Source organism: Nonomuraea sp. NPDC052116 (assembly GCF_040680035.1).
Taxonomy (GTDB): domain Bacteria; phylum Actinomycetota; class Actinomycetes; order Streptosporangiales; family Streptosporangiaceae; genus Nonomuraea; species Nonomuraea angiospora_A.
Window position 1 is genome coordinate 57,121 of record NZ_JBFAWA010000005.1, and the last position, 114,320, is coordinate 171,440.

Genomic DNA, 114,320 nt, shown 5'->3' on the forward strand with positions numbered 1-114,320 from the left:
TGGGCGCGGGGTAGGGCTGCTCGGGCTGGCTCTGGTCCGAGGGGGCGGCGGGCAGGGCACCCCTGATCACGTGCAGCTGGGGCTGTGGCTCCGGTTGCGCGGCCTGGGGCTCGGGCTGGCCGCCGAAGCTCGGGGGCTGCTGGCCGTACTGGCCCGACGGGGGTTGCTGGCCGTACTGGCCGGAAGGGGGCTGCTGCCCGTAGCCGGGTTGCTGGCCGGACGGCGGCTGCTGGGCGAAGCCCGGCTGCGGGCCGTACGCGCCCGAGGGCGGCTGCTGACCGTAAGGAGCCTGGCCGTAGCCGGGAGCCTGCTCGGGCTGCCCGAAACCGGGGGCCTGCTGCGGCTGCTCCGGCTGCCCGAAGCCCTGCTGGGGCTGCTCGGGCTGACCGAACTGCTGGGCCTGGTCGGGCTGACCGAAGTGCTGCGGCTGGTCGGGCTGGCCGAACTGCTGCTGCTGCCAGGGCGCCTGCTGGCCGAGGTTCGGGTGGTGGTAGACCTGCGCGACGGGCCGCTCCGGCAGGATCTGCGGGATCAGGTACACCAGCGCGACGGCGATCAACGCGACGGAAGGCACGCCAAGGAGCACCAGCTGCATCGTCGGCCAGGCCCCGAGCCCGGAGAACAGGCCGAGGATCAGCGACAGCATGCCGAACACCGTGGCCAGCACCAGCCCGACCGCCGACCCGTACATGATCGGCTTGGCCTTGGGCGACGGTTCGCCGACCTTGGTGACCAGCAGCACGGCTCCGAGCAGCAGCGCGGGCACGACGGGGTTCGCCAGGTCCAGGACGTTCGCCGCCGCCCGCCTCGTCAGGGACAACGACGAGCCGACCAGGACATCGCCGACCGTCAGCAGCACGGTCAGCAAGCCGAGGACGAGCATGATCCATGCGCCCGGCTCCTTCAGCCGGGCGACGTCAAATTTGCTCACAAGTACCCCCATCGGACCCTTTAGCCCGAAGGGAGTTTGCCACATGACCGACTCGGGTGGCGGGGGTCCCAGGAACCTCCTGCATCCCAATTCGGCCTACACCTGGCACTTCTCTCATAACAAGTGGGGTAAAACCACACCCGAGACGGGGTTGTCAGGGGCCGATGGAAGACTGGCGGCATGCACATCGTGTCACTCGCGGGCGGCATCGGCGGCGCCCGTTTCCTGCGCGGACTGCGCGCGACCGCGCCGGATGCCACCATCACCGTCATCGGCAACACGGGTGACGACATCACCCTGTTCGGCCTACGGGTCTGCCCCGACCTCGACACCGTGATGTACACCCTGGGCAACGGCATCGACGAGGAGCAGGGCTGGGGGCGCGCCAAGGAGTCCCACGTCGTCAAGGAGGAGCTGGCCGCGTACGGCGTGGAGCCGCAGTGGTTCGGGCTCGGCGACCGCGATTTCGCCACCCACATCGTGCGCTCGCAGATGCTGGAGGCCGGCTACCCGCTCTCCCAGATCACGCAGGCGTTGTGCGCGCGCTGGCAGCCCGGCGTGCGACTGCTGCCGATGACCGACGACCGCTGCGAGACCCACGTGGTGATCGAGGACGAAAACGGCAAGCGCGCCATCCACTTCCAGGAGTGGTGGGTGCGCCTGCGCGCCTCGGTCCCGGCGCAGTCGTTCGCGCTGGTGGGGGCCGACACGGCCAAGCCCGCGCCGGGTGTGCTCGACGCGATCGAGCAGGCCGACGTGGTGATCCTGCCGCCGTCCAACCCGGTCGTGAGCATCGGCACGATCCTGCAGGTCCCGGGCATCCGCGACGCCCTGCTGCCCAAGACCGTGGTCGGGGTCTCGCCCATCATCGGCGGCGCGCCGGTCAGGGGCATGGCCGACGCCTGCCTGACCGCCATCGGGGTGGAGACGACGGCGCAGGCCGTGCTCGACCTGTACGGCCCGAAGCTGATCGACGGATGGCTGGTGGCGGAGGAGGACGAAGGGGTCGCGCTCGACGGCGTACGGGTGATCGCCCGGCCGATCCTCATGCACGACGCCGGCGCCGCCGCCGACATCGCCCGCACCGCGCTCGACCTGGCCCTGGAGCTCGCCCGATGACCAGCGCCCCCCGGCGTTTCGAGGTGATCGCCGTCGAGGGCATCGGCGAGGTGCGGCCCGGCGACGACGTCGCGGAGCTGCTCAAGGACGCCGGCCTCCGGGACGGCGACATCGTGGTCGTCACGTCCAAGATCATCAGCAAGGCCGAGGGCCGCGTCCGCCGGGCGCCCGACCGCACCCAGGCCATCGAGGACGAGACCGAGCGCGTGGTGGCCAGGCGGGGTGACACCGTGATCTCCCAAACCCGCCACGGCTTCGTCATGGCCGCCGCCGGGGTCGACGCCTCCAACACCGAGCCGGGCACCGTGCTCCTCCTCCCCGAAGACTCCGACGCCTCGGCCAGGCGCATCAGGAAGGGCCTGGCCGTGCGGGCGGGCGTGATCGTCTCCGACACGTTCGGCCGCCCGTGGCGCGAAGGGCTCACCGACGTGGCCATCGGAGTGGCGGGCATGCGCCCGCTCGACGACTTCCGTGGCACCTCCGACGGCTACGGCAACGAGCTCAACGCCACCGTCACCGCGCTGGCCGACGAGATCGCGGGCGCGGCCGAGCTGGTCAAGGGCAAGCTCGGCGGGGTCCCGGTGGCGATCGTGCGCGGGCTGTCCCACCTGGTCACCGACGACGACGGGCCCGGGGTCAGGCCGCTGGTGCGGCCGGCCGACGACGACCTGTTCCGCTACGGGTCGCGGGATGTCGTGTTCGCCCGCCGTACGATCAGGGAGTTCTCGGACCGGCCGGTCGATCCGGCGAAGGTACGCAGGGCGGTCGCGGCGGGCATCGCCGCGCCGGCGCCGCACCACACGACCCCCTGGCGGTTCGTGCTGGTGGAGTCGCCGGAGACGCGCACCAAGCTGCTCGACGCCATGCGCGACGCGTGGATCGAGGACCTGCGCGGCGACGGGTTCAGCGAGCAGTCGATCGCCAAGCGGATCAAGCGGGGCGACATGCTGCGCGACGCGCCCTGTCTGATCGTGCCGTGCCTGGTGATGGAGGGCTCCCACACCTACCGCGACGATCGGCGCAACGCGTCGGAGCGGGAGATGTTCGTCGCGGCGACCGGCGCCGGGGTGGAGAACCTCCTCATCCAGCTCGCCGTCGAAGGGCTGGGCTCGGCGTGGGTGTCGTCCACGATGTTCTGCCGCCCGGTGGTCCGCGAGGTGCTCGACCTGCCCGGCTCCTGGGACCCGATGGGCTGCGTGGCCGTCGGCCACGCGGCCGCCCCGCCGCGCGACCGCGCGCCCCGCGACCCGGACGACTTCATCGTCACACGCTGACCGCGACCCGAAAGGATAGGTCAGACAGGCATTTACCGTTAGGAAAGTTTCCTTTACATTTGGGGCATCCCCCCATGTGAAGGAGCAACTTCATGAGAAGGACGCTCACGTTAGTCGCCGTGGTGGTGATCGCCGTCGCCACCACGCTGTTCAACACGGCGCCGGCGTTCGCGCACGGCTACGTCAACTCCCCGCCCAGCCGGCAGGCCAACTGCGCCCAGGGCAAGGTCCCCAACTGCGGCAACATCATCTACGAGCCGCAGAGCGTGGAGGGCCCGAAGGGGCTGCGGAGCTGCCACGCCAACCTGTCGCAGTTCGCGCAGCTCAGCGACGAGAGCAAGCCGTGGCCGGTCGCCCAGGTGGGCACCACGGTGACCTTCAACTGGACGTTCACCGCCAGGCACGCCACGCTCAACTACGAGTACTACATCGGCAACACGCGGGTCGCCGTCTTCAACGGCAACGGCCAGCAGCCGCCCGCGACGGTCTCGCACACGGTCAACCTGTCCGGCTACTCGGGCCGGCAGAAGGTCCTGGCGATCTGGAACATCTCCGACACCGCCAACGCCTTCTACTCGTGCATCGACCTGCAGATCGGCGGTGGCGGCAACCCGAACCCGACCCCCACCCCGACCGTCACGCCGACCCCCAACCCGACGCCCACGCCCACTCCCACGACGCCGTCGGGCACGTGGAAGGCCGGCACCGCGTACGCGGTCGGTAACACCGTCACCTACAACGGCGTCACGTACCGCTGCATCCAGGCCCACACGGCGCTGGCCGGCTGGGAGCCGCCCAACGTCCCGGCGCTCTGGCAGCGCGTCTAGCCAGCCAGAAGGGGGCGTTCCGTCAGGAGCGCCCCCTTCTCATGGGGTCGGCTTGCAGGTGGGGTGGCAGAGACGGCGGGCCAGGGCGGCGAGGAAGACGTCGATGATCTCCCCCGGCTCCTGGGCCTCGTGCAGCGAGCCGTTCGTGGCGGCCGTGATCCGCGACAGGCTGTCGTGGTCGACGCCCTTGCCGAAGGCGATGATGATGATCTGTACGGGCTTGTCGGGGTTCCACTCGTGGCGCAGCTTGTCGAGGAGCTCCGGCAGCTTCGTGCCCTTGCCGTCGTCCTTGCCGGCCGTGATCACCAGGAGCGCGTTGTTCATCTCCTCGCGGTACTCGCTGGTGACCTTGCGGAAGCCGCCGAGTATCGCGTCGTAGAGCGAGCTGTCCAGGCTGGGATGGGCGGTGATCGTGCCGGTCAGCTCGGCGAGGCGGCTCTTGCGTACCACCTGTCCGGTCTGGGGCTCGTTGATCGGGCCGAGCCCGACCCGCTCCCGGTAGGGCTTGAGGCCGCCCAGCCCCTCGGCGAACTCCCACAGGCCCATGTGCGTCGAGTCCGGGAAGAGCTGCAGCCCGATCTTGGCCGCGTCCAGCGCGATGCTGATCCTGGTGGTGCCGTTCAGCGACTCGGCCATGTGCTTGGAGGTGTCGGCCAGGACGAGGATGTTCGTCGGCGGGGCCAGCCGGCTCCAGGCCCGCAGCGCCTCGTCGATGTCCTGCGACGACACCGACGACCTGGTCCTCGGGGTCTCCGAGGGGATCTGCGGCCCCGGCGAGATCGGGCCCAGGGTGCCGTCACCCGACCTGAACCCGGCCCGCCGGACGATCTCCTGCGCCTGCGGGCCCTTCAGCCAGTCGGCGAAGACCGTGGACGCCTCGGCCACCGTGGGGTCGGTCGCGGTGACGACGTACGGGTAGTCGAGGTTGATCGTGCCCTCACGCGGGTGTAGCGCGACGACCGGGTCGGCGGAGGGGCGCTGGTTGTGGTTCCAGACCGACTGCTCGGGGACGATGACGACCGGACGCTGCCAGAACGTGTGGTCGTCGACCGCCGCCAGCATGCTGCGGTAGTCGGGGGCGGAGCCGGCCTGCGCCCACCGTACGAACGCGGTCAGCGCCTTGTCCGCCCCCGGCCCCGTGCCGACGACGTCCCTGGCGGCGGCCACGGTCGCGATGCCCGCCCCGGCCAGCGACGGGTCTGGTACGCGTACGATGTCCGGCTCGTCCGAGTTGGGCGTCAGCCGCCCGCGCACGGTGGCGGGGAAGACCATCCGCCAGTTCATCTCGGTCCTGCCCACGGAGAAGCGCTGGGCCAGCGACGAGCGAGTGGCGAAAACCAGCGGCGAGGTCGCCACCACGCTCTCACCGGCGGGCAGCGCGCTCGCGCCCTGCTGGCGGGCCAGCCTGATCCAGGCCGACGAGTCCGCGATCCACCCGTCGGGCCGCTCGCGCAGGACGCCCGCGCGGTCGCCGATCAGCGTACGCAGGACGGTGGCCGGCGACTGCTCGGTCACCTGGACCAGCACGCACCGGCCACCCACGGACGTCTTCGTCTCGTTGAACCGCTCGGCCGCCTCCATGGCCGCCGGGGCCACGTCGACGGCCGCCGCGACGCTGACCAGAACAGGCTCTCGTGTGCTGCACAGCAGGCCGCCACTGCCGAACACCACCACGAGGCCGGCGGCCACGATGGCCACCGCGGTCAGGCCCGCCAGCATGCCGCGCCGGAAAGCCTTCCTGCGTCGCAGCTCAGCGGGCAGCGGAGCGCGGTGCCGACCTAACCGCACGGTGAACCTCTCTCCCAGGGGAGTGACGATTCTTCCAGCGCCTCCCATGGCGGGCGCAAGCCTTGTTAGAACATGTTACAACTACGCCATCGGCAGGACCCTCCGGACGCTCTTGCACACGCCGTCGCTGGCCTCGGACGCCGCGAGCCGTTCGTCCGCAGGGACGCCGTACTCGGTGGTGCGCTGCCTGACCGGCCTGCCGGTGACCTCGACCATCTCGCGCAGCTCGCTGATCGTCTTGTACGAGCCGTTCTCCGAGCCCGCCATGCGGCTGATGGTCTCCTCCATGAGGGTGCCGCCGAGGTCGTTCACGCCGCCCTGGAGCACCTGGCGGCACAGGTCGTCGCGGAGCTTCACCCAGGAGCACTGGATGTTCTTGATCGAGCCGTGCAGGAGGATCCTGGCGAGCGCGTGCACGGCCCTGTTCTCTGCCGCCGTGGGGCCCGGGCGGGCGATCCCGGCCAGGTAGATGGGGGCGCTGGTGTGCACGAACGGCAGCAGCACGAACTCGGAGAACCCGCCGGTCCGCTCCTGGAGGCTGCGGATCAGCTTGATGTGCCTGACCCAGTGCAGGTGGTTGTCGACGTGCCCGTACATCATGGTGGACGTGGTCGGGATGCCCACTTTGTGGGCCGTCGTGATGACCTCGACCCACTCCTTCGCGGGCAGCTTCCCCTTGGTCAGCACCCACCTGACGTCGTCGTCCAGGATCTCGGCCGCCGTCCCGGGCAGCGAGTCGACCCCGGCCTCCTTGGCCGCCTCCAGCCACGCCTGGATGGACATGTCGGTGCGGCTGGCCCCGTTGATGACCTCCATGGGGGAGAACGCGTGCACGTGCATCCCGGGCGTCCGCTCCTTGACCGCCCTGGCCAGGTCGAAGTACGCGGTGCCGGGGAGGTCGGGGTGGATGCCGCCCTGCATGCACACCTCGGTCGCGCCCGCGTCCCACGCCTCCTGCGCCCGGTCGGCCACCTGGTCCAGGCTCAGGGTGTACGCGTCGGCGTCGGTCCTGCGCTGGGCGAAGGCGCAGAAGCGGCATCCGGTGTAGCACACGTTGGTGAAGTTGATGTTCCTGTTGACGACGTAGGTGACCTCGTCGCCCACGGCCTGCCGGCGGAGGTCGTCGGCGATGGCGGCCAGCTCGTCCAGCGCCTCGCCTTCGGCGGCCAGCAACGCCACGGCCTCGGCGTCACTCAGCCCACCGGGATCGGCCGCCGCCCGCCGCAACGCCCGCCACACCTCCCCAGGCGTCCCACCACCCGCAGGGGCGCCGGCGAGCGAGGCCCCGCCCGAAGCACCACCCGCCGTCACGCCGTCCACCGACACGCCCTCCGTAGCGGCGTCCACTGGCATGGCGGCCGAGACGCCGTCCTCCGCCACATCGTCCGATGGCGCGGTGGACGACGGTGCGGTGGATGGGGAAGGTGAGGGGAGGCGGTCGCGGAGGGCGGTCCAGTCGCCGTAGACGTGGTCGAAGTCGTCCCGCCGATCGTGCGTGCGCCCCGCCGTGTCCACCTCCACGTGCAGATCCACCCGCCCCGACGACGCGAACCCGCCGTCCGGCTCCTGCCACGGCAACCCCCGCAGCTCGGCGTCAGGGCGGGCGAGCCCCGTGGCGGGGTCGGCCAGGGCGGCCACGTGGGCGAAGAGCCGGGGGTCCAGCCACGGCTCCCCGGCCGCCACGTACTCGGGATAGATCGTGAGCCGCTCCCGGAGCTGGAACCCGGACTCGGCGGTCCGAGCCTCCAGGAGGGAGATCTGCGGCCAGGGCCGCTCGGGGTTCACGTGGTCGGGGGTGAGCGGCGACACCCCACCCCAGTCGTCGATCCCCGCCCGGATCATCAGCGCGTACTCGGAGTCCACCAGGTTGGGCGGCGCCTGGATGCGGACCCGGGGCCCGAGCACGAGCCGCGCGACCGCGATCGTGGCCGCCAGCTCCTCCAGGGACGCGTCGGGCAGCCCCCGCATCGCCGTGTCGGGCTTGGCGCGGAAGTTCTGGACGATGACCTCCTGGATCCCGCCGTACTCGCGCGCCACCCGCCGGATCGCGAAGATCGACTCGGCCCGATCCTCGATGGTCTCGCCGATGCCGATCAAGATGCCGGTGGTGAAGGGCACGTTCGTCCGGCCGGCGTCCTCCAGGACGCGCAGGCGTACGGCCGGGTCCTTGTCCGGCGACCCGTAGTGGGCCTCCCCCTTCTCCTCGAACAGCCGCCGCGACGTCGTCTCCAGCATCATCCCCATGGACGGCGCGACGGGCTTGAGCCGCTGCAGGTCACGCCAGGTCAGCACCCCCGGGTTGAGGTGCGGCAGCAACCCGGTCTCCTCCAGCACTCCGATCGCCATGGCCCGCACATAAGAAAGGGTGTCGTCATAGCCGTGCGCGTCGAGCCAGGAGCGCGCCTGGTGCCAGCGGTCCTCAGGCCGGTCCCCCAGCGTGAACAGCGCTTCCTTGCACCCCATGGCCGCCCCCTGCCGGGCGATCTCCAGCACCTCGTCAGGGCTCAGGAACGGCGCGGGCAGCTTGTGCGGCGCGGTCGCGAAGGTGCAGTAACCACAACGGTCCCGGCAGAGCCGGGTCAACGGGATGAACACTTTCTTGCTGTACGTGATGATCCCTTCGCGGCCGACCGCCCGCAGCCCGGCGTCACGTACGCGGGAGGCATGTTCGAGCAGGGCGTCGAGGTGCTCACCCCTGGCCTGCAGGAGGACGGACACCTCCGTGACGTCGAGGGCCTTGCCGTCGCGGGCACGTGCGAGGGCCCGGCGGAGTGCGGAATCACTGACGAGACTCATACGGGCACAGTACGACGGCTGAGTTCGCCGCACGCACCCAGGGGCCCGGCGCGTCAGAAGGACCGGTAGTCGCGCACGGACATCCGGGGCCCGCGCGCCGGCGGGCGCAGGCCGGTGAGCCAGACCAGCACCGCGGCGCGGTGCCGATGCCCCTGGTACGGCTCCAGCAGCCGCAACATCCCCGGGTCGTCGGTCTTCTCCCCGGTCAGCGCGTAGCCGACGAGCTTGGCCAGGTGGTAGTCGCCGACGCTCACCGCGTCCGGGTCGCCCAGCGCGCGCTGGCGCACCTCGGCCGAGGTCCACACCCCGATCCCGGGCAGCGCCCGCAGCAGCCGGTCGAGCTCCTCGGTGGTCGCGGCGGCCTCCAGCTTGTCGGCGTGCCAGGCTGCGTTCGCGATCGTCCGGGCGCGGACGGCCTCCGCCCCCGCGCGGTGCCAGTGCCAGCTGGGGATCTGCCGCCACACCACGGTCTCGGGCACGACCCGCATCCCCTCGGGCGCGGGTCCGGGCGCGGGCTCGCCGTACCGGCCGAGCAGCCACCGCCAGGCCCGCCACGCCTCCTGCCCGACCACCTTCTGCTCGAGCACGGCCGGTACGAGGGCCTCCATGACCCGCCCGGTACGCCCGATCCGCAAACCCGGATTTTTCCTGACAGCCTCCGCCAAAACATCATGTTTGGCGACAAATCCGGAAGCGTCGTCAAATGCCCCCAACAGCGCCGGCAGCGCCTCCAGCGCCCACTCCGCGCCCGGCCCCCACGCCTGCCCGTGCACGCACCCGGCCTTGACGCTCACCCGCAGCGTGCACGGCCCGTCGGGCGTCCTGGACGTGCGCCACACGGACCCGTCAGCGCCCTGCCGCCAGGTGGGATCCCCGCCGCCGCGCTTGTGCGGCTGCAACGCCAGCCCCACGTCCAGCGGCCCCTCGGGCACCCACCTGCGCTCTCTCACCCGTCCAGTCTGCCCCCACCGCCGCGCTGCCCGTGACCGGGCCGCAGGAGCAAGGGCAGAGGCTCAGACGTCGCTCGAATAGCGCATCGCGCGCTCGGGCAGCTCCACGCCCGGCCAGATGCGCACGCCGTTCTGCAGCTCGTTGCCCGGCCCCACGATGGCGCCGTCGCCGATCACCGCGTCGCACACCACCGTGCCCGCGCAGACCCGCGCGCCCCGCCCCACCACGGAGTCCGTCACGGAGGCGCCCGCCTCGATGACGCAGTCGTCGGTCAGCACCGAGCCCACCACCGTCGCCCCGGCCTCGACCACGACCCGCGCGCCGACCGCCGTGCCGCCCTGCACCTTGGCCTCAGGCGAGACCTGAGCCCCTTCCAGCGCGAGGAACTCCCCGGTCGGCCCCGGCAGCGCGGGCGAGTCGAGCCGCCCCAGCACCAGGTCGCGCGACCCCCGTACGAAGGCCGCCGGCGTGCCGACGTCGAGCCAGTAGGTGCGGTCGGCGTAGCCCAGCACCAGCTCGCCCGCCTCGATCAGCCCGGGGAACGTCTCCCGCTCCACGGACACGATCTCATCGCGGGGGATCGAGTCGATCACCGACCGGGTGAACACGTAGCAGCCGGCGTTGATCCGGTTGGTGACCGGGTTGGGCGTCTTCTCCAGGAAGGCCGTCACCCGCCCGGTCTCGTCGGTCGGGACGCACCCGAACCGGGAGGGATCGTCGACTTCTGTCAAATGGAGCGTTACAGCGGCATGTCGTGCCAGGTGGGTGCGCACCTGATCGCCGATGTCGTGGCCGGAGAGGATGTCCCCGTTGAGGATGAGGACCGGGTCGGACGGCCCCGCCGTGAGGGCTTCGGCGGCGTTGCGGATCGCGCCGCCAGTGCCCAGCGGCGTCTCCTCGGTGATGTATTCGAGGGAGAGCCCGAACGCCGACCCGTCGCCGAAGGCGGGCTCGAACATCGACGCCTTGTAGGAGGTGGCGAACACGATCCGGCGGACCCCGAAAGATCGCGCACGGGCGAGCTGGTGGGCCAGGAACGGCACTCCGGCGGTCGGCAGCAGCGGTTTGGGCGTGCCCAGTGTCAGCGGACGCAGGCGCGTGCCCTGCCCCCCGACCAGGAGGATCGCCTCGAGGTCTGGCAAAGAGCTCTCCATCACTCCGTGAGGTTACCGAACTATTCGATCGCGCGTTGATAAGAGCTGAGATGCGCCTCGGCCGAGGCATCCCAGGTGAACTCGCGTGCTCTTGCCAGCCCCGCCTCCCGCAGCCGCCCCCTGCGGGCGGAGGAGCCCAGCAGGTGTCCGAGCGCCACGGCGATGCTGTCGGAGTCCGGCTCGGTGTAGGCCACGGCGTCGCCGCCGACCTCTGGCAGAGACGAGCGATGCGTCGTCAGGACCGGCGCGCCGCAGGCCATGGCCTCCAGCACCGGCAGGCCGAACCCCTCGCCGCGCGACGGGAAGGCCACCACGAGCGCCCCGCCCAGGAACCCGGGCAGATCGGGCGCGCGCAGGTAGCCGGGCCGGATGACCCTGACGGTGGCCTCCACCTCCCGGCAGGCGGCGTCGACGTCGTCCTCGTGGACCCCGCCGCCGATCACCAGCGCGGGCGGCGCGTCCAGGTGCTTCGCGGCGGCGGCGAAGCCGCGGATGAGGTTGGGAACGTTCTTACGGGGGTCGAGCGCGCCCAGGAACGCCACATAGGGCTGGCCGTGCAGCCCGCACCGCAGCGCGACCCGGCGGATCTCGTCGTCGCTCGGCGGGTGGAACTGCCCCAGGTCGACTCCGTGGTAGGCGACGTCGATGCGGGTGGGGTCGGCGGCGAGCACGCGGGCGAGCTCGTCCCTGGTCGCCTTGGAGGGCACGATCACCCGCCGGGCGTGGCGCACGGCGGTGCGGGTCGCGGAGCGGAAGAACGACGCCCGCGGACTGTGCTGGTCGGGCTCGGTGAACCAGGTGGCGTCGTGGATCGTCACCACGGTCGGCAGGCCCGAACCGAGCGGGATGGAGTAGTAGGGGGCGTGGATCACGTCCGCCCCCGCCTGTCGGGCGAGCAGCGGCAGGCCGGTCTGTTCCCAGGCGAGCCGGGCGGCCCTGTTGGAGATCGCCACGGGCCCCGGGAGCACCAGGGCCGAGGGCGCGAGGCGCCGGTAGCGTTCGGCCTCTGAGCGCTGGCAGACCACCGCGAGGTCTGCGCCGGCCCGGTCGAGCGCGGCCACGAGCCCGTCCACATATCTGATCAACGCGCCACGGTCCGCGGGGACCGCCGCCGCGTCGACGAGCACTCGAGGCATTACGTAGATCTTCTCCCCTCAAGATCAACGTGGGACTGGTGTCCCCCTCTGAAGTTCAGCTTATGACCAGCCTCCCCTAAATCGCCGGTCAAATCACACGGAGTTGCGACGCGCTGCGATTCCCGCCATACCGGCGCAGATCAGGTCCCCCAAAATAATGACAATGCGGGACGAAAGAGCCACCGCGATCGCCGCGCCGCCGTCCACGTGAGGCGCCAGCACCGCGACCATCGCGACCTCCCGCACGCCCGCGCCCGCCGGGACGACGAAGGTCAGGATGCCCAGGCACCACGACAGCGCGAAGGCCCCGACGGCGAAGAGCAGGCCGCCCTGGGGGGCGACGAAGTAGAGGTGCACGCCGTAGCAGAGCCAACCGGCCAGCGCCCAGCCGAGGGCGGCGAGCATGCCGCGCCGGGTGAGCGGGCGTTCGAGCGGCTCCCGCTTGAGCTTGCGCAGGGCGTACCCGATCACGGCGTTGATGACCTTGGGCTCCAGCAGGACCAGCAGCAGCGGGATGAACAGCAGCAGCCAGCCGTAGCGGTCCCAGCCGAGCGTGACCAGCGAGACGAGCAGGCCGGTCGCCAGCTGGATGGGCATCATCAGGAAGAACGCCGCCGCGCTGCGCGAGCGCGGCACGCCGAGGTCGCGGCCCATCTCCATCTGGGCGATCACCGGCCAGACGGCGCCGGGGATGTACTTGCCGAGCTGGCCGACGAAGAAGACCTTGGCGGCGGGCCTCAGCGGCAGCGGGGAGCCGAGGTCGGCCAGGAGGGTGCGCCAGGTGAGCATGGCGCCGAGCAGCGCGGCGACCACGGCGACCAGCGACCCGGCCAGCGCGGCCCACGACAGCCTGGCGAACCCGGCCACCACGGTGTCCCACTGCTTGGCCACGGCGTAGGCGCCGAAGCCGAGCGCGACGGCCAGGAAGCCGTACCGGACGAGCCTGCGGACCGGCGAGCGCCGCGGGACGGCCTCCTCTTTCACTGTCGTCACAGCGGGCGGACCCGCTCGGGCGGCTGCGGCAGCGTCGCGCCCGCGGGCCGCCGCGGCGTCTTGGTGGCCACCCACAGGTACGTGGGCACCAGGGGTAGCAGCAGCCTGAGCAGCTCGCGGGGAGTGCGGGCCAGCACGGTCTGCGCGATCCGCCCCAGCGCGCCGGGGAACAGCTCGCCCCCCGCGAACCGGCCCGGCGTGGCCAGCACGGGGAAGGTGTAGTCCCACACGTGGAAGGCCCGCAGCATCTTGCGCAGCCCGCGCCGCGTCCTGAACCGCTCGTAGTAGTGGTCGGCCCGCCCGGACGCCCGCACGTAGCGGTCGGCCAGCGCGGGCGGCAGGTAGGACAGGAACGGCAGCTTGTAGTGGGGCTCCATGACGCCGAGCCGGTTGCCCAGCCCCAGGTAGAGGACCCCGTCGTCGGACAGCACCCGGTGCATCTCGGCCACCACGGAGTCGGGGTCGACCACGTGCTCGTAGATGTGGTTGAAGACCAGCACGTCGATCGACCCGTCGGGGAACGGCAGCGCGGTGCCGTCGCCGCACACGAACGCCACCCGCTCGCCGAACCGGTCGGCGGCCTTGCGCAGCCCCGGCACGTCGATGTCGATGCCCAGCGTGTGCTTCGCCCCGGCCTGCGCGAGCTCGTCGGCGATGAACCCCGCGGAGCAGCCCACGTCGCCCACCGTCAGCCCGCTCAGCGGCCCGCGGAAGTGCTCGAGCACCGCGATGATCTTCGCAGCCTTCCGCCGCCGTTTGCCCTCGTCGAGCATGGCGGACTGGAACTCCGAGTATTCGAGCTGCGCGACTCGTTGCTTACCCACGAGGACCCACAGTACCCAAATGGGCATGGGTACGAAGCCGGTGCGGGCCGCGCCCGCGGTCGCCGGCGCCGCCGTCTGGCCTGCCCGGCGGAGCACGCGTAGCCTGAGCGAATGCTCCGTCGCCTGCTGCGCGTCGTCCTCGCCCTGATCGCCCTCGGCTTCCTGGGTTACGGGCTGGCCACGAACTGGGACGAGACCACCGGGGCGGTGGCGGCGATGTCGCCGTGGGCGGTGCTCGGGGCGTTCGCGGCGGTGCTGCTCGGCCAGGTCTTCATCCTGGTGGCCTGGCGGGAGATCCTGGCGGGGCTGGGCACGCGGGTGCCGCTGCGGATCGCCGGGCGGATCATGTTCGTGGGCCAGCTGGGCAAGTACATCCCGGGCGCCGTGTGGGCGTACGCGGCGATGATGGACCTCGGGCGCGATCACGGGAGCCCGCCGCGGCGCACGTTCGCGACGATCTCGCTGAGCCTGGTGATCAACCTCGGCGTCGCCGTCTCGATCGCCGCGGCGACGCTGGGCTCGCTGGAGGCGGTGCGCAAGGCCTGGTACCTGGTGCTGCTCGTGCCGGTGATCATCGTGTGCCTGCATCCCAAGGTGCTCACCTGGGGTCTCAACCTGGCGCTGCGGATCGCGCGCAAGGAGCCGCTGGAGAGCGTGCTGCCCGGCCGCACCGTGGTCGTCGCGGTGGCGTGGACCGCGCTCGGCTGGTTCGTGTACGGCCTGCACATCTGGTTGCTCTCCGGCCGCTCCGACCTCTACCTCGTCGCGACCGGAGCGTACGCGTTCGCGTGGGCCACCGGGATCCTCACCATCGTCGTGCCCGCGGGGGTCGGGGTCAGGGAGGGCGCGCTGGTGCTGGTGCTCGCGCCGCTCATCGGCACCCCGGCGGCGCTCGCGGTGGCGATCGTGTCGCGGCTGGCGTTCACGCTGGCGGACGCGACGGCCGCGGGCATCTCGTTCGTGCTCGGCCGTCAGGCGGCCAGCAGCGTCCCCGCGTACGCCGACCAGAACGGCTCGGGATCGACGGCCTTGACGCCCGACCGCAACCTCTCGGGCTCGCCCGAGGCGTAGAAGCGTTCGAGGGCCGCGCGCAGCGCCCCGGCGTCACCCGGCTCGACCAGCAGCCCGTCCACGCCGTCGGTGACGTGGTCGGCGAGCGCGCCGACGCGGGTGGCGATCACCGGCACGCCGTGCTCGTGGCCGAGCCAGACGTTCTGGCTGGCGGTCGCGTTCCGGTACGGGAGCACGAGCGCGTCCGCCCGCGCGAACAGCCCCGGCACGTCCTCGGCGGCCACGTAGCCGGGCCGCAGCTCGACCCGGTCACCGAGGCCCAGCTCGGCGATCAGCGCCCGCGTCTCGTCGAGCCCGCCCCAGAACTCCCCCGCGACGGTCAGCGAGATCCCGTCGGGCAGCGCCCTGAGCAGCAGATCCAGCCCCTTGTACGGCCGCACGATGCCGAAGAACAGCAACCGGCGGTGGACCTGGGTGGACTTCTCGGCATTGGTGGAGGGCAGGTGCGGCGGCAGCGCCGCCACGCTGACCGGGCTGCCCGTCAGCCCCCTGGCCAGCCCGGCCTGCTGCTCGGAGTGGGTCAGCACCCCGTCGACCCGCTTGAGCAGCGCCTTCATGAGCGGTTCGTCGTACGGCTTGCGCTCGTGGGGCAGCACGTTGTGGCAGAGGGCAATAGTCCTGACTTTTCGCCTTATCCCGTACAAAATCCCCAAATATGCGGGGACCTGCACCGGACTCAGCACGGCCAGCACCACCAGATCCGCCGACCTGAGCCGCCTCCCTGCGGCCACCCACCCGTCGGGACGCCGCCAGTCGAGCCTGCGCAGGGTCTTCGGGAAAGGCGTGCCCTCCGGCGCGGAGATCGTCTGCTGCCCCGGGTAGAGGAACGACGGATACTGCGCCCGCCACGACTCGATCACCACGTCGTGGCCCTGGGCCGCGAGGCGGTGCGCCAGCTCGGTGGTGTGCTGGGCCCCGCCCCCCTTGTACGGATAGGTGGGGCCGACGATCGCGATCCGCACGCGCTACTCCCCCCGCGACCGCACGATCAGGTCGGCGAGCAGCGCCACGGACCCGATCAGCAGCCCGGACAGGAAGATCATCACGGTGTTGGCCGGGAAGTAGAACGGGTGCATGACCATGTCCCACAGACCCTTCACGAACCCGATGCCCACCAGCCACAGCGCGGGCGGCATGAGCACCTTGAGCGGGTTGAAGTACATGATCATCCGCAGCACCTGCAGGATGTAGCGGTACGCGTCGGACACGAAGCTGAACTTCGACTTCCCGGCCCGCTTGGCGTAGTCGATCGGCAGGTAGTAGATGTCGTGCTGGTTGGACAGGAACGACAGCGTGATCGTCGTCACACACGAGAACCCGGGCGGGAGCAGCCGCAGATAGGGCTTGGCCACCGTCCTGCGGAAGGCCCGCAGCCCCGAGTTGAGGTCGGGGATCTTCTGCCCGGCCAGCTGCTCCGCCACCTTGCGGATCACCCATTTGGCGGGGACCCGCAGCAGCTTGTGCGAGCCCTCCTCGCTGGTGCGCGCGCCGACCACCTGGTCGATCATCGGATCCTTCTCCAGGATCTGCACCAGCTCGGGGATGCGGTCGTTGGGGTAGGTCATGTCGGCGTCGGTCCAGACGACGATCTCGCCCTTGGCCTCCTGCGTGCCGATGCGCCGCACGGTGCCCGCGCCGCCGTTGCGGTGGAAGGCGCGGATGCGCAGGTTGGGGTAGTCGGGAGCGGCCTGCTTCAGCCTGGCCAGCGTCTCGTCGGTCGAGCAGTCGTCCACGGCCACGAGCTCGTAGGTGTAGCCGCTCGAGTCCATGGACCTGGTGATGCGCTCGACTTCATCGATGACGTGATCCTGCTCGTTGTAGCAGGGAAGAACGATGGTGACGTACGGCGCTTCTTCCACGGCAGGTCCACTCTTCGGGGTCTCTAGCGTGCTCACGGGCCTTGAGGGTACTCTGCCCAACTCAAAGCCGAGTCCACGCGCGCCCACTGGGGGCTCCCACTTCCAAGATCATCAGCCCTCTCAAGGGAGTGCCATCCAGGCGCCGATCTGCAGGCCCCAGGTGCCGTTCGGGGCGTCCACGAGAGAGCGTTCGTCCTGGAGAGAGGCCAGCGCGAAGACCTGGGTCGGAGTTCCGTACGGCGCCACCTGGACCTTGTCGGCGGCCAGCACGACGGGCACGCGGCCCGCGGCGCGCACCCGGGCGATCAGCCGGTGCACCTCCGCCTCGGGGGCGGTGTCCACCGAGCCCTCGCGGGCCACGATCGCCGCCGGGCGGTCGCACATGCCGCGTACGAGCTGGGTGAACCGATCGCCGGTCACCCGCTCCACGATCAGCACCGACGCGTCGGGCGGGAACTTCGCGCACATCCCCGCCACCGCAGCCGCCTCGCCCCGCTCGACCGGCGTGAACGCCGTCCCGATGGAGGTGACGGCCGGCGGCGCGAGGACGATCAGGACGGCGAGCGCCATCCCCCACCGCCGTGCCCGGGGCCCGCGCGGCCAGGACGGCGGGTGCGCCCGGAGCAGGTCGCGCAGCCGTGCCAGGCCGTACATGGCGAGCAGGATCAGGCCCGGGATCACGATGGGGACCAGGCGGCGGGCGGCCCACGGGTGGTCGGGGGTGATCTCGGGGCGCAGGAGCGTGGTGACGGTGGTCCAGCCGATCACCGCGAGGGGCAGCAGCCACTCGAACGGCCCGCCGTCCCGCAGCAGCCTGCGCACCAGCACCGCCGCCGCGACCGTGGCCAGCACCACCACGGGGATGCCGACGTACCAGGTCACCCAGTGCAGGGAGTTCTCGAAGTAGAGCCGGGTGTCGTCCACGGGCAGGCCGTTGGCCTGCTGGGTCTGGGCGATCATCAGGGCCGTGCGCCGGTCGTCCTCCGTCACGGGCACGCGGGTCACGGTCTGGAACCACGGGCGCGCGTACAGGCCGGCCATGAGCAGCACGACCAGCCCGGCCCCGGCCGCGGGGACCCACGCCGGCGGCCGGATCCCGGCCAGCAGCGGCGCCGCGGCCGTGCCCACCGCGGTGAGCACGAGGACGGCGGCGCAGATGGCCAGCAGCGGCTTGACCGACCCCGACAGGTACGACAGGTAGGGCCGGGAGAGCAGGTACGCCGCGAGCATCCCGGCCCCGGCGCCCGCCACCAGCCCGGCCAGCAGCGGCAGGCCCAGCGCCCCCTGCGGCCTGGCGAAGCGGCGCATCGCGATCAGCAGCCCCGCGAACGCCAGCACCGGCAGCACATCCCGCAGCCCGTCGACCCGGACCAGCACGGCCAGCCCGAACACCAGCCCGGCCAGCAGCCCGCTCACCCGGCCCGGCCGGGTGAGCGCGTCGTGGGCCAGCGCCAGCCCGCCGAACAGCAGGATCAGCGACGGGATCTCGCTGAACGTGCTGCGCGAGGTGTAGAGGATCGGCAGGCTGACCGCGAACACCGCCGCGCCCAGCACCGCCCACCGCGCCCCCGCCAGCCGCGCCACCACCCCGGCCACCGTGAGCACGGCCAGCCCGCCCAGCACCGCCGGGATCGCGAAGGGCATCCCCAGCCAGTCGCCGACCGCGAACAGGATCGGCGGCCCCGGCATGAACTGCGGCACCACCGCCCCGTCGAACGCGTAGAACCCGACGCTCTTGAAGATCAACGACGGGTCCGGGCCGCCGAACGCCCAGGCCTGCGTGGGAATGGGCAGCGAGCCGTGGCCCGCGATCCAGGCCGCGTACTGCGCGTACGTGGCCGGGTCGCGCCTGACGACGATCTGCTCGGTGTGCATGAGCGTGTTGAACACGCCGGACGCCACGGCCACCGCCACGACGCCCATGACCTGCCGGGACGTGGCCTCGGCCACCTTGCCCAGCCCGCGGGTGCCGGCCCGGCAGAGCAGGGCGGCGGCGGGCAGCCCGAGCAGCGCCGCGGGCAGCGGCGCGAAGTGGCCGAGCAGCAGCAGCGGCAGCCCCGCCACCAGCCAGCCCGCCACGGCGAGCGCGGGCGCCACCGAGAGCACGGCGAGCATCCGCCCGGATCGGTCGAGTCCCATCGGTGAGCGAGCGTATCCAACCTGGAGGTCCCGGTGGGTTCCGCCACACGGCGGGCGATCTTCATCTCAACCGGGGAGACCTGGCGTGCGTATCCCTTATCGGCCGGTTGGCACGGGGTTCACTGAATGGCGGGTAGCGTACGTGGGCACTACGGGACATGCCGGAGAGACAGCGGGAGGGCGTGCGGGTGATGCCGGAGACTCGCGCCGACGTGCCCCCTCGCGGCGGCCTGGCGTGGGTCGGGGATCCGTCCCGGTGGAGGCGGCACGGGTGGTTCCTGGCGGTCCTCGCCCTCGGCACGGCCCTGCGCGCGCTGGCGATGCTGGGCTACCGGCCGGCCCTGTGGTTCCCCGACTCCTACACCTACGTCGTCACCGTCTTCAAACCCCGCCCCGACCTGGTCCGCCCGGCGGGCTACTCGATGTTCCTGAAGCTGCTGGAGCCCTTCCACGCCTTCGGGATGGTCACGGCCGCGCAGCACCTGCTCGGCCTGGCCACCGGCGTGCTGATCTACCGGGTCGCGCGGCGGGCGCCGAGGTGGGTGGCGACACTGGCCACGGTGCCGGTGCTGCTCGACGCGTACCAGATCGAGCTGGAGCACCTGCTCGTCTCGGACACGCTCTTCATGTTCCTGGTCGTTGCGGCGGTGGCGCTGTGCGGGTCGGAGCGGCGGCGCACGGTGGCCGCCATCGGTCTGCTGCTGGCCGCCGCCACCCTCACCAGGACCGTCGGCCAGCCCCTCATCCTGCTGCTGGCCGCCTGGTACGTGCTGCGCGGGCGCCTGCGCCTGGCCGGGCTGCTGCTGGCCGCCGCCCTCGTGCCGGTCATCGCGTACGGCGCCTGGTTCTACGCCACGTACCAGCGGGTCGGGCTCGTGGGCGCGAACGGCGTCTTCATGTACGCCCGCACGATGTCGTTCGCCGACTGCGCCAGGATGGACCCGCCGCCGGACCTGCGGGTCCTGTGCGACCCGCGCCCCCCGGAGCGGCGGCCGCCGTCGCAGGAGTACATCTGGGCGAAGGACTCCCCGCTCGTGCTGCTGCCCGGGATCACGTTCACGAAGGAGACCGACGACCTGGCGGGCCGGTTCGCGACGCTGGCGATCACCAGGCAGCCGCTCGACTACGCCGCCTCGGTGCTGACCGAGCTGGGCCGCACGTTCACGTGGGGCCGCCCGGTCTACCCCGATCCGGAGATCTACGGCTACTACCAGTTCCCGGTGACGGAGCCGGGGCCGCCTGGCCGCTATCCCGCACAGGTCGGCGCCGACTATGCCAAGCTCTACGAGCGGGGCGAGATCGGCACGGAGATCGTCGAGCCCTACGCCGGCTGGCTGAGGGCCTACCAGAACATGGTGCGGCTGCCCGGCCCGGTGCTCCTGGGGGTGCTGCTGGTGCCCCCGGTGGCCGCCGCCATCCGCCGGAGCGGGCGCAGGCGTCCCGCGCCCTGGCTGGTGCCCTGGTCAGCGGCCGTGGTGCTGCTGGTCACACCGGCCGCGGCGGCGGAGTTCGACTACCGATACGTGTTGCCGGCCGTGCCCCTGGCCTGTTTGGCGGCGGCCCTGAGCCTCAGACCTGACGTGCGAAAACACTGCGTGAGCAAGAAAGAGTTTGGCGATGATATTCCACGTAATGTCCAGCTCTGAGTATGCTTTGCCGCGGAAACATCACGCCCGGGTCACGGTCGTTCCCCGCGGTCATGGCACCTGGCACGCCGTACGTGACCTCGTCTCGTGGCGCGAGGCGACGAAGCCAGCGCGTCAGGCGCGAGAAGTGAGGCTAGGGGACGTATGACTGACTACAGGAGCGTGCCCGTAGTCACCTCCGGGCAGGACTACCGGGCTGCCCCCACTCAGCCCGGCAGCAGGATGGCGCGTAGAGCGGCGGCCGCCGCGGGTCCGCCGCCCCCGCCCGACGACCGGCCGCCACACGGCCACCGCGGCGGCGGCAACGGCGGCGGCCAGAACAAGATGCGCATCCTGGCCTGGGTCAGCATCGGTGTCACCTCGCTCATGGTGGCCGGCGCGCTGACCGGCTACACGGTCTACCGCGACGCCTTCGGCAACATCAAGAAGAAGAGCGTCAACAGCGACATCATCAACCCCCGCCCCGTGGACACCGGCGCCCTCAACGTCCTGCTCGTCGGCTCCGACACCCGCGCGGGCAAGGGCAACGCGCGATACGGCCAGAAGCTCGCCAGAGAGGCGGACGCGGGCGGCAAGCGCACCGACACGATCATCCTCATGCACATCTCGCCCAACCGGGACAAGGCGCGGCTGATCAGCTTCCCGCGTGACTCGATGGTGCAGATCCCCAAGTGCAAGAACGAGACCACCAAGCAGGAGATGGCGCCGCGCCGGGACATGATCAACTCGGCGTACAACTCCGGCGGCATCGCCTGCACGATCTCCACGATCGAGACCCTCACCGGCATCCGCGTCAACCACTTCGTCGAGGTCGACTTCAGCGGCTTCAAGAACATCGTGGACGCGCTCGGCGGCATCGAGATCTGCCTGAAGTCCGGTGTCAACGACAAGAACTCCAAGCTGGTCCTGCCGCCCGGCAAGAGCCTGCTCAACGGTGAGAAGGCCCTGGGCTACGTGCGCCTGCGCCACTACGGCGACGGCAGCGACATCCAGCGCATCAAGCGGCAGCAGATCTTCCTGAGCAAGGTCGTCGCCAAGGCCACCAGCAGCGAACTGCTCACCGACGTCGGCAAGCTCAGGGACTTCATCGCGGCCGCGGCCGGGTCGGTCACCATGGACCCGGAGCTGGCCAACGACACCGAGCAGCTCATCAACATCGCGCTGAGCGCCAAGGAGATGACGGCCGGCGGCGTCAAGTTCACGACGATCCCGTGGGGGCCCGACCCCGAGGACAAGAACCGCGTGGTCTGGAAGCAGCCCGACGCCAACGCGCTGTTCACCTCGATCAAGACCGACACCGAGGTCGCCACCCCGGCGCCGTCCGCGAGCGCCAGCCCCGGCACCGCCACCGGCACCAAGCCCAAGGTTACGCTCAAGCCCGAGCAGGTGAAGATCCAGGTGCTCAACGGCACCAAGACCTTCGGCAAGGCCCGCGAGGTCGCCGACCAGCTCGCCAAGGAAGGCTTCAACGTCGTCGGCGTCGGCAACTACGAGGCCGCCGACGGCAAGAGCCTGCCGAAGACCGAGGTCCACTACGCCAAGGCCATCGAGTCGGCGCCCGACCACGCCGGCACGCTGGCCGGGGCCCTCGTGCCCAAGCCCGCCCCGGCGTCGGGCAAGGTCGCGGTCACCAACCCGCAGCCGTACACGCCGGCGACGGCCCCCACGAGCACCCCGCCGAAGGGCACTCCGGTGATCCAGCTGGTGGTGGGCGAGGACTTCGAGTCGGTCAAGGTCACCAAGCTGCCCGACAGCGTCAACAACAGCACGATCACGGCCTCCGAGCAGAAGAACACCTGCACCTGACGAGCCTCCAAGTTCCCTGTGGAATCGGGCGTTCTCGCCTCACGCGAGGGACAGGAGGCGCGTGGGCGGGATAGTCTGTTGCGGGTCGGCGACGCAGCGCGACCCGGAGCCGAGAGGCCATCCGTTGGTCGTGCTGCCGTCGTGTTCCCCGGCCCCGAGCGAAGCTGAGCGACTCCCCTGTGTCTGACACCAGATTCTCCCCACCGGTCACGACTCCGCGGAGCCCCGAGGAGGAGACCGGCGGCCCCGCCCAGACGGGAGCCCGCTGGCCGCTGCCGGAGGAGGCGTTCTGGAGCGAGGAAGCCGATCCGCACTGGATGGCGCCGGGTGAGCTGACCGAGCCGCAGCCCGCCGTCAAGGACGACGAGCCCCCGACGAAGAACCCGGCGAAGAACCCGGTGAAGGGCCCCGCAAAGGCTCCGGCGAAGGGTCCAGGGAAGTCCCCGGCGAAGGCTCCCGCGAAGGCTCCGGCCGCGGCGGAGGAGCCCTCGCAGGCGGCGCAGGAGCGGCGTCCGCGGAAGCGGGCGAAGGCCGCGGCGGACGACACGGCCCAGCCGCAGCCGGAGCCGAAGCAGGAGGCCCAGCCGGCCAAGCGCAAGCGCGACCCGTACCTCGACAACGTCAAGTTCGTGCTGATCGCGCTGGTGGTCGTCGGCCACTCGCTGGTGCCGACGCTGTCGGCGGACTCCTCCAGGGCCCTGTACATCTTCATCTACACGTTCCACATGCCGCTGTTCGTGCTGATCAGTGGCTATTTGTCCAGAAATTTCTGGAACTCGAACGCCAAGACCAACAAACTGGTCGACACGTTCCTGGTCCCGTACGTGATCGTCGAGGTCGGCTACGCCCTGCTCCGCGTCTCGGTGGGCCAGAAGTGGAGCCTGACGATCATCGACCCGGCGTGGCTCAACTGGTACCTGCTGGCGCTGCTGTTCTGGCGGCTGTCCACCCCGGTGTGGAAGCGGATGAAATATCCGGTGCCGGTCGCGATCGTCGTCTACCTGCTCTCCGGGTTCTCGCAGATCGAGGGCGACTTCAGCATGGACCGCTTCTTCGGTCTCATGCCGTTCTTCGTGATCGGCCTGGTGATGCAGCCGGAGCACTTCGAGATGCTCAACCGGCGGTGGATCAAGATCCTGGGGGTCCTCACGATCCTGGGTGCGGCGGGGGTGGCGATCCTCCTCGCGCCGCAGGCGAAGCTCTCCCCGTTCTACTTCAAGGCCAGCTTCCAGGACCTCCACCTGTCGTGGTACATGGGCCTCGGCATGCGCGCCGGGCTGCTGGTGTGCGCGCTGGCCATGTGCTTCGCCGTCCTGGCGCTGGTGCCCCGGGGCGAGACGTGGTTCTCCGACCTCGGCACCCGCACGCTCTACTGCTACCTGCTGCACGGCATCCCCGTGCTGGTCGCCAAGGAGATGGGCTGGCTGGAGCTCCCGTGGCTGTTCGGGCCGCTCGGCGTGCTGGCGATCGCCTCCAGCGCCTTCGCGCTGGCGATCGTGTTGTGCCTGCCTGAGACCCGTACGGTCTTCAAGTGGGTGCTCGAGCCTCGCCTGACCTGGCTCTATCGCCGCCCCTCACGAAGTTAAGCGACAGTTCTACCCACATTTACGCCTTTGACCTGGTAGGCGCGGAGCATCGACACATGCGGACATGTGTCGCCACGACCGTCCATCATCCCGAGGACGCCCGGATCATGCACCGGCAGATCAGGGCGCTGCTCGACGCGGGCCACGAGGTCACCTACGTCGCACCGTTCACGTACTTCAACGTGACCCCCACCATGGGGCTCACCGCGATCGACGTGGCGCGGCACGCCTCGTACGGCAGAGCGCGCGCGGCGCTGAAACGCGGCGTGAAGGACGCGGATCTGCTGATCGTGCACGAGCACCGGCTGCTGGGCGCGCTGCCCTACAGGCGTCCTCCGGTCGTCTGGGACATACGCGAAGAGGTCTCCCCCAGGCGGCTGGCCCGCGCGGGGCGGCGCCACCGCGTGATCACGCCCGCGGTGGTTCCCGAGGCGACCCTGGTGTCCCCCAGCCCGCCTCCTCCCGGCGACACCAGGGTCGTGCACATCGGCCGCCTCTCGTCCGAGCGCGGCGTGTCGGAGCTGATCGGGCTGGCCGAACGGCTGGTCCCGTACGGCGTCAGGCTCGACCTCATCGGCGCGGCGGCCCGGGACGTCCGTCCGCTGCTGCGCGACGCGCAGCGGGTCGGGCTGCTCGACTGGTTCGGGTACGTGCCCAACCGGCACGCGCTGCGCATGGCCGAGGGCGCGCTGGCGGGTCTTTCGCTGGCGGACGACACGGTGCGGACGGTGCCGACGAAGATCATGGACTACATGGGGCGCGGGCTGCCCGTCGTCACGACTCCCCAGGGCTCGGCGCTGGTCGAGCGGACCGGGTGCGGGCTCGTGGTGCCGCTGGACGTGGAAGCCGTGCTGAACGCCGTACTGGACCTCAAGGAGGACCCGGTGCGGCGGGCCCGGCTGGGCGCCCTGGGGCACGCGGAGGCGCGGCTGCACCACCACTGGCCGGACCACGCGGCGGCCTTCGTCAACCGCGCCGAGTCCTGGGCCGGTGTCCCCACCCACGCCCTGGCCGTCTGACCGGAACGGCCGGCCTTCCGGGAGCACGGGCGACACGCCGGAGGCCGGGCGGCGGGTGCGGCACCACGGAAGGACATCGGGGGTGGGAATGGCGACACGACTGACGGGTTGATGTACTGGGGCCATGGCAACGCATCTGATCCAGGGCCGGACGGTGGCCATGCCGGTGCGGGTGCGGGACGCGGAGGTGTGCAGCGCCTTCTACGCGGTGCGCGCCGACGCCGCCAGGGCGGTGATCGCGTACTCCGGACTCGACGTGGCCGAGTTCCTGCCCGGCAAGGCCGTCTGCGTCCTGCTGTTCGTGGACTATCGCGACGGCGATCTGGACCCGTACCACGAGTTCGGCATGGCGTTCCTGGTGCGTCCCCCGGGCGTGTCCGGGGCCGGAGGGCTGCGGGACCTGCGCCAGGCCGGGGTGTTCGTGCACTGGCTGCCCGTGGACCAGCCGTTCACGCTGGAGGCCGGGCGCACGCTGTGGGGGTTCCCGAAGGAGCTGGCGGACATCGAGCTGCGGCTGGGCACGCCGTACAAACGGTGTGTCCTGCGCAGGGACGGCCGGCTCGTGCTGGACATCCTGATCAAGCCGGGCGTGCCCGCGCCGGGCGCGACGGTGATGGCGCCGCTCGACGCCTACACGCACCGGGACGGGATCACGCGGCGCGTGCCCTGGTCCGTACGGGCCCGCGGCGCCCGGATCCGCCCCGGCGGGGCGCTGATCCGCCTGGGCAACCATCCCATCGCCAAGGAGCTGAGCGAGCTGGGGCTGCCCAGGCGGGCGATGTTCACCAGCACGATCTCACGGGCCGCGATGTCCTTCGGCGAGGCCGTCGAGGTCTGACGCCCCGATGGCCCGCCGCGGTCAGACGATCGGCGGACGGCCCAGCTTGACCATGCGCCACGCCGTACGCCACGCCATGGGCCGCCGTTCGCCCGCCGGGGTGCGCAGGCCCTCGAAGAACCCGCTGAACCACGCCTTGAGCGCCGGACCGCCCCCGCGCTCCCGCACGAGGGTGAGCACGACCCAGTTGGTGAGGTAGAGGAACGCCAGCGGCCACGGCAGGTTGCGCCGCGCCAGCCAGACCCGGTTACGCGCGTTGAGCCGGTAGAACTCGACGTGCCGGGTCGGCGGGACCTGCGGATGGTACATCACCGTCTCGGCGTCGTACTCGATCCGGTAGCCCTCGCCCAGCAGCCGCCAGGCCAGGTCGGTCTCCTCGTGAGCGTAGAAGAACCGCTCGGGCAGCCCGCCCACCTGGAGGAAGGCCGAGCGCCTGATGGCCGAGGCGCCGCCGAGGAACGTCGTGACCGGCGACGAGCGCTGCGGGTCGCCGGCGCGCAGCCGGGGCACGTGGCGCCGCTGGCCGATGCCGCCGTCGGGGTCCATCACGCGGAAGGAGATCACCGCGAGGTCCGGCTCGGTGGCGAAGCGGTCGCGTACGTGCGCGACGACCTTCTGGTTGGCATACCAGCCGTCGTCGTCGAGGAACAGCACGACGTCTCCCGAGCACTCCTCCACGCCGCGGTTGCGGCCCGCGGGGATGCCCGTGTTCTGGTCGAGCCGGATCGCTTTCACGACCGCGGACGACCCTTCGGGTGGCGTCGCCGACAATTCGGGCACATCTGCACCGTTGCCCACGATCACCACCTCGACGTCGCCGTCGACCTGGTTGAGCGCGGACTCGACCGCCCGATTCAGCTCCGCGACCCGGTTACCCATGGTGAGGATGACGCACGAGATCTTCAACGAATCACTGTCCTGACGCGTTGAGAACACGGGCGGAGCATTCTTTCATGATCACCGAGTCTGCTGGTCTGCATGTTTTGGAAAGGCTGGGGCTAAGCGTATCGGAACCGAGGATGAACCCCCACCGAACGGCGGACGTCCGATCTATACGACGGACGGGGAGCTCCTCCGGTTCCGACATCAGATCACGCCAGTCTCTTCGAGGCGATGATGCTTACCAAATGCAGGACAACCTGTAGGCATGCCGCTACGAAGCAGGCCACGATCAGGACCCGCGAGGCCGTCAGGTCACCGAGGGTCAGATCGACGACGGCGGCTGCCAGCGCCAGCAGCGACAGCTCGATCGGCTGCACGATCCGGTGGAACTTCGTCGCCGAGAGCACCCGCCGGCCCAGGCCCAGGAGCCCGGAGCGGAACTGCACCGCGGAAGCCTCCGTGGCGGCCTCCAGACCGCCCTTGGCCCGCGCCACCTCCACCAGGTCCGTCTCGGCCTTGATGAGGATCGCGCCGAGCGCCGCGGCGAAGCCCAGCACGGTGTACCAGTCGGGCAGTACGGCCGACGCCCGCCAGCCCAGCCCGGCCAGCACCGCGGCCTCGCAGAAGTAGGCCCCGACCCGGTCGAGGTAGACCCCGACCAGCGAGGTCTTCCCCGTCCAGCGGGCCAGCTCGCCGTCGGAGCAGTCGAGCAGCAGGTAGACCTGCACCAGCAGGGCGGCGCCCACGGCGGCCCACAGGCCCGGCAGGGCGAGCACGACCCCGGCCAGGGCCCCGGCCACCGTCATCACCCAGGTGAGCTGGTTGGGCGTGACGGAGGTCTTGGCGAACAGCCAGGTGACGTAGATGGACAACTGGCGCATGTAGAGCACGCCGGCCCAGTGCTCGCCGTTCCTGCGCTCGAGGTGGCCGGCGGGCTGGGCGACCCGCCGGATCTCAGCTACCGAAGGCCCGGACATAGTCCCCCACCCGATCGTGGATCTCGGAGTCCTGCATGCGCAGGTGCTCCAGGATCGTGTAGCGGCCGGGGCGGGTGGACGGTGCCAGGGCGACGGCCTCGGCGAACTGCTGGCCGGTCAGCCCGATGTCGGCGGGCACGACGGGCAGCTTGTGCCGGCGCAGACAGTCGACCACCTGCGTGACCCGGGCCTCGTCCTCCCTCAGGAAGAAGCAGAAGGCGGCACCGATCCCGGCGAGCTCGCCGTGGTTGGAGGTGCCGGGGAAGAGCTGATCCACGGCATGAAGGATCTCATGATCTCCACCGCTCGCGGGCCGGGACGACCCCGCGATCACCATGGACATGCCGGACAGGATGAGGGACTCGGCCAGCACGGTCAGGAACGCGTCGGACTCGATGGAGTCGCCGCGGCCGACGAGCGCCTCGGCGGCGGTGCGGGACATCGAGCAGGCCAGCCCGTCGATGGGCTCGCCGCGCTCGACGTTGCCGAGCTGCCAGTCCTCGATGGCCGACAGGTTGCTCACCACGTCGCCCACGCCCGCCCTGACCAGCGACTCCGGCGCGTTGTGCACGAAGTCGAGGTCGACCAGGATGGCCAGCGGCATCGGCACCCCGAACGAGCCCTTGCCGCCCTCGTAGACCAGGGAGGCCGTGGGCGAGCAGATGCCGTCGTGGGAGAGGTTGGTGGCCACCGCGACCATCGGGATGCCGGCGAGCGAGGCGGCGTACTTGGTGGCGTCGATGGTCTTGCCGCCGCCGACGCCCACCACCACCTCGTAGGCGGCCTTGCGCAGGTCGGCGCCGAGCGAGACGGCCGCGTCGACCGAGCCGTCGGCCACCCGGAACACCTCGGCCTCGCCCAGCTGGGGTGTGATCAAGCTCTCGATGTGGTCGCCCTGCCCGCGGCCGACGGCCACCGCGACCCGGCCGGAGGTGGCCACCCTGCTGTCGGCCAGCAGGGCGCCGAGCTCGGCCACCGCGCCCCGCCTGACCTGCATGGTCAGCGGCGCCGGCAGCATCCTCGCTAGAAGCGGCATGCGCGCCCCCTCAGTAGCGGACGGCTATGGTACGAGCCTTCGCCAGGTCGTCGTGGTTGTCCACCTCGACCCAGTCGACCTCGCCGATGGGCGCGGCGTGGATGACCTCGCCGCGCTCGACCATCTCCTGGTAGCCGTCCTCGTAGTAGAGCTGGGGGTCACGCTCGAAGGTCGTCTTGAGCGCGTCGGCCAGCAGGTCGGCCGCGCCGGGCCGGATGAGGGTGGCGCCGATGTACTCGCCGTACGCCTCGGCCGGGTCCATCAGCTTGGTGATGCGGCGCAGCGAGCCCTCCGGCGAGAGCGTGACCTTCATCTCCTCGTCGGCGAGCTTCTTGACGTTGTCGACGGCCAGCAGGATGCCGCTCGTCTCTGGGGCGGCCAGCAGCGTCTTCTCGACCGAGACCGGGTGCACGGTGTCGCCGTTGACCAGCAGCACGCCCTGGGAGAAGTAGTCGCGGGCGCACCACAGGGAGTAGGCGTTGTTCCACTCCTCGGCCTTGTCGTTGTGGACGAGGGTGAGCTTGACGCCGTGCCGCTGCTCCAGGGCCTCCTTGCGGTCGTGGACGGCCTGCGCCGCGTAACCGACGACGACCACGACCTCCCGCAGGTCCACCGCCGCGAGGTTGCGCAGGGAGATGTCCATGATCGTGGTTTCGCCGTCGACCGGCACGAGCGCCTTCGGCAACGTGTCGGTGTACGGCCGCAGACGTCGTCCGGCTCCAGCGGCCAGAACCATTCCCAGCAACGTGCACTCCTCAGTCGAGCATGTCTTCGTGAGCCCAAAGAGTATTCGTCTTTGGGCCCTGAGCGGGTAATCCGGCGTTAGTCTTGCGTTCCCGTATCGGGTGTTTCCACCCCGGAACGGGGCGCGGCGAGCCAGCACGTGAGGCTCTCCCAGCCGAAGAACGCCCACAGATAGAGCGCGAGCAGCAGATAGCCGCTGGTCAGCCAGCCCGTGAGGGCGACCAGCGAGACCACCATCATCCGGCCGTCCCAGCCGAGGCCGAACGTGGACAGCCACGCCGGTGCGTACACGTGCTGCCGCAGCCGGTAAACAAGATCATAGTGGTGGAACGCCAGCGCGCCGAGCAGCAGGAAGATCACCACGGGGTGCACCTCGTGGGCGAACCCGCACGCCGCGACGAAGGTGTACTCGATGAGCCGCAGGATCGGCGGGACGAGCCAGTCGAACCTGCCGTCGTGCGCGTGCGTGCTGCCCGGCCCGGCCAGCAGCAGCGTCACGGCGGGCGCGAACACCGCGAGCCCGTCCGTGCCCGCCACGCCGAGCAGCAGCAGCACGCCCGTGACGAACGTGCCCGCGATCACCGGCGGCAGCGGCGGGAGCTGCCCGGCCACGAGCAGGCCCATGGCGCGCGAGAGCGGGCCGTCGTCGCGGTAGGCCACGACCGTGCTGCGGGGGACGGGAGTCATGTGGACCGAAATCACCGTGCCGACCTCGCGATCCGTCCGGCGAGCTGATAGAGGGCCGCCACGCCGCCCCAGCAGAGCAGGGACAGGAACGTCACTCTGGCGTTCCAGCCCGCGGCGGTGACGGCGATCAGCGCGGTGCGCTCGCCGATGGGCAGCACGACGCTCTTCTTGAGCCAGCGGGCGATCGCGTCGCGCTCCAGGCGCTGGGCGATCCCGAGCACGCCCCGTGCCCGGCTTCCGTCGGCCGACTCCAGGAGGGAGCGCGCGGGGCGCCCCCACTGCGCGCCGACGCGGGCGGCGTCGGTGCGGGCCCCGGCGTACGTCTGGTCGATGGCGTGCCTTACGACCTGGAGGATCATGGCGGCCACGGCGAGCTGCCAGATGCCGGCGCCGGCGAAGCCCAGGGCCAGGCCGACGTAGACGGCGTACTCCTTCAGCCGGTCGGCCATGCCGTCGGCCCACGCCCCCAGCGGCGAGAACGTGCGCGTGTAGCGGGCCAACTGCCCGTCGAGGCAGTCGAGCGCGAACGACAGGTAGAACAGCAGCGCCCCCGCCAGCCGGCCGGCCTGGCCGCCCTCCGAGAACCAGAGGGCCGCCAGCGCGGCCATCCCGATCGAGGCGCCGGTGACGGTGTTGGGGGCCAGGTTGAGCCGGACCGCCGGTTTGAGCAGGTGGCGCGTCCAGGTGGAGACGAAGAAGGTGGCGAAGAAGCCGTCGTCCGCCTTGATGGACAGGTCGAGCCTGACCTTGGCCTCGTCCACCTCGGCCAGCCTGGCGACGGCGGTGTCGGCGGCGTGCTGGCCGGTCACCCGGTCGGCGTGCAGCGGCCCGATCGCGGCCGCCCGCACCGACACGCCCGATCTGACCAGCCCGACCAGGAGCAGGTCGACGGCCTCGACGGGGGTGACCGGGCCGAGCTTGCCGGTGTCGGCCAGCTCGGCCAGCTCCTCCGCGATGTCCGCCAGCGCGCCCAGGTCGGCCTCGCCCGCCTTCAGCACGCCTCTGAACGTGGCGTTGGCCTCGGGAACCACGTGGAACGAACTGCCCGCGGCGACGATCTTGCCTCCTTCGACGCGGACGGGCGGCCGCATGGGCGCCGCGGCGGCGTCATGGGAGATCAGGGCCCCGCTGCCGCGCGCGGGGTGGTCGAGCAGCAGCGCCAGCGCCTCGGTGTGGGCCACCAGGTCCGCGGGGAGCACGGCCACCGCTCCCGTGGAGATCCGGGCGATCTTGGCGACGCCTCTGAGGTCGGCTCCGAGGCCGCCACCCGGCGTCACCACCTGGATCTCCCGGACGGGCAGCGTGGCGAGCTGGTCGGTGACGCGGTCGAGCAGGGTGACGTCGAAGCTGGAGAGCTTGCATGCCGGGGTCGTGGCGAGCACGACGACCGATGTGGCCGTGGTCTCGCGGGTCAATGAGTCGGGCAAAGCGCAGGTCTCCTCCCGGTCGCGCGGGAGCCGCGTGGCTTGGGGGTGCGTAGGCACAGCGTAGCGACAGGTCAAGGCGGAATCACGGAACAGGACCGTTACGCTGCCGATATGGATTCACGGTTGCGGTCGGTCGGGGTGCTTCTCGCGGGCGGCGTGGGGCAGCGGATCGGGATGGACACCCCCAAACAGCTCATCGAGGTCGCGGGAAAGCCGATCATCGAGCATTCGCTGGCGGTGTTCCAGAACGCGCCGGAGATCGACGAGATCGTGGTGCTGATGACGCCCGGCTACACCGACCGGATCCGCGAGATCGTGGACAAGGGCGGCTACGACAAGGTCAGCAAGGTCGTGGAGGGCGGCGCGAGCCGTACCGAGAGCACGTGGCTGGCCCTGGGGGCGCTGGGCGCCGAGGAGTGCAACGTGCTGCTGCACGACGCCGTACGCCCGCTCGTGGAGCCCCGGATCATCACCGAGTGCGTCAAGGCGCTGGAGACCCGTTCGGCCGTCAACGTGGCGATCCCGAGCTCCGACACGGTCCTCGTGGCCGTGCCGGGCCCCGGCGGCGAGGTGATCGGCGACGTGCTGGACAGGTCGGTGCTGCGGCGCAGCCAGACGCCGCAGTGCTTCCGGCTCTCGGTGATCCGCGAGGCGTACGAGCGGGCGCTGGCCGACCCCGGGTTCGCCGGCCGCCAGGCCACCGACGACTGCGGCGTGGTGCTGCGTTACCTGCCCGACGTGCCGATCCACCTCGTGCCGGGCAGCGAGCACAACATCAAGGTCACCCACCCCCTCGACCTGCGGATCGCCGAGCTGCTCTTCCAGCTCGCCGCAACCCCGCCGATCTCCGACTTGCCCAGATAGGTCGCAGACGTTTGACCTGAGAGTTGTTACTGTGCGATCACATGAGGAGACTCATCGTGATCGCGGCTCTGCTCGGCTGCTACCCCACGCTGTTGTGGTCGGCCCTCTGGCCCGCTCCGGTGGTGTTCGGGGCGATCGCCGTGCTCTCCTACGCGATGGAGTACGCGGCCTCGCGCGCCGCCAGGCCGCTGCCCGAGCTGCTCGGCAGGGTGCACCTCGGGGTCACGCTGCGCTTCGCCGCCAGGGAGACCATGGCGCTGCTGCTGGTCGCGCGGATGGCGGGGGTCGACTCGCCGTGGTTCGTGGCGCTGGCGTCGGGCATCTTCGCGATCCACGTGGTGCGGGCCGGGCACACGGCGCTGGCGCTGCGGCTCAAGGGGACGCTCAGCCGGATGCCGGTGACCACCCGCAACCTCGACGTCTCGGCGCTGCGCATCCCAAAGATGCCGCCGCCGTCCCTGCGTGACAGCCGCAGCATGCGTTTCCTCTACCTCGACGCGCTGCCGGTGGTCGGCGCGGCCGTCGGCGCCGTGCCCGCCGCGATCGGCGCCGGTCTGGCGGTCCTGCTGGGCATCGCGGGAGCGCTCGCGCTCCTCCCGTACGTGCGCCGCGCCACGCCGCTCACCGACAAGGCCAGGGTGCTGGCGGTCGTGGGCGAGCAGGTCGAGAAGTACCGGCCCGAGGTCATCCTCTACTTCTCCGGCGCCACCGCGGCCGCCTACCAGGCCAGGATGTGGCTGCCCACGCTGGAGCGCATCGGCCGGCGCGCCATCGTCGTGCTGCGCGAGCGCGGCATGGCCAACCACCTCGACGCGACCACGCTGCCGATGCTGTGCATCCCGTCGGCGGCCGACCTGATGAGCTTCCGCGCCCTGTCCAGCGCCAAGCTCTGCCTGTACGTCTCCAACGTCGGCAGGAACGTCCACATGCTGCGCATCCCGACCCTGCGCAGCGCGTTCCTCAACCACGGCGACAGCGACAAGGAGGCGTCGTTCAACCCGTTCTCCCGGGTGTACGACGAGGTGTGGGTGGCCGGTCCCGCGGGCCGCGACCGCTACCGCCGGGCCAGGGTGGGCGTCAGGGACGAGAGCATCCACGAGGTCGGCCGGCCGCAGCTCGAAGGCATCTCGACGGAGGGGCCGGAGCTGCCGTACCGCACCGTCCTGTACGCCCCCACCTGGGAGGGCTGGAACGACGACCTGTTCCACACGTCGCTGATCACCATGGGCCCGCGCATCGTGCGGGCGCTGCTGGACCACCGGCCGCGGGTGCGCGTGATCTACAAGCCGCACCCGCTGACCGGCCACCGCGACCGCAGCGCCGGCCGCGCGCACCGGAAGATCGTGGCCATGATCGAGGCGGCCGAGCTGGCCAAGTCGAAGGCCCGGCACCCGTCGCGGGCGACCGGGGAGACGCCGCGGATCGAGCACCTGATCGTCACCGGCCCCGAGCCGCACCTGTACGACTGCTTCAACCGGTGCGACCTGCTGATCAGCGACATCTCCAGCGTCGTGGCCGACTTCCTGGCCAGCGAGAAGCCGTACGCGGTGACCAACGTCGCCGGCCTGGACGAGCGCGCCTTCCACGAGCGCTACCCGAGCACCGAGGCGGGCGTGCTGATCGGGAAGGACCTGGCCGGGCTCGCGGAGTTCCTCGACGGGGAGGACTCGCTGGCCCGGGCCAGGATCAAGCTCAGGAGCTACCTGTTCGGGGCGGAATATCCGGACGCGCTGACCCGCTTCGACGCCGCCGTCGAGCGGGTCTTCGCCGGGTCATGAACCGGGCGGCCTGGCCAGCTTCTTCGGGCTGGTGAGGAAGCCCCAGCCCCAGGAGCAGTGCATGGCGGCGTACACGATCGGCAGCCGCAGCCGCGTCCCCGGGGACAGCCCGCTGCCCGTCAGCGCGGAGCCCGCCGCGATGGCGACGGCGTAGCCGCCGGGGACGATGAGCGCCCAGGGGAAGAACGGCGAGACGACCAGCCCCAGCAGCATGGCCAGCACCGCGGCGGGCGGCGCCAGATAGCGCAGGTTGATCGTGCCCTCGTGGGTGCGCGCGACCACGCGCCGCCACCTGCCGTAGTGGAAGTACTGCTTGGCCAGGGCCTTGACGTTGGGGCGGGGACGGTAGGAGACCCGCATGCGCGGCTGGAACCAGACCAGGCCGCCGCTCTGGCGGATGCGGTGGTTCATCTCCCAGTCCTGCGCCCGCTGGAAGTGCTCGTCGTAGCCGCCCACCCGGTCGAGCGCCGAGCGGCGGAAGACGCCCAGGTAGACGGTGTCGGCGGGGCCCGCGGTGCCGCCCACGTGGAAGGCGGCGGCGCCCACGCCGATCTTGGACGTCATGGCGCAGGCGACGGCCTGCTCGAACGGCGTGATGCCCTCGGCCGCCATGACGCCGCCCACGTTGTCGGCGCCGGTCTCGGCCAGCGTCTCGACGGCGACGCGCAGGTAGTCGGGGGGCAGCATGGCGTGCCCGTCGACCCGGGCGATGATGCCGTTGCGCGAGGCGGCGATGGCGGCGTTGAGCGCGTTGGGGGTGCGGCCCGTCGGATTGGGCACGACCGTCACCCGTGGATCGGCCGCCGATATGGCGTCGGCGACCTCCTGGGTGCGGTCCTGGGACGGACCCACGGCGAGCACGACTTCAATCTCACCTGGGTAGCTCTGGGCGAGGACCTGGTCGACGGCCTCGCGAAGGTGCCGCTCCTCGTTGAGGACCGGCATGACGACGGAGATGGGGGGCCAGGCACGCGTCTCCGCGGGGGCCTGCGGCGAGTCGGGGAACTGCTTCATGGCGGGGCTCACGCTACTGTACGACCAGGGGAGTCGGGCAATCGAAAGCCTGATCCCCCGGGTGACAAAAGGGGGACGGGATGCGCGACCCGGGCGAGGAGGACGGCGGTGTGCTCGTGGGCGGTGACGCCTACGGCGGCGTCAAGCTCGCGAACCCGCGTCCTCGCAGGCCGCTCAGGAGCGCCAAGGCCCGCCGTCGCAACGTGTTCGTCGCCGGGTTCCTGTCCACCGGGGTCCTGGTGGCCACCGGCGTGGTGTGGGCGACCCCGCGCCAGATCGGCACCGTCGACGCCGGGGTGACCGTGCCCGCGGCCCGCGGCGCCGAGAACATCCTGATGGTGGGCGTCGACAAGCGCGACGACCTCACCCGCCAGCAGCAGAACCGGCTCAAGCTGGGCCGCGAGTCCGGCCAGCGCACCGACACCATGATGGTCATCCACCTGTCGGAGGACCACAAGCGGGTCACCGTGGTGAGCCTGCCGCGCGACACCTGGACGACGATCCCCGGCAAGGGCGAGCACAAGATCAATTCGGCGTACCAGCTCGGCGGGCCCAAGCTCACCAAGGAGGCCGTCGAGGCCGCCACCGGGCTGCAGATCAACCGCTACATCGAGGTCAACATCCTCGGCTTCATCGACGTCGTCGACTCCCTCGGCGGCGTCACCGTCTGCACGCCCGTGCCGATCAACGACCCCAAGACCGGGCTCAACCTGCCCGCCGGCACCCACCAGCTCCAGGGTGTGCAGGCGCTCGGCTACGCCCGCACCCGCGCCACCGCGCGCTCCGACCTCGACCGCATCGACCGCCAGCAGCAGGTCATCTCGGCCCTGCTCAACCGGGCGCTCAGCGCCGACACCCTGGCCAACCCGGCCAAGCTGGCCTCGTTCGTCAACTCCACGCTGAGCACGGTCAAGGTCGACCCCGACGACGGGCTCCTCGGCCTGGCCACCCAGATGCGCGACGTCTCGCTCGACGACGTGCGCTTCGCCGAGGTGCCGCTGTCCAACGTCGACTTCAAGGCGCCCACGGGCGAGTCCGCGGTCCTGTGGGACAAACCGGCCGCCCGCGACATGTTCGCGCGGATCAACGCCGACCAGGACCTGACCAAACCCGCCGCCTCCCCCTCGCCCACCCCTTCGGTCAAGCCGTCGGCCATTCCGCCCGGCAGCATCACGGTCAAGGTCAAGAACGGCACGCTCGTCACCGGTCTCGGTGCCCGCACCAAGGAGGGGCTGGTCGCGTACGGCTTCAAGGTCCCCGGCCAGCCCGGCAACACGACCAAGAAGGACTACAAGAAGACGGTCGTCCATTACGGCCCGGGGCAGGAGGACGAGGCGAAGGTCGTGGCCGCCGCCATCCCGGGCGCCGAAATCGACAAGGCCGACATCAAGGGCATCGAGGTGATCATCGGCGGCGATCAGCCGAAGATCGCGAAATCCAAGTCGGCTTCCATACCGTCAGCGAAACCGAGTGTTACACCGACCACCAAAACGGCAATGCAGAACATATGTAAGAAACAGTAATAACAGTCGGCGGTTCGGCAGGTGAAGCCCTCATGGTGGTCAGGTCGTGGCGGGAGGACCCCTGTACGGTGCTGCACGTCGTGGGCGACCTCGACGTGGCAGGCGCCCCCCGGCTGCGGGACGAGCTCGAACAGGCCATCGCCGCCGCCGGCCCGCTCAACCTCGTCGTCGACCTGACCGAGGTCCCGTTCTGCGACTCGGTGGGACTCGGGGTGCTGGTGGCCACGCTCAACCACGTCCGGCGCGTGAAGGGCCGCCTGATCCTGGTGCTGGCCCCCGGCATGATCCGGCACCTGCTGACGATCACCAACCTCGACCGGCACTTCGAGACGCGCGAATCGCTCGGCGAGGCGTGTTCGGCCTTCGGCAGCGCCGCCTGACCTCGATCGGGCCTTGATGGGGACGGTCTGAGTGATCTCTTCCGTGCGAGAACATGGTCATGTCATCACGGGCACCCCTCGCCACGGCGGCCGCGGCCGGGGAGAGCCCTTCAGGTGTGGAGGCCTTCGCGTTGTTCGACCAGTTCCCCGAGCCGGGGCGCTCCCAGCTCGCGGCCGCCTTCGACGAGGGCAGGACCCGGCCTGAGTGGTGCTTCGTGAAGGGGCAGGCCCGCCTGGCGTTCTGGGCGCCCTTCCCGGGCTCGGAGCCGGTGACCATCTGGCAGTTCGACCCGGGCCCCGACCCGGTCGCCGCCGCGGAGTTGCTGAGCGGCAGCCTGCGCACGATGGGGCCGAGCAAGATAATCCACGACATCTCGCTCAAGCCGGGGCTCGACCCCATGGTCGACCGCGCCGTGGAGCACGAGGCCCTGACCCTCGCGGGGTTCGTCATGGAGGTCGAGCGGCTGGTGCTCGAATGGGTGGCGGGCAACGACGTCCCGGTCGACCCCGGCCGCCTGACGTACCGCCCCGCGCGCCGCATGGCCGCCGACGAGGTGATCGACGTCCTCGTACGCATCTCGGAGGGCTCGCTCGACTACGACACGCGGATCGAGGTGGCCACGTCGGGGGCCGAGCACGAGGCCCGATGGATGTACGACGACCTGATCAACCGCAAGGGCAAGCCCGACTGGTTCGTGATCGGCCACCTGGGCGACTCCCCCGTGGGCCTGGTGGCCCCCGACGACCACTCGATCGCGTACATCGGTGTGGTGCCCGAGCATCGCGGCCACGGCTACGTCGACGACCTGCTGGCCAGGGGCACCCGCACGCTGGCCGAGGCGGGCGTGCGGCGCATCGTCGCCGTCACGGACGTCGCGAACGTCCCGACTGCCGACGCCTTCCTGCGTGCTGAATACTCGGAGGTCGGCCGGTTGTTCCGCTATTACTGGAGGGCATAGTGAGACTCGGAGTCATGTTCGACCGGGACCTTCCTCCCGAGCAGTTGATCCCGTTCGCCAAGGCGCTCGACGAGACGTCCGTGGACGACCTCTGGGTGGTGGAGGACCTGGGCTGGACCGGGGGAGTCTCGTCGGCCGCCACCGCGCTCGCCGTCACGTCCCGGCTGCGGGTCGGCATCGGCATCACGCCCGCTCCCCTGCGCAACCCGATGCTGCTGGCGATGGAGCTGGCCAACCTGGCCAGGGTGCACCCCGGGCGGCTGGCCGCCGGGATCGGGCACGGCGTGGGCGACTGGATGCGCCAGGTGGGCGCCGCCCCGTCGTCGCCGCTGGCGCTCCTGGAGGAGACGATCACGTCCGTTAGCGCGCTGCTGCGCGGCGAGACGGTCACCCTGCACGGCAGGTCCGTCCACCTGGACGGGGTCACCCTGGTGCACCCGCCCGCCACGCCCCCGCCCGTGCTGGCCGGGGTGAAGGGGCCGCGCTCGCTGGCCCTGTCGGGCCGGGTCGCCCAGGGGACGATCATCCCGGAGGGCGTCGGGCCCGCGCAGCTGCCCGGGATCCTGGACCAGATCGGGGGCCCCGCGGATCACGAGCTCGTGGTCTTCTCCTTCCTCAACACCGAGGCCGAGGTCCCGGAGAGCGCCCGGGCCCTGGTGGCGGGGCAGGCCGGCTTCCTCGGGGTCGCGCCCGAGGAGGTGGCGATGGCGTCGGGGTCTCCTGAGGCCGCGGCCGAGCACGTCAAGGAGCTGTGGGCGGCCGGGGCCGCCACGGTGGCCGTGCGGCCGCTGGGGCCGGACCCGCTGCGGCACGTCACGGCCCTGCTGTCGGCCCTCTGACGCGCGTTCCCTGCGTTCTCCAGGCTTGACGCGCGTTCTCCAGGCTTGACGCGCGGTCTCCTGGCCTGACGCTCGATCTCCGGGCTTGACGCGCGGGCTCCGGGCCTGACGCGCGTTCTGGCCGAAAGGCCGATGGCGGCCCGCCCGTGTTCGGCCGGACGGTCGATGGCGGGCGGGCGGCGCTCGGCCACCATGGCGGCATGAGCATCTCCATGAGGCGAGTCGTGGCGACAGGGGTGACGTTGGCGGCGGCGCTGACGTTGACCGGGTGCAAGGTGGACCTGGACGCCGATGACGTCCACACCGCGCAGGCGTTCCCGTTCACGGGCACCGCGCTGAAGATCAATGCCTCCCTGGGCGGCGTGCGCGTCCTCCAGGGCACCGGGGGCCGCGTCGAGGTGGAGCGGTGGGTACGCGGCAAGGCCGCCGACGACGGCAACGCCACCTGGTCCCTGCGGGACGGCACCCTACGCCTGAGCGCGAACTGCACCATGGTCTTCGGCGACTGCGGCGCCCGCTACCACGTCAAGGTCCCGCCCGGCGTACCGCTGTCGATCGAGGCCGACGACGGCGTCATCCTGAACGGCCTCGCCCAGGACGTCGACGTGGTCAGCCGGGACCGCATCCAGGTCTCGGGCGCCGCGGGCAAACTGCGGCTGCGCAGCGAGGGCCCGATCACGGGCGAGGGGCTGAAGTCGCCGAGCGTCCGGTGCCGGACGTCGGACGGCGCGATCGACGTGTCGTTCGCCAGCCCGCCCACCGCCCTCGACCTGCGCTCCAGCGACGGCCGGGTGATCGCGACCGTGCCCAGGGCGGCCTACGCGATCACGGCCCGCAGCACGGACGGCACCGAGCGCTCGGAGCTCGAGGACGACGCCAAGAGCCCCAACACCATCAAGGCCGTGAGCGGCACCGGAGACGTCCGCATCCTCCGGGCCCGGTGACCTCGTTCACCGCGTTCACTGCCAGATGGCGGCGTACAGCCCGTTCTCGGCGTTCACCTGGACCGGGGCCAGCCCCTTGGCCTTGAGGTCGTCGAACCGCTTCTGGTAGCCGGAGGAGGTCATGTCCACGTAGTGGGCCCAGGACCTGACGCCGTCCTTGCGCCACACCGCCGTGTACGTCCCGTCGGGCGCCACGGCCACCTTGACCGGCCGGAACCCCTGCTTCTTCTTGGCGTAGAACGCGGCCTCGTGCTGCTGCCGGGACTTCCCGTACGTGTAGTACCAGGCCCCGCCCGTGTTGACCGTCCACACTCCCACGTACCGCAGGTCGTCCGGGGTGCCGTACACGTCGACCGAGGTCAGCGCGAGCCCCTGGGCGGTGGCCCGCTTGTTGGCGGCGGCGAACTGGGCGGGGGTGAGGTTGGACCTGGCGAAGAACTTCCCGCGCCGCTTCTCGAAGACGGCCGTGAACACCGGCGCGTCACCCGGCCCGGTGGCGGAGACGGAGACCGGCTGCGCCCCCTCCTTCAGCCCCTGGTCGAACCGCTGCTGGTACTCCTCGGCCGACATGCCCTGCCAGATGCCCCAATTGGCCGGTGAGCCGCCCTTGACCCACACGGCCGCGTACCGCTCCCCGTCGGAGACGTTCACCGTGACCGGCCGCAAGCCCTGGTCCCTGAGCTGCTTGACCCGCGCCACGCTCTGCTCGGCGGTGAGGCCGTGGTAGGCGACCCAGGCCGGACGCGCCTGCGCGCCGGCCGGGGGCGCCACCACGGCCACCGGGGCCGTCATCCCGATCAGTAATGCCGCGATCTTGCTCGTGGTCCGCATGACCCTCCCGTGCTTTTACGCGTTCATGGGGATTTCGGACCGACCATAACAGCCTTAACTGACCACCCGCTGGCAGCTCCGATCAGCCGACCTTCTCGAACGGGGTCGGCGTCTGGCCCGTCCAGCGGAAGAGCTGGGCGTGGCCGGTGTACTTGCTGACCCCGCCTTCCGTGACGGTCCCGGACTTGGACACGTAGTAGCGTCCCCCGCCGAGCGAGATCAGGCCGTACTCGCCGCCGAACTCCCAGCCCCTGACGCCGGTGGCCTCGTGCTGGAGCCCGCCCGGCGCCAGCGTGAGCAGCCGGCCCCGCTCGGGCTGCGGCTGCCCGACGATGTCACCCTCCTTGGGCCGCACGCGGCCGTCCACCATGAAGAACGAGTAGTTGGGGAACTGCGGCTTCTTGCCCTTGTAGACGGCCATCATCCAGTTGCCCGTGAAGTCGTCGTACTCGAGGTTCTGCACGCCGTAGGTGGTGTTGCCGGTGTACGCGAAGTACTTGCCGTCGACCTGCTCGGGGCCGCTCTTGTGCGGGTCGCTCTCGGTGAGCGGCTTCTCGTACTTCTTCCACCGCTCGATGTCGTACTGGAGGAGGACCTGGTAGTCGTTGTCGGCCCGGGTGGTGTTGGAGTAGATCCCGTACGCCACGGTCAGCAGCTGCTTGCCGTGCTTCTTCCCGAACTCGGGGCCGAAGGACACGCCGTCGATGCCGCTGCACCCGTACCGGTGATCCGGGGTGTTGCCCACGTTGCCGTCGAACTTGCCGTCGCCGTTCATGTCGGCGGTGTAGTCGGCGACGACCTCCTTGAGGTAGACCGTCTTGACGACGTCACTGGTCTGGGCGTCCATGCCCATGCTGGTGATGCGGTCGACGTCGAAGATCGCGATGTAGAACGACTCCTGCTCCTTGTACTCGAGGGAGCCGTACACCCGGCCGTCCTTGGCGTTGAAGTCCAGATCGCCGAGGTGCCCCGTGAAGCCCCTCACCGAGCCCACGGGGTTGCCCTTGAGGTCGGTCTTGACAAGGACATTGGTGAAGGAGAAGTACATGTACCCCTTGCGCTCGTCAATGGCGATCCCCTGGACGTGCCCCTCGGTCCAGGCACCGCCGTAGATCTCGTTGGGCAGCTCTGGACGGCGGTCGTCGGCGGTGGCCGGGGCGGCGAGCAGGCCGAGCGATGCGGTGGCGACCACGGCGAGCGTCAGGACTTTGCGCATGTTTGCGTACCCGTCTTCAATTAGGGATCAGACCGAAACCTGACGCTATACCGACCGAATGCCGCTGTCTGACATATGCGTGAACTGGCAGTGAAGTCACCCCGAACTGCCATTCATGGGCTCCGGTGACGGCCCCTCCTTGTTCCGAGGGGCCGATCGGCGGCGATGGCGTTGGCAGGAGAATGCCCAAAGCCTGGGCCGATGTGCACGAACTGGTGGCCTCCGCCGCCGGCACACGACTGCGTAGCGGCGGAAACCGTCGCGGCGATCAGTGCCGGCGGTTGAGCAAATCGACGATCGTCTGGCGCCCCATGCTTTGCGCGATGTCGAGTGGTGTGGTGCCCACCGGGTAGCTCTCGAACGGCTTCGTCAGGCCGCGCCCAGGGTCTGCGCCCGCCGTGAGCAGGACATGCGCCACCTCGGCATGGCCGTTCTCCGCCGCTTCGTGCAGCGGGGTGAACCCGTAGTTCTCGGTGATGTTCGGGTTCGCTCCGGCCTCGAGCAGCAGCCGTACCGGATCGATATGACCATGGCGGCTGGCGTAGTGAAGCGGGGAGACCCCGTCCTTGTCGCGCGAATCGAGATCGACCCGCTTCGTCGCGATGAGCAGCTCGGTGATCTCAGCGGTCCCCCGCGAGGCTGCGTGCGACAACGGGCTCTGCTTGTGGGAGGTCACCCGCTCAACGTCGATCCCCGCCTCGATCAGCATGCGCGCGATGGCGACGCAGTCATCGTACAAGTCGTCCGGGTGGGATCCGATCTGCGCGCGGATCTCGTCGCGACCGGTGAGAACCGTCTCGACGCCGTCGCGCACCACGGTGACCTCGATGGCCACCGGCCGGTCCTTGGTCTGCTGGATCACATGGTGCAGCGCGGTGAATCCGCCCGTGGAAGCGCCCCCTGGATCCGCACCCGCCGCGAGCAGCGCCTCGACGCCCGCTCGGAACGCCTCGTGGGCCGCAGCCAGCAGCGCCGTCCAACCCCGCTCGTCGGCGGCGTTCACATCGACCCCGGCCGCTATCTGCTCTTTGAGGCCCTTCAGGTCCCCCGAGTACGCGGCGTATCGCAGAGTGTTCTCCCGCGAGACGTCGCCGGAGTCCGTTAAGCCGATATCTGCCATATGTTGTCCTCTCCTGCTGTTGCACGTGACATCTCGTCAAAGTCAAGGATGATCTCATAGGTGAGTGCCGTCCAAAACCTGGCGATGCCGTGGCAACCGTCAAGGTGCACTGGCCTGAGCTTGCGGCTGTTCCGTGGGGGATCCTCAACCGGAACACCCGCCAGCCGAGATGCGCCCCAGGTCAACGTCCGCCACTACTTCAAACCATCGCCAGAGGCGATCGCCGAGCCTGCTCGCGCCTGGCGGCGGCAGTCGCTGAGCCGCGTTCCTTGATCCTTCTCGGTGGCAACGGCGGAGGCGGACACGAGCGTCGCGGCTGCGAGGCTGCCCCAGAGGGCTGCCGAGCCGTGGGGTGCGAGAGCGGTGATGACCGCCGGGGAGACGGCGAGGCCGAAGCCCGTGGAGAGCTGGAAGCGGGCGAGGGCGCGTCCCAGGAGATGGGCCGGGGCGAGGGCGGTGACGAGCGCGGTGGCGCTGCCGGCATAGATGATCTCGCCGATGGTGCAGACCACGGACACCGCGGCGACGGCCGGGGCACCCCAGCCGTGTCCCAGTGAGGTGGCCGCGAGGAAGCCGAGGTAGGACGCGGCGAGTACCACGCCGGCGACAGCCAGCACGGTCCGCCGGGCGAAGCGGGACATCAGGACCGTGATCGGAACCTGCAGGGTGACCACCAGCACCGTGTTGGCCACGAAGATGGCTGCCGACCACACCGGGGTTGCGTGCAACTGTGTCACCAGGACCAGAGGGAGCGCGATTTCGGGGACGTTGAGGCAGAAGACGTAGACCACGTTGGCGGCCAGCAGCGCGCGCATCCGGGGTGCGGGCCCGTCGGGCCCGTCCTTGGCCGGGGTAGCGGCCGGATGCGCGTGCAGGTGGACCGACCACACCAAGGCCGCCGCGGCGAGATAGGCGAGCCCGGTGACGGCTGCCAGCACCTGCAATGCGGCGGTGCCGCCCGCCAGGCACGCGGTGGCGAGGAGCGCGCCCGCGCCCAGGCCGGCGTTGCGCAGGGCGCGGCCTCCCGCGAGAGCGGCGTCGCGTTCCCGGCCGTGGGCGACCGTGGCCACGAGAGCTGCGTGGGCGGCCGGCCATGCCTGGTTGCCGATGCCGAGGAAGAGCGCCGCCGTCGCGAACAGCCAGACGTTCCCGGCCGGGGTGGCCAGCAGCAGCGCCACGCCCAGCACCCGCACCAGCATCGACGCCGCCACGACCGTGCTGCGTGCGCCCCGGTCCAACCATCGGCCCACCGCGGGCATGCACACCAGCCCCACGACGACGCCGACCGTCATGGCGATGCCGGTGGCCGGCGCGGACAGCCTCAGCACAGTCACCCCGTAGAGCAGCAGGAAGGGCCGCAGCAGGCCGGTGCCGAGCGCGTCCACGCCCAGAGCGACGGCATAGCGGGGGCCTCCGGAGGCACGGACGAGGGCGCGGGGCCGGATCTTGGTGGTGGTTGCCATGGCGTCAACAGTGCGTTCGGCCGCCGGGCCGACTGTGTCGGTTGACGGACACCGTCAACCGACGCGGTCGTCGGCCATCCGACCAGCGATGATGAGGGGATGACGTTGAGGATCGACATCAGCGGGATGCCGTCCGGGCGACTGCGGTTCGCCGCCTCCCCGCTGGCCGAGCTGACCGCGATGCTGCACGTGCTGGCCGAACCCGGGCATCACCCGCAGCTCGCCGGCTGGGCCGGGGACGTCTGGGCTGGGCTGCGGCCGGAGCTGGCCGAGCGGCTGCGGGAGGCGGAGTTCCTCTGGCGTTCCTCACGAGCCGACTTTCTGGTCCCCGCTCGTCCTCGGCCGACCCTCGCCGAGGAGTTGGACGATGTGGACCGGATCGACGATGAAACCTATGTGACCGCCGCGCTCATCACCACGTGCGGCAGCAACCGGGTCCACTTCGCCGCGCCGTCGCCGCTCACCGACGCGACGGCGCGCGAGCGGGCCCTGGATCTGGCCCAGGCCCGCGGCGCACTCCAGGAGGCCTTCGCGGAACGGCTGCTCACGGACCCGGCCGCCGTGCGGGCGCGGGTGCGCGACACCCTCGAACAGTGCGCCGAGGCCTTCTTCGACGCCGCCTGGACGGGCGTCGCCGTGCAACTCGCCACCGACCTGCGCGTGAAGAACGACCTGCTGAAGCGCCAGGGCATCGGGGCGGCACTCACATCGGTCTCCAGCGCCGTCACCCTGGCGCAGGACGGCACCTGCATCATCCTGGACAAGCTGCAGGACAAGGCGACCGCCGCCCACGACACCGGGGTCACCTTCCTCCCCAGCGTCTTCGGCCACCCGCATCTGGTGGTGGTCCACGCGCCCGGGTGGCAGCCAGTGGTGCAGTACCCCGTGGCCGAGGCAAGTCCGTCAGAGCCGGTATCGCTGGAAACGGTCACACTACGGCTGGAGGCACTCGCACATCCGGTACGACTGCGGCTGCTGCGCACCCTGGCCCGCGGCCCGCACACCACCGGTGAACTGGCCCACGCCTGGGAACTCTCACCCCCGGAGGTTTCCCGCCACCTAGCTGTCCTGCGCCGCGCGGGCCTGCTCACGGCCCGGCGGCACGGTCGTTACGTCCGTCACACCCTCAATCTCCCCGATCTGATGGCGCTGGGCGCCGACCTGCTGACGGTCGTACTGCGCTGAGTGGCTTCGACCTGCCAGAACGCGGGCGGTGATGGTGATCTGGGCAGTGCCGCTCGCTTCTTACCGGAACCCCTGGTTACCCTGAGGCGCCGAGCGCGACCAGCTCGATCTCGAAGCCGTCCCCATCCTCCAGATAGGCCGCGTAGTGCCGCTCCCCGCCCGCGTACGGGTGGCGATCGGGGAACATCAGCGTCCAGCCGTTCGCGGGCGCCCGCTCGGCCAGCGCGTCCACCTCGGCGCGGCTTCCCACGTGGAAGGCCAGATGGTTCAGCCCGGGGCGGCAGCGGTCGTGCCGGTCGGCGCTGAGGGCGGGCGACTGCTCCAGCACCAGGTACGTGGCCCCCAGCCGCCAGCTGCGGCCGTGCTCCCAGTCCTGGTACAGGGTGTAGCCGAGCGCCTCCAGCAGCCACTGCCAGCTCGCGACGGCTCGCGGCAGGTCGGGCACCCAGATCTCGACGTGATGCAGCATCCCGGTCGCGGGCTCCCCGCTCATCCCGTACGCACCCCTTCCCGCTCCCGGTCGTGGGCCCCCGCTCATCCCGTACGCCCCCCTTCCGCTCCCGGCCTTGGGCGCACGGCCCGCCCGCGTCGCCTCAGAGCTTGGAGATGTAGTACATGTTGCCGCCCGGCTGGAGGATGGCGGCCAGGACGGAGGTCTTGATGGTGTGGGTGCCGCCGGTCGGCTTCCACGGGTCGTACACGGTGACGGTGCCCGCCGTCTTGTCGTAACCGTAGGCGATGATGGCGTGGCCGACCCTGGTGCCCTTGATCTTGCCCTTGTTCCAGGGCAGCTGCTCCATCCACACCGCGAGCACCGGCGCCCGGCGCAGGTCCCCGATGTTGCCGGAGACCCGGTTCATGAGCACGACCGCGTTGCCGTCCGCGTCGGTGGGGCTCGTGACCTTGTAGCCGCGCGACTTGAGGTAGGCGTTGACCACCGGCAGCGCGTTCACACCCTTGGTGCCGGCGGCGGCCGTGGTCTTCATCTTCTTGGCGAGGGTCGACTGGCTGACGTTGACGCCGAAGGTCGACAGGCTCATCGACGACGAGGCGGGGACGCAGAAGTAGTTGGTCTCCTGGCGCTGGCCCTTGAGGTTGAGCTGGTACTTCAGGGGCGTGAAGAGCCCTTTGGGCGTTGCGGCGACGGAGGACGAGGGGGACGGGGAAGGGGTGGGAGTCGGGGTGCCGGGGGACGCGTAGGCCGGTGACGCGGTGGTGAAGCCCAGGACGGCCACGGTCACGGCTGCGGTGAGGGCGGCGCCGGTCCCCGTTCTACGGTTCTTCACTTGATCACTCCACACATGCGCGGCTGACAGTAGTCAGGGACCGTAGTTGATCTGCCAAGAGTGTGCAAATGGTGGCGCATGGTGACATAGGGGCATACGGGACATTCGCGACACGGTCGAATGCTGAGCGCCTTACGCGAGACGGCCGGACACGGAGCGCCTTTCGCAAGACGGAGCCGGACGCGGAGTGCCTTTCGCGAGATTGGCCGGATGCGGACGCCGTTGATCGCCAACCCGGCAATCACAGCAGCCGTCCCATTGATGTCACGTTCCATCTCTAGCCATATGGAGCCCGCAGTGCTCAAGCGTCTCCTCGCGGCGATCGGCGTCGCCGCCGTGGTCCTGCCGTCGGCCGGTACACCCGCCCAGGCCGCGACCCCGGTCGTTCAGATCGTCAAGGTCTACTACGACTCGCCAGGGTCTGACCGGGGCGGCAACGTCTCGCTCAACGGCGAATACGCGGTGCTGCGCAACATGAGCAGGCGAACCATCCAGCTCGAGAACTGGATCCTGCGGGACGAGACCGGCTACAAGTACCGATTCCCCAGCTTCACCCTCAAGCCCGGCAAATCAGTGACCGTACGCTCGGGCCAGGGAAGCAACACCTCGACCACCCTGTACTGGGGTCGCAAGTGGTACGTCTGGAACAACGACGGGGACACGGCCGGCCTCTACCGGAGTAGCGACCTCAAGAAGATCGACGGCTGCACCTGGGGACGCGGCGGCATCTCCACCACCTGCCCGTAGGTTTCACCACGCCGACGGACACGCCCTCCAGTCAGAAGCGGCATCCCCACCACCTACCAGCAGGTCTTCGCCACGGCGGCGGACACGCCCCTCGGTCGGAAGGCGGATGCGTGGTGCGAGTTAGCCTGGCAAGGTGAGCATTACCGCTGGTAGCTACACATTCGGACCCGATTCCGGCCGCCTCCTCATCCACACGACCCGCACCGGACTGGGCGCCAAGGCCGGCCACGATCTCACCATCGAGGTCACGCGCTGGAGCGGCGACGCCACAATCGACACCGCCGCCCCGGCCAACTCCTCGCTGACCATCGAGGTCGACGCGGGGTCGCTCGAAGTCCGGACGGGGACCGGCGGCATCAAGCCGCTCACGGACTCCGACCGCGAGGAGATCGAGCGAACCATCCGGGAGAAGATCCTGCACACCGGCCGCCATCCGGCGATCACCTTCCGATCGACGCGGGTCGACGGGACCGCGGAGTCGTTCCACATCGAGGGCGACCTCACCATCGTCGGGGTGACCCGGCTGGTGACGGTCCAGGGCATGGTCGCCGATGACCGCGTACGGGGCTCGGCGGCCATCGTGCAGTCCCGGTGGGGGATTCGACCGTATTCCGCGTTCTTCGGCGCGCTCAAGCTGAGCGATGAGGTCGAGGTACGGTTCGACGTCGGCCTCGCGGCAAAGGACTGAGCTCGGACCGGTCCCATCTTCCCGAGTCCACGAGCAGGGCCTCGTGGCGGCCTCAGCGCCGTGCTTCTCTCCATGGCTCGCGTGCTCAACGAGTCGGCGGAGCGGGGTTTAGCTGGGGGTTTGGGGGCCGCGCCCCCAATGTCACTGCCCGAGCCCCCGGCGCGAAGCGCCCTGCCGCGAGGACCGCGCCGTTGGGACGGGGGTTCGGGGGGTTGCACCCCCCAATGTCACAGCCTGAGCCCCCCTGCGAGGACTGCGCCTTTGCCCTCGGCGCGAAGCGCCCCCCAAACGAGGACCGCGCCGTTGGTCTCGGCCTGATCTTCTTGTCGGTGACGGCGTAGAGGGTGTCAGATATCCGGAGGTCCGACCTTCTTGTTACTAGTCGGTACGGTTTGCGAAGAGGTGCAGGTGGCACGTACGAGGTAGCTAGGGCCGGTAGCATGCCTGCGCGATCGAAAGGAGCTCACTCGTGCCATATCGCCTCACGGTGATCGGGACCGGATACCTGGGCATCACCCATGCGGCGTGCATGGCTGATCTCGGATTCGACGTCCTGGGCCTTGATATCGACGCCGACAAGATCCGCAGCCTCAACCAAGGGGAGCTCCCGATCCACGAGCCCGGGCTCGAGCCTGTGCTCCGCCGCGGGCTCGAATCCGGCCGCCTCCGCTTCACCACCTCGTACGAGGAAGCCGCCGCCTTCGGCGACGTGCACTTCGTCTGCGTAGGCACTCCCCAGAAACGCGGCGAATATGCTGCGGACGTCACGTACATGGACAACGCGATCGAGTCCCTCGCCCCGTTCCTCGACCGCCAGTGCCTGGTCGTGGGCAAGTCCACCGTGCCCGTCGGCACCGCCGAGCGGCTCGCGGACAAGCTCACCCGCCTCGCGCCCGCCGGTGGGCAGGCCGAGCTGGCCTGGAACCCCGAGTTTCTGCGGGAGGGGTTCGCGGTGCAGGACACCATGCACCCGGATCGCATCGTGGTCGGCGTTCGCACCGAGCGAGCGGAGAAGGTGCTGCGCGAGGTGTACGAGCCGCTGGGCGAGGTTCCGTTCGTGGTGACCGATTTCGCCACGTCCGAGCTGGTCAAGACGGCCGCGAACGCGTTCCTGGCCACCAAGATCTCGTTCATCAACGCGATGGCCGAGGTCTGCGAGGCCGCGCACGCCGACGTCAAGCAGCTGTCCGAGGCGCTGTCATACGACGACCGGATCGGCGGGCGGTTCCTGAACGCGGGCCTCGGGTTCGGCGGCGGCTGCCTGCCCAAGGACATCAGGGCGTTCATGGCGCGGGCCGGGGAGCTGGGAGCGGACCAGGCGCTGACGTTCCTGCGCGAGGTGGACGCCATCAACATGCGGCGGCGCGCCCGCATGGTCGACCTGGCCAGGGAGCTGGCCGGAGGCTCGTTCCACGGGTGCACCGTGGGTGTGCTGGGCGCCGCGTTCAAGCCGAACTCGGACGACATTCGCGACTCCCCCGCGCTGGACGTCGCCGTGACCATCGGCCACCAGGGCGGACAGGTCACCGTGTACGACCCGATCGCGCTCGACAACGCCCGTAAGGCTCACCCCGAGCTGAACTACGGCGAATCAGCCCTGGACGCGGTACGGGGAGCGCACGTGGTGCTGCTGCTCACCGAGTGGCAGGAGTTCGTGGAGCTCGACCCCGAGGAGCTGGGAGCCGTGGTGGCGACCCGGCGCATCGTGGACGGGCGTAATGCCCTGAATGCCGAGACGTGGCGGTCCGCCGGATGGCACTACCGCGCCCTCGGCCGCCCCTGACGGATCAATCCCCCGCCTAAGACCTACCGGCCCCCGCCCCTGACGGACCTATCCCCCGCCTACGACAGCCCCCGACCGCCGTAGGCGCACCCCCCATCACGACCCCCGGCCGCCGTAGGCGCACCCCCCATCACGAGCCGTGGCCACCGTAGGCGCACCCCCCATCACGACCCTCGGCCGCCGTAGGCGGACCCCCGTCACGAGCCGAGGTTCGCGGCCTCCGCGCGGAGCTTCTCGCCCTTGGCGTACGCCTGCTCCTTCAACCGCACCTGGAACTCCTCCATCCGCTCCCGCAGCCCGGGGTCGGACGCGGCGAGGATGCGTACGGCCAGCAGCCCCGCGTTGCGGGCCCCGCCGACCGCCACCGTCGCCACCGGCACCCCGGCGGGCATCTGGACGATGGACAGCAGCGAGTCCATCCCGTCGAGGTACTTCAGCGGCACCGGCACCCCGATCACCGGCAGCGGCGTGACGGAGGCCAGCATGCCGGGCAGGTGCGCGGCTCCCCCGGCCCCGGCGATGATCACCTGGAGGCCCCGGGAGGCGGCCTGGCGGCCGTAGTCGATCATCTCGGTCGGCATGCGGTGCGCCGAAACCACGTCCGCCTCGAAGGGCACGCCGAACTCGGCGACCGCCTCCGCGGCGGCCTTCATGACCGGCCAGTCGGAGTCGCTCCCCATGACGATGCCAATGCTCACGATGCCACCTTCGGCGGCATCGTGAGCATTGGGACAAGGCTGTGTCTCATTGTTCGTTCGCTTCGCTCTCTCATGTGTACTCCCCGGTGGTGAGGTAGACGGCGGCGTGGCGGGCGCGGGCGCGTACCTCGTCGAGGTTGGAGCCGAGGGCCGTCACGTGGCCGATCTTGCGGCCGGGGCGCACCTCTTTGCCGTAGAAGTGCAGCTTGATGCCCGGATCGTGGGCCAGCACGTGCTCGTAGCGCTTGAACAGGCCGGGCTCCTCGCCACCGAGCAGGTTGGCCATGACGACGACCTGGGCGGTCATCTTGGGCGAGCCGAGCGGCAGGTCCAGCACCGCCCTCAGATGCTGCTCGAACTGCGACGTCGTCGAGCCCTCGATGGTCCAGTGGCCGCTGTTGTGCGGGCGCATGGCGAGCTCGTTGACCACGAGCCCGTTCGGCGTGTCGAAGAGCTCGACCGCGAGCAGCCCGGTCACGCCGAGCTCGTGGGCGATCTTCAGGCCGATGCGCTGCGCCTGCGCGGAGTCCTCGGGGTCCAGCCCGGGAGCGGGCGCGATGACCTCCACGCAGATGCCGTCCTGCTGCACGGTCTCCACGACCGGGTAGCTGACGCCCTGCCCGTGCGGCGAGCGGGCGACCAGCACCGCCAGCTCCCGCTCGAACGGCACGAACGCCTCCGCCAGCAGCTCGACCCCGGTCGCGAACGCCTCCGCGACCTCCTCGGCCGACCGGCACACCCACACGCCGCGGCCGTCGTAGCCGCCGCGCACCGACTTCAGGACCATCGGCCAGCCGTGCTGCTCCGCGAAGCGCGTGGCCTCTTCGGGCGACGACACCCGCGCCCACGCCGGGCACGGCACGCCGATCGCGGTCAGCCGCTCGCGCATGACGGCCTTGTCCTGGGCGTGCACGAGCGCGTCGGCCCCGGGGTGCACGGAGTGGCCGGCCTCGGTCAGGGCCCGGACGTGCTCGGTGGGCACGTGTTCGTGGTCAAACGTGATCGCGTCGCAGCCCTTGGCGAACTCGCGCAGATCGTCCAGATCGCGGTAATCTCCGACGCGCGTGTCGACGATCACTCGTGCGGCGCTCTCCTCCGGAGAGTTGGCCAGCACCCGCAGCTCGACGCCGAGCGCGATGGCCGGCGGCTGCGACATCCTGGCCAGCTGGCCTGCGCCGACGATGCCGACGACCGGCCCGATGGGGCTGTAGGAACTCACGCCAGGTGAGCTTACCGGGACGGAACGACTTTCCCGGACGCCCCGGGCTGGGCGGCCGTTCCGGGTCGCCTTCGCAGGCACGACCGCCCAGCGTTCCGCTCCGCCCGCTCATGCCGGGTCGCGGGCGATGTGCAACGCAGCGTAATGCCCAACTGTCGTAAATGCCGGGCATAGGACGATATTTCTAAGTGGTAAGTTCACCAGCCTGACGTCGGGCCTACACGGTGGCCGGTACGCTGAGTTGGGTCAGGCTCGTCGAAGGAAGGGACCGAGCAGAGACGTGGACTTCGCCAGACGCCTCTACGAGCGGTTCTCCTCCCTTGTGTACGAACTGGCCAAGTTCGGCAGCATCGGGGCCGTCGCCTTCCTGATCGACACCGGCCTCCTCAACCTCTGCAACGTGGGCCTCGGCTGGGGCCCGCTGACCTCCAAGGTCGTGGCGACGACGATCTCCACGACCTTCGCCTACATCGGCAACCGCTTCTGGACCTTCCGGCACCGCGACCAGAGCGGGCTGCGGCGCGAATACTTCCTGTTCTTCCTGCTCAACGGCATCGCGCTGCTGTTCGGCATGCTGACGATCGGCTTCACCACCTACACGCTCGACCTGCACGACCCGCTCAGCTTCAACATCGCCAACATCGTGGGCGTGGGGCTCGGCACGCTGTTCCGCTACTGGTCGTACAAGAAGTGGGTGTTCCTGGAGGCCACCGAACCCATCCCGATGGAGCTGCCCGAGACCGGGGTCAAGCAGGACCGCTGACCACGCGGGTCCTCGCGCCGTCGTCCTCGGCCGGACGCAGGAAGATGGCGAACGTCGCCGGGCGGCGCCGTACCAGCTCCAATCTGCCGCCGTCGGCCGCGGCCAGCGCGCGGGCGAGCGTCAGCCCGAGACCGGTGCCTCCGCCGCCGCTGACGTTCCGCTCGAAGATCTTGGGGGCGATCTCGTCGGCGATGCCCGGACCCTCGTCCGCGACCTCGATCACCACGTAGTTGTCGCCACTGGTCGAGGTGACGGTGACGTCGCCGCCGCCGTGGCGCAGGGAGTTCTCCAGCAGGGACGCGATCACCTGGCCGAAGCCGCCGGTGGTGGCCATCGCCTTCAGACCGCGGGCGCCTTCGAGCCGCAGGGTACGCCCCGCCTCCCGGAACACCGGCTCCCACTCCCTGATCTGCTGAATGATCACGTCGTCGATGGCGACCGGCTCGGCCTGGGCGTGGCGCTGGCGCCGCGCCGCCGCCAGCAGCTCGTCGATCACGGCGGTCAGCCGCTCCGCCTGCACGATCGCCGCCTCGCCCTCCTCCCGTACGACCTCCGGCTCGTCCGCGGCCGACACGATCTCCTCCAGGCGCATGGTGAGACCGGTCAAGGGGGTTCGGAGCTGGTGGGAGGCGTCGGTGGCGAACTCCCGCTCGCGGGTGAGCAGGTCGGAGATGCGGGTGGCGCTGCGGTCGAGCACTTGGGCCACCCGGTCGAGTTCGGGAATGCCGTAGCGGTGTTTGCTCGGCCGGGCGTCTCCGGAGCCCAGCCGCTCGGCGATCTTCGCCAGGTCCTGCAAGGGCAGCGTCAGCCGCCGGGACTGTACGACGGCCAGGCTCACGGCCACCGCCAGGGCGGCGACGGCCAGGGCCACGATGAGCAGGAGCCGGGCCCGTACGTCCTGTTCAACCTGGTCGCGATCGCGACTTATGCGGACATAGACGCCGGTGTTGGTCTGCGCGTCCTCGGTCATCAGGTGACCGGACGGCGGTGCGGTGCCGACCACGGTCACCCGCAAGGGGGTTCCGCGTTCCCAGATCTGGATGTACCTGCCGGGATACTTCTGCTCCAGTTGCTGGGGGTCGAGCGGCGTCTCCTGGACACGGGCGTACTCGACCTCTCCCACGAGGCGCTTGGCCTCCGCCCCGAGCTCCTGAGCCGCCTCGTCGACGATCAGTCGGCTGACGACGACACCCAGGGGGACCCCCAGCAGCAGAACCGCGATGACCGCGACGACCAGGGTTGAGGAGAGCAGTCGGCGGCGCATCTCCTACTCGCGTTCGAACCGGAAGCCGACTCCCCGGACGGTCGTGATGTAACGCGGTTTCGCGGCGTCGTCGCCGAGTTTGCGGCGTAGCCAGGAGATGTGCATGTCGAGGGTCTTGGTCGAACCCCACCAGTTCGTGTCCCAGACCTCGCGCATGATCTGCTCCCTCGTGACCACCTTTCCGGCGTCGCGGACGAGCACACGCAGCAGGTCGAATTCCTTCGTTGTCAGATGCAGCTCCTTTTCCCCCATCCACGCGCGGCGGGAGTCGGCGTCTATACGCACGCCCTGGACGACCGGAGTCTCGGAGGTGCCGCGCCGGAGCAGCGCCCGTACCCGGGCGAGCAGCTCGGCCAGCCTGAACGGCTTCGTCACGTAGTCGTCCGCGCCGGCGTCGAGGCCGACGACGGTGTCCACCTCGTCGACGCGAGCGGTGAGAATCAGGACCGGAGTGCCGTGGCCTTCGGCCCGGATGCGACGAGCCACCTCCAAACCGTCCATTTCGGGCAGTCCAAGGTCAAGAACGATGAGATCGATGCCGCCCGACAGAGCCCTTTCCAGGGCTTGCGGGCCGTCGGGGCTCACCTCGACCTGATAGCCCTCACGGCGCAGTGCACGCGCGAGCGGCTCGGAGATCGAGGTGTCATCCTCGGCGAGAAGTACGCAGGTCATGAAGCGATCGTAGGACCTTAAGCGATCGTTTCCCGGGCACAGCGCGCGGTTTGACTCGCAGTTGACCTATCCATTGACCTGGGCAAACGCGGCTAAATATCGGTTAGTCGGGATTAAATTACCGCGATTACCGAGAAACGAAAGCAATGGCGCCCCCGGCCGTCTGCCGTCCGGAAGAAATAATGTTGTTAACGTTGTCCCCCGTGACTGATCTGACCCTCTGGTACGACCGGCCGGCCACCGACTGGGAGACGCAGGCGTTACCCATCGGGAACGGCGCGCTCGGGGCGATGGTGTTCGGCGGGACGGACACCGAGCGGCTCCAGTTCAACGAGAAGAGCCTGTGGACGGGCGGCCCGGGATCGCGGGAGGGATACGACTTCGGCGACTGGACCGCTCCCCGGCCGGACGCGCTCGCCGAGGTCCAGGAGGCGCTGGATCGCGACGGGCGGATGGCGCCGGAGGAGGTGGCGGCCGCGCTGGGGCAGCCGAAGTCGGGCTTCGGCGCGTACCAGCCCTTCGGCGACCTCTGGCTGGACCTGGCCGCGCGGCCGGGCTCTCCCGCCGGCTACCGCCGGGAGCTGAGCCTGAGCGAGGCCGTGGCCAGGGTGACGTACACGGCGGACGGGGTGCGGCACTCGCGCGAGTACTTCGCCAGCCACCCCGGGAACGTGATCGCCGGGCGGGTCACGGCCGATCGGGCGGGCCAGGTGTCGTTCACGCTCCGGGTGTCGTCGCCGCACGAGGACGGGCGGGTCAGCGTCTCGGACGGGCGGCTGACGGTCCGCGGGCGGCTCGCGGACAACGGGATGGTGTTCGAGGCCCAGGTGCGGGTGGTCACGGAGGGCGGCAGCCGTACGGATGGGAGCGACCGGATCACGGTCACCGGGGCCGACAGCGCCGTGTTCGTGCTGTCCGCCGGCACCGACTACGCCCCCGCCCATCCGGACTACCGCGGACAGGACCCGCACGCGGCCGTCACCGCCGCCGTGGACCAGGCGGTGGCCCAGGGGTACGAGGCCCTGCGCCGCGCCCACCAGGCCGACCACGGGGAGCTGTTCGACCGCGTACGGCTGGACCTCGGCCGGCGGACGCCGTCGGTCCCGACGGACCGGCTCCGGGCGGCCTACACCGGGGGCGCCTCCGCCGACGATCGCGCGCTCGAAGCCCTCTTCTTCTCCTACGGCCGCTATCTGCTGATCGCCTCTTCGCGGGCCGGATCGCTGCCCGCGAACCTGCAGGGCGTCTGGAACCACTCCACCACCCCGCCCTGGGCCGGCGACTACCACGTCAACATCAACCTGCAGATGAACTACTGGCTCGCCGACCAGACGAACCTGGCCGAGACGGCGCAGCCGTACGTCGACTATGTCGCGGGCCTGGTGAAGCCGGGTGAGATCACGGCGCGGGAGATGTTCGGGGCGCGCGGGTGGCTGGTGCACAACGAGACGAACCCGTTCGGCTTCACCGGCGTGCACGACTGGGCCACGTCGTTCTGGTTCCCGGAGGCCGGGGCCTGGCTCACGCAGCAGCTCTACGACCGCTATCGCTTCAGCGCGGACGCGGGGTATCTCCGCGAGACCGCCTATCCGGTGATGAAGGGGGCGGCCGAGTTCTGGCTGGACACCCTGCGCACCGACCCCCGTGACGGGACGCTGGTCGTCTCGCCCAGTTACTCCCCCGAGCACGGGGACTTCTCGGCCGGGGCGTCGATGTCCCAGCAGATCGTCCGGGACCTGTTCACGAACGTGGCGGAGGCCGCGGACCTCTTGGGCGACACCGAGTTCGGCGAGCGGGTACGCGCCGCGCTGGCGAAGCTGGACCCGGGGCTGCGGATCGGGTCCTGGGGGCAGCTCCAGGAGTGGAAGGCCGACCGGGACGACCCGGAGAACACGCATCGGCACGTGTCCCACCTGTTCGGCCTGCATCCCGGGCGGCAGATCGCCGCGGGCAGCCACGAGGGCGAGGCGGCCAAGGTGTCGCTGACCGCCCGCGGGGACGGCGGCACCGGGTGGAGCAAGGCGTGGAAGATCAACTTCTGGGCTCGGCTGCTCGACGGGGATCACGCGCACCGGATGCTGAGCGAGCAGCTGAGGACGTCCACGCTGGACAATCTGTGGGACACACACCCGCCGTTCCAGATCGACGGAAATTTCGGGGCCTCCGCCGGCATGGCGGAAATGCTGGTGCAGAGCCAGCACGGCGAGATCCACGTACTGCCCGCTCTGCCCTCCGCCTGGCCCACGGGGTCGGTGCGCGGGCTGCGCGCCCGGGGCGACGTGACGGTGGACGTCTCGTGGCAGGACGGCGCCGCCGAGCGGATCACGCTGCACGTGGGGCGCTCGGGCCCGATCACGGTACGGACGGACCTGGCCGGACGCTGCCAAGCGCCCGGCGACGCGCGGCGCTCCGGGGACACGCTGAGCTGGGACGCCCAGGCCGGGACGGCCTACACCATCCTGGGGAGCTAGAGCCGGCTCGTATCCTGGGCGGCATGTCATCGGAGATCAGCATCGGCCGGCTCGCCGAACTCACCGGGCTGAGCGTGCACACGCTGCGCTTCTACGAGCGTGAGGGCCTCCTGCTCAACCCCGTGCGCCGCGGGCCGGGCGGGCGGCGGATCTACAGCGACGCGGACGCGCACTGGCTGACCACGTGCATCATCCTGCGCGCCTCGGGGATGCCGTTGCCCGCCATCCGGGAGTACACCGACCTCGTCAGGAACGGGACCGGGAACGAGGCGGAGCGCCTCACCATCATGCTGGAGCACCGGGAGCGCGTGCTGCGCCAGATGAGCGATCTCAACCGCTGCCTGGACCTCATCACCTACAAGGTCGGCGTGTACGAGGACGTCCTCTCCGAGACCACCGTCGCCGACTGCTCGCCCCAGGGCTGACCCCATAAGGGATCCGATCACAACAAAACGGGAATCGCGCGCGTCTCAGTGATCAATACCTCAACGGAAAGGGTCACTGACGTGGACGCCACCCCCACCAGATTGTTCGCCGTCGCCGCCACCGCCGCCCTGGCGCTGTCCCTGGCCGCCGCTCCCGCCTCGGCGGGGGCCAGCGGGCGGCTGATGAACGGCGCCACCGACCTCTGCCTGGCCGTGGGCAAGAGCGAGGTCAAGGCCGGCAAGAAGGTCATCCAGTGGACCTGCTCCGACAACAAGGACCAGCAGTGGATCTACAAGGGACGCAAGCTCGTCAACGCCAAGACCGGCATGTGCCTGGCGATCGCGCGCGGCTCCCAGGTCAAGGGCAAGTACGCGATCCAGTGGCCGTGCACGGACGGCGGGATCGAGCAGGAGTGGATCTACGACGACATGCAGCGCCTGCGCAACCGGGCCAGCGGCCTGTGCCTGGCGGTCGGCAAGGGCGAGCGCAAGAAGGGTAAGTGGATCATCCAGTGGACGTGCAGGGACACGGGAGAGCAGGCGTGGCTCTGGAGGTAAGGGGAAGGCGCCCCGTCCGGGGACGGGGCGCCTGCGGTGCCACAGAGCCGCTACTGGGCCGCCACTGGGCCGCTCAGTCGTCGGACGAGGGCGGTTCGGCGTAGCGGGCCAGGTAGAGCTGCTCGCCCAGGCTGCGGATGAGGCTGAGCTCCGTCTCCAGATAGTCGATGTGCTCCTCCTCGTCCTCCAGGATCTCCTCGAAAATCCGGGCCGAGGTGACGTCGCCCTTCTCGCGCATGAGCGCGATCGCCGGGCGCAGGCGCTGCACGACCGAGAGCTCGACCTCGAGGTCCGCCCTGAGCTGCTCCTCCACGGTCTGGCCGATGTGCAGGGTGCCCAGGCGTTGATAGTTGGGCAGGCCCTCCAGGAAGAGGATGCGATCGGTCAGACGCTCCGCGTGGCGCATCTCGTCGATCGACTCCGCACGGGTGTGCTCGGCGAGTTTCGTGTAGCCCCAGTTCTCCTGCATCTTGGCGTGCAGGAAATACTGGTTGATGGCGGTGAGCTCGGCGGTCAGCTGCTCGTTGAGCAGCTCGATGATCTGCTTGTCGCCCTGCATGAAACGGGCCCCTCGCTATGCGGTCGTCAGTTCTTCAGACCGTTTCAGGATTGCACAGATCTTCCGTACACATCGGGCACAGTCACCACCGGCACCAGTGGTGTCGCGAATCTGCTTCGCGCTCTTGGCCCCGGAGGCGATGCAGTCGTGCACCTCGTTTTCGGTCACAGCACGACAAATGCACACGTACATCCGGGGACAGGCCTCTCAAGCGAAGTGGGGGCACCTTTAGGTTAGGCACACCTAAGCTACCTCACTTCGGTAAGGCTTGCCTATGTTAGGTCGGCCACATCACGCTATCCACCTCGGGTGATCCATTCCTCCAGGTGGGGCGCCTCCGCGCCGATCGTGGTGGAGTCGCCGTGTCCCGTGTGCACGACGGTCTCCGGCGGCAGGGTCAGCAGCCGCTCCCCGATCGAGTCGATGATCGTGTCGAACGAGCTGTAGGACCGGCCGGTCGCCCCCGGACCGCCCTTGAAGAGCGTGTCGCCGCTGAACAGGGCGCCGAGGTCGGGGGCGTACAGGCAGACCGCGCCGGGCGCGTGGCCGGGGGTGTGGACGACCTCCAGCGCGATGCCGCCGACCTCGATCTTCTCGCCGTCGGCCAGCGGCTCGTACGAGGCCGTGGCCCCGTACTGCTGCTCCCACAGCACCTGGTCGGCGGGGTGCAGCCGGATGGGCGCCCCGGTGCGGTCGGCGAGGGGCTTGGCGGCGTTGATGTGGTCGTTGTGGGCATGCGTGCAGACGATGGCCTTGACCGTGCGCCCGCCCACCCGCTCGGCGATCGTCGCGGCGTCGTGGGCGGCGTCGATGACGACGACCTCGCGGGCGTCGCCGACCAGCCAGACGTTGTTGTCGACGTCCCAGGTGCCGCCGTCCAGCGAGAACGTGCCCGAGGTGATGACCCTGTCGATCATCTAGAACGTCACCACCGAACGCAGCACCTCGCCGCGGTGCATCTTCGCGAACGCCTCCTCGACCTGCCCGATCCCGATCGTCTCCGAGACGAACTTGTCGAGCGGCAGCCGGTTCTGCAGGAACAGGTCGATGAGCATCGGGAAGTCGCGCGAGGGCAGGCAGTCGCCGTACCAGGAGGACTTCAGCGCGCCGCCGCGCCCGAAGACGTCGAGGAACGGCAGCTCCAGCGTCATGTCCGGCGTGGGGACGCCGACCAGCACGACCGTGCCGGCCAGGTCGCGGGCGTAGAAGGCCTGCTTGTACGTCTCGGGGCGGCCCACCGCCTCGATAACCACGTCGGCGCCGAAGCCGCCGGTCAGATCGCGGATCGCCTCGACCGGGTCGCTCTCGCGGGAGTTGACGGTGTGGGTGGCGCCGAAGTCGCGCGCCCAGCCCAGCTTGCGGTCGTCCACGTCAACGGCGATGACCTTCGCGGCCCCGGCCAGCGAGGCGCCCAGGATCGCGGCGTCGCCGACGCCGCCGCAGCCGATGACGGCGACCGAGTCGCCGCGCGCCACGCCGCCGGTGTTGATCGCGGCGCCGATGCCCGCCATGACGCCGCAGCCCAGCAGGCCCGCGACCTGCGCGGGCGCCTCGGCGGAGACCTTGGTGCACTGGCCCGCGGCGACCAGCGTCTTCTCCAGGAACGCGCCGATGCCCAGCGCGGGCGACAGCACCGTGCCATCCTTGAGCGTCATCTTCTGGGTGGCGTTGTGGGTGGCGAAGCAGTACCACGGGCGGCCGCGCAGGCACGCGCGGCACTGGCCGCACACCGCGCGCCAGTTGAGGATCACGAAGTCACCGGGCTCGACCTCGGTGACACCCGGGCCGACCGCCTCGACGACGCCCGCGGCCTCGTGGCCGAGCAGGAACGGGAAGTCGTCGTTGATCCCGCCCTCGCGATAGTGCAGGTCGGTGTGGCAGACCCCGCAGGCCTGCACGTTGACGACCGCCTCGCCGGGACCTGGGTCCGGCACCACGACCGTCTCGAGCGAAACTTCCTGACCCTTGGCCCGGGCGACGACGCCCTGCACTTCGTACGGCATGCCAGCCATCTTGTGTCAGGAGGATGATCTCCGCAAGAGATAGGGCTGGACCACGCCGAGCCCTCTCGCGGGCCGGCGCCTGATCTTGTGCAGAGCGAACCCCTCCAGCCCTTCGGCCAGCGCGGAATCGACCAGGATCGTGCCCGGCCGGGCGATGGCGGTGAGCCGGGCGGCCAGGTTGACGGTGGTGCCGAAGACGTCGCCCATGGTGGGCAGGACCGGCCCGTACGCCAGGCCCACGCGCAGCTCGACGCCCGACTCGACCAGGTCGAGCGCGATCCCCGCGGCCTGGGCCGGACTCGGGGCGGTGAACAGCACCTCGTCGCCCAGCGTCTTGACCAGCCGGGCGCCGTGGGAGGCCACCACGTCGGAGGCCCGCGCCTCGAACCCCTCGACCAGCTCGGCCAGCTCCTTCTCGTCGAGCTCGCGGCTGCGCCTGGTGAACGAGACCAGGTCCGCGAACCCCACCGCCATCGCCACCCGGGTCGGCACCAGCTCGTCGCTGCCGTCGGCGATGGCCAGCAGCCGGGTGCCGGCGGCGGCGAGCTGGGCCCGCCAGACGTGGACCAGCACCTGCTCGAAGTCGGGCATCAGCTCCTGCGCCGCCCCGAGCACCTTGGCCAGGTCGTCCTCCGAGGGCTCCGGCGGCAGCATCGCGCCGATCATGATCTCGGCCTGCCACTGCGCCAGCCTGGCCGTGGTCTGGCCGAGCGCGCGGGCCATGCGGATGACGGTCTGCTCGTCGAGCAGGCCGCCGTCGAGCATCCGGCGCACCCGGCGCAGCGCCGCCACGTCGGCGTCGGTGAACGCCACGGCGCCGTCGGCCCGCTGCGCGAACCCGAGCGCCCGCCAGATGCGCTCGGCCAGCTCCTGCGACACCCCGGCCTTGGCCGTGACCTGCTCTTTCGTGAAGCGGGCCGGCGAGCCGACGAGCAGGCGTTCGATCTCTTCGGCGGTCGGCCGGCTGGGGGGACGGCTCACGCGGTCACTGGCCGTCGACCTCGCCGTCGGAGGCGTCCTCGACGAGCCTGAACAGGTCGGTGCGGACGTCCTGGATCTTGGGGATGTCACGCAGCACGATCTCGCCCCGGTCCCCCGCGGACTCGACGGTCAGCGTGCCGCAGCCGAGCAGGCGCTCGAAGAACGTCTGGTCGGAGCTGACCGTGTTGACCTTGGTGATCGGGATCTCGTCGGTCGACTTGTTGAGCACGCCGGTGCTGATCGTGAAGCGGTGGGTGGTGAGCACGTAGCCGGTGTTGACCCACCGCAGGTAGGGGACAAGCGACCAGATCGTCAGCAGGATGAGGCCGATGACGACGACGGCGATCCTGGCGTAGAACGCGTACTCCCAGCCGCCGGGGATTAAGAACATCGCCGCGCCCGCGGCGACGACGATGAGAACCAGCGCGAGGAAGGGGAGCACGAGTCGCTTCCAATGGGGATGGAAGGACCGGATGCGCCGCTCACCCTGCGTCAGATGATGGTCGGGAAGGGTCATGGCCAAATCGTGCCACCATCGCCGCCGCGGCGGCTACGCTCCCGGCGGATCAGGTCGGTCCGCCGGGCGGACGTGCACCACGTCGCCCGCGCTCAGCGTGTAGCGCTCCCCCTCCGACTCCACCTGCAGGTGCCCGAACTGGTCGATCCCCGTGGCCGTCCCGGTGACCGCCTGCCGGCCCGGCAGCTCCACCCTGACCCGCCGACCGACCGTGGCGCTGGCCGCCAGGTACGCCGGGCGCAGCCCGCACGCCTCGGCGTCGCCCTTCGCGTCGGTCCACTCCCTGTAGTGGCTCTCGACCTCCCTGAGCACGGCCCTGAGCAGCGGGTCGCGGTCGAGGCAGGCCGCCTCCTCGATGCCCAGCGACGTGGCCGTCTCGACGGGCAGCTCCTCCGGCCTGAGCGACACGTTCAGGCCCATGCCGATGACGACGCCGCTCTCCGCCCGCTCGGCCAGGATCCCGGCCAGCTTGCGCTCGCCGATCAGCAGGTCGTTGGGCCACTTCACGCGTACGTCCACCTCGGCCAGGCGGCGCAGGGCGGAGGCGGTGGCGACGCCGTACAGGAGCGTCAGCCAGCCCTGCGCGGTGGCCGGCACGTCCGGTTTGAGGAGGATCGAGAACGTCAGGCCCGAGCGCGGCGGCGCCGTCCAGGTGCGGCCCAGCCGGCCGCGGCCCGCCAGCTGCGACTCCGCCACCAGCACCGTCCCCTCCGGGGCTCCGGCGTGGGCGGCCTCGGCGAGGTCGGCGTTGGTGGAGCCGGTGCTCTCCACGACGGTGATGCCGGTCCACAGGGAGCCGGGGCGGACCAGCGCGCGGTTGAGCGCCGCCTCGGAGAGCGGCGGCCGGTCGAGGTCGGAGTAACGCGAGTCGGGCATCCCTCTATCTTTGCAGCCAGGAGGAAGATGGAGACATGAGCAAGCTCCTGGATCCGCGTAACTGGGCCTCCTGGCGACCGTTCGGCATCGGGCTGCGCAAGCCGAACAACTACCTGGAGCTGTGGAAGGCGTTCAGGTCGGTCAAGGGCAACCGGGGTTACGCGTGGCGGATACTCAACCAGGGCACGTGTGACGGGTGCGCGCTGGGCACCCAAGGCATGAGGGATTGGACGATGGACGAGATCCATCTGTGCAACATCAGGCTGCGGCTGCTGCCGCTGAACACGATGCCCGCCCTGGACATCACACTTTTGCGGGATATTTCTGGACTCGTCGGCAAGAAGAGCGCCGAGCTCCGCGAGCTGGGGCGGCTGCCGTACCCCATGCTGCGCCGCGCGGGCGAGCCGGGCTTCACCCGGATCTCCTGGGACGAGGCGCTGCGCGTGGCCGCTGACGGCCTGCGGGACGCGCGCTTCGGCGCCTACCTGACCAGCCGCGGCGTGCCGAACGAGAACTACTACGCGGCCCAGAAGGCCGTACGCGCGCTCGGCACCAACAGCGTCGACAACGCCGCCAGGATCTGCCACTCGCCGTCCACGGTCGCACTCAAGCAGACCATCGGCGCGGCGGCCACGACCTGCTCGTACACCGACTGGATCGGCTCCGACCTGATCGTCTTCATCGGCTCCAACCCGTCGAACAACCAGCCGGTCGCGATGAAGTACCTCTACCACGCCAAGAAGGCCGGCACCCGGATCGCGATGGTCAACGCCTACCGCGAGCCCGGCATGGACAAGTACTGGGTGCCGTCGAACGCCGAGTCCGCCGTGTTCGGCACGAAGATCACCGACGAGTTCTTCGGCGTGAACGTGGGCGGCGACATCGGCTTCCTCAACGGCGTGCTCAAGCACCTGATCGAGAACGACTGGGTGGACAAGGAGTTCGTCGACCAGCGGACCACGGGCTTCGAGGAGCTGCGCCGGGAGCTCGCGGGGCAGACGTGGGAGGAGTTGGAGGCGCTGTCCGGGGCCTCCCGCGACGACATGCTCCGCCTGGCCACGCTGCTGGGCGAGGCCAGGTCGGCGGTGCTGGTGTGGTCGATGGGCATCACGCAGCACGCCTACGGCGAGGACAACGTCCGCTCGATCGTGAACCTGGCGCTGGCCAGGGGCTTCGTCGGGCGCGACAAGTGCGGGCTGATGCCGATCCGGGGGCACAGCGGCGTGCAGGGCGGGGCCGAGATGGGCGCGTACGCGACCGGCCTGCCCGGCGGGCTGCCGATCACGCCAGAGAATGCCGCGAAATTTACGGAGATGTGGGGGTTCGAGGTCCCGACCACGCCCGGTCTGACCGCGACCGACATGATCGACGCGGCCCACCGCGGCGAGCTCGACGCGCTGGTGTCGAGCGGCGGCAACTTCCTGGAGGTCCTGCCCGACCCGGCCTACTGCCGCGAGGCGCTGTCGCGGCTGCGGCTGCGGGTGCACATCGACATCGTGCTGTCGTCGCAGATGCTGGTGCCGAGTGAGGGCGACGTGCTGCTGCTGCCCGCGCAGACCCGCTACGAGATGGTCGGCGGCGTGACCGAGACCTCCACCGAGCGCCGGATCATCTTCTCTCCCGAGGTCGAGGGGCCGCGCATCGGCGAGGCGTGGCCGGAGTGGAAGATCTTCACGGAGCTGGCCGCCCGCACAAACCCCGAAATTTCGTCAAAAATCGCCTTCAGTGGCACTCCGCAGATCCGGGCCGAGATCGAGCGCGCCGTCCCCTTCTACCGCGGCATCGCGGACCTGCGGAAGTTCGGCGACAACGTCCAGTACGGCGGCCGCCACCTGTTCGCCGACGGCCGCTTCCAGACCCCCGACGGGCTGGGCCGCTTCAGCGTCGTCCGGCCTCCGGCGCTGAAGCGCCCCGACGGCGCGTTCATGGTGGCCACCAGGCGCGGCAAGCAGTTCAACAGCATGGTCCACGAGCGCCGCGACGGCTTCAACGGCGCGATGCGCGAGGCCGTGCTGATGAGCGAGTACGACGCCGACCGCCTGGGCCTGCCCGACGGCGCCCCGGTCGAGCTGCGCTCGGGCGAGCGCACCTACCGCGGCAAGATCCTGCGGGCCCCGCTCATGCCGGGCAACCTGCAGATCCACTGGCCCGAGGGCAACGTCCTGCTGGACGAGTCCCGCCGCTCCCCGGACGCGCGGATCCCCGACTACAACGCCCTCGTCACCGTGCGGCCGCTGTGAGCACGCGTCCGGGGCCCACCACGCGCGTCAGGATCATGGAGCTGTCCGGCTCCACCACCAGGGAGCGGCGCGACTACCTGGCCACCGAGGAGCCGCTGGAGATCCGGCTCACCGCGGCCGACGGCACACGCAAGACCATGGCCATCACCATGCGCACCCCCGGGCACGACTTCGAGCTGGCCGCCGGGTTCCTGCACGGCGAGGGCCTGGCCGGTCCCGGTGACATCGCCGCCATCGCGTACTGCACCGACGAGGACCTCCCACCCGAGGCCCGCTACAACACGGTGACCGTGCGCCTGCGCGGCCCCATCCCCGACCTGCCCGCGCTGGATCGCCACTTCCTCACCTCCAGCGCGTGCGGCGTCTGCGGCTCGGCCAGCCTGGAGGCGCTGCACGACCGCTGCAAGCCGGTCCCCAGGGGCCGGCTCGACCTCACCCCCGAGCTCCTGTACGGGCTGCCGGACGCGTTGCGCGCCGCCCAGGGCGGGTTCGGCAAGACCGGCAGCCTGCACGCGGCCGGGCTGTTCTCGGCCACGGGCACACTGGTGGCGGTGCGGGAGGACGTGGGCCGCCACAACGCGGTGGACAAGCTGGTCGGCTGGGCGGGGCTGAACGAGCGGCTGCCGCTGGCCGAGCACGTGCTCATGGTCAGCGGGCGGACCAGCTACGAGATCATGCAGAAGGCGCTGGCCGCCGGGATCCCGGCGGTGTGCGCGGTCTCGGCGCCGTCGTCGCTCGCGGTGGAGCTGGCCAGGGAGTTCGGCATCACGCTCGTGGGGTTCCTGCGCGGAGAGCGCTGCAACGTCTATGCGGGATCGGAGCGGATTCTAGTGGAATGAATCATTCCGTTCTGCTATTCTGGAACAGAACAAACCGTTCCGCATGTTCCGGGAGCCTTCCATGAGCATCAGCCCCTTCCGCGTCGAGATCTCCCAGGCCGACCTCGACGACCTCCAGGCCCGCCTCGCCCTGACCCGCTTCACCCACGAGATCCCCGGCGTCGACCAGGGCGTCAGCGTCGAGCGGGTCAAGCGCCTGGTCGGCTACTGGCGGGACGGCTTCGACTGGCGCGCGCAGGAGGCCAGGCTCAACGCCCACCCGCAGTTCACCACCGAGATCGACGGCCAGAACATCCACTTCATCCACGTGCGCAACGACAACCCCGACGCCCTGGCGCTGATCCTCACCCACGGCTGGCCCGGCTCGATCGCCGAGTACCTCGACGCCATCGAGCCCCTGTCGCGCCACTTCCACCTGGTCATCCCGTCGGTCCCCGGCTACGGCTTCTCCGGCCCCACCGTCGAGCTGGGCTGGAACAACCAGCGCATCGCCAGGGCGTGGGCCGAGCTGATGGCCCGCCTCGGCTACACCCGCTACGGCGCGGTCGGCAACGACGGCGGCTCGATGATCTCGCCCGAGGTCGGCAGGATCGACCCGGACCACGTCGTGGGCGTGCACGTCACGCAGCTGTTCTCCTTCCCCTCCGGCGACCCGGCCGAGTTCGCCGGGCTGAGCGAGGAGGACCAGGCCGGGCTGGCCGTGCTCGACTGGTTCTGGAAGGAGAAGGGCGCTTTCAACGTGCTGCACTCGCAGCAGCCGCAGACCCTCGCCCACGCCCTCGCCGACTCCCCCGCCGGGCTCCTGGGCTGGCTCGCCCAGCTCTTCGACGAGGACCTGGACGACGACTTCGTGCTCACCAGCGCCGCGATCTACTGGTTCACCGGGACCGCCGGCTCGGCCATCCGGCAGTACTGGGAGAACGCCCGCGCGGAGCAGCCCAAGGAGCCCACCACCGTGCCGACCGCGCTGGCGATGGCCGAGGGCGACTTCACGTCCATCCGCCGCTTCGCCGAGCGCGACCACGCCAACATCGTCTCCTGGAAGACGCTGCCGGCCCCGGCGCACGGCCACTACACCGCGCACACCGCGACGGAGGCCCTCACCTCCGACGTCGCCGCCTTCTTCGAGGGCCTCCGCTAGACCGCCGGATCAGCCGGTGTTCTGCAGGCCGGCGGCGACGCCGTTGACCGACAGGAGCAGGAGCGTGGACAGGCGTTCGCGCTCCTGCTCCGACGGGTTGCCGGTGCGCAGCGCGCGCAGGGCCCGCAGCTGGAGGTGCGAGAGCGCGTCCACGTACGGGTCGCGGAGCTGGACGGCGCGCGAGAGCACCTTCCGGTTCTCCAGCAGCCGCGTGTGGCCGGTGACCCGCAGCACCAGGTCGCGGGTCCGGTCGTACTCCTCCAGCACCTGCTGGGCGAAGTCCTCCCGGCCGCCCAGCGCCAGGTAGCGCTTGGCGATCGAGCGGTCGGTCTTGGCCAGCGACATCTCGGCGTTGTCCAGCATCGCGTTGAACAGCGGCCACTCCGCGTAGGCCGCCCGCAGCTCCTCCAGGGAGCCGACCGAGGCCAGGCCGGTGCCGAGGCCGTACCAGCCGGGCAGGTTGACCCGCGTCTGCGCCCACGCGAACACCCACGGGATCGCCCGCAGGTCGTCGAGCGAGCGCGGCGCGCCGAGCCCGCGGCGCGCCGGGCGCGAGCCCAGGCGCAGCGTGCCGATCTCCTCCAGCGGGCTGACCAGGCCGAACCACTCGGGGAAGCCCGGCGCCTCGGTCAGCGCGCGGTACGCCTGCTCCGACGCCGTGGCCACCTGCTCGGCCAGGCCCCGGAAGCGCTCGGCGGCGGCCGCGGTGCGGGCGCCGACCGTGGGCGAGGAGGCCATCAGCACGGCGTTGGCCACCTGCTCCAGGTGGCGGCGGGCGATCGCGATGTGGCCGTAGCGGGCGAAGATGACCTCACCCTGCTCGGTGACCTTGAACCGGCCGGCGACCGAGCCCGGCGCCTGGGCCAGCACCGCGCGGTTGGCCGGGCCGCCACCACGGCCCAGCGCGCCGCCACGACCGTGGAACATCCGCAGCTTGACGTCGTGCTTGGCCGCCCAGGCCGTCAGCTCCTCCTGCGCCTCGTAGAGCCGGAGCGTGGCGGCCGCGGGGCCGAGCTCCTTGGCCGAGTCGGAGTAGCCCAGCATGATCTCCATGCGCCGCCCGGTGGTCTCCAGGCGCGCCCGCATCGCCGGGATCTCGAGCATCCCGGTCAGCACGTCCGGCGAATTGGCCAGGTCCTGGCCCGACTCGAACAGCGGCACGACGTCGAGCACCGGCGCCCGCTCGCCGAGCGCGTGCCTGGCCAGCTCGTAGACGGCCGCGATGTCGTCGGCCGAGCGGGTGAAGGAGACCACGTAGCGGGAGCAGGCCGTGACCCCGAAGCGCTCCTGGATCCAGGCGATCACCCGGATCGTGGCCAGCACCTCCTCGGTGCGCTCCGACAGCTCGCCGCCGGCCCTGATCTCCTCCAGGGCGGCCGCGTGCACCTGGGAGTGCTGGCGCACCTCCAGCTCGGCCAGGTGGAAGCCGAACGTCTCGACCTGCCAGATGAGGTGCTGCAGCTCCCCGTACGCCTGCCGCGGCGCCGAGGCGGCCAGCGACTCCTGCGCCACGCGCAGGTCGTCCAGCAGCTCGGCCGGCGCGCGGTAGGCCAGGTCGAGGTCACGTCGGTGGGTCGCGGCGATGCGCGCGGCCACGAACAGCAGCCACTGCCGGTGCGGCTCGCGCGGCGAGCGGGTGGCCAGCTCGGAGACCACGTCGGGGTAGGCGTCCACGGCCTCGGCCAGCGCCGACTTGAGCGCGGGCGAGGGGGCGGCGAGCTGGACGGAGGAGGTCAACGTGCGGGCGATGCGCGTGCAGGCGGTCTCCAGGGCCGTCAGCACGTGCTCGGACTGGATCTGGATGGTCTCGCGGGTGACCCTGGCCGTGACGTTGGGGTTGCCGTCGCGGTCGCCGCCGATCCAGCTGCCGTACCGGATGAACGGCCTGGCCTGCGGCGGGCGCGTGCCGGTGCGCTCGTCGAGCGCGGCGTCCAGCGAGCGGTAGACCTGCGGCACCATGCGGAACAGCGTCTCGTCGAAGGCGGCCATCGCGGTGCGCACCTCGTCGAGCGGGTCGAGCTTGGTCGAGCGGAGCTGGGCCGTGCGCCACAGGAGGTCGATCTCCTCCAGCATGCGGCGCTTGTTCTCGGCGCGCTCGCTGGCGCCGCGGCCGGGCGTGTTGTACTCGGTGAGCTGGCCGCTGATGCGCTGGATGGCGGTGACGACCGCGCGCCTGCGTGCCTCGGTGGGGTGGGCGGTCAGCACCGGGTGCAGCTCCAGGCCCTCCAGCAGCTCGGTGACCCGCTCGTGGCCCAGTTCCTGTACGGCCTGGGCCAGCGACTCCCGCTGGACCCTGCCCTCGGCGTCCCGCTCGCGTAGTGTGCGGATCCGGTAATGTTCCTCGGCCAGGTTGGCCAGGTGGAAATAGCAGGTGAACGCGCGGGCGACCGCAACGGCCCGCTCGATCTCCCATTCGGCGACCATGGCGGTGATCTCATCGGCCGAGACCTCGCCCTTACGTGCTGCGATGACTGCCTTGCGCAGCCGTTCGACGTCGGCCAGCAGGTCTTCGCCACCCTGTTCGGCGAGCACCTGGCCGAGCAGTTTGCCGAGCAGCCGCACATCGTGGCGTAGCTCGTCCGGCATCTCGGTAACGGCGGCGCTGCGACGCTCGAGCCCCTGGTCAATCATGCTTCGAAGGGTATCGAGTCGCTCAGGGAAGCCGTAGACCGGTCTCGCCCATTGGACTAGACCATTCAACTACCTTTGGAAACGGCCCCCAGCAGCTCCGGCATCCGGGCGAATCCGATCCTGGCGGCCAGGCGCCTGCCGAGCGTCTCCGCCAGCACCCCGTAGAACGGCGCCACCGCGCACACCCAGAACCAGCCGAACGCCAGCGGCACCACGAACGGCAGCGACAGCAGCGCGATGCCGAGCGTGGCCCCCATGGCGGAGGCGAACGCCTGGCCGCCCTGCCCGGGCGCGGAGCCGCTGAAGGCGTTCATCCGTTCGGGCACGGTGTACGGGACCACCACGCTGGTCACCGACCCGACGCCGAGCCCGACGCCGAGCGCGCCCCACCCGGCCAGCGCCGCCGGGACGATCATGCCGGGATGGCCGGTGAACAGGCCGGTGGCCACCGCGATCACGGTGAGCAGCGGCACGGCGATCAGCGCGTTGGCCAGGTGACGCCCGGCCAGGTCGGTGGCCAGCCCGCGCTCGGAGCCGAACACCACGGCGTTCATCCACAACGAGCGGCCGTCGATGCCGAACGCGTTGCCCGACTGCAGCGCGATCATCAGGGCGCCGACGCAGGTGAGCACGATCGGCACGCCCTCCGCGCCACCCGTGTTCCTGCTCAGCGAGAACGCCAGCACGGCGGTGACCACGACCGCGCTGAACCAGCCGACGCGGAACCTGGGCTCCCGCCGGATGTACTTCAGCTCCTTCGTCACCACGGCCGCCAGCGGCCCGTCCGGCAGGAACCTGTCGACCAGGCCGCTCTCCTTGCGCACGGACGCGGCCTGGGTGGAGACGTCGGGCGTCACCAGGGCCCGGCCCAGCGCCTTGATCCACAACCAGCCCAGCGCCACCACGATCACGGCCACCAGCGCCAGCTCGGCCAGCCCGGCCAGGCCGCCGTCGGCCATCGCGTGCGCCGCCATGCCCGGCGGCGTCCACCTGAGCACGCCCGCCAGCTGGCGCAGCATGGCCTCGGGGTCGCCGAGGCCGCGGTTCATCACGAGGTTGGGCAGCTGCGCGAGCACCACCACCAGCAGCGCGGCCACGGCCAGCACGTCACGGCCCCGCCGGGTGCGCAGCGCGCTGGAGAGCGAGGTGGTGATCAGCCGCGACGTCACCACGCACAGCGCGAACTGCAGCAGCACGGCCGGCACCCCGAGCAGCACGCCGCCGACGCCCGACGCCACCCCCACCAGCGCGCCGGCCGTGACGATCAGCATGGCGAGCGGCCAGACCCCGGTCACGGACGCGGTGAACATGCCGACCGCGAGCTGCCCGGTGCGCAGCGGCAGGAGCGACAGCTTCGCCGGGTCGAGCGTGTCGTCCAGGCCGAACGCCATCAGCGGCACGATCATCCAGCCGATCAGGAAGGACGTGAACGCGATGATCACCAGGTCGGCGGCGATGTCGTGGGGCGCCAGCCGGAGCAGGCTCATCAGGAAGAAGCCGAGCACGGCCAGGCCGGTGGCGATGAGCAGGGTGAAGACGAAGCCGAGCTTGCGCTGGAGGTCTCCGCGCAGGTTTCCGGCCAGCAGCCGGAGCTTGAGCTGCGCGAACAGGGCCACGGTGGTCAACGGGACTCCTCGGGTGTCACCTGGGGTTGGCGCCGAGCCAGGTGAGGCCCTCGCCGTTGTCGCGCGATCCGCCGACCAGCTCCAGGAACACCTGGTTGAGGCTGCGTCCGCCGCGTACGTCCGCCAGCGGGCCCTGCGCCACGATGTGGCCCGCGCTCATCACCGACACCCAGTCGCACAGCCGCTCGACCAGGTCCATCACGTGACTGGAGAAGATCACCGTCGAGCCGGACGCCGTGAAGCGCCGGAGCACGTCGGTGAGCGTGTTGGCGCTGACCGGGTCGACGCCTTCGAACGGCTCGTCCAGGAAGAGCACGGACGGGTTGTGCAGCAGCGCGGCGGCCAGGCCGATCTTCTTGCGCATGCCGGTGGAGTAGTCGATGACGAGCTTGTCGGCGGCGTCGGTCAGGTCCATCACGGCCAGCAGCTCGCCCGCGCGCTGCTCGACGTCGGCCTTGGGGATGCCGCGCAGCCGGCCGTTGTAGAGGAGCAGCTCGCGGCCCGACAGCCGCTCGAACAGCCGCAGCCCTTCCGGCAGCACCCCGATGCGCGTCTTGACCTCCACGGGGTCGCGCCACACGTGGAACCCGTCGACCTCGGCCGTGCCGCCGTCGGGCCGGAGCAGCCCGGTGATCATGCTGAGCGTGGTGGTCTTGCCCGCGCCGTTGGGCCCGACCAGGCCCGCGAAGCTCCCCGACGGCACCACCAGATCGACGCCCGCCACCGCGACCTGCGGCCCGTAGCGCTTGAACAGCCCGTGCGTGCGAACCGCATCCGTCATGGATCCACTCTAGGAGGAAGGACTAGCCTTGCGCGCATGAGCACTGCTGCCGAGGAGTCGCCGGACAGGCCGGACATTCACACCACCGCCGGGAAGATCGCCGACCTGGAGCGGCGGCTCGACGAGGCCGCGCACGCGGGCTCCGCGGAGGCCGTGGACAAGCAGCACGCCAAGGGCAAGATGACCGCCAGGGAGCGGGTGCTCGCGCTGCTGGACGAGGGCTCGTTCGTGGAGTTCGACGAGTTCGCCAGGCATCGGTCGACGATGTTCGGGCTGGAGAAGCGGCGGCCGTACGGCGACGGCGTCATCACCGGGCACGGCACGGTCGACGGCCGGCAGGTGTGCGTGTTCTCGCAGGACGTGACGGTGTTCGGCGGCTCGCTCGGCGAGGTGTACGGCGAGAAGATCGTCAAGGTGCTCGACCTGGCGATCAAGACCGGGTGCCCGATCATCGGCATCAACGAGGGCGGCGGCGCGCGCATCCAGGAAGGCGTGGTCGCGCTCGGCCTCTACGCGGAGATCTTCAAGCGCAACGTGCACGCGTCCGGCGTGATCCCGCAGATCTCGCTCATCATGGGAGCCGCGGCCGGCGGGCACGTCTACTCCCCCGCGCTGACCGACTTCGTGGTGATGGTGGATCAGACGTCCCAGATGTTCATCACCGGGCCCGACGTCATCAAGACGGTGACGGGCGAGGAGGTCACGTTCGAGGAGCTCGGCGGGGCGCACACGCACAACACGAAGTCGGGCGTGGCCCACTACCAGGCCACCGACGAGGACGACGCGCTGGAGTACGTCAAGGCGCTGCTGTCGTACCTGCCGTCGAACAACCTGGACGAGGCCCCCGCCTTCGAGGCCGCCACCGACCTGGAGCCCGATCCGGAGCTCGACGGGCTGATCCCCGACTCGGCCAACCAGCCGTACGACATGCACCGGGTCATCGAGCACGTGCTGGACGACGGGGAGTTCCTGGAGGTCCACGCGCTGTTCGCGCCGAACATCGTGGTCGGGTACGGCCGGGTGGACGGCCAGCCGGTCGGGGTCGTGGCCAACCAGCCCATGCATTTCGCCGGATGTCTGGATATCAACGCATCGGAGAAGGCCGCCCGATTTATTCGAACATGTGATGCCTTTAATATTCCGATACTGACATTTGTGGATGTGCCGGGATTCCTCCCAGGAACCGATCAGGAATGGAACGGAATCATCCGGCGGGGCGCCAAGCTCCTCTACGCCTACGCCGAGGCCACCGTGCCGCTGATCACGGTGATCACGCGCAAGGCGTACGGCGGCGCGTACGACGTCATGGGCTCCAAGCACCTCGGCGCGGACGTCAATCTGGCCTGGCCGACGGCCCAGATCGCGGTCATGGGAGCACAGGGCGCGGTCAACATCCTCTACCGGCGCGAACTCGCCGCCTCCGACGACCCCGAGGCCGAGCGCGCCCGGCTCGTCACCGAGTACGAGGACACGCTGGCCAATCCGTACATCGCGGCCGAGCGCGGCTATGTGGACGCGGTGATCCGGCCCTCCGAGACCCGGGTTCAGGTCGTCAGGGCGCTGCGGGCCCTCAGGAACAAGCGGGCGACGCTCCCGCCGAAGAAGCATGGGAACATCCCGCTATGACGCCAGAGCTGCGAATTGTCCGGGGGGACGCCACGCCCGAGGAGATCGCGGCGTTGGTGGCCGCTCTCGTCGCGCGGCAGAGCTCGCACGCCGAACCCGAGGCGTCTCCGGAGCCGCGTCGGCAAAGGTGGCGAAACCCAGCCAGAGGTATGCGTAAGCCTGTCGTCCCAGGGAAGTCGGCATGGCGGATGAGCGCTCTACCCTAGATAGATCCTGAGAATCGGGTGTCAAGTTCCCCGGGAGTTGGGACTATCTAGAGAAAGTAGGCGTATATAGTCAGCCGATCAACTAACACCGCGGCCTGGAGGACGACATGGCCATCCCAGACCTCATGCCGCATCCTGTGGCAGCCAAGTACGCCGTCCTGGTGGATGTCGGTTATCTGTACGCGGCGGCGGGTGAAGTGCTGCTCGGTGCGAAGGAACGCAAGGAATATCGGGTGGCCGCCGATGAACTCATCCAGAGTCTACAGAAACATGCAGAGGAACGTACTTCCGGCGAACTTCTGCGGATCTATTGGTATGACGCCGCCCGTGACCGAGTGCCCACCGTCGACCAGCGGGTCATCGCCCAGCTCCCGTGGGTCAAGGTGCGGCTTGGCAACCTGAACGCCCGTGGCCAGCAGAAGGGCGTGGACGCGCAGATCAGGAGCGATCTGGAGGCGCTGGCCCGACATCATGCGGTCACCGACACCATCCTGCTGGCAGGCGATGAGGACATGGTTCCGGCGGTCGAGGCGGCGCAGGCGTACGGAGTGCGGATCCACCTGTGGGGCGTCGAGCCGCCGTACGGCACCAACCAGGCCGAGCGCCTGGTGTGGGAGTCCGACACCGTGGAAGTGATCTCCGCTGATTTCCTGAGGCCCTTTTTCAGCCGTGCTCCCCAGCCCGTACCGGTCACTCCGCCGGCCGCGGCCCCGTCGCCCGCCCAGGTCTTCGCCGGGCGCACGCCGGTCAAGCCGCACGCCAAGCCGGGCCAGGTGGCCAAGCTCGGGCCGAGCCGCCCGCGCGTGGAGGACGTGGGCGAGCACGTGGCACAGAAGTGGATCCTCACCCGTGGCCGCGACAACATCCGCGACCTGCTGCCGGGGCCCATCCTGCCGACCGTGATCGACACCGAGCTGCTGATCGAGGCGGAGAAGGAGCTCGGCCACTCGCTGCGGCCCTACCCGGAGGCCCGGGTGTGGCTGCGTGACGGGTTCTGGGCGCGGGTCTACCGGGAGTTCGACCTGGGAGTGGGCGTCTCGTCGAAGTAGCCGTGCGCCGGGTGTCCGATTTCCGCAGGTCACCCGGCTCGGCCTGCTGACCTGCCGTTCGACGCTCACGTCCGATTTCCGCCAGTCAGCGCCCTCGGGGAGCGCCTAGTGTCGGAGGCATGTCACCACTCCAGCTCGACTTCGACTCCTGCTACCGGGCCGTCTCAGCCAGGGACGCCCGGTTCGACGGGCGGTTCTACACGGCGGTGACGACGACGCGCATCTACTGCCGTCCGATCTGTCCGGCGCGTACGCCGTCCTCCAGGAACGTGCGCTTCTACCGGCACGCGGCCTCGGCCGAGGCCGCGGGGTTCCGGCCGTGCAAGCGGTGCCGTCCGGAGCTCTCTCCCGGCGACCCGGGCTGGGACGTGCGCGGCGACCTGGTCGGCCGGGCGCTGCGGCTGATCGACGACGGCGCGGCGGACGAGCGGGGCGTGGGCGGGCTGGCCCAGCGGCTGCACATCACCGAGCGGCACCTGCACCGGCTGTTCGTGGCCGAGCTGGGCGTCGGGCCGCTGGCGGTGGCGCGGACCAAGCGGCTGCTGCTGGCCAAGCAGTTGCTGACGGAGACGGGGCTGCCGGTCACGGAGGTGGCGTTCGCGGCGGGGTTCGGGAGCGTGCGGCAGTTCAACGCGACGATGCGGGAGACGTACGGCTTCACGCCCAGCGAGCTGCGGGCCACGGCGGGCCCGCGGGTCTGCGACGCGACGCTGCGGCTGCGGCTGCACCGGCGCGAGCCGTACGACGTGGAGGGGGTCTTCGCGTTCCTGGCGGCCCGCGCCATTCCGGGGCTGGAGGTGGCGGACCGGACATCGTATGAGCGAGCCGTACCAGGTGGGACGATCACGCTCACACCACGACAGGACCACATAGCCCTGGACGTCGTGATGGACGACACGCGGCAGCTCGCCCGCGTCGTGGCGCGCTGCCGCCGCCTCCTCGACCTCGACGCCGACCCCTCCGCCATCTCGGAGATCCTGGAGCAGACCTCGCTCGGGCCCCTGGTGACGGCCCGTCCGGGGCTGCGGGTGCCGGGCACGTTCGACGGCTTCGAGCTGGCCGTACGCGCGGTGGTGGGCCAGCAGATCTCGGTGGCCGGCGCCCGCACCCTCCTCGGCCGCATCGTCGCCAAGGCCCCCGGCCCCCTCTTCCCCACCCCCGCCGAACTCCTGGAGACGGACCTGACCGGCGTGGGCCTGACCAACCGCCGGATCGACACGCTCAGGCACCTGGCCGGCCACCTGGTGGAGGGCCGCCTGGACCTCGACGGCGGCCAGGACCCCGCCGAGGCGGTGTCGGACCTGCTCGAAGTCCCGGGCATCGGCCCGTGGACGGCCAGCTACATCGCGCTCCGGGCGCTGCGCGACCCGGACGCGTGGCCCACGGGCGACCTCGTGCTCAAGAAGCGCATGGCCTGCCTGGGCATCCCCGACGACCACATCGAGCGGTGGCGGCCCTGGCGGGCCTACGCCGCCCTGCACCTTTGGAGCTCATCATGATCGCTGCCCAGCTCATCCCGGCCCCGGTGGGGCCGCTGTCCCTGCTGTCCCGCGAGGGGGTCGTGGTGGCGGCCGGCTTCACCGCCGACCCGACGGAGATGTTCGTGCGCCTCACGCCCGAGCTGCAGTCGGAGGGCCTCGAGGTCGTGGACGACCTCGGGGCCGCCTCCGAGGCGGTCCGGGCGTACCTGGCCGGGGATCTGGACGCTTTGGACGCCGTCCAGGTCTCCCAGCCGGGTACGGCCACCCGCAAGCGGCTCCACGCCACGTTGCGCGAGGTCAAGGCGGGGACCACGGTCTCGTACGCGGAGCTGGCCGAGCGGGCCGGCATGCCCAGGACGGCCGCCCGGGCGGCCGGCTCGGCCTGCGCGCAGAACCTCATCGCGCCGTTCGTCCCCTGCCACCGGGTGCTGCCCAGCGGCGGAGGCTATGGCGGCTACTACTACGGCGTACCGGTCAAGGAGTGGCTGATCGCCCACGAGTCCCGCGCCGTCTAGGTGGCGGGCACCAGGCGGCGGGCCTGGAGGCCCGCCGCCCCCGCCACGGCCAGCCCCGCCAGGCCCAGCAGGGCCGCGGTCCAGGCCGGGGCGGTGTAGCCGAAGCCGGCGTCGATGGTGAGGCCGGCCGCGAAGGAGCCGATCGCGTTGCCCAGGTTGAAGGCCCCGATGTTGGCCGCCGAGGCCAGCGTGGGAGCGCCGGCGGCGGCGTCCAGGACGCGGGTCTGCAGGGGCGGGACCGTGGCGAAGGCGGCCACGCCGAACAGCGTGATGGTGATCACGAAGGCCACCTGGCTGCCCGACACCAGGGCCACCGCCACGGCCAGCAGGGTGAGCAGGGCGACCGAGCCGTAGATGCTGGGCATGACCGCGCGGTCGGCGAGCTTGCCGCCGATCAGGTTGCCCGCCACGAGGCCGACCCCGAACAGGGCCATGACCACGGGCACGGCGCCGGGCGAGAAGCCGCCCACGCCGGTCATGATGGGCGCGATGAACGTGATGACGGCGAAGACCGGGGCGAAGCCGAAGACGGTCATCCCGAGGGCCAGCCAGACGCCGGCCTTGCGGAACGTCGCCAACTCCCGCACGACGCTCCCGGTCGGACGCGGCTGCCGGGGGACGAGGGCGACGACGCCGGCGAGACCGGCCACGCCGATCGCCACCACGACCCAGAACGTGGCCCGCCAGCCGAACGCCTGACCGATCCAGGTGCCCAGGGGCACGCCCAGGACGTTGGCGAGCGTGAGGCCGGTGAACATCATGGCGATGGCGCTGGCCCGCTTCTTCGGCGCCACCAGGTCGGCGGCCACCACGGAGCCGACCCCGAAGTACGCGCCGTGCGCGAAGGCCGACAGGAAACGGCCGATCATCAGCACCGCGTACGAGGGCGCCAGCGCCGACAGCAGGTTCCCGGCGATGAACAGCACCATCAGCGACAACAGCATGGTCTTGCGCGACAGGCGCCCGCCGAGCATGGTCAGCGGCGGCCCGCCGACCGCCACACCCAGCGCGTAGCCGGACACGAGCAGGCCGGCGGCCGGGATGGTCACGTGGAAGTCGGCCGCCACCTCGGGCAGCAGCCCGTTGATGATGAACTCCGTGGTCCCGATGCCGAAGGCGCTGATCGCGAGGGCGAACAGGGCAAGAGGCATAGACTACTCCTCAGACGACGTTAGTAAGCGTGGACATTATTTGCACACGCCGACTAACTGAACATACAAGGATGTCGAGGAGGCTGTCACATGCCCCTAGCCGATGACGCCGTGGAGGCGCGCGCCCAGGGCTGGCGCACCCTCGCGGCGCTGCACGCGAAAATCGAGGACAGGCTGGAGAAATCACTCCAGAAGGAGCACTCGCTCAGTGTGAGCGAATACACAGTGCTGGACGTGCTGGCCCGCCAGGACGGCTGGCACATGCGGATGCAGCAGCTCGCCAGGGCCGTCGTGCTCAGCCAGAGCGCCACGACCAGGCTGGTGACGCGCCTGGAGAACCGCGGCCTGCTCAAGCGTTACCTGTGCGAGGACGACAGGCGCGGGATCTACTCGGAGGTCACGCAGGCCGGGTTCGAGCTGCTGGAGCGGGCCCGTCCCACGCACGACGGCGTACTGAAGGAAGTGCTCGACGAGGCGGCTGAGCTGCCCGAGCTCGCCCCGCTGGTGGCGGTGGTCCGGGCCTGAGCGGCCCCTCAGCGGCCCCTCAGCGGCCCGGCCCGCCGCTCACGGCTTGACGTTGCTCTGGATCTCGCCGACCGGCACGTCCCGGCTGGCTCCGACCTGTACGGGCGCGAACTGGAACGGCACCACGTTGTCGGCCACCTGGACCGGCCAGACGGTGGTGACGGTCAGCGTGTACTTCTCGCGCGGCTGGTCGATCGCCGAGCGCAGGTAACGCACGCCGCAGGTGAACTGGGCGCCCTTCGTGTACGGCTTCCCGGACGGCCCGCAGCCCTCCTCGTGTACCTCGGCCCGGTCCTTGGTCGTGCCCGGGTCGATCTTGATGTCCTGCAGCGTCGCCACCAGGGTCACGCTCATGACGCCGGGGATCGAGGCCGTGACCGTGCGGCGCGGCTGGCCGACGTTCTCCAGCCAGACGTAGGTCGGGAGGTTGACGAAGCTCTTGGCGTCGGGGTTCAGCTTGACCGTCGGCTCCGGGACGGTCAGCGCGGCCCTGGCGATCTGCGCCAGCTGCTCGATCGTGATCCCGGACGGCGGCGTGGTGTTCGGGGGCATGAAGATGAACTGTTCGAGGCCGCCCCAGCAGGCGGCGCCGTTCGGGTCGGCCTTGTTGTACGCGGGCACCCACCACCGGCCCGGCTTGCCGAGCTTGTCCTTGAACTGCTGGACGAAGGCCCGGAAGCTGTCCTCGTCGATGCCCGCCCGCCTGGCCGGGCCCGCGCCTTCGGTGTGCAGCCGGAACATCTCCTCGGCGTCCAGGCTGGGCTCGTACCAGCAGGGCCGCGGGATGCGGTAGCCGTCGCCCGAGCCGCCCTTGCCGTCACCGGTGATCTTGATGGTGCTGGCCTCCAGGCTCAGGCTCGTCGTCCGCCCGCGCTGGTCCCCGCTGACGTCCACATCGCCGGGTCCCGGGGTCGGACCGAGCGTCAGCGGCACCGCGAGCAGTACCGCGAGCAAAGGTTTCATCGGGTGCATCTCTCTGTGGAGGTGATGTAGGACCTGATGCGCCACACCCCGTCGTCACCGCGATGGACGACCACGCTCTGGCCGTAGGGGGTGCGCAGCCAATCGGGTTGGGGCGCGACGGCCTTCCCGGTGCGCGAGGAGATCATCCGTACGCTTGACTCGTCCACGCATGCGTTGATCTGAGCGCCTTTGCCCATGCGGGCGCTGACCCGCAGGTTGTAGAGCCGGCCCGTCCCGCGCATCGACTGCTCCTCGTCGATGAACTCGTTCACCCACTCCGTCGCCTGCTCCTCGGCCTGGATCTCCAGATTGCGCCGGTAGCCGCGGGTCCCTTCGACGACCGCCTGGCGGGTGCCCACGTACTGGTCGACGATGACCTTCAACAGCGGGTCGGGGTCGGCCGGCCACTCCACCCGCACGCGCAGGCCGTCGCCGATGGCGATGCTCTGGGGGCCGGCGGGCAGCGTCTCCTCCGGCTGCGCGGCTTTCCCGGAGGGTTTCGCCGGGGTGGGCTCCGCCGCGGGCGTGTACGGGCGCTCGGCCTGCCCGCAGCCCGCCAGGACGATCACCAGCAGCAGCACGACTCGTCTCATGCCGACGACTCCCTCACCACATGGATGCGCCACGTGGGCAGCAGTTCCTCGATCAGTGCCTCGGTCTCCGGGGCCATCCCGCCGCCGTACGGGTGCGAGGCCGCCCTACGGGTCAGCCCCTCGACGACGGCGCGCAGCCGTACGGTGTCCTCGGTGGCGTGCGTGGCCCGCAGCAGGTCGCGCCAGAGGCCCTCGTCGTCCACCGCCAGCAGCAGGGCCGCGCGTACGGCGGCCACCGCGGCGTCCGGCTGCCCGTGCGCGAGCCGCAGCTCGCAGAGCTGGTGCGCCGCGTCGGCCACCTCGGCGGCCACGTCGTACTCCAGGTCCTCGGCCGCCAGCCAGGCGTACCTGCCCGGCTGGCGGCCGCTCAGCAGCGGGCCCCTGACCAGGCCGAGCGCCTTCTCCAGCAGGACGGCCCGGGCCGTGGGGTCGCCGTGCGAGCGGCGTACGAGCTCGCGGAACAGCGCCCAGTCCGTACGCACCTCGGGCCCCAGGCTGATCCGGCCGGCCTCGTCGGTGTGCAGGTGCTCCCGCCCGAGCCATTCGGCGACCCTGGCGATCGTGGCGTCCCTGACCATGTCCTGCACGCCGCGCGGCCAGAGCACCCCGCCCAGCACCGAGGGGTGCACGCCGCCGGGATGCGTGGCCAGGTAGACCAGCAGCTCCGCGGCCAGCGCCAGCCGGCCCTCCTCCAGGGGCCGCAGGCCGATGACCTCGATGGGGCCGAGCATCCTGATCTCGACGGCGGGCGGGTGCAGCCCCGCCAGCGGCTCGGCCTCGGAGACGGCCTCGCCGTCGACCTGGGAGGCCGTGCGGAACAGGTCGATCAATGCCTGGTAGTGGCGGCGGGGCAGCAGCTGGGCCTGCACGTCGAAGCCCAGCTCGGCCATCCTGGCCCGGCCGTCGTCGCCGATCTCCAGCGTCCAGGTGGCGTGCGGGACCTCGCCCGCCAGCACGTAACCGGCGGTGTCCCGGCGGGCCAGCAGCGCCAGGCGCCGGGCCTCCTCGTGCGTGGGCGCGACCGCGGACAGCAGGTAGTGGGCGTCGCGCGGGCTGCCGGTGATGCGCCCAGTCAGCACCTCCCTGCGCGGCGCGGCGATCGCCTCCAGCTCGGGCAGCACCTCGGCCAGGCCGCCGACGGCCCTGATGCGGTCGGGCGCGATGGCGGTCAGCTCCTCGCCGAAGCCGACGAGCGTGATGCGCATGCGGTCGGACCAGCGGTTGGTGGCCAGCTCGACGGCGAGGGCGGCCAGCGCGGCCGTGGTCTGCGGGCCGCGCACGTTGATCAGGCCCTGCGCGGCTTCCAGGTCGATGAGCACGCGGCCGCTGGCGTCCGTGCCGATGGAGACCAGCCCGGGGTACGGCGCCCCGCTCGCCTGTTCCTCCAGCAGGCGCCCTTCGTGCGCGGGCAGCCGCCATACCTGGCCGCCGTCCTGGGCCATCCACGGGGCGGGCGCGTCGCCGTCCGGCGGGTGGATCCACAGGTCGAGCGTGCGGGCCGACAGGTGCGCCCCGTACACGGTGGGCGGCGTGCGGTTCTGGGCGGCCAGCTCGGCGCCGAGCAGCCGCAGGCCGATGTCGAGGATGCGGGCGCCCGGCGCGTCGCCGCCCAGCCTCAGCGCGACCTCGGCCTGGGCGGCGTCGTCGCGCGGGCGGGCGATCCGGCGGCCGAACACCCTGCGCCAGAGCTGCTCGCGGCGTCGCCTGGCCAGCACGACCAGCAGGCCCGCGGCGGCCAGCGAGGCCGTGGCGAGGTAGTCGGTCAGGTCGGTCGTCTGGCTCTGCCGGATGGTGGCCTGCGGCCGGTCGGGCTGCTGCTGCTGTTGATCCGGCTGGCGGTGCTTGGCCTCGACCTTCTTCTCGGCCTGGCCGGTCTTCGAGTCGGCGTGCCGGTCCGCGTGCTGGCCCACCGACGCCCTGCCGGGGTGCTCGCGCAGGGTCTGCTCGCGGGGCTGGTCGACGGGGACGACGTGGGCGTGCCTGGCGTCGTCCGGCATGTCGAGCACCCAGCCGGGCCTGATCAGGTCGGCCATGCGCAGGCGGGAGCCGTCTGGCTGCTCCTTCGCCTGATTAAGCCGGTAAATTTCGGGATATCGGCGGCCGTCGCCGAGGCACTTCTCAGCGATCTCCCACAGGCTCTCGTGGTGCCGGCCGTGCGGCGGCTGCACCACGTACACCTTCTTGGTCTTGTGCGTGTCGAGGGTCGTCTTCTCGACGATCGGCGCGGAGTACGCGACCGCCGTCACGGGCGTGGCGGCCGGCGTGGGCGCCAGCTTGGCCAGCGGCACGACCATCGCACCCGCCGTGAACAGCAGCAGCACCGCGCCGACGAGCTTGTTGGCCAGCGCCTGCGTGCCTCCGGAGAGCGGCACGCGGGCCGGCATGCCGACCCTGCGCACGCCCGCGTACACCTCGACCAGCACGCACACGAACAGCTGGAACCAGGCCAGCCACACCAGCAGCACCAGCACGGCCACGACGGTGCTCGGGCCGACGCGGCTGGTGAGCAGGTCGAGGTCGAGCAGCTCGGGCGCGATCGGCGGCCCCACGAACGTGAGCAGCGCGTACGGCACCCCGCCCACGAGCGCGACCAGCACGATCAGCGATCCGATGCCGGCGAGCACGTCTCCGGTGCTGCGCCTGGCCTTGACGCGCACGGGCGTGTGACGTCCGTGTGGGCGCGCGGGCTCTCGCGTCGGCATCGTCTCTCCCTTCCGCCGTCCAGGGTCGTGCTCGTACGCTCACCGATCCATCGACCGGTGAGTTTCGGTCTATCTCGCTTCGGGTGCGGCGACGGCCCGGCCGGTCATCTCGGTGCCGGGAAAGCCGATCGCGCTCAGGAAGAACGCCTTCCAGGGCACCGACACGGTGACCGTCACCTGCGCCTGCCCCTGGCCGACGGTGCACTCGCCGCGGGTCACGCCCTCGCCGCCCTGCGCGGCGACGATCTCGTCGGCCCTGGCGCACACCTGGTCCTCGCCGAGCAGCCGGGTCTGGCCGGTGGAGCGCAGGTGGTCGACGTCGATCTCGTCGGCGCCGGCCCGCGCGGCCTGCTCGGCCACGTCGGCCGCGCGCAGCCGGGCGTTGATCGCCGCGCCGCCGTCCACGAGAAGCCCGGCCAGCAGGAACACGACGACGGAGAACAGCACGGTGAACACCGACATCGACCCCCGCTCCCTCATTCGACCCTCCTGAACTGCTCGATCGGCACCACCGCCGTGCCGGTCATCCGCTTGACGCCGCCGAACCCCAGGAAGCCGAGGTCCAGCTCGCAGCTCACCTCGGCCTGGACCTGGCCGCCCTGCTCCCACGCGGAGCCGTCCAACGACACGGACGGGGACCCGCAGGGCCCGGTCAGCGTGCTGTCGGCGATGGCCTTGGCCGCGGCCTCGGCGTCGTCGAGCGTGCGCTGCACCGACGCGGCCCGGGCCGCGTCCCTGGCCGCCCCGTTGACCCGCCCCTGCGACTCCACCAGCACCCCCGCTCCCGCCAGGAACATGAGGAACAGCAGGAAGAGCGGGGCCAGCATCACGGTCTCCACGGCCATGGAGCCGCGCTCCGCCCGCCTCACGAGCAGTCCCCGCCGCCGTTGTCCGGGCGGAAGCACTCGACCGGCCCGCCCGCGGTGGCGGTGATCGTGAACGTCAGCTCGGGCAGCAGCGGGATGACCTGTACGGCGCTGCCGGTCACGGTGACGAAGCGCTCGTCCGGTTCCTTCTCGGACGTCGTGGCCTTGGCGCTCTGGAGCAGCTTCGGGCCGACGGCCTTGATGATGTCGGTGGCCTTGGCGGTGGCCTGGCCCGGCCAGTCGCCGGAGTCGAACGGCGCTGCCCTGGCCACGCGCGCACCCTCCTGGGCGGCGGCCTCCGCGACCTGGCGGGCATGGAACCAGAGCGCCACCTGCACGATGAGCAGCGCGACCGCCAGGATGATCGGCATGAGGATGGCCAGCTCGATCACCGTCGCGCCCCGCTCGCCTCTCCTACGGATTACCACCGGTGTCACCGCCACCGCCGAAGGTGCCTTGGAGATCGTTCTGCCTTCCTTCGACCAGCGACTTGATCAAGGTGGCCAACCCGAGCGCGACACCGGCGATGATGGCGGTGATGATCACCCACTCGACGGCGGAGGCCCCGCGGGTGGGGGCGGTGCGGGCGCGCTGGATGCGGACACCCAGGTACGCGGTGAGGTAAACGATCCAGGGATGGTTCATCAGGACCCCAACATCTTCATAGCGGCGGGAAAACTGAGAAAGATCACGAAACCGGCGCAGAGCAGCAGCTGGGCCACGAGCATCGACTGCGACCGCTCGCCGGCCCTGCCCTCGATCTCCGCCAGCTCGCGGCGGCGCAACGTCGCGGCCCTCGCCGTCAGCGACGCGCGTACTTTGGCGCCGTCGTCGGCCACCAGGCCGAGCGCGGCGGACAGGTCGCGCAGCTCGTCGATGTTGATCTCCTCGCCGAGCTGGCCGAGCGCCTGCCATGGGGTGATGCCGACGATCCTGGCGCCGCTGAGCGCGTCGCGGATGCGGCCCATCGCCCAGTTGGGCTGCTCGCCGCTGACCGAGACGGCCATCATGAGGGCCTCGGGGACGCCGCGGCCGCCGGCCAGGTTCATGGAGACGAGGTCGAGGAACGCGCCGACCACATGGCGGAAGTCACGCCGCCTGGCCGCCGCGTCCTTGCGTATCTGGAGGTCGGGCAGGAAGAAGAACAGCAGCGCGACGAGCACGGCGGCCCAGAACGGGATGGCGAGCGAGGTGCCCCACTCCATGAGCACCAGCCAGCCGAGCAGCAGTGGGAAGGCCAGCAGGCCGCTGGCCGCCAGCAACACCTTGCCGGCCAGGAACGCCTCGAACGAGCGGCCGAGCAGCGCCAGGTCCGCCTTGATCGACCTGACCTCCCAGCCGCGGGCCGCGTACAGGCGGGCCAGGCGGGCGCCCAGGCCGCGGCGGAACGCGCTGACCTCCTCCTCGGGCAGCAGGAGCTGGATGCTCGGAGCGCCCGCGTCCTCGCGCACGGCGTCGAGCGCGAGCAGCCGCGCCACCAGCCCCGGGCGGGCCGGGAAGAGCGCCCGCAGCAGCACGAACAGGCCGAGCCCTAATACGGCCCCGCCCAGCGCACCCTCAACCATCGCCGCCGCCTCCTCCCATGAGCAGCCGGGTCGGCTTGTCGAACCTGGCCAGCCGCCGCATCCAGGCGAACCCCGCTCCGAACAGCCCCGCGACCACCACGAGCACGGCCTGGCCCAGCAGGCCCTCGTACTCGGCCACGTAGGAGGGGTTGAACAGGATGAGGAGCCCGGCGAAGACGAGCGCGGTGATCACCACGATCTGGACGCTGCGCCTGGTCGAGCGGCGTTCGGCCTCGACGCGGCGGCGCATGTCGAGCTCTTCGCGGGCCGAGACGGCCAGCGCGCCCAGCACGTCGCGCAGGCCGGGGCCGCGCAGCCGGGAGTTGAGGATGAGCGCGGCCACCACGAGGTCGGCCGACGGGTCGTCGAGCTCGTCGGCGAACAGCGCCAGCGCCTCCGGCAGCGCCATCCTCGTGTGCAGCCGGTCGATCATGGCGCGCAGGTGGGGCCTGAGCATGGGCGCGGCGGCCCTGATGGACGACGGGATGGCCTGTTCGAGCCCGGCCGCGCCGGCGATCGTGTCACGCAGGGACTCGGTCCAGGCGGCGAGCCCTTCGAGCCGGCGCATGGCGGCGCGCTCCTCGGCGGCCCCGCCCGACAGGCCGCGCCAGGCGAACACGAGCAGCACCGTGCCCACCGCCATGACCGGCCAGCCGGTGATGATCAGGACGAGTCCGGCCGCGACCGCGGCTATCGCGGTGCGGGTGGTCAGCATCTTGAGCAGGTGGCGCTTGGGCTGGGGCGGGCGGGGGCGCATGCCGTACAGGGAGACGAAGAACAGGAACAGGCCGCCGCCTATGATCGCTCCGGCCAGCAGTGCGAACGGGTCGAAGATCACCTCGTCACCACCCCCCTGGCAGGTAGCCGTGGGCGGCGAGCTCGTCCAGGCAGGAGACCGGCGCGTGCGGGACGGCGGTGCCGTCGGGGCCCGGCACGAACACCTCGCTCGACAGGACGCGGCCGTCGCAGCCGTTGACCTCGCGGATGCTGGAGACGTAGCGGCGCAGGGTGCCGCCGACGTGGTAGTCGTTGCGCTTCGTGATGAAGACGACGAAGTCGATGGCGCCCGCGATGAGCATGTGGGTCGCGTCGATGGGCAGGCGTTCGCTGGCCTGCAGGGCGTAGGTGGAGATGCGGTTGAAGACCTCCATGCTGGAGTTGGCGTGGATGGTCGACAGGGAGCCGTCGTTGCCCTGGGTCATCGCGTTGAGCATGGTGACGATCTCGTCGCCGAGGACCTCGCCGACGATGACGCGGCTGGGGTTCATCCTCAACGAGCGTCTGACCAGCTCGGCCATGGAGATCTCGCCCTGGCCCTCGGAGTTGGGCAGGCGCTGCTCGAAGGCGACGACGTTGGGGTGGAGCTCGGGGAACTGGTCGAGGCCCAGCTCCAGGGCTCGTTCGACGGTGATGAGGCGCTCGGTGGGCTGGATCTCGTTGGCCAGGGCCCGCAGCAGGGTGGTCTTGCCGGCGTTGGTGGATCCGGCGATCATGATGTTCTTGCGGGCGGCGACGGCGGCCGTCAAGAACCTCGATATGTCCCGACTTATCGTGCCGTTGCCTGCCAAGTCGGATAGGAAGACCTTGCCGAGGCGGGCGCGGCGGATCGAGACCGCCGGCCTGACGGTGACGTCCATGACGGCACTCAGCCTGGAGCCGTCGGGGAGGCGCAGGTCGAGCTGCGGGTTGGCGGTGTCGAAGGGCCTGCTCGACAGGCCCGAGTACGCCGCCAGGATCTGGATGAGCTCGATCAGCTCGTCGTCGGACTCGGCGACCGGGTCGTGCATGAGCTCCTGACCGTCGGCGTAGCTGACGAACACCCTGTCGCAGCCGTTGATGTCGATGTTCTCGACCTGGGGGTCGTCGAGCAGCGGCTGCAGCCTGCCCACGCCGAACAGCGCGGCGTGGATGCCGGCCGCGAGCGCCTCTTCCTCCTCGACTGTGGGCGGCGTGCGGCCGAGGCCGATCTCATTGCGGGCGTGCTCCTCCAGGACCTGGGAGATCAGCGCCCGGGCGAACTGGCGCTCGTCCTCCCCCGTCATCGGGGGCAGGCCGTTGGCCTGGTCGAGCCGGCGCTGGTGGGCCAGGCGGTCGCCGACCTCCTGGCGGAAGCGCTTGACCAGCGAGTGATCGATCATCGGTGGCTCACCAGCCTTCCCGCCAGGTCTCTCGCGGTGCGGATGAGCAGGGACCGGTCGAGCCGTCCGCCCCACTGGCCGCGCAGCAGCTCGGCGCCCTTGGGGTCGTGCGCGAGGCCGTACACGTACTGGACGGCCGGGCCGACGATCCTGCGTACGTCGTCGATGGAGGCACGGTAGTTTCGCGGGTCGGCGATCACGGCGACGCCGTGCGCCTTGGTGATCTGGAGGCGTTCGCGCAGGTGGGCGACGTGGTCGAGGGTGGCCCTGGTGAGCAGCACGACCTGCTCGGCCTCGGCGAGCAGGTCGCCGAGCTGCGCGTGCGCGCCGAGGCGGCCGCAGTCGGCGATCACGTCGGCGTTCGGGATGCCGGCGAGCGCCCTGCCCAGCGGGCCCCACAGCCAGGTGAGCCCGGCGGCCTGCTCGCCGTGCGTGAGCCCGACCAGCACGTCGAGACCGCCGACGATCTTCTGCGTGTGCTGGTGGATCTGGGCGGGCTCGAGCCCGCGCCGCGCCGTGGCGCCGAGGGTGAGCAGTCCCTTGCCGGGGTTCAGCACGCCGCCGTCGGCGGCCGGGAGCCGGTAGGCGAGGTCACCGCCCGCCGGGTCGCATTCGGCCAGCAGCACGGGGCGCGGCCACACCGCCGCCAGGGCGGTCGCCGCGGTCGTCACACCCGGCGCGCCCTTGTCGGCGGCCAGTACGATCAGCGCCACGTCAGCGTGCCCCCGGTAGCTCGGCCACCGCGATCTCACCGCTGGAGGCGAACGCCACTATTTCCGGCGACGCTGATGAATCCACTATTACCGTGATCTGGCCGGAATTCGCCGTCCTGGACTTGTCGCCCACCGAGAACACGAGAGCGCTTTCCGCCAGCACCCGCGTTTGTCCCTGCGCCGAACGGCTGGGCACATATATCACCTGGACCCGGTCACCCGCTTCCACTCCGGCGGGCATTTGCCCTGGCTTGAGGGCCAATCCGACGGTGGCCTTTCCCGGGCCCAGCTCGCTGCTCTGCCCGACTCCCATGCGGCTCGTGAACAGCGTGCCGGGGAGGACCGTGACGGTCGCGAAGCTGTTTTCCACCTTGCCCCGCTCCGACCAGCTCACGTAGTCGATGCCGCTGTCGGCCGCGATCTGGACCTCTTCCAGCATCTGCTCGGTGAACTTCTGGCCCGCGCCGACCTGCTGCGTCACCCGGATCGCGGAGACGCGATCGCCGCTGCGCAGCACGAGCAGGGTCGTGGCCAGCGCGCCGCCCAGAATCAGCAGAACGGCAAGGGCTGCGAGGGCCGGCTTGCGTTCGCGAGGGGGCACGGGGAGCTTGCGCGAGGCCGGGCCGGACAACCCCGCCGCCGCGTTGGCGGCAGGCTTTTCACTGGTCCTCATGGGTGGGGGGCTCCCAATTGAATCGTGGAATTGCCGCCATTATGTGGGGCGGGGAGGGGGCATGGGGGCGGAATGCGAGGACCCATGCTTGTTTCGCAGGTGACGGGACGCCAATGCCGAATAATCGATGCCGGTTCTTTCTACCGAGTTGACGAACGACCATTTCTCCGGCTAGCCACCACCCCAATAACACCCACCACACCATTCACTCCCATTACCCCACCCACCCCAAGCCCCTATCCCACCCGGCCCGACGACCACCAATCGCCCAACCACGCCCACGGCCGGACGCAACGCCCCGCGACCTAACCAAACGGACACCAATCCCATACACCGCGCCACCCACACCCACCGCCCCGACCAAGCCGCCCACCCCCGCCAAAGAGCGGAGACCGGTTATCCACAGGCATCGGGAGCCCCAACCCGCGCTCATCCCCAGCACCAGCCAGCCATGCCATTGCCGTCAACCAACCCGCCTACCCTCGCCTCGGGCGCTACCTTTGGGCGCCCGAGGTCCGAGCGAGGAGACGGCATCATGCGGATCATGCTCACCGTGCTCGGCGGGCAGGGCGACCGTGACGTCGTGATCGACGGCGACGACGGCGCCACAGTGGCGAGGGTGAGCGAGGCGCTCAACGATCACGGGCCGCTGGCGAAGGTCGTCCGCCTGCCCAAAGCACGAGCCCCCTACGGCATGTCGACCCCCGAGGACACCGGCGCCCACGTGCCGCACCCCCGCCGACCGGAGCGCACCGCGACGCAGGCGGTCACGGCGCAGCCGAGCGCCGCAGGGGCGGCGCCGGCCCTGTGGCGTGACGGCCGCCCGCTCGACCCCCGCGCCCGGGCCGCCGCCGTGCTGCGCGACGGCGACAAGATCACGCTGGACCCCGCGCTCGCCCGCGAAACCCTCATCGAGGAGCCGGGCGGGGTGGCCGAGGTGCGCGTGGTGGGCGGCCCGGCGGCCGGCGCCGTACACCGGCTGGGCCTGGGCGTGCACGTCATCGGCTCCGACCCGATGTGCGCCATGACCACCGCCGACCCCGTCCTCGCCCCGGAAGCGGTGACCGTACGCGTGACGCCGGACGCGATCACCATCGAGCGCGCCGGGCGGCCGCCCGGCGAGGCGCCCAGGCTCAAGCTCAAGGGCAGGTGGGCCGAGGAGGTCGCCGAGCTCACGGCCCGGGTCGCGGAGCGGGAGGCGGCCGAGCTGGCCGCCGACTACGGGGAGGTGCCCGAGCTCGACGGCCGTCCGCTCACGGAGCGGACCGAATGGCCCGACCAGGCCGTGCTCACGTGTGGCTCGTCGGTGTTCGTGCTGACGTCGATCGAGCCCAAAGACGCGCATCTGGCGCCCAGGAGCGAGGGAGGCGTGTCCTACAACCGCCCGCCCAGGCTCCGGCGCTCCGAGCCCGAGCGCACGTTCGTCAAACCCAAGGAGCCCTCCAGGAACGAAGGCCTGCGCCTGCAGTTGCTCGCCGCCCTCCTGCCCGCCGTGCTCGGCGTGACGCTCGCGTTCGCCCTGAAGCAGCCGTACTACCTGCTCGTCGCCCTCATGACCCCGGTCATCATGATCGGCCAGTGGTGGAGCGACCGCCGCCATGGCAAGAAGCAGCACAAAAAGGCGCTCAAGGAGTACAACGAGCAGCTCCAGGCGTACGACGAGGCCGTCGAGCGGGCGAGGGTGGCGGACGAGGCCGCCCGCAGGTCGGACGCGCCCGACCCGGCGCAGGTGCTGCTCACCGCCACGGGGCCGCGCAGGCGGCTGTGGGAGCGCCGGATCCACGACGCCGACTCGCTCAGGCTCAGGGTCGGGCTCGCCGACCTGCCCGCCAACCTGGAGCTGTCGGAGGAGCAGGGCGGGCCCATCGATCCGCCGATGTGCCACTCCGTTCCGGTGGCGCTGCCCATGCGCAGGCTGGGCGTGGCGGGCGTCACGGGCCCGCGCGCCGCGGCGACCAGCCTCGCGAGCTGGCTGATCGCCCAGGCCGCGACCCTGCACAGCCCCCGCGACCTGGCCATCGTGATCGTGTCCGCGCACGCCGACGGCGAGCACCGCTGGGGCTGGATGCGCTGGCTCCCGCACTGCACCCCCCGCGCGGGCGAGGAGTGCGTGGCGCTGATCGGCACCGACCCCGAGTCGGCCGCCCGCCGCGTCTCCGAGCTCGCCGCCCTCATCGACGAACGCCAGAACACCGCGATCCCCGAGCTGGGCAAGATCCCCACCGGCTGGGACGACCTCGGAGGCCCGGAGAAGCCCACCTTCTCCTCGTACGACGTGCGCCCGTACGACGTCCTGGTGATCCTCGACGGCGCCCAGGTGCTGCGCGGCCTGCCCAACATGCCGCAGGTGCTGCGCCAGGGCCCGCGTTCAGGGGTGTTCACGCTCGCCATCGACGACGACCAGCGGCTGCTGCCCGAGGAGTGCCAGACCGTGGCCGCGTGCGGCACGGACGGTCTCGTACGCCTGCGCGGCGGCGGCCTCGACGTCATCGGCCCGATCCTGGGCGACCTCGTCTCCCCCACCTGGTCCGACCGGCTGGCCAGGGCCCTGTCCCCGATTCGCGACGTGAGCAGGGACGACCCGTCGGGCAATCTCCCCGGCGCCGTCCGCCTGCTCGACCTGATGAGCATGCCTCGCCCGTCCGGACAGGAGCTGGCCGGGCGATGGCGTGCCCAGGGCTCCACGAGCGCGCTGATCGGCATCGGCCCCGAGGGCCCGTTCTCGGTCGACCTCAGGCTCGACGGCCCCCACGGCCTGATCGCCGGCACCACGGGCGCGGGCAAGTCGGAGCTGCTGCAGACGCTGATCTGCTCGCTGGCGGTGGCCAACCGGCCCGACCAGCTCACGTTCGTGCTGATCGACTACAAGGGCGGCGCCGCCTTCAAGGAGTGTGTACGCCTGCCGCACACGGTCGGCATGGTCAGCGACCTCGACGGCCACCTGACCCAGCGGGCCCTCGACTCGCTGGCGGCCGAGATCCGCCGGAGAGAGCGCCTGCTGGCGGCGGCCGGGGCCAAGGACATCGAGGACTACACGGGCACGGGCATGCCGCGCCTGGTGCTGATCATCGACGAGTTCGCCGCTCTGGTGGCCGAGCTGCCCGACTTCGTCACGGGCCTGGTCGACATCGCCCGCCGTGGCCGTTCGCTGGGCATCCACCTCATCCTGGCCACGCAGCGCCCTGCGGGCGTGGTCACGGCCGACATCCAGGCGAACACGTCGTTGCGCATCGCCCTGCGCGTGACCGAGCCCGCGGAGTCCTCCGACGTCATCGACCTCCCGGACGCCGCCCACATCTCCAAGTCGACGCCCGGCCGCTGCTATGTCCGTTCCGGTGTGGGGGCCGCGACCGCCGTACAGACGGCCAGGGTAGGAGGCCGCAGCCCCGCGCCAGGTTCGACGGGCCCGCTCGCCGGGCCGGGCGCCGCCATCAGGGTGCTCGACGTGAGCTGGCGCTCGCTGGGCAAACCCCTGCCGCCCCCTCCGGAGCCGGAGGAGGACTCGACGGTCACCGACCTGACCCTGGTCGCCGACGCCCTGATCGAGGCCACGCACCTGACCGCGGTCCCCGTCCAGCCCAGTCCCTGGCTCGATCCCCTCCCCACCCACTTCGTCCTGGACCTCCCAGCCCTCACCACGCCACCGTCGGCGACCGCATCCTCACTTTCCGGCGACGCCGACTCCCCCGCATCACAGGCGACACCTCCCAACCCGATAAAGAGCGCTTCCAGGCACATCCCAGGGATCGCCGCCCATGACCACGTCCAGGTCTCCGTGAAGGGCTCGGCCCAACCTTCCCTCGGCTTCCCCGGACACCCCGCGCCCCTTCATCCAGCGGGCCCAGGCCATCTCCATCCATCGACCCACCGCCCCTCCGGAGGCCCTCTACCGGCCGGCGCGCAACCTGACCGCTTCCAGTCCCACCCGGAGCCCCACGGCGCGGGATCCCCATCGGGTGCGTTCGTCGAGGTCCCACCACTGCCTTACGGCCTGACCGACCGTCCGTGGGCGCAGGACCGGTGCCCTCTCGCGCTGGACCTGGCCCACGGAGGCCACCTGCTCATCGCGGGGGCCGCCCGCTCCGGCCGATCGACGGCGCTACGCACGATCGCGGGCTCCATCGCGGCCCACTCCTCCCCGGAAGACGTCCACGTCCACGCGGTCGACTGCGGCTCCGGGGCGCTCCTGCCCCTGGTCACGATGCCCCACTGCGGCGCCGTCGTGACCCGCGACCAGATCGACCGGGTCGAACGCCTGCTCACCCGCCTGCGTGCCGAGGTCGGCCGCCGCCAGCAGCTCCTGGCCGAGGCCGGGCACGCCTCCCTGGCCGAATACCGCCAAGCCGGCCACCGCCTGCCCTGGCTGGTGTTCATGCTCGATCGCTGGGAGGGCTTCGTCGCCGCCTTCGAGAGCTACGACTACGGCCGCCTGATCGAGTCGCTGCTCCAGCTCATGCGCGAAGGCCCGGCGGTCGGGTTCAGGGCCGTGGTCACCAGCGACCGGTCAGGCCTGCTCGGCCAGGTCTCGACCGTCTTCGACGACCGATTGCTCCTGCGCCTCTCGGACTCCTCCGACTACGGCCTGGCGGGCTTCCCCCTCAAGGGCCTGCCCTCGGCGATGCCGCCTGGCCGCGCGCTCTCGATGGGCGAGCACGGCATCGTGGAGCACCACATCGCGCTGCTCTCCTCCGACCCGTCGGGCCCGGCCCAGGTCGCCGCGTTCCAATCCCTGGCCCGCACGTCGACGACGGATTCGGCGAGCCCTCGACGGAGCCCCGGTCCCGCTCACGGGCGATCCGCCGGTGCCGGGCAGGGCGGCTGGCAGTGGAACGGCGAGCCCCCCTTGCGGGTGGACGCCCTCCCCATGCGCGTCACGGCATCCCAAGCGCTCGCCCTGGACGCCACGTTCACGCCCCCGTCCCCGCTGTGGGCACTGATCGGTGCCGGCGGCGACTCCCTGGCGCCGCTCGGGCTCGACCTGCTGGCCCACGGGCCCGGCGCCGTGATCGCCGGCCCGTCCCGCTCCGGCCGCTCGTCCGTCCTGCTGACCGCCGCCCATTCACTCATCGCCCGGGGCACGCCCGTCATCGCCGTCGCCCCCAGACGCAGCCCGTTAAGGGAGCTGAACGGCGCGCTGGCCGTGCTGGACGGCAACGCCGCCAACCTGCCGGAGCTGGTCGCGGAGCTGCAGCAGTACGTGGTGCTCGTGGACGACGCCGAGTTGATCAACGCGGACGGCCCCTTGGGGATGGCGCTGGAAGAGGTGCACCGGTCGGGCCGGGACGGCGATCATGGGTTGCTGATCGCCGGCACGACCGGGGATCTGGCCGTCGCCTACCGCGGGTTCGTCGCCGAGACGCGCAAGGCCCGTACCGGGGTGCTGCTGGCCGTCCAGAGCCAGGCCGACGGCGACATCTTCTCGATCCGACTCCCCCGGGGAACGGTCGGCGGCCCTCCTGGCCGAGGCTTCCTGGTGAGAACGGGCAACATCACCCCCATCCAAGCGGCACTCCCCGACGACGCCTGACGTACGAGACCGAGCAGCCAGCCCCTCAGGATCACCGGCTACGAGACCGACCTCCGCGCCCGGCGGGACCTGCCCGTCACAGACATCCGCCCCGGAAGCACCCAGTCGTAGTGCCCGGCGTGATGGTGGTGCTCCGTGAGAGGGCTCCTTGCGATGTTGGGGGTGCGCCCGGTTCCTCAGCAGACGGCGCTGCCGGGGGTACCCGGACCCTCGCCAGGTGGGGCCGTGGGTTGTGTAAGGGCGTGTGTTAGGTCTCGTCGGCGCGTGCGGTTGCGCGGGCCGTGGAGGATGCGCCAGGGCTCGTCGACGTGGAGGGCTGTGTTGGGCGTGGGGGTCAGGGTTCGTCGGCGTGGAGGGCTGTGTTGGTGTGGGGGTCAGGGTTCGTCGGCGGGGAGGGTGAAGAAGCGGACGTAGACGGGGCGGGCGTCCGGAGGGGCGTCCTCCGGCCGGTGGCTGTATTTGAGGAGCAGCGCGATGTACGCGTTGTAGAACTCGCTCAGCTCCTCCTTCGTCATACGGGCCAGGCCCCTTGAGCCCCTTGCCCAGTCGGGGTCGGCGCGGTAGGCGGCCGGGAAGCGTTCCATGAGGGCGCGGTCCTCCTCGAACCCGACCCTCAGGAACTCGCCCAGGACTGCCCGGTCCTCCGGGGCCAGTTGGTCGGGGTTGGGAAAGCGCATGTCCCTGGGGATCTCAGCGCGGCGCCACCAGCGTTCGCGGCCGGACGAGCGTTCGGGGATCTCCTCGATGAAGCCGTACTTCTCCAGCTGGCGCAGGTGGTAGCTCGTGGTGCCGGTCTTGGCGCCGAGCAGCTCACCCAACGTGGTGGAGGTGGCGGGGCCGTGGATGTTGAGGTGGGTCAGCATGCGGCGGCGCATGGGATGGGCCAGGGCCTTGAGCTTGTCCGGGTCGTCGAGGATGAACGGCTCGTGGTCGTTCTTCGTCTCGTCCTCCTTCATGAGGAGGAGGGTAGTCCTCCCGAACGATATCTGCAGACTTCTCTTTGCCGAGGTTTCTCTGCAGAGTATGTTCGGCGATATGCAAAAGCTTCTTGCGGTCGTCGCCGCCGCGCTTCTGGCGGCCGGACCCTCTGGTGGTTCTTCACTGCTCGGCACTTCCGTGGGGCCCGCTGCGTCCAGCCCTCCTTCGGAACACTTAGCGGTCGGGCTCTCGGCCGAACACGTCGGCGGACAGGGCGTCCAGGAGCGGGGACTCGGGGCCGGGCAGCTCGGAGGTGGAGTCGGGGCGCGCTCCGGAGCCGGGCCCGATGGAGGGCTGGACGTGCCCGACGACCTGGCGGCCGCCGAGGTGAGCTTCCGAGGGAGTGGCGGGCTGGTGCTGCACGGCAGCGTGATCAGTCCGGTGCGGGCGCGGAGCGGGCGAGCCGGGGTTGTGCTGGTGCACGGGGCGGGGACCGGGACGAAACGGAACAAGCTGCTGGGCGAGGCCGTGGCGTTCGCCCGCCAAGGGCTGTCGGTGCTGATCTACGACAAGCGTTCCGAGGGGTATTCGCTGTTCGAGAGGTCGTACTCGCAACTGGCCGACGACGCCCTGGGGGCCGTGCAGACGCTGCGGCGGCAACCGGGGGTCGATCCGGCGAAGGTCGGGATCTGGGGCCTCAGCGAGGGTGGATGGGTGGCGCCGCTGGCGGCGTCGCGGTCCAAGGACATCTCGTTCGTGATCGTGGTGGGCGCCAACGCGCTGCAGCCACTACGGCAGCAGACCTGGGCGGTGGCGGCAGGGTTGCGGAAGGCGGGGGTGCACGGGTCGTTCGTCGATCGGGCCGAGCCCACGTTGTACCGGGTGATCACGGACGCCGGGATGTTTCCCGAGCCCTACTACGATCCGGAACCGGTCATCGCGAGCCTGCGGCAGCCCGTGCTCGGGATCTGGGGCGTACACGACCTGCTGACGCCACCCCGGGAGACGCCGCCCATCTTCGCCAAGGCCTTGGAGAAGGGGGGAAACCGGCAGTACACGTTCCGGTTCTTCGCGGATGCCGATCATGCCGCTCATCGGACACCTGATGGTGGGGTCACGCGGCTGCCCGAGCTCGCTCCTGGTTATGCGGAGCTGGTCGGCAGTTGGGTGGGAGAGGCGACCTCGGGGCGGGCGCCCCTGGCGCAGGTGACGGGGCCCGCGCCGGTCCAGGCGGACGACACCGTGGCGGTGCCGCCTGCCGAGTGGTGGGAGTCGGCGGGCATTCAGGGCGCGGCGCTGGTGTTGTTCCTGGTCGCGTTCGGGGGGTATCCGGTGGTGGCCCTGGTACGCCGGATCCGGCGGCGCGGCGGGGGGTCGTCTGCCGACAGGGCGGGGCAGGGTGAGGCGGCGCCCGTCAAGGGGGCATGGCTGGTGAGTGCCGGTGGGCTCGCGGTGGTCGTGGGTGCGTTCCTCTACCTGTTCTATTCGATCATGACTGGGGGGAAGCTGGCCTCGCCGGGGCCTCTGGTGGCGGAGCGGCCTCTCATCTGGCTCGCGCTCCAGGCTCTCGCGATCGCGACCGTCGTGGGCACTGTCTTGACCTTCGTACGGCGGCCGCGGTCCGCTCCGGTCGGCGAGAGGGTGCGGGTCGGGCTGCTGATGGCGGGCGGCGTCGTGTTCGTTCCGTGGGCGCTGTACTGGGGGTTACTCCTTCCGTAACCGGCAGGGCGATGTGGCGAGGAAGCCGCGAGGCGGGCGGTGGTCGCTGGGCGCTGGGGTCAGCAGCGGGCGGCCCGAAGCCCTGGACGGTGGTCGAGGGGCTGGGGTGGATTGGCGGGGGTGGGAGCTGCGAGGTGGGCGGTGGTCGTAGGGCGCTGGGGGCGGCAGTGGGCCGGATGAGGGTGGGGCGGGAGCCCGTGGCGGGTGGTGGTCGGGAGGGATGGGATGGGTTGGTGGGGTGGGAGTTGGGGGTGGGTGAGTGAAGGGGGAGAGTGGGTGGGAATTGGGGGGATTGGGGCGTGTGGGGTTTGAGGCGTTTATGCTGATGCGCGGATTCTGACGCGGGGAGGCGCTGTGCAGACCAAGAAGGACCTCTATCAGGCACACCGCTTGATGCAGCAGAGGCTTGGCATGGCGCTCCTGCAGGCCGAGCCCGACATCCCCGAGTCCCCCATGCGCCGGCAGAACGTCGCCACGTTCGGCGGGATCCTGATCGGGGTCCTGGTGATGGCGGTGTTCGGGATCTGGGGGCTGGTGCGGCCCGGGAACGCGACCAAGCTGACCGACCCGGGGCAGTTGCTGGTCGAGGAGGAGAGCGGGGCCAAGTTCATCTACAGCCAGCAGCAGCGCCGGCTGCTGCCGGTGGCGAACTACGTGTCGGCCAGGCTCGTGCTGGACGCCGGGGAGATCACGACCCGGAGCGTGAGCGCCGCCTCGCTGGCCGGGTATGCCCGGGGGCCGCTCATCGGGATCTCCGGGGCGCCCGACTCGCTGCCCGACCGGAAGAAGCTGGTCAAGGCGCCGTGGTCGGTGTGCGTGGTGGAGGGGCCCGACAGCACGGGCGGGCGCAAGCCGTACACGACCCTTGTCGGGGGGACCGACCTCGGCGGGAGGCCCGTGGGCGGGGACGCGATGGTGGTCTCCGACGGGCAGCAGAACTGGGTGATCTGGGGCAATCGCCGCATGCGCGTCAACGAGCACGGCGTGCGGGCGCTCAACGCGCAGCCCAGGAAGGTGCCGGCGGCATGGCTGAACGCGCTGCCCGTCGGCCACGACTTCAGGGGCCCGAACGTGGCGAACCTCGGCAAGAAGGTACGGGCCAACGGGAAGGTCACGGCGGCGGTGGGGCAGGTGTTCGTGGTCCCGGCCATGCCGGGTACGGCCGCACGGTGGTACGTGCTGCTCAACGACGGCCTGGCGCCCATCTCCCCCGTCCAGGCCAGGCTGCTGCTGGAGGACCCGAACATCAAGAAGGCGTACGGCAACCGGGTGGCGCGGGAGATCCAGATCGACGCGGCCTCGGCCAACGCCTCGCCCTCGCGCCAGAACGTCATGGACCCCACCCTGCCGACGACCATGCCCAAAGCGATCAACGTGTCCGGGACGACGCCGCTCTGCTCGGTTTATCCGAACACGGCGGCCGGCTCGGTCGTGGCCAAGGTGACGGTCGGCAGCAGGGTCACGATTCCGACGCCGTCGAGCTCAGGCGTACAGGACCGCTTCGACCAGGTGCTGCTTCCGCCGGGCAGCGCCGTGGTGGCCGGGGTGCTGCCCGGCGAGGGCCAGCTCGGCGCGGTGGCGGGCACGCTGGCGCTGATCAGTGACCAGGGGGTGCGCTATCCGGTCCCGTCGGCTGACGTGCTGGCGAAGCTCGGGTACGACGCCGCGGACATCGCGCCTGTGCCGACGAGCATCATGCACGCGATCCCGCAGGGACCGGCGCTGGACCCCGCCGCGGCCATGGTGCCCCTGACCGTCGGCAGCCGGTGAGGGCCCCGCCCGTCGGGGCCCCTGACGTCACCAGCCGATCTCCGGCAGCAGCGACGGTTGCTTGAGAGCGCCGGTGTCGAGCTTGCTCTCCGGGTCGTCGCTGATGTCCGCGTCCGCGGCGTTCCACATGGCCTTGGCATCCAGCAGCTTCGGCTTCTCGAGCGACACGGGCCGCATGCCGGGCAGCTCGTGCGCGAGCTGGTTGTAGATGACGCTTCCGCCCGCCAGGATGAGCGTGCCCTTCACGACGAGCTTGAGGTGGTTCTCGAGGATCTTCGCCATGACGTTGTGCAATCTCGTCACCCAGTTGATCGCCACCGCCTCGGCCGACGGCCCGGCCGGCGTGAGCCGGAGTGGGGCCACGTACATCGCCAAGCTCACCAGACAAGCACTGACGAGCGCGCAGAAGCCCTCAAGGACACGGAAGGCGAGCGCCGAGCACCGAAGGGTGTTCCCGCAGTCGACCCTGTTCCGGTCGAGCGTGTCCAGGTGCCCGTCCAGCTCTTCGACCTTCTTCAGGAACGAGTTGTAACCTCGTCCCAGCCACTCCTCGGATTCGCCGATGTCCTTGCTCAGCCGCTTCAGCTCGCTGCGCAGGTAGGCCAGGTCGCTGACGCCCTTCTTGTGCACGGCCGGCCCGGACTGCGCCGTCGAGCCCTTTTCCGGCCCCATGCCGACCGGGGTCTCGTTGAGCCATTGGTCGGCGGCCCGGTACTGCGCAGCCGGGTCCGAGACCAGCAGCCCCATCAACCCGGCGATGGGGTAGGCGTACGGTAGGACTGTCGCCGCCGCCAGCACACCCCCCAGGGAAGCGGTGAAGGTCGCGTAATCGCCGTAACCTACAGCCATCGCTCTGCTACTCCTCCCTGCCGAGCACCGCCGGCGTGATGTCCTCGTCCGTCTCCCAGACCGCCTCGTCCTCGCCGAGGTGGGGACCGCGCTCGCGGTCCTTCTCCTCCTGGCCGGCTCCGCCCCCCATCCCGGGCGTCATGGGGTAGAGCGGTGTCCCGCTGTTCAGTGCGCGGGCGATGCTCCCCGGCGCTCCCGTGCCCGTACCTGGCGAGCCGCCGCCGGCGGTGTATCCCACCCCGCTGTCCGGCACGCCGACCGACGTGCGCGGCACGGAGGCGCGCGGGTCGTAGCCGGGGGTGCTGGGGACCTGCGGTGTGGTCGAGGTCGGCAGGCTGGGGTTGAGACCTTCCAGGTTGGTCTTGGGCGTCTGGTTGAGGTCGCTCAGGTCGGGGGTCTTGACATCCGGCTGCTTGATGTCGGACTGGTCAAGATTGGGCTGGTCGATCTTGGGCTGGTCGATGTTCGGTTGATCGATGTTGGGCTGGTCGATGTCCGGCTGCTTGATGTCGGACCCCGGGATGTCCGGCTTCGGGATGTCCGGCTTCGGGATGTCCGGCTTCGGGATGTCCGGCTGCTTCAGGTCATCTGCCGAAGGCTTGTCGATCTTCAGGTCGTCGGGGTTGACGCCGCTCTTGGGCAGCTTGCCCAGCCCACCCGGACCTCCTGGCAGTTTGCCGCCGCCCTTTTTCTCGGGCTTGCTGGCCTCTTCGGCCTGCTGGGTGTTGTCGGCCGCGGCGGCGAGCGCCTTCTTCCACGACTCGAGCACCTCCCTGGCCTCTTTCAGCGCGTCGGCCGCGGAGTCGCGCACCGAGCGATGGGCGACGTTGAGACCGCCGCCGATCGCGCCGAACGCCCCCTCATGCACATCGATGGCCCGGGTCCTGGCGCTCATGTCCGTGAGGTCCTGGCCGTAGCCGGCCACGTTCGTCCCCAGCGTGCGGACGCTGGAGTGCTTCATCTTGAAGTTGGGGTCGATGGACGTCGGGTCGAGGGAGCTCGAGCCGCCGCCTAGACCGAGATTGGCGAACGGGTTGCTGGACGAGGATGAGTTGGACACGTGCCCCCCTTGTCACGATCGGCCCATACGTTACGTCAGCCGCACAGGTGCCGCATAGGCAGATACGGCCAGTTACCACTCACCAGAAGCAAGGGCCCAAACAACCACATTCTGTCAATACACCCACGATCCGCCCCGATGATATGGAAAATTAACGTGATCACATGCGACGCTAGTGGCGGATGGTCACTAATGTGACCAAACAGGCCGACTTGGGTAGTCGGCCCGAGTCAGCCAACCAGCAAGGGAGGGAGACCCTGTGGGGGCAGAACCGCAGACTCAAGTAAGTGAAGCCGATCTCAAGGCCGCGATCACTCTCATCGAGGACGCCGCCGAGCGCCTGCGCGGCATCCAGCTGAACCTCGACCAGGCCGGCATCAGCCTCAAGCACCACTGGGTCGGCCAGTCGGAGGCCGCGTTCGACGCCGTCCACAAGAAGTGGCACGAGCGGATGGACGTCATCCTCGGCAGCCTGCGCCGCCTGGCGGAGAACATCGGGACGAGCAACACGAACTACGCCTCGTTCAACCAGGAGCGGACCGAGGCGATCAACCAGATCTCCAACCTGATCAACGCCGCGCCGCTGTCGCGTTGACCAGCGCTGCATCGGTGACGAGGACCAACTAGCCGCACGGGAGGCCGCGATGCCCGCGGAAGACATTTTCGATATCACAAAGGTCAACTACGCCGGCCTCGGCGAGGGTGAGGACGCCTTCGCCAGGGCGTTCAACGACATGGTCACCACCCTGGACGGCCTGGAGCGGGACCTGCTCGCCAAGAGCGCGATCTGGCAGGGCCAGACCAAGACCGTCTTCGACGAGGTCAGGCAGCTCTGGGAGCGCGAGGCCAACGACATGTCGCAGTTCGTCGACCTGATGAAGAAGAACATCAACATCACGAACCTGAACATGCAGCAGGTCGAGAAGATCAACTCCCAGATCTTCGACGGTAGGTAAGGCGTAGCGCGGGGGCCGACACCAGAGGGGGAACATGGGCAGCGACAACGGCGGGGTAGAGCTCAGCCGGAGAGCGATCAAGGCGGCCAAGGCGGACCTGGAAGAGGCCCTCGCCATGCTGGACCCCGGTAAACAGGGTGGCAAGGCGGGCGGCGGCGGCACTGGGAAGGCCATCTTCACGGAGTCCGGCCCGGCCATGCAGCTGAGCAACGACCCTTACGCCCTCGGCGGGCTCTGGCCGGCGGCCACGGGTTTCCAGCGGAGCACCAACAAGGGCATCAGCGCCGTCACCATGACCTACACGAACATCACCGAACAGGTGAAGAACGTCATCGACCTGCTCGAGCAGGCGCTGAAGAATTACGACACCGTCGAGGCGGACAGCGAGGGCAGGTCGAAGGCGGTGCAGACCTGATGGTCGAGTATCGGGCGCCCATCAGGGATGAGATCGGCAGCATCGAGTTCGAGGGCATAACGCTCGATCTGCTCCGGGACACGCTGGCCAAGAACAACCCCCAGCTCATGAACCAGGCCGCGGTCGAACTCCTCGAAGGCAAGGTACGGCTGGACAATCTCGTCGATGTGGTCGACAAGCATCTGCGGGAGCTGAACGACCGCTGGACGTCGGGCGAGGACGCCAAGACCGTCAAAGCGCAGCTGCGCAAGCTGCGCGAGGCGGCGGCGGACGTCTCGACCACGGTCAGCGACCAGCCCGTCGATGCGAAGAACCCCCCGAAGAACCCGCACGGTGTCGCCCCCGCGCTCCTCGTTCACGCCAAAACGCTTTCGGTGGCCAAGGGAGACGTACCCGACAACCCCGGCAGTGACATCGACTTCGGAGAGGCCGCCGTCACGGGCGCCGCGATCGGGGGTGCCATCGGCGTCTTCTGCGGCGGAGTGGGATCCGTGCCGGGCGTGGTGATCGGCGCCGGCGTGGGCGTCCTCGTCGGCGGTATCACCCGCTTCATCAGCGACCTCCCGTTCGCGAACCTGTGGGGCGATACCAAGGAGGAGAAGGACAGGAAGAAGGCGGCCGAGGCCATCAAGCTGCTGAGCCAGGACACCAAGCTCAACAACGACGTGTTCCCCCCCGAGCTCAGGACCGAGATCCCCCAGTTCGCCGCACTGACGCCGCAGTTTCCCACCGACCCGTTCGGCGGGAAGAAGGTGATCGGCGGCAACATCCCGGCCGGCCTCAATCAGCCGTATGACCCGACGAGCGGCTTCGACCGCCTGAACCAGGACGGCATGCAGGACCCCAGCCTGCACCAGATCCCCGGCATGGACACCATCACCACCCCGACGAGCACGTTTCCCAACGGCACGGACGGGATGGGGGACACGGGAATCGGGAACGGCCAGAACGGGATCGGAACGAACGGCCAGAACAGCGGCAACAACCCCGGCCTGATCGACCCCTCCGCCGCGAACCCGAACGCGAACGCGAACCTGAACGGCTTCCACGGCCCGAACACCGGTCGCCCGACGACGTCCCTGGCTGGGATGCCGGATCCGAGCCTGTCCAACCCGTCCACCAGCCTGCCCACCACGGGCATCGGCAGCCCGTACGGCGGGTCGGGCGCGGGAGGAGGCGCCTTCGGCGCGGGCAACGGCGCGAACGCGGCCGGTCTGCGCGGACTGGGCGGCGGGTCCTCCATGGTCCCGGCGGTCCCGTTGTCCGGCGGCCAGGGCGGCGGACAGGATAGGCAGGAGAGGGAACGGACCACGTTCCTCCTGGAGGACGAGGACCTCTTCAGGAGCGACGTGACCACGACCAACCACCTCATCAAGGGTGACGCGAAAGGCAAGGCGTGAGCTATCCGGACGACAACGACACGCCGGTCCCGAAGCTGGAGCTCGCCAAGGACTTCCCCGGCCTCAGCGGGAACGACAACCGCGGGCCGTACGCGGATCACGAGGCGATCAGGGACGCCCTCAAAAACCTGCGCACGGCCTTGGGTTCCACGCACGGCGACCCGCACCCGTCGATGAGCGCCACCTGGAGCGGCCCCGGCACGATCAGCGAGGTGGAGGGGCTCGGGAACGTCGGGCCGGAGTCAACTGGCACGTGGGAGGTGGCCAGCAACTTCGGCGCCAACTTCGAAACGGCGTACAAGGTGTTCGGCGAGAGCTACAGCCAGCTCGCCGACTACGTCGAGAAGTGGGCCGCGGCGGTCGAGCAGGCCGTCTCCAACTACGAAAAAGGGCACCGGGACAGCAGTGCGTGAGTTAACGGCAGGGATGGCGTAGATGGGTGACGAGTGGAAGCCGATCAGGCTCTATACCTACCTCGGCGAATCCAAGCCCGGCCCTCTCACCACCAGGGCCCAGATCGTCTCCTATTTGAAGGACACCGACCCGGACCGCATCGAGAACGCCGGAAACAGCTACGTCAAGGCGGCCGCGGTGGTCCACGGCAAGAACGGGCTCGAGGGCGCGCTCTGGAAGGCCGCTGAGGAGCTCTCCGCGGTCTGGCGCGGCGATGGGGCCACCGCGGCGCTGGAGGCGCTGCGGCTGCTGCACGCGAGCGCCGCCGCGCTCGGCGACGCCATGGAGCAGACCGGCAAGCCGATGGTCGAGTACGCCCAGCAGCTCAGGACGTCCAAGACGAGCATGCCTGGGCCCACCACCCTCAGCACCACGACCAATGTCGACAACGAGCCCTCGACGAACCCCAACCTGCAGTGGGGCACCAGCGCCGGGTATCTCGTGGACCAGGCGGCCCGGTCGCATCTGGAGAAGCTCAACAACAAGATCAATGAGCTGAACGCGCAGATCGCCGACGGTCTGGCGTTCAAGCTGCCCAAGATCAACCCCATGGTGGTGGATACCCAGCAGGCGGAGCACATCGACCCCGGCAGCGGCACCAAGACGCCGTCGGGCGAGACGAAGTACTGGACCGGCGACGGCACAGGCGACGGCTCGAAGGGCTCGAACGGCGGCGACGGCACCGGCGGCGGCCGTGACGGCTCCGACGGCAAGGGCGACCAGAACCCCGGCAAGGACCAGGACCCGGGGCGGGATGATCCGGGCCAGGACCCGGGCAAGGGTCAGGACGACCCGTCCACGGGAACCCAGGACCCCTCCGACCCCCAGCAGCCCGGCAACGGCACGGGCACCGGCGGCTCGCCGCAGAAGCCCGGGGACCAGGACCAGAGCGTGCCTCCGGTGATCGGCGCCGACCCGCCGAAGACCCAGCTCGCCGACGCCGGCAACCCGACTTACCCCACCACCACGCCGACCACGGGTTACCCGCAGCAGTCCACACCCAACCTGCTCACCAATCCGCCCACCACGCAGATGCCGACGAGCACCCCGTTCTCCCCGGTTCCGGGGCAGAGCGGCGGCGGCCCGGGCACCTGGTACGGCATGGGCGGCTCGGGATCGGGGGCCGCTCCGGCGGTGCTCCGCGGCGGGCCGGGGACCTCGGGACCGGGGCTCATGGCGTACCCGCCGGGCGGCATGGGCGCGGGCGGCGGCGACCAGAGCAGCGAGCGCGACCGCGAGATCTACGACCCCGAAGGGGACATCTGGTCCTCCCCGCACCAGACCAGCCCCGACCGCATCGGCTGACGAAACGCAGAGGCCCGGCCCACACGACGTGAGCCGGGCCTTCACACGTTCATCAGCCCTCCATGCGCTGCCGGATCCTGTCCAGCTCTCCCATGAGGTCCTCGTGGGTGCGGTCATAGGCCGCGCCTGCTTGCCGTATCAGATCCATGACCCCTTCGGGGTCGTGGCCGAAGCGCATCGGATTGTCCTCCTCGCCGAAGACGTTCCCCATCTGCTCGGATATCCGCCGCTGCAGATCGGCGGAGGCCTCCGCGATGACGGCCTTGATGCGCTCGGCCAGTTCGGCCGAGTTGAGGCGCATGGCCTTGGGATGCAGGAGGAGCTCCTTGAGCCCCGTGCTGCCGAACTCGGCCACGACGAACCCGTCCTCGTCCTGGGCACGGCCCGTCAGGTCCTGCAGGACCCGCTGGAGCTCGCCGGCCCGCGCCATCTGCTGGTCGGCGTTCCGGAGGATCCGGTCGATGTCCAGCCCCCCGAAGTCCCCTTCGGCCATCCCTCACACCCCACAAGCCACAGAAGCCGCTTTTACCACCACCCTATCCTCAGGGCTTGGAGATCTCCCGTTTCGGCTCGATCCAGTCGAAGTCCTGGTAGCGCGGGGGCAGTCCGTTCTTCTTGGCGGGCTCCGAGAAGGAGGGGTACTTCTTGGCGTCGATCTCGATCGACTTGAAGTTGACCGCGGCCTCGCCGGCCGGCGTGATGTAGTTCCACTGGTGGTTCCGCTTCACCATGGTCGACAGCACCTCGCCGCCCTCCTTCAGGGTGCTGGCCAGCGAGGTGGCCAGGAAGAGCGTGGCGATGTTGACCTCGGCCGTGATGTATTTCTCCATCAGCACCCCCCACACCGAGCTCTGCGGCACCCGCTGCAGCGCCTTGGCGGCGATGAGCAGACCGAGCGCGGCGGCCGACGTGCGCAGGACCCAGGTCCAGAAGCTCCGGTAGGCCGCCGCGACCTCGTCGAGCGAGCTGCCTCCCGTGTTCAGGACGTTGCGCAGCACCTCGGACTCGCGCTGGAAGGTCCACAGCACCCGGTCAAACTCGTCGCGGTCCATCGCGATCCAGCCGTCCTTGGCCGTGTCGCGCAGCTGCGGAAGCAGGTTCTTCATACCGCCGTCGAGCCGCTGGGCCATGCCGCTCTGCCAGACGCTGACCGCCTGGGCCATGCCCGGCTCGTTGGCGAGCATCCCGCCGCAGATGGCGATGGCGGGAGCCAGGCCCAGGGCGAGCTTGCCCGCCCTTTTCAGCATGTTGAGCGCCTTCTCCCCCAGCGACGGCAGGGACGAGCGGGCCGCGTTCATCTCCGGAGCCGGACCGAACCTCCCAGTGCCCAGGTTCGCGCGCTGGGCGCCGTTGGCGGCGTAGTTCTGGGGGGTGTGGGTTACGGGCTGGGCGTAGGGGTTGCCGGGAACGGGCCTGGGCTGCGTGTACGGCTGGTACGGGCGCGGGCTGGTGGGCGTCGTGGAATAGGGATTCGGGGTGGCGTACGGGTTGGAGTAGGGATTGGCGGGCACCGGCTGGCCTGGCGCCGGGGGCCGGGTGTGCGCCCAGGGATCCGGGGCGGCCGGCTGCGGCGGCGTGGCCGCCCGCGCCATGGGGTCCGGGGCGCCCGGCTGGGCCGGCGTGCCGTAGGGATTGCCAGGAGGCGCCTGGGTGGCCGGCGGGGTCCGGGTGTGCGCCCAGGGGTCCGGGGCGCCGCCCCAGGGATCTGGCGTGCCCATCAGCCGCGGTACCTCACGATGCTGGCCTCCTCGGCCGCGCGCCAGTTGCGCCTGGCCCGTTCGAGGGCGTCCGACCAGCTCTCCACGGCGTCTTCCATTTCGGTGAACGTGGTGTCCGCCCAGCGGCGGAACTCCTCGTAAGCGCCGCCGATCATCACGCCGCCGATCGCCCCGAAGCCGAGCCCGCCCACGGCCGTGTACGACATGAGCCCGTGGATGAACTCCACGTTCGGATGCAGCTCCTCGTCGACGCGCTTTCGCGTGTGCGCGATGGTGGAGGAGGTGACGTAGATCTCTTGCCCCGTTTTACCCTGTTGTTGCCCCACAAATCGGCATTCTTATTCACATATCGCTACGAAGTGGCACACTTGCTTCGATCTTCATGATCGATTCAGCGGCTCGCCAGCCTGTGATCGCCTCCAGTTAACCCGGCGCCGATGGCGTGGCGTGTCATGGACTACACCGACGACGACGTGGACAAACTCCTGCGGGACAACGAGCGCGAGCTCTCGCGCCTGACCGCGGCCGCCGCCGAGCTGCAGTTGATCACTGGCAAGGGGGAGAGCCGCAGCGGCCTGACCACCGCGGTCGTGGACGCCGACGGCCGGCTCCAGAACGTGGTCTTCTCGCCGCGCGTGCTGCGGCTGGACGTCAGGACCCTGGCGGAGGAGGTCGTCCAGGCGGTGCGCCAGGCCCAGGAGGACCAGGGGCGCCAGGCCCAGGAGCTGCTGGCCGTGCCGCAGTCGCAGATCATCGGGCTGGAGGAGATCCAGCGGCAGTTCGCCGAGTTCCAGGACATGTTCGGCGCGGAGACGGCCGAGCGGAACGACCGGCTCCGGCGGCTGGGCGAGCAGGATCCCCGCGACATCTGACCCGCCGGGCCGCCTCGGCGGGTCGTCCGAGGCGGTCCGGGGCGGCCCGCGGCGGTCAGCCCGCCAGGCCGCGGATCCACGTGTAGACGTCGAGGACGCCCAGCGCCAGCGGGAAGAGCGCGATCAGCAGGATGACGTCCACGATCTCGCCCGCACGCCCCCAGAACGGCGAGAGCCGCCCGGACGGCAGCCACAGGCCGAGCCCGACGACCAGCATCGCCAGCCAGAGCACGCCCATCACGACGGCCGCGGCGGCCACCGTGCCCGCGCCCGCGCTCAGCTCGATCCCCACCGCGATCAGCCCGGCCAGGCCGGTGCCCAGCAGCCAGAGCCGCTGGCCGAGGCCGTGGAAGACGCGGGCGCGCAGCAGCAGCACCAGCGAGAGCACGACGGTCATCGAGACCGCCATCCAGGTCGGCGTGGTGACCAGGAAGGCGATCGCGCCGATGGCGGTGAGCACGATGCCGACGACCATGCCGGTCGCGTACCGGCGGGCCTGCGCGGTGCGGGCCAGGACGCCCTCGCTGTCCAGCCGCTGGTTGTCGGCCCGCAGCTCCTCGGCGTTGGTGGGCAGGGCCGGCAGCGGCACCCTGGCGATCCGGAACGACAGCGTGGGGATCAGCGGGCTGAACGCGATCAGGATCGTCACCGTCATCGCGGCCACGCCGGCCGCGGGCAGGGCGAACACCATGACCATGGCGGCCGCCAGTGCCCCCGCCACGGTCGCGATGGCCGTACCGAGGAAACCCGCGACTCCGTCGGCCACCACGGTGCCGCCGATGGTGGCCACCAGCGCGGTGCAGGTCAGCGCGGCCAGCAGGTGCGGGGCGCCGAGCCCGACCAGGGTGGAGCCGCTGACCAGGCCGTACAGGCCGGCCAGGAACGCGTACGGCAGCGCCGCGTAGCCGATCAGCGCGCCCGCGGAGGAGTCGCCGACGGCCCTGGACAGGGCCGCGCTGACGCCGATCAGCAGCAGCGCGAGCATGCCCGCGACCACCGTCACGCCCAGCGGCGCGCTCCCGGACAGCACCAGCGCGGGAGCGCCGAGCGCGAGCATGATGGCGGCGGCGCCCGCGCCCATGGCCCGGGTGTGGCGGGCCTCCCACTTGCCCGAGCTGTCTTTGACGCCCGTGGCGACCACGTCGGCCACGTCGTCGAAGAGCGCGGGCGGCAACGTGAGCTCGCGCGGCCGCAGGTAGAGCAGTTCGCCGTCCAGCACGCCCAGGGACGCGAGCGTCTGCCCGAGGTCGAACGGCGCGCCTCCGAGCCGCTGGAGCACCCAGCCGGGCGGTCCGGCCGCGTCGCCGCCGACCTCGCCGACCGCGCGCAGCAGGCCGGGCAGCACGTGTGGGAGCGGGATGTCGGCAGGCAGCGCCAGATCGACGCGGCGGCGCGGGGCCACGATCGTGACGTGGCACAACGGCGCCACCGGCGCGCGCATCTGCGGCTGAGCGCCTGGGTGCGTCGGCGGCAGCCCGGGCGGCCCGGGCGGCATCGGCCGCATGGGCTGCATCGGCTGGTGGGCGAGCGAGGTCACGGCCACTCCAGGTCTGGCTGACGAAATCCGACATGCCGAACATATAGGGATGGCACGTCTGGTAAGAAAGTGTTCCAGGTGACAGGAGGGTTGTCCCGCCAGTGAGCATTGTTGTTGTTCGGCGTCCTGAACGCCGTCCCAGCCCCCAGCCACCGCGTGGGGAGATCCTGCTGGAGTCCCCGCCGGAGATCCCCGAGGTGCAGCCCGCCGGCATGACCGGCGTCCTCATGTACGTCCCCATGCTGGCAGGCGGGGCGGCCATGGGGCTGATGTTCACCGCGGGCGGTAACGCCAACCCCATCATGTACGTGGCCAGCGGCCTGTTCGCGGTCTCGATGCTGGGCATGACGGTCGGCCAGTTCGGCCGCAACGCGGGCGAACGCAAGAACCGCCTCAACGGCCTGCGCCGCGACTACTTCCGCTACCTCTCCCAGATCCGCAAGAGGGTCCGCAAGGCCGCCGTCCAGCAGCGCGAGGCACTGGAGTGGAGCGGCCCCGCCCCCGAAGCGCTCTGGTGGGTGGCCATGGGGCCGCGCCTGTGGGAGCGCAGGCCCCGCGACGACGACTTCGGCACGGTACGCCTCGGCACCGGCGTGCAGAAGCTGGCCGTGCAGCTCATCCCGCCCGACTCCAAGCCGGTCGAGGACCTCGACGCGCTGACGGCCGGCGCGCTGCGCAGGTTCGTACGGGCCCACTCCACGGTGTCCGAGCTGCCCGTGGCGGTGGCGCTCAACTCTTTCGCCCGGATCCACCTCAGCGGGGATCCGCGGGCCGTACGCGGCCTCGTACGGGCGATCATCGCCCAGCTCGTCACCTTCCACTCCCCCGACGACATGCGGGTCCTGGTGTGCGCCGGCAAGGAGTCGATGCCCCACTGGGACTGGGTCAAGTGGCTGCCGCACGCGCTGCACCCCGAGGAGATGGACGCGGCCGGTCAGGTGCGGCTGATGGGTGAGAACATGTCCCAGCTCGACCAGCTCGTGGGCGACGAGCTGAAGGAGCGGGCCAGGTTCCGTCCGGGCACGGCGTCGGACGCGCTGCCGTACCACGTGGTGATCGTGGACGGCGGGCACGTGCCGCACGACTCCCAGCTCGGCAGCGACGCCATCCAGGGCGTCACGGTGCTCGACCTGTCGGAGGCGACGGGGCCGGTCGAGGAGGCCAGCACGCTGCGGCTGGAGATCCAGCCCGACGGGTTCCACATGGTGAAGATCGACCACGCGGGCAAGCGGTCCACGACCCGGCTGGGCGACCCCGACAAGCTGGACTACGCGCGCGCGGAGGGCCTGGCCAGGCAGCTCGCGCCGCTGCGGGCCTCGGCGGGCTCCGGCGGCGAGTCGGAGGACCTGCTCGGCACCAACACCACGCTGACCGAGCTGCTCGGCGTGGGCGACCCGGGCCGGCTCTCGCCCGCGGTCACCTGGCAGCCCAGAGCGGGCCGCAACCGGCTGCGCGTGCCCATCGGCATGGGCGGCGACGGCCGGGTGGTCGAGCTGGACATCAAGGAGTCCGCGCAGGGCGGGATGGGCCCGCACGGCCTGGTCATCGGCGCGACCGGCTCCGGCAAGTCGGAGCTGCTGCGCACGCTCGTACTGGGCCTGGCGATCACCCACTCCTCCGAGATCCTCAACTTCGTCCTGGTCGACTTCAAGGGTGGCGCGACGTTCCTCGGCCTGGAGGGGCTCTCGCACGTCTCCGCCGTCATCACCAACCTGGAGGACGAGCTCCCCCTGGTCGACCGCATGCACGACGCCCTGCACGGCGAGATGGTGCGCCGGCAGGAGCTGCTGCGCGCGGCGGGCAACTACGCCTCGCTGCGCGACTACGAGCGGGCCCGCGAGCAGGGCGCCGACCTGCGGCCGATGCCGACGCTGTTCATCGTGCTGGACGAGTTCAGCGAGCTGCTGTCGGCCAAGCCCGAGTTCATCGACCTGTTCGTGATGATCGGCCGGCTGGGCCGCTCGCTCGGCGTGCACCTGCTGCTGGCCTCCCAGCGGCTGGAGGAGGGGCGGCTGCGCGGCCTGGACACCCACCTGTCCTACCGGATCGGCCTGCGGACGTTCTCCGCCATGGAGAGCCGGGTCGTGCTGGGCGTGGCGGACGCGTACGAGCTGCCGTCGGCGCCGGGCAACGGCTACCTGAAGTTCGACACGACCGGTATGACCAGGTTCAAGGCCGCCTACGTCTCCGGCGCCCACCACGACGACCCGGCGCAGGCGGTCGCCCCCGACGGCACGGCGGCGATCCGCGAGGTCGTCGAGTACGGCCCCGCCTACATGCCGCTGCCCGAGATCACCAAGCCCGTCCAGGTGGCGACGCAGCCGGAGCAGGAAGAGCCCGCGGGCGGCAACCAGCGCAGCCTGCTCGACGTCGTGGTCGGCCGGCTGGCCGGGCACGGCCCCGGCGCGCACCGCATCTGGCTGCCGCCGCTGGCCGAGCCGCCTACCCTGGCGCACCTGCTGCCCCCGCTCTCCGTCACCCCCGAGTTCGGCCTGACGACCGCGGGCTGGCAGGGCCGGGGTCAGCTGCACGCCGTCATCGGCATCATCGACAAGCCGTTCGAGCAGCGCCGTGACCCGTTCTGGCTGGACGTCTCCGGCGCCGCCGGACATGTCGGGGTGGCGGGCGGCACCCAGAGCGGCAAGAGCACCGTCGTGCGTACGCTCGTGGCCAGCATGGCGCTCATGCACACGCCGCGCGAGGTCCAGTTCTACTGCCTCGACTTCGGCGGTGGCGCGCTCGCCTCGCTCGAAGGGCTCCCGCACGTCGGCGGCGTGGCCACCCGCCTCGACGGCGACCGGGTACGCCGTACGGTGGCCGAGATCGGCGCCATCCTGGAGCAGCGCGAGCGCGACTTCGGCGAGCACGGCATCGAGTCGATGGCCTCCTACCGGCAGCTGTGCGCGGAGGGCGCGATCGAGAGCGACGGCTGGGGCGACGTGTTCCTGGTCGTGGACGGCTGGCTGACGCTCAGGCAGGAGTTCGACTCGCTGGAGCCGACCATCACCGACATCGCGGCGCGCGGGCTCGGCTACGGCATCCACCTCGTCGCCGCGACCAACAAGTGGTCGGAGTTCCGGCCGAGCATCCGTGACCTGCTCGGCACCAAGATCGAGCTGAAGCTCGGCGACGCCTACGAGTCGGAGGTCAGCAGGAAGAAGGCGCTGGCCGTGCCGGAGGCGGCGCCGGGCCGGGGGCTGACGAAGGACGGGTTCCACTTCCTGACCGCGCTGCCCAGGATCGACGGGGTGCAGAACTCCACCGACCTGGCGGCCGGGGCCCGCTCGCTGGTGCAGGCCGTACGGGACTCCTGGCAGGGCACGCCCGCGCCGCGGGTCAGGCTGCTCCCCGCCGTCCTGCCCGTCTCCGCGCTGCCGGACGACCGGGAGCGGATCCCGATCGGCATCGACGAGGCGGCGCTGGCGCCCGTCTCCCTCGACTTCGACGCCGACCCGCACTTCGTGGTCTTCGGCGAGAACGAGAGCGGCAAGTCGAACCTGCTGCGGCTCATCTCCGAGGGGCTGGTGGCACGCAAGCAGCCGAGCGAAGCCATGATGATCGTGATCGACTACCGCAGGGCGCTGCTCGACTCGGCGGTGACCCCGCACCGCATCGGGTACGCCGCCTCCAGCGCGGCCGCCGCCGACCTGATCAACGACGCCAAGGGCGCCCTGCTGAGCCGCCTGCCCCCGGCCAACCTGACGCCCGAGCAGCTGCGCGACCGCAGCTGGTGGCAGGGCTCCGACCTGTACATCATCGTCGACGACTACGACCTGGTCGCGACCTCGTCCAACCCGCTGCACCCGCTGGTGGACCTGCTGCCGCAGGCCCGCGACATCGGCCTGCACGTCGTGCTGGCCCGCCAGATGGGCGGCGCGGGCCGTGCCATGTTCGACCCGGTCATCCAGCGCATGAAGGACATGGCCACACCGGCGCTGCTCATGTCCGGCAACAAGGACGAGGGCTACCTGTTCGGCAACGTACGGCCTCAGACACTGCCGCCGGGCCGCGGCTTCCTGGTCGACCGGCGATACGGCGCGCGCCTGACGCAGACGGCATACCTGGACGCGGACAAGACACGGGGAGAATGATGGCCGATCTGGAGATCTACCTCTCGGCGCTGGACAAGTGCCGCACAGCCATCCACAAGGCCGCCGGCCAGTACGAGGAGACGCTGAACGAACGCAACCCCGGCAAACTCACCTACGACGACCGCGGTGAGCCGCACAACAACCGCACCGCCGTCGCCGCCACCACCTTCGGCCACCTGGACGACTCCGGCACGCTGGCCACGGCCGCGAACGGCGTCTGGACCGCCGTGATCGGCGAGATGGACCAGGCCCGCAGGAAGCTCGGCGGGGTCGAGCGGGGTCTGAGCAACGTGGAGGAGAACATCCGCAAGGCGCACAGGGCGACCTCATGAGCGTCGCCCACCTGCCCGGAGGCGACGCGCTCGACACCATGCTGAACAAGGTGACCGGCGACCCCGGCGCCATCGACAAGATCGCCACCGCCTGGCGCAGCGTGTCGGGCGACGTCAACGAGTTCGACGGCGCGCTGGGGGCCGCGGTCCAGGCGGTGGACGACGCCTGGAAGGGCCGCTCCTCCGACCAGTTCGCCACTTACATGCGCAAGTACGGCACGGCGGCCGAGGACCTGAAG

At 70.6% G+C, this 114,320-nt stretch carries 104 protein-coding genes (2 of these 104 only partly in view); 46 read left to right on the forward strand and 58 right to left on the reverse strand.

The window, feature by feature from the left end:
* Nucleotides 1–931, reverse strand: the 5' portion of a protein-coding gene (locus tag AB0L65_RS10565; RefSeq protein ID WP_364242976.1) for a hypothetical protein. 1,316 nt of this gene lie to the left of the window's left edge; the window shows 931 of its 2,247 coding nt (coding positions 1–931); it begins with the start codon at nt 929–931; its stop codon lies off the left edge, out of view.
* Nucleotides 932–1,111: 180 nt separating this feature from the next.
* Here AB0L65_RS10565 and cofD point away from each other — a divergent pair, with 180 nt between their 5' ends.
* The 3 genes from cofD (at nt 1,112) to AB0L65_RS10580 (ending at nt 4,151) form a co-directional block, all read left to right on the forward strand.
* The gene (cofD, locus tag AB0L65_RS10570; protein WP_364242979.1) at nt 1,112–2,050 is read left to right on the forward strand and encodes a 2-phospho-L-lactate transferase; all 939 of its coding nucleotides are present in this window, start codon (nt 1,112–1,114) and stop codon (nt 2,048–2,050) included.
* The gene (locus AB0L65_RS10575; protein ID WP_364242982.1) at nt 2,047–3,324 is read left to right on the forward strand and encodes a coenzyme F420-0:L-glutamate ligase; all 1,278 of its coding nucleotides are present in this window, start codon (nt 2,047–2,049) and stop codon (nt 3,322–3,324) included. The genes cofD and AB0L65_RS10575 overlap by 4 nt, the downstream gene beginning before the upstream one ends.
* A gap of 92 nt (nt 3,325–3,416) precedes the next feature.
* Complete coding sequence (locus AB0L65_RS10580; protein ID WP_364242985.1) at nt 3,417–4,151, forward strand: lytic polysaccharide monooxygenase; 735 nt, start codon at nt 3,417–3,419, stop codon at nt 4,149–4,151.
* 39 nt (nt 4,152–4,190) lie between these two features.
* On the opposite strand, the gene AB0L65_RS10585 is transcribed toward AB0L65_RS10580, so the two are convergent.
* The 7 genes from AB0L65_RS10585 to AB0L65_RS10615 form a co-directional block, all read right to left on the reverse strand.
* Entirely contained in the window at nt 4,191–5,939 is a 1,749-nt protein-coding gene (locus AB0L65_RS10585) for a substrate-binding and VWA domain-containing protein (protein ID WP_364242988.1), read from the reverse strand.
* An 81-nt stretch (nt 5,940–6,020) separates the two neighbouring features.
* The gene (locus AB0L65_RS10590; protein WP_364242991.1) at nt 6,021–8,735 is read right to left on the reverse strand and encodes a bifunctional FO biosynthesis protein CofGH; all 2,715 of its coding nucleotides are present in this window, start codon (nt 8,733–8,735) and stop codon (nt 6,021–6,023) included.
* Between the two features lie 53 nt (nt 8,736–8,788).
* A complete protein-coding gene (locus AB0L65_RS10595) occupies nt 8,789–9,685 on the reverse strand; it encodes a DNA-3-methyladenine glycosylase 2 family protein (RefSeq protein ID WP_364242994.1) in 897 nt (298 codons plus the stop codon).
* A 63-nt stretch (nt 9,686–9,748) separates the two neighbouring features.
* Nucleotides 9,749–10,840, reverse strand: coding sequence for an NDP-sugar synthase (locus AB0L65_RS10600; RefSeq protein WP_350728374.1), 1,092 nt, complete (start codon nt 10,838–10,840; stop codon nt 9,749–9,751).
* 20 nt (nt 10,841–10,860) lie between these two features.
* On the reverse strand, nt 10,861–11,976 hold the full coding sequence (locus AB0L65_RS10605; protein WP_364242997.1) for a glycosyltransferase family 1 protein: 1,116 nt from the start codon (nt 11,974–11,976) through the stop codon (nt 10,861–10,863).
* A 93-nt stretch (nt 11,977–12,069) separates the two neighbouring features.
* The gene (locus AB0L65_RS10610) at nt 12,070–12,969 is read right to left on the reverse strand and encodes a lysylphosphatidylglycerol synthase transmembrane domain-containing protein (RefSeq protein ID WP_364243000.1); all 900 of its coding nucleotides are present in this window, start codon (nt 12,967–12,969) and stop codon (nt 12,070–12,072) included.
* Nucleotides 12,966–13,793, reverse strand: a complete 828-nt coding sequence (locus AB0L65_RS10615) for a methyltransferase domain-containing protein (protein ID WP_364243003.1) — start codon at nt 13,791–13,793, stop codon at nt 12,966–12,968. Before AB0L65_RS10615 ends, AB0L65_RS10610 begins: the two co-directional genes overlap by 4 nt.
* Nucleotides 13,794–13,904: 111 nt before the next feature.
* Here AB0L65_RS10615 and AB0L65_RS10620 point away from each other — a divergent pair, with 111 nt between their 5' ends.
* Nucleotides 13,905–14,864 carry a lysylphosphatidylglycerol synthase transmembrane domain-containing protein gene (locus tag AB0L65_RS10620; RefSeq protein ID WP_364243006.1) on the forward strand — a complete coding sequence of 320 codons (960 nt, stop codon included), beginning with the start codon at nt 13,905–13,907 and terminating at the stop codon, nt 14,862–14,864.
* Here the strand turns inward: AB0L65_RS10620 and AB0L65_RS10625 are convergent.
* The 3 genes from AB0L65_RS10625 to AB0L65_RS10635 all read right to left on the reverse strand — a co-directional run bounded on the left by AB0L65_RS10625 (nt 14,765) and on the right by AB0L65_RS10635 (nt 18,862).
* Nucleotides 14,765–15,826, reverse strand: coding sequence for a glycosyltransferase family 4 protein (locus tag AB0L65_RS10625; RefSeq protein WP_364243009.1), 1,062 nt, complete (start codon nt 15,824–15,826; stop codon nt 14,765–14,767). The two genes, AB0L65_RS10620 and AB0L65_RS10625, sit on opposite strands and share 100 nt — an antisense overlap.
* 3 nt (nt 15,827–15,829) lie before the next feature.
* Nucleotides 15,830–16,759, reverse strand: a complete 930-nt coding sequence (locus tag AB0L65_RS10630) for a glycosyltransferase family 2 protein (protein WP_364243012.1) — start codon at nt 16,757–16,759, stop codon at nt 15,830–15,832.
* Nucleotides 16,760–16,843: 84 nt separating this feature from the next.
* Nucleotides 16,844–18,862, reverse strand: a complete 2,019-nt coding sequence (locus AB0L65_RS10635; RefSeq protein WP_364243015.1) for a hypothetical protein — start codon at nt 18,860–18,862, stop codon at nt 16,844–16,846.
* 158 nt (nt 18,863–19,020) lie between these two features.
* Here AB0L65_RS10635 and AB0L65_RS10640 point away from each other — a divergent pair, with 158 nt between their 5' ends.
* The 5 genes from AB0L65_RS10640 to AB0L65_RS10660 all read left to right on the forward strand — a co-directional run bounded on the left by AB0L65_RS10640 (nt 19,021) and on the right by AB0L65_RS10660 (nt 25,757).
* The gene (locus AB0L65_RS10640; protein WP_364243018.1) at nt 19,021–20,508 is read left to right on the forward strand and encodes a hypothetical protein; all 1,488 of its coding nucleotides are present in this window, start codon (nt 19,021–19,023) and stop codon (nt 20,506–20,508) included.
* 144 nt (nt 20,509–20,652) lie between these two features.
* Nucleotides 20,653–22,314, forward strand: coding sequence for an LCP family protein (locus AB0L65_RS10645; protein ID WP_364243021.1), 1,662 nt, complete (start codon nt 20,653–20,655; stop codon nt 22,312–22,314).
* Between the two features lie 179 nt (nt 22,315–22,493).
* Nucleotides 22,494–23,900 (forward strand): acyltransferase family protein, encoded by a 1,407-nt coding sequence (locus tag AB0L65_RS10650; RefSeq protein ID WP_364243024.1) that lies wholly within the window; start codon nt 22,494–22,496, stop codon nt 23,898–23,900.
* A 56-nt stretch (nt 23,901–23,956) separates the two neighbouring features.
* The gene (locus AB0L65_RS10655; RefSeq protein WP_364243027.1) at nt 23,957–24,919 is read left to right on the forward strand and encodes a glycosyltransferase; all 963 of its coding nucleotides are present in this window, start codon (nt 23,957–23,959) and stop codon (nt 24,917–24,919) included.
* Nucleotides 24,920–25,043: 124 nt separating this feature from the next.
* Nucleotides 25,044–25,757 (forward strand): acetoacetate decarboxylase family protein, encoded by a 714-nt coding sequence (locus AB0L65_RS10660; RefSeq protein ID WP_364243030.1) that lies wholly within the window; start codon nt 25,044–25,046, stop codon nt 25,755–25,757.
* Between the two features lie 21 nt (nt 25,758–25,778).
* Here the strand turns inward: AB0L65_RS10660 and AB0L65_RS10665 are convergent, their stop codons facing one another.
* From AB0L65_RS10665 to AB0L65_RS10690, 6 genes are all read right to left on the reverse strand, one after another.
* On the reverse strand, nt 25,779–26,663 hold the full coding sequence (locus tag AB0L65_RS10665) for a glycosyltransferase (protein ID WP_364243033.1): 885 nt from the start codon (nt 26,661–26,663) through the stop codon (nt 25,779–25,781).
* Nucleotides 26,664–26,848: 185 nt separating this feature from the next.
* Nucleotides 26,849–27,616 (reverse strand): CDP-alcohol phosphatidyltransferase family protein, encoded by a 768-nt coding sequence (locus tag AB0L65_RS10670; protein ID WP_364243036.1) that lies wholly within the window; start codon nt 27,614–27,616, stop codon nt 26,849–26,851.
* The gene (locus AB0L65_RS10675) at nt 27,594–28,634 is read right to left on the reverse strand and encodes an iron-containing alcohol dehydrogenase family protein (protein WP_350728654.1); all 1,041 of its coding nucleotides are present in this window, start codon (nt 28,632–28,634) and stop codon (nt 27,594–27,596) included. Before AB0L65_RS10675 ends, AB0L65_RS10670 begins: the two co-directional genes overlap by 23 nt.
* Nucleotides 28,635–28,662: 28 nt before the next feature.
* The gene (locus AB0L65_RS10680; RefSeq protein ID WP_364243039.1) at nt 28,663–29,397 is read right to left on the reverse strand and encodes a phosphocholine cytidylyltransferase family protein; all 735 of its coding nucleotides are present in this window, start codon (nt 29,395–29,397) and stop codon (nt 28,663–28,665) included.
* 77 nt (nt 29,398–29,474) lie between these two features.
* Nucleotides 29,475–30,083, reverse strand: coding sequence for a DUF5941 domain-containing protein (locus AB0L65_RS10685; RefSeq protein ID WP_364243042.1), 609 nt, complete (start codon nt 30,081–30,083; stop codon nt 29,475–29,477).
* 11 nt (nt 30,084–30,094) lie between these two features.
* On the reverse strand, nt 30,095–31,510 hold the full coding sequence (locus AB0L65_RS10690; RefSeq protein WP_364243044.1) for a CDP-alcohol phosphatidyltransferase family protein: 1,416 nt from the start codon (nt 31,508–31,510) through the stop codon (nt 30,095–30,097).
* 111 nt (nt 31,511–31,621) lie between these two features.
* Here AB0L65_RS10690 and AB0L65_RS10695 point away from each other — a divergent pair, with 111 nt between their 5' ends.
* Together AB0L65_RS10695 and AB0L65_RS10700 are read left to right on the forward strand one after the other, a co-directional pair.
* Nucleotides 31,622–32,374: an IspD/TarI family cytidylyltransferase gene (locus tag AB0L65_RS10695; RefSeq protein WP_364243047.1), complete on the forward strand. Its 753-nt coding sequence runs from the start codon at nt 31,622–31,624 to the stop codon at nt 32,372–32,374.
* Between the two features lie 41 nt (nt 32,375–32,415).
* Entirely contained in the window at nt 32,416–34,152 is a 1,737-nt protein-coding gene (locus AB0L65_RS10700) for a CDP-glycerol glycerophosphotransferase family protein (RefSeq protein WP_364243049.1), read from the forward strand.
* Here the strand turns inward: AB0L65_RS10700 and AB0L65_RS10705 are convergent.
* Nucleotides 34,147–35,166 (reverse strand): glycosyltransferase family 2 protein, encoded by a 1,020-nt coding sequence (locus AB0L65_RS10705; RefSeq protein ID WP_364243052.1) that lies wholly within the window; start codon nt 35,164–35,166, stop codon nt 34,147–34,149. The two genes, AB0L65_RS10700 and AB0L65_RS10705, sit on opposite strands and share 6 nt — an antisense overlap.
* Before the next feature lie 80 nt (nt 35,167–35,246).
* On the opposite strand from AB0L65_RS10705, the gene AB0L65_RS10710 reads away from it, so the two are divergent.
* The 5 genes from AB0L65_RS10710 (at nt 35,247) to AB0L65_RS10730 (ending at nt 39,811) form a co-directional block, all read left to right on the forward strand.
* Nucleotides 35,247–36,689 (forward strand): LCP family protein, encoded by a 1,443-nt coding sequence (locus AB0L65_RS10710; RefSeq protein ID WP_364243055.1) that lies wholly within the window; start codon nt 35,247–35,249, stop codon nt 36,687–36,689.
* 32 nt (nt 36,690–36,721) lie between these two features.
* Nucleotides 36,722–37,069, forward strand: coding sequence for an STAS domain-containing protein (locus AB0L65_RS10715; protein WP_364243058.1), 348 nt, complete (start codon nt 36,722–36,724; stop codon nt 37,067–37,069).
* A gap of 59 nt (nt 37,070–37,128) precedes the next feature.
* Entirely contained in the window at nt 37,129–38,028 is a 900-nt protein-coding gene (locus tag AB0L65_RS10720; protein ID WP_364243061.1) for a GNAT family N-acetyltransferase, read from the forward strand.
* A gap of 14 nt (nt 38,029–38,042) precedes the next feature.
* Nucleotides 38,043–38,867, forward strand: a complete 825-nt coding sequence (locus AB0L65_RS10725; RefSeq protein ID WP_364243063.1) for an LLM class flavin-dependent oxidoreductase — start codon at nt 38,043–38,045, stop codon at nt 38,865–38,867.
* Between the two features lie 200 nt (nt 38,868–39,067).
* Nucleotides 39,068–39,811, forward strand: coding sequence for a hypothetical protein (locus tag AB0L65_RS10730; protein ID WP_364243066.1), 744 nt, complete (start codon nt 39,068–39,070; stop codon nt 39,809–39,811).
* A 15-nt stretch (nt 39,812–39,826) separates the two neighbouring features.
* Here the strand turns inward: AB0L65_RS10730 and AB0L65_RS10735 are convergent, their stop codons facing one another.
* The 4 genes from AB0L65_RS10735 to AB0L65_RS10750 all read right to left on the reverse strand — a co-directional run bounded on the left by AB0L65_RS10735 (nt 39,827) and on the right by AB0L65_RS10750 (nt 44,441).
* Complete coding sequence (locus tag AB0L65_RS10735) at nt 39,827–40,642, reverse strand: hypothetical protein (RefSeq protein ID WP_364243069.1); 816 nt, start codon at nt 40,640–40,642, stop codon at nt 39,827–39,829.
* A gap of 82 nt (nt 40,643–40,724) precedes the next feature.
* Entirely contained in the window at nt 40,725–41,858 is a 1,134-nt protein-coding gene (locus tag AB0L65_RS10740) for a hypothetical protein (protein ID WP_364243072.1), read from the reverse strand.
* A gap of 268 nt (nt 41,859–42,126) precedes the next feature.
* The gene (locus tag AB0L65_RS10745) at nt 42,127–42,978 is read right to left on the reverse strand and encodes an ankyrin repeat domain-containing protein (RefSeq protein ID WP_364243075.1); all 852 of its coding nucleotides are present in this window, start codon (nt 42,976–42,978) and stop codon (nt 42,127–42,129) included.
* Between the two features lie 194 nt (nt 42,979–43,172).
* Nucleotides 43,173–44,441 carry an MFS transporter gene (locus AB0L65_RS10750; protein ID WP_364243078.1) on the reverse strand — a complete coding sequence of 423 codons (1,269 nt, stop codon included), beginning with the start codon at nt 44,439–44,441 and terminating at the stop codon, nt 43,173–43,175.
* Nucleotides 44,442–44,540: 99 nt separating this feature from the next.
* Between AB0L65_RS10750 and AB0L65_RS10755 the strand changes: the two genes are divergently transcribed.
* Nucleotides 44,541–45,626 carry a helix-turn-helix domain-containing protein gene (locus tag AB0L65_RS10755; protein ID WP_364243081.1) on the forward strand — a complete coding sequence of 362 codons (1,086 nt, stop codon included), beginning with the start codon at nt 44,541–44,543 and terminating at the stop codon, nt 45,624–45,626.
* A 76-nt stretch (nt 45,627–45,702) separates the two neighbouring features.
* Here the strand turns inward: AB0L65_RS10755 and AB0L65_RS10760 are convergent, their stop codons facing one another.
* Both AB0L65_RS10760 and AB0L65_RS10765 read right to left on the reverse strand, forming a co-directional pair.
* Nucleotides 45,703–46,119 (reverse strand): VOC family protein, encoded by a 417-nt coding sequence (locus AB0L65_RS10760; RefSeq protein WP_364243084.1) that lies wholly within the window; start codon nt 46,117–46,119, stop codon nt 45,703–45,705.
* Nucleotides 46,120–46,219: 100 nt separating this feature from the next.
* Nucleotides 46,220–46,912, reverse strand: coding sequence for a C39 family peptidase (locus AB0L65_RS10765; protein ID WP_364243087.1), 693 nt, complete (start codon nt 46,910–46,912; stop codon nt 46,220–46,222).
* Nucleotides 46,913–47,209: 297 nt separating this feature from the next.
* On the opposite strand from AB0L65_RS10765, the gene AB0L65_RS10770 reads away from it, so the two are divergent.
* The 3 genes from AB0L65_RS10770 (at nt 47,210) to AB0L65_RS10780 (ending at nt 50,130) form a co-directional block, all read left to right on the forward strand.
* Complete coding sequence (locus AB0L65_RS10770) at nt 47,210–47,659, forward strand: lamin tail domain-containing protein (protein ID WP_364243090.1); 450 nt, start codon at nt 47,210–47,212, stop codon at nt 47,657–47,659.
* 133 nt (nt 47,660–47,792) lie between these two features.
* A complete protein-coding gene (locus AB0L65_RS10775) occupies nt 47,793–48,347 on the forward strand; it encodes a YceI family protein (protein WP_364243092.1) in 555 nt (184 codons plus the stop codon).
* 469 nt (nt 48,348–48,816) lie between these two features.
* Nucleotides 48,817–50,130, forward strand: a complete 1,314-nt coding sequence (locus tag AB0L65_RS10780; RefSeq protein ID WP_350728341.1) for a UDP-glucose/GDP-mannose dehydrogenase family protein — start codon at nt 48,817–48,819, stop codon at nt 50,128–50,130.
* Nucleotides 50,131–50,327: 197 nt separating this feature from the next.
* Here AB0L65_RS10780 and purE read toward each other — a convergent pair whose 3' ends face one another.
* On the reverse strand, nt 50,328–50,810 hold the full coding sequence (gene purE, locus AB0L65_RS10785; RefSeq protein ID WP_364243795.1) for a 5-(carboxyamino)imidazole ribonucleotide mutase: 483 nt from the start codon (nt 50,808–50,810) through the stop codon (nt 50,328–50,330).
* Nucleotides 50,811–50,898: 88 nt separating this feature from the next.
* On the reverse strand, nt 50,899–52,047 hold the full coding sequence (locus AB0L65_RS10790) for a 5-(carboxyamino)imidazole ribonucleotide synthase (RefSeq protein ID WP_364243095.1): 1,149 nt from the start codon (nt 52,045–52,047) through the stop codon (nt 50,899–50,901).
* Nucleotides 52,048–52,327: 280 nt separating this feature from the next.
* Between AB0L65_RS10790 and AB0L65_RS10795 the strand changes: the two genes are divergently transcribed.
* Nucleotides 52,328–52,810 (forward strand): GtrA family protein, encoded by a 483-nt coding sequence (locus AB0L65_RS10795; protein ID WP_364243097.1) that lies wholly within the window; start codon nt 52,328–52,330, stop codon nt 52,808–52,810.
* Here AB0L65_RS10795 and AB0L65_RS10800 read toward each other — a convergent pair.
* Nucleotides 52,794–54,074 carry an ATP-binding protein gene (locus AB0L65_RS10800; protein WP_192790161.1) on the reverse strand — a complete coding sequence of 427 codons (1,281 nt, stop codon included), beginning with the start codon at nt 54,072–54,074 and terminating at the stop codon, nt 52,794–52,796. The genes AB0L65_RS10795 and AB0L65_RS10800 overlap by 17 nt on opposite strands.
* A gap of 3 nt (nt 54,075–54,077) precedes the next feature.
* The gene (locus AB0L65_RS10805) at nt 54,078–54,746 is read right to left on the reverse strand and encodes a response regulator transcription factor (protein WP_043620820.1); all 669 of its coding nucleotides are present in this window, start codon (nt 54,744–54,746) and stop codon (nt 54,078–54,080) included.
* 203 nt (nt 54,747–54,949) lie between these two features.
* Here AB0L65_RS10805 and AB0L65_RS10810 point away from each other — a divergent pair, with 203 nt between their 5' ends.
* The 3 genes from AB0L65_RS10810 to AB0L65_RS10820 all read left to right on the forward strand — a co-directional run bounded on the left by AB0L65_RS10810 (nt 54,950) and on the right by AB0L65_RS10820 (nt 58,200).
* Nucleotides 54,950–57,217 (forward strand): glycoside hydrolase family 95 protein, encoded by a 2,268-nt coding sequence (locus AB0L65_RS10810; protein WP_364243100.1) that lies wholly within the window; start codon nt 54,950–54,952, stop codon nt 57,215–57,217.
* Nucleotides 57,218–57,240: 23 nt separating this feature from the next.
* Entirely contained in the window at nt 57,241–57,642 is a 402-nt protein-coding gene (locus tag AB0L65_RS10815) for a MerR family transcriptional regulator (protein WP_364243103.1), read from the forward strand.
* Between the two features lie 81 nt (nt 57,643–57,723).
* Nucleotides 57,724–58,200, forward strand: a complete 477-nt coding sequence (locus tag AB0L65_RS10820; RefSeq protein ID WP_350728334.1) for an RICIN domain-containing protein — start codon at nt 57,724–57,726, stop codon at nt 58,198–58,200.
* Nucleotides 58,201–58,273: 73 nt separating this feature from the next.
* Here AB0L65_RS10820 and bfr read toward each other — a convergent pair whose 3' ends face one another.
* The 7 genes from bfr to AB0L65_RS10855 form a co-directional block, all read right to left on the reverse strand.
* Complete coding sequence (bfr, locus tag AB0L65_RS10825) at nt 58,274–58,759, reverse strand: bacterioferritin (protein ID WP_355190676.1); 486 nt, start codon at nt 58,757–58,759, stop codon at nt 58,274–58,276.
* Nucleotides 58,760–58,774: 15 nt separating this feature from the next.
* A complete protein-coding gene (locus tag AB0L65_RS10830) occupies nt 58,775–58,951 on the reverse strand; it encodes a (2Fe-2S)-binding protein (RefSeq protein ID WP_138669932.1) in 177 nt (58 codons plus the stop codon).
* Between the two features lie 104 nt (nt 58,952–59,055).
* Nucleotides 59,056–59,676, reverse strand: a complete 621-nt coding sequence (locus AB0L65_RS10835; RefSeq protein WP_364243106.1) for an MBL fold metallo-hydrolase — start codon at nt 59,674–59,676, stop codon at nt 59,056–59,058.
* A complete protein-coding gene (locus tag AB0L65_RS10840; protein ID WP_350728332.1) occupies nt 59,677–60,762 on the reverse strand; it encodes an S-(hydroxymethyl)mycothiol dehydrogenase in 1,086 nt (361 codons plus the stop codon). It abuts the gene before it with no gap.
* 15 nt (nt 60,763–60,777) lie between these two features.
* A complete protein-coding gene (locus AB0L65_RS10845; protein WP_364243109.1) occupies nt 60,778–61,743 on the reverse strand; it encodes an adenylate cyclase regulatory domain-containing protein in 966 nt (321 codons plus the stop codon).
* A 4-nt stretch (nt 61,744–61,747) separates the two neighbouring features.
* Nucleotides 61,748–62,260 carry a PH domain-containing protein gene (locus AB0L65_RS10850; RefSeq protein WP_364243112.1) on the reverse strand — a complete coding sequence of 171 codons (513 nt, stop codon included), beginning with the start codon at nt 62,258–62,260 and terminating at the stop codon, nt 61,748–61,750.
* 33 nt (nt 62,261–62,293) lie between these two features.
* Nucleotides 62,294–63,136, reverse strand: coding sequence for a biotin--[acetyl-CoA-carboxylase] ligase (locus AB0L65_RS10855; RefSeq protein ID WP_364243115.1), 843 nt, complete (start codon nt 63,134–63,136; stop codon nt 62,294–62,296).
* 35 nt (nt 63,137–63,171) lie between these two features.
* Here AB0L65_RS10855 and AB0L65_RS10860 point away from each other — a divergent pair, with 35 nt between their 5' ends.
* The 3 genes from AB0L65_RS10860 (at nt 63,172) to AB0L65_RS10870 (ending at nt 67,356) form a co-directional block, all read left to right on the forward strand.
* The gene (locus tag AB0L65_RS10860) at nt 63,172–65,376 is read left to right on the forward strand and encodes an FdhF/YdeP family oxidoreductase (RefSeq protein ID WP_364243118.1); all 2,205 of its coding nucleotides are present in this window, start codon (nt 63,172–63,174) and stop codon (nt 65,374–65,376) included.
* Nucleotides 65,373–66,215 (forward strand): formate dehydrogenase accessory sulfurtransferase FdhD, encoded by an 843-nt coding sequence (fdhD, locus tag AB0L65_RS10865; protein WP_364243121.1) that lies wholly within the window; start codon nt 65,373–65,375, stop codon nt 66,213–66,215. The genes AB0L65_RS10860 and fdhD overlap by 4 nt, the downstream gene beginning before the upstream one ends.
* 61 nt (nt 66,216–66,276) lie before the next feature.
* Complete coding sequence (locus AB0L65_RS10870) at nt 66,277–67,356, forward strand: epoxide hydrolase family protein (protein ID WP_364243123.1); 1,080 nt, start codon at nt 66,277–66,279, stop codon at nt 67,354–67,356.
* A 9-nt stretch (nt 67,357–67,365) separates the two neighbouring features.
* Here the strand turns inward: AB0L65_RS10870 and AB0L65_RS10875 are convergent, their stop codons facing one another.
* From AB0L65_RS10875 to AB0L65_RS10885, 3 genes are all read right to left on the reverse strand, one after another.
* A complete protein-coding gene (locus tag AB0L65_RS10875) occupies nt 67,366–69,987 on the reverse strand; it encodes a phosphoenolpyruvate carboxylase (protein ID WP_364243126.1) in 2,622 nt (873 codons plus the stop codon).
* A 65-nt stretch (nt 69,988–70,052) separates the two neighbouring features.
* On the reverse strand, nt 70,053–71,603 hold the full coding sequence (locus AB0L65_RS10880) for a hypothetical protein (RefSeq protein ID WP_364243797.1): 1,551 nt from the start codon (nt 71,601–71,603) through the stop codon (nt 70,053–70,055).
* A 25-nt stretch (nt 71,604–71,628) separates the two neighbouring features.
* Complete coding sequence (locus AB0L65_RS10885; protein WP_364243129.1) at nt 71,629–72,393, reverse strand: ABC transporter ATP-binding protein; 765 nt, start codon at nt 72,391–72,393, stop codon at nt 71,629–71,631.
* Nucleotides 72,394–72,429: 36 nt separating this feature from the next.
* Here AB0L65_RS10885 and AB0L65_RS10890 point away from each other — a divergent pair, with 36 nt between their 5' ends.
* From AB0L65_RS10890 to AB0L65_RS10910, 5 genes are all read left to right on the forward strand, one after another.
* The gene (locus AB0L65_RS10890) at nt 72,430–74,019 is read left to right on the forward strand and encodes an acyl-CoA carboxylase subunit beta (RefSeq protein WP_364243132.1); all 1,590 of its coding nucleotides are present in this window, start codon (nt 72,430–72,432) and stop codon (nt 74,017–74,019) included.
* Complete coding sequence (locus AB0L65_RS10895; RefSeq protein WP_364243135.1) at nt 74,016–74,225, forward strand: acyl-CoA carboxylase subunit epsilon; 210 nt, start codon at nt 74,016–74,018, stop codon at nt 74,223–74,225. Before AB0L65_RS10890 ends, AB0L65_RS10895 begins: the two co-directional genes overlap by 4 nt.
* A 107-nt stretch (nt 74,226–74,332) precedes the next feature.
* Nucleotides 74,333–75,274: an NYN domain-containing protein gene (locus AB0L65_RS10900; RefSeq protein WP_192790143.1), complete on the forward strand. Its 942-nt coding sequence runs from the start codon at nt 74,333–74,335 to the stop codon at nt 75,272–75,274.
* Between the two features lie 119 nt (nt 75,275–75,393).
* On the forward strand, nt 75,394–76,773 hold the full coding sequence (locus tag AB0L65_RS10905; RefSeq protein WP_364243139.1) for a DNA-3-methyladenine glycosylase 2 family protein: 1,380 nt from the start codon (nt 75,394–75,396) through the stop codon (nt 76,771–76,773).
* Nucleotides 76,770–77,270 (forward strand): methylated-DNA--[protein]-cysteine S-methyltransferase, encoded by a 501-nt coding sequence (locus AB0L65_RS10910; RefSeq protein ID WP_364243142.1) that lies wholly within the window; start codon nt 76,770–76,772, stop codon nt 77,268–77,270. Before AB0L65_RS10905 ends, AB0L65_RS10910 begins: the two co-directional genes overlap by 4 nt.
* Here AB0L65_RS10910 and AB0L65_RS10915 read toward each other — a convergent pair.
* Entirely contained in the window at nt 77,267–78,421 is a 1,155-nt protein-coding gene (locus AB0L65_RS10915; protein ID WP_364243144.1) for an MFS transporter, read from the reverse strand. The two genes, AB0L65_RS10910 and AB0L65_RS10915, sit on opposite strands and share 4 nt — an antisense overlap.
* Nucleotides 78,422–78,511: 90 nt before the next feature.
* On the opposite strand from AB0L65_RS10915, the gene AB0L65_RS10920 reads away from it, so the two are divergent.
* Nucleotides 78,512–78,946 (forward strand): MarR family transcriptional regulator, encoded by a 435-nt coding sequence (locus tag AB0L65_RS10920; protein ID WP_350728317.1) that lies wholly within the window; start codon nt 78,512–78,514, stop codon nt 78,944–78,946.
* A gap of 39 nt (nt 78,947–78,985) precedes the next feature.
* Here the strand turns inward: AB0L65_RS10920 and AB0L65_RS10925 are convergent, their stop codons facing one another.
* From AB0L65_RS10925 to AB0L65_RS10980, 12 genes are all read right to left on the reverse strand, one after another.
* Complete coding sequence (locus AB0L65_RS10925; RefSeq protein ID WP_364243146.1) at nt 78,986–79,909, reverse strand: hypothetical protein; 924 nt, start codon at nt 79,907–79,909, stop codon at nt 78,986–78,988.
* Entirely contained in the window at nt 79,906–80,502 is a 597-nt protein-coding gene (locus tag AB0L65_RS10930; protein WP_364243148.1) for a hypothetical protein, read from the reverse strand. Before AB0L65_RS10930 ends, AB0L65_RS10925 begins: the two co-directional genes overlap by 4 nt.
* Nucleotides 80,499–83,204 carry a BTAD domain-containing putative transcriptional regulator gene (locus AB0L65_RS10935; RefSeq protein ID WP_364243151.1) on the reverse strand — a complete coding sequence of 902 codons (2,706 nt, stop codon included), beginning with the start codon at nt 83,202–83,204 and terminating at the stop codon, nt 80,499–80,501. Before AB0L65_RS10935 ends, AB0L65_RS10930 begins: the two co-directional genes overlap by 4 nt.
* Nucleotides 83,205–83,273: 69 nt before the next feature.
* Entirely contained in the window at nt 83,274–83,684 is a 411-nt protein-coding gene (locus tag AB0L65_RS10940; protein WP_350728313.1) for a flp pilus-assembly TadE/G-like family protein, read from the reverse strand.
* A complete protein-coding gene (locus AB0L65_RS10945) occupies nt 83,681–84,073 on the reverse strand; it encodes a TadE/TadG family type IV pilus assembly protein (protein ID WP_357726163.1) in 393 nt (130 codons plus the stop codon). Before AB0L65_RS10945 ends, AB0L65_RS10940 begins: the two co-directional genes overlap by 4 nt.
* Nucleotides 84,070–84,498 carry a TadE/TadG family type IV pilus assembly protein gene (locus AB0L65_RS10950; protein WP_364243155.1) on the reverse strand — a complete coding sequence of 143 codons (429 nt, stop codon included), beginning with the start codon at nt 84,496–84,498 and terminating at the stop codon, nt 84,070–84,072. The genes AB0L65_RS10945 and AB0L65_RS10950 overlap by 4 nt, the downstream gene beginning before the upstream one ends.
* A complete protein-coding gene (locus AB0L65_RS10955; RefSeq protein WP_350728310.1) occupies nt 84,485–84,715 on the reverse strand; it encodes a hypothetical protein in 231 nt (76 codons plus the stop codon). Before AB0L65_RS10955 ends, AB0L65_RS10950 begins: the two co-directional genes overlap by 14 nt.
* Nucleotides 84,715–85,635: a type II secretion system protein gene (locus AB0L65_RS10960; RefSeq protein WP_364243157.1), complete on the reverse strand. Its 921-nt coding sequence runs from the start codon at nt 85,633–85,635 to the stop codon at nt 84,715–84,717. The genes AB0L65_RS10955 and AB0L65_RS10960 overlap by 1 nt, the downstream gene beginning before the upstream one ends.
* The gene (locus AB0L65_RS10965) at nt 85,628–86,473 is read right to left on the reverse strand and encodes a type II secretion system F family protein (protein ID WP_364243160.1); all 846 of its coding nucleotides are present in this window, start codon (nt 86,471–86,473) and stop codon (nt 85,628–85,630) included. Before AB0L65_RS10965 ends, AB0L65_RS10960 begins: the two co-directional genes overlap by 8 nt.
* Nucleotides 86,474–86,477: 4 nt before the next feature.
* Complete coding sequence (locus tag AB0L65_RS10970; protein WP_350728307.1) at nt 86,478–87,773, reverse strand: ATPase, T2SS/T4P/T4SS family; 1,296 nt, start codon at nt 87,771–87,773, stop codon at nt 86,478–86,480.
* Nucleotides 87,770–88,486, reverse strand: a complete 717-nt coding sequence (locus tag AB0L65_RS10975) for a hypothetical protein (RefSeq protein WP_350728306.1) — start codon at nt 88,484–88,486, stop codon at nt 87,770–87,772. Before AB0L65_RS10975 ends, AB0L65_RS10970 begins: the two co-directional genes overlap by 4 nt.
* Nucleotide 88,487: 1 nt before the next feature.
* Nucleotides 88,488–89,159: a hypothetical protein gene (locus AB0L65_RS10980; RefSeq protein ID WP_364243163.1), complete on the reverse strand. Its 672-nt coding sequence runs from the start codon at nt 89,157–89,159 to the stop codon at nt 88,488–88,490.
* Between the two features lie 535 nt (nt 89,160–89,694).
* Here AB0L65_RS10980 and AB0L65_RS10985 point away from each other — a divergent pair.
* Nucleotides 89,695–94,686: an FtsK/SpoIIIE domain-containing protein gene (locus tag AB0L65_RS10985; RefSeq protein WP_364243166.1), complete on the forward strand. Its 4,992-nt coding sequence runs from the start codon at nt 89,695–89,697 to the stop codon at nt 94,684–94,686.
* Nucleotides 94,687–95,060: 374 nt separating this feature from the next.
* On the opposite strand, the gene AB0L65_RS10990 is transcribed toward AB0L65_RS10985, so the two are convergent.
* Nucleotides 95,061–95,642 carry a helix-turn-helix domain-containing protein gene (locus tag AB0L65_RS10990; RefSeq protein WP_364243169.1) on the reverse strand — a complete coding sequence of 194 codons (582 nt, stop codon included), beginning with the start codon at nt 95,640–95,642 and terminating at the stop codon, nt 95,061–95,063.
* Nucleotides 95,643–95,964: 322 nt separating this feature from the next.
* Between AB0L65_RS10990 and AB0L65_RS10995 the strand changes: the two genes are divergently transcribed.
* Both AB0L65_RS10995 and eccB read left to right on the forward strand, forming a co-directional pair.
* Complete coding sequence (locus AB0L65_RS10995; RefSeq protein ID WP_364243172.1) at nt 95,965–97,323, forward strand: alpha/beta hydrolase; 1,359 nt, start codon at nt 95,965–95,967, stop codon at nt 97,321–97,323.
* A gap of 354 nt (nt 97,324–97,677) precedes the next feature.
* Nucleotides 97,678–99,093 carry a type VII secretion protein EccB gene (gene eccB / locus AB0L65_RS11000; RefSeq protein WP_364243175.1) on the forward strand — a complete coding sequence of 472 codons (1,416 nt, stop codon included), beginning with the start codon at nt 97,678–97,680 and terminating at the stop codon, nt 99,091–99,093.
* Between the two features lie 27 nt (nt 99,094–99,120).
* Here the strand turns inward: eccB and AB0L65_RS11005 are convergent, their stop codons facing one another.
* Together AB0L65_RS11005 and AB0L65_RS11010 are read right to left on the reverse strand one after the other, a co-directional pair.
* Nucleotides 99,121–99,942, reverse strand: a complete 822-nt coding sequence (locus AB0L65_RS11005; RefSeq protein ID WP_364243178.1) for a hypothetical protein — start codon at nt 99,940–99,942, stop codon at nt 99,121–99,123.
* 7 nt (nt 99,943–99,949) lie between these two features.
* Complete coding sequence (locus tag AB0L65_RS11010; protein ID WP_364243180.1) at nt 99,950–101,002, reverse strand: hypothetical protein; 1,053 nt, start codon at nt 101,000–101,002, stop codon at nt 99,950–99,952.
* Nucleotides 101,003–101,261: 259 nt separating this feature from the next.
* Between AB0L65_RS11010 and AB0L65_RS11015 the strand changes: the two genes are divergently transcribed.
* The 6 genes from AB0L65_RS11015 to AB0L65_RS11040 are packed head-to-tail and all read left to right on the forward strand — an operon-like array spanning nt 101,262 to nt 105,531.
* Nucleotides 101,262–101,597, forward strand: a complete 336-nt coding sequence (locus AB0L65_RS11015; protein WP_364243183.1) for a WXG100 family type VII secretion target — start codon at nt 101,262–101,264, stop codon at nt 101,595–101,597.
* Nucleotides 101,598–101,646: 49 nt separating this feature from the next.
* Nucleotides 101,647–101,958, forward strand: coding sequence for a WXG100 family type VII secretion target (locus tag AB0L65_RS11020; RefSeq protein ID WP_364243186.1), 312 nt, complete (start codon nt 101,647–101,649; stop codon nt 101,956–101,958).
* A gap of 34 nt (nt 101,959–101,992) precedes the next feature.
* Complete coding sequence (locus AB0L65_RS11025) at nt 101,993–102,373, forward strand: hypothetical protein (RefSeq protein WP_364243189.1); 381 nt, start codon at nt 101,993–101,995, stop codon at nt 102,371–102,373.
* Nucleotides 102,373–103,773, forward strand: coding sequence for a hypothetical protein (locus AB0L65_RS11030; RefSeq protein WP_364243192.1), 1,401 nt, complete (start codon nt 102,373–102,375; stop codon nt 103,771–103,773). Before AB0L65_RS11025 ends, AB0L65_RS11030 begins: the two co-directional genes overlap by 1 nt.
* Entirely contained in the window at nt 103,770–104,186 is a 417-nt protein-coding gene (locus AB0L65_RS11035) for a hypothetical protein (protein WP_364243195.1), read from the forward strand. Before AB0L65_RS11030 ends, AB0L65_RS11035 begins: the two co-directional genes overlap by 4 nt.
* Before the next feature lie 22 nt (nt 104,187–104,208).
* Nucleotides 104,209–105,531 (forward strand): WXG100 family type VII secretion target, encoded by a 1,323-nt coding sequence (locus AB0L65_RS11040; RefSeq protein WP_364243198.1) that lies wholly within the window; start codon nt 104,209–104,211, stop codon nt 105,529–105,531.
* A 52-nt stretch (nt 105,532–105,583) separates the two neighbouring features.
* Here the strand turns inward: AB0L65_RS11040 and AB0L65_RS11045 are convergent, their stop codons facing one another.
* From AB0L65_RS11045 to AB0L65_RS11055, 3 genes are read right to left on the reverse strand one after another with little or no spacing between them, the layout of a single operon-like run.
* The gene (locus tag AB0L65_RS11045; protein ID WP_364243200.1) at nt 105,584–106,024 is read right to left on the reverse strand and encodes a YbaB/EbfC family DNA-binding protein; all 441 of its coding nucleotides are present in this window, start codon (nt 106,022–106,024) and stop codon (nt 105,584–105,586) included.
* 49 nt (nt 106,025–106,073) lie between these two features.
* Nucleotides 106,074–107,249, reverse strand: a complete 1,176-nt coding sequence (locus tag AB0L65_RS11050) for a hypothetical protein (RefSeq protein ID WP_364243203.1) — start codon at nt 107,247–107,249, stop codon at nt 106,074–106,076.
* A complete protein-coding gene (locus tag AB0L65_RS11055; protein ID WP_350731426.1) occupies nt 107,249–107,575 on the reverse strand; it encodes a hypothetical protein in 327 nt (108 codons plus the stop codon). The genes AB0L65_RS11050 and AB0L65_RS11055 overlap by 1 nt, the downstream gene beginning before the upstream one ends.
* Before the next feature lie 111 nt (nt 107,576–107,686).
* Between AB0L65_RS11055 and AB0L65_RS11060 the strand changes: the two genes are divergently transcribed.
* Nucleotides 107,687–108,121 (forward strand): YbaB/EbfC family nucleoid-associated protein, encoded by a 435-nt coding sequence (locus AB0L65_RS11060; protein ID WP_364243206.1) that lies wholly within the window; start codon nt 107,687–107,689, stop codon nt 108,119–108,121.
* Nucleotides 108,122–108,176: 55 nt separating this feature from the next.
* Here AB0L65_RS11060 and eccD read toward each other — a convergent pair whose 3' ends face one another.
* Nucleotides 108,177–109,658: a type VII secretion integral membrane protein EccD gene (gene eccD, locus AB0L65_RS11065; protein WP_364243209.1), complete on the reverse strand. Its 1,482-nt coding sequence runs from the start codon at nt 109,656–109,658 to the stop codon at nt 108,177–108,179.
* A gap of 101 nt (nt 109,659–109,759) precedes the next feature.
* Between eccD and eccCa the strand changes: the two genes are divergently transcribed.
* The 3 genes in view from eccCa to AB0L65_RS11080 are tightly spaced (each overlapping or abutting the next) and all read left to right on the forward strand, a layout consistent with a single transcriptional unit that may run on beyond the window.
* The gene (gene eccCa / locus AB0L65_RS11070; protein ID WP_364243212.1) at nt 109,760–113,749 is read left to right on the forward strand and encodes a type VII secretion protein EccCa; all 3,990 of its coding nucleotides are present in this window, start codon (nt 109,760–109,762) and stop codon (nt 113,747–113,749) included.
* Nucleotides 113,746–114,081: a hypothetical protein gene (locus AB0L65_RS11075; protein ID WP_350731418.1), complete on the forward strand. Its 336-nt coding sequence runs from the start codon at nt 113,746–113,748 to the stop codon at nt 114,079–114,081. The genes eccCa and AB0L65_RS11075 overlap by 4 nt, the downstream gene beginning before the upstream one ends.
* Nucleotides 114,078–114,320 carry the 5' end (the start) of a transglycosylase SLT domain-containing protein gene (locus AB0L65_RS11080; protein WP_364243215.1) on the forward strand. 852 nt of this gene lie beyond the right edge of the window, so only the first 243 of its 1,095 coding nucleotides appear in the window; it begins with the start codon at nt 114,078–114,080; its stop codon lies beyond the right edge, outside the window. The genes AB0L65_RS11075 and AB0L65_RS11080 overlap by 4 nt, the downstream gene beginning before the upstream one ends.

Coding starts and splice junctions, on each gene's coding strand:
- cofD (WP_364242979.1), top strand. CDS start 1,112: ATGCACATCGTGTCACTCGCGGGCGGCATCGGCGGCGCCCGTTTCCTG.
- AB0L65_RS10575 (WP_364242982.1), top strand. CDS start 2,047: ATGACCAGCGCCCCCCGGCGTTTCGAGGTGATCGCCGTCGAGGGCATC.
- AB0L65_RS10580 (WP_364242985.1), top strand. CDS start 3,417: ATGAGAAGGACGCTCACGTTAGTCGCCGTGGTGGTGATCGCCGTCGCC.
- AB0L65_RS10590 (WP_364242991.1), bottom strand. CDS start 8,735: ATGAGTCTCGTCAGTGATTCCGCACTCCGCCGGGCCCTCGCACGTGCC.
- AB0L65_RS10600 (WP_350728374.1), bottom strand. CDS start 10,840: ATGGAGAGCTCTTTGCCAGACCTCGAGGCGATCCTCCTGGTCGGGGGG.
- AB0L65_RS10605 (WP_364242997.1), bottom strand. CDS start 11,976: ATGCCTCGAGTGCTCGTCGACGCGGCGGCGGTCCCCGCGGACCGTGGC.
- AB0L65_RS10620 (WP_364243006.1), top strand. CDS start 13,905: ATGCTCCGTCGCCTGCTGCGCGTCGTCCTCGCCCTGATCGCCCTCGGC.
- AB0L65_RS10635 (WP_364243015.1), bottom strand. CDS start 18,862: ATGGGACTCGACCGATCCGGGCGGATGCTCGCCGTGCTCTCGGTGGCG.
- AB0L65_RS10640 (WP_364243018.1), top strand. CDS start 19,021: ATGCCGGAGAGACAGCGGGAGGGCGTGCGGGTGATGCCGGAGACTCGC.
- AB0L65_RS10645 (WP_364243021.1), top strand. CDS start 20,653: ATGACTGACTACAGGAGCGTGCCCGTAGTCACCTCCGGGCAGGACTAC.
- AB0L65_RS10655 (WP_364243027.1), top strand. CDS start 23,957: ATGCGGACATGTGTCGCCACGACCGTCCATCATCCCGAGGACGCCCGG.
- AB0L65_RS10660 (WP_364243030.1), top strand. CDS start 25,044: ATGGCAACGCATCTGATCCAGGGCCGGACGGTGGCCATGCCGGTGCGG.
- AB0L65_RS10670 (WP_364243036.1), bottom strand. CDS start 27,616: ATGTCCGGGCCTTCGGTAGCTGAGATCCGGCGGGTCGCCCAGCCCGCC.
- AB0L65_RS10675 (WP_350728654.1), bottom strand. CDS start 28,634: ATGCTGCCGGCGCCGCTGACCATGCAGGTCAGGCGGGGCGCGGTGGCC.
- AB0L65_RS10685 (WP_364243042.1), bottom strand. CDS start 30,083: ATGACTCCCGTCCCCCGCAGCACGGTCGTGGCCTACCGCGACGACGGC.
- AB0L65_RS10695 (WP_364243047.1), top strand. CDS start 31,622: ATGGATTCACGGTTGCGGTCGGTCGGGGTGCTTCTCGCGGGCGGCGTG.
- AB0L65_RS10700 (WP_364243049.1), top strand. CDS start 32,416: ATGAGGAGACTCATCGTGATCGCGGCTCTGCTCGGCTGCTACCCCACG.
- AB0L65_RS10705 (WP_364243052.1), bottom strand. CDS start 35,166: ATGAAGCAGTTCCCCGACTCGCCGCAGGCCCCCGCGGAGACGCGTGCC.
- AB0L65_RS10710 (WP_364243055.1), top strand. CDS start 35,247: ATGCGCGACCCGGGCGAGGAGGACGGCGGTGTGCTCGTGGGCGGTGAC.
- AB0L65_RS10715 (WP_364243058.1), top strand. CDS start 36,722: ATGGTGGTCAGGTCGTGGCGGGAGGACCCCTGTACGGTGCTGCACGTC.
- AB0L65_RS10720 (WP_364243061.1), top strand. CDS start 37,129: ATGTCATCACGGGCACCCCTCGCCACGGCGGCCGCGGCCGGGGAGAGC.
- AB0L65_RS10725 (WP_364243063.1), top strand. CDS start 38,043: ATGTTCGACCGGGACCTTCCTCCCGAGCAGTTGATCCCGTTCGCCAAG.
- AB0L65_RS10730 (WP_364243066.1), top strand. CDS start 39,068: ATGAGCATCTCCATGAGGCGAGTCGTGGCGACAGGGGTGACGTTGGCG.
- AB0L65_RS10735 (WP_364243069.1), bottom strand. CDS start 40,642: ATGCGGACCACGAGCAAGATCGCGGCATTACTGATCGGGATGACGGCC.
- AB0L65_RS10740 (WP_364243072.1), bottom strand. CDS start 41,858: ATGCGCAAAGTCCTGACGCTCGCCGTGGTCGCCACCGCATCGCTCGGC.
- AB0L65_RS10745 (WP_364243075.1), bottom strand. CDS start 42,978: ATGGCAGATATCGGCTTAACGGACTCCGGCGACGTCTCGCGGGAGAAC.
- AB0L65_RS10750 (WP_364243078.1), bottom strand. CDS start 44,441: ATGGCAACCACCACCAAGATCCGGCCCCGCGCCCTCGTCCGTGCCTCC.
- AB0L65_RS10755 (WP_364243081.1), top strand. CDS start 44,541: ATGACGTTGAGGATCGACATCAGCGGGATGCCGTCCGGGCGACTGCGG.
- AB0L65_RS10760 (WP_364243084.1), bottom strand. CDS start 46,119: ATGAGCGGGGAGCCCGCGACCGGGATGCTGCATCACGTCGAGATCTGG.
- purE (WP_364243795.1), bottom strand. CDS start 50,810: ATGGGGAGCGACTCCGACTGGCCGGTCATGAAGGCCGCCGCGGAGGCG.
- AB0L65_RS10800 (WP_192790161.1), bottom strand. CDS start 54,074: ATGCGCCGCCGACTGCTCTCCTCAACCCTGGTCGTCGCGGTCATCGCG.
- AB0L65_RS10805 (WP_043620820.1), bottom strand. CDS start 54,746: ATGACCTGCGTACTTCTCGCCGAGGATGACACCTCGATCTCCGAGCCG.
- AB0L65_RS10815 (WP_364243103.1), top strand. CDS start 57,241: ATGTCATCGGAGATCAGCATCGGCCGGCTCGCCGAACTCACCGGGCTG.
- bfr (WP_355190676.1), bottom strand. CDS start 58,759: ATGCAGGGCGACAAGCAGATCATCGAGCTGCTCAACGAGCAGCTGACC.
- AB0L65_RS10830 (WP_138669932.1), bottom strand. CDS start 58,951: ATGTACGTGTGCATTTGTCGTGCTGTGACCGAAAACGAGGTGCACGAC.
- AB0L65_RS10835 (WP_364243106.1), bottom strand. CDS start 59,676: ATGATCGACAGGGTCATCACCTCGGGCACGTTCTCGCTGGACGGCGGC.
- AB0L65_RS10840 (WP_350728332.1), bottom strand. CDS start 60,762: ATGCCGTACGAAGTGCAGGGCGTCGTCGCCCGGGCCAAGGGTCAGGAA.
- AB0L65_RS10850 (WP_364243112.1), bottom strand. CDS start 62,260: ATGACCCTTCCCGACCATCATCTGACGCAGGGTGAGCGGCGCATCCGG.
- AB0L65_RS10855 (WP_364243115.1), bottom strand. CDS start 63,136: ATGCCCGACTCGCGTTACTCCGACCTCGACCGGCCGCCGCTCTCCGAG.
- AB0L65_RS10860 (WP_364243118.1), top strand. CDS start 63,172: ATGAGCAAGCTCCTGGATCCGCGTAACTGGGCCTCCTGGCGACCGTTC.
- AB0L65_RS10870 (WP_364243123.1), top strand. CDS start 66,277: ATGAGCATCAGCCCCTTCCGCGTCGAGATCTCCCAGGCCGACCTCGAC.
- AB0L65_RS10875 (WP_364243126.1), bottom strand. CDS start 69,987: ATGATTGACCAGGGGCTCGAGCGTCGCAGCGCCGCCGTTACCGAGATG.
- AB0L65_RS10885 (WP_364243129.1), bottom strand. CDS start 72,393: ATGACGGATGCGGTTCGCACGCACGGGCTGTTCAAGCGCTACGGGCCG.
- AB0L65_RS10890 (WP_364243132.1), top strand. CDS start 72,430: ATGAGCACTGCTGCCGAGGAGTCGCCGGACAGGCCGGACATTCACACC.
- AB0L65_RS10895 (WP_364243135.1), top strand. CDS start 74,016: ATGACGCCAGAGCTGCGAATTGTCCGGGGGGACGCCACGCCCGAGGAG.
- AB0L65_RS10900 (WP_192790143.1), top strand. CDS start 74,333: ATGGCCATCCCAGACCTCATGCCGCATCCTGTGGCAGCCAAGTACGCC.
- AB0L65_RS10905 (WP_364243139.1), top strand. CDS start 75,394: ATGTCACCACTCCAGCTCGACTTCGACTCCTGCTACCGGGCCGTCTCA.
- AB0L65_RS10910 (WP_364243142.1), top strand. CDS start 76,770: ATGATCGCTGCCCAGCTCATCCCGGCCCCGGTGGGGCCGCTGTCCCTG.
- AB0L65_RS10915 (WP_364243144.1), bottom strand. CDS start 78,421: ATGCCTCTTGCCCTGTTCGCCCTCGCGATCAGCGCCTTCGGCATCGGG.
- AB0L65_RS10920 (WP_350728317.1), top strand. CDS start 78,512: ATGCCCCTAGCCGATGACGCCGTGGAGGCGCGCGCCCAGGGCTGGCGC.
- AB0L65_RS10925 (WP_364243146.1), bottom strand. CDS start 79,909: ATGAAACCTTTGCTCGCGGTACTGCTCGCGGTGCCGCTGACGCTCGGT.
- AB0L65_RS10930 (WP_364243148.1), bottom strand. CDS start 80,502: ATGAGACGAGTCGTGCTGCTGCTGGTGATCGTCCTGGCGGGCTGCGGG.
- AB0L65_RS10935 (WP_364243151.1), bottom strand. CDS start 83,204: ATGCCGACGCGAGAGCCCGCGCGCCCACACGGACGTCACACGCCCGTG.
- AB0L65_RS10940 (WP_350728313.1), bottom strand. CDS start 83,684: ATGAGGGAGCGGGGGTCGATGTCGGTGTTCACCGTGCTGTTCTCCGTC.
- AB0L65_RS10955 (WP_350728310.1), bottom strand. CDS start 84,715: ATGAACCATCCCTGGATCGTTTACCTCACCGCGTACCTGGGTGTCCGC.
- AB0L65_RS10960 (WP_364243157.1), bottom strand. CDS start 85,635: ATGGTTGAGGGTGCGCTGGGCGGGGCCGTATTAGGGCTCGGCCTGTTC.
- AB0L65_RS10970 (WP_350728307.1), bottom strand. CDS start 87,773: ATGATCGATCACTCGCTGGTCAAGCGCTTCCGCCAGGAGGTCGGCGAC.
- AB0L65_RS10980 (WP_364243163.1), bottom strand. CDS start 89,159: ATGAGGACCAGTGAAAAGCCTGCCGCCAACGCGGCGGCGGGGTTGTCC.
- AB0L65_RS10985 (WP_364243166.1), top strand. CDS start 89,695: ATGCGGATCATGCTCACCGTGCTCGGCGGGCAGGGCGACCGTGACGTC.
- AB0L65_RS10990 (WP_364243169.1), bottom strand. CDS start 95,642: ATGAAGGAGGACGAGACGAAGAACGACCACGAGCCGTTCATCCTCGAC.
- AB0L65_RS11005 (WP_364243178.1), bottom strand. CDS start 99,942: ATGGCTGTAGGTTACGGCGATTACGCGACCTTCACCGCTTCCCTGGGG.
- AB0L65_RS11020 (WP_364243186.1), top strand. CDS start 101,647: ATGCCCGCGGAAGACATTTTCGATATCACAAAGGTCAACTACGCCGGC.
- AB0L65_RS11025 (WP_364243189.1), top strand. CDS start 101,993: ATGGGCAGCGACAACGGCGGGGTAGAGCTCAGCCGGAGAGCGATCAAG.
- AB0L65_RS11030 (WP_364243192.1), top strand. CDS start 102,373: ATGGTCGAGTATCGGGCGCCCATCAGGGATGAGATCGGCAGCATCGAG.
- AB0L65_RS11040 (WP_364243198.1), top strand. CDS start 104,209: ATGGGTGACGAGTGGAAGCCGATCAGGCTCTATACCTACCTCGGCGAA.
- AB0L65_RS11045 (WP_364243200.1), bottom strand. CDS start 106,024: ATGGCCGAAGGGGACTTCGGGGGGCTGGACATCGACCGGATCCTCCGG.
- AB0L65_RS11050 (WP_364243203.1), bottom strand. CDS start 107,249: ATGGGCACGCCAGATCCCTGGGGCGGCGCCCCGGACCCCTGGGCGCAC.
- AB0L65_RS11060 (WP_364243206.1), top strand. CDS start 107,687: ATGGCGTGGCGTGTCATGGACTACACCGACGACGACGTGGACAAACTC.
- AB0L65_RS11075 (WP_350731418.1), top strand. CDS start 113,746: ATGATGGCCGATCTGGAGATCTACCTCTCGGCGCTGGACAAGTGCCGC.